The organism is Aeromonas bestiarum, from assembly GCF_000819745.1.
GTDB lineage: Bacteria > Pseudomonadota > Gammaproteobacteria > Enterobacterales > Aeromonadaceae > Aeromonas > Aeromonas bestiarum.
The window spans coordinates 31,588-140,435 of record NZ_CDDA01000006.1; the positions used below are offsets into that span (position 1 = coordinate 31,588).

Annotated in this window: 101 protein-coding genes, 4 tRNA genes, 1 other RNA gene and 1 riboswitch; of the genes, 66 read left to right on the plus strand and 40 right to left on the minus strand. The window is 60.8% G+C overall.

Features of this window, described 5'->3' with window-relative positions:
* From petA to BN1118_RS01880, 5 genes are all read left to right on the plus strand, one after another.
* Positions 1–450 (plus strand): ubiquinol-cytochrome c reductase iron-sulfur subunit (gene petA / locus BN1118_RS01860; RefSeq protein WP_043554318.1); only part of this gene is annotated, 450 nt, incomplete at its 5' end.
* Positions 451–452: 2 nt separating this feature from the next.
* Entirely contained in the window at positions 453–1,670 is a 1,218-nt protein-coding gene (locus BN1118_RS01865; RefSeq protein WP_042867879.1) for a cytochrome b, read from the plus strand.
* Positions 1,667–2,401 carry a cytochrome c1 gene (locus BN1118_RS01870; protein ID WP_042867880.1) on the plus strand — a complete coding sequence of 245 codons (735 nt, stop codon included), beginning with the start codon at positions 1,667–1,669 and terminating at the stop codon, positions 2,399–2,401. The genes BN1118_RS01865 and BN1118_RS01870 overlap by 4 nt, the downstream gene beginning before the upstream one ends.
* Positions 2,402–2,488: 87 nt before the next feature.
* Positions 2,489–3,118: a stringent starvation protein SspA gene (gene sspA, locus BN1118_RS01875; RefSeq protein WP_011707594.1), complete on the plus strand. Its 630-nt coding sequence runs from the start codon at positions 2,489–2,491 to the stop codon at positions 3,116–3,118.
* Entirely contained in the window at positions 3,115–3,540 is a 426-nt protein-coding gene (locus tag BN1118_RS01880) for a ClpXP protease specificity-enhancing factor (protein ID WP_043554320.1), read from the plus strand. The genes sspA and BN1118_RS01880 overlap by 4 nt, the downstream gene beginning before the upstream one ends.
* A gap of 47 nt (positions 3,541–3,587) precedes the next feature.
* Here BN1118_RS01880 and dolP read toward each other — a convergent pair whose 3' ends face one another.
* Genes dolP through BN1118_RS01900 form a run of 4 tightly spaced genes read right to left on the minus strand, consistent with a single transcriptional unit; the run spans position 3,588 to position 6,871 of the window.
* Entirely contained in the window at positions 3,588–4,166 is a 579-nt protein-coding gene (gene dolP / locus BN1118_RS01885; protein WP_042867884.1) for a division/outer membrane stress-associated lipid-binding lipoprotein, read from the minus strand.
* Positions 4,167–4,170: 4 nt separating this feature from the next.
* Complete coding sequence (locus tag BN1118_RS01890) at positions 4,171–4,761, minus strand: D-sedoheptulose-7-phosphate isomerase (protein WP_005305871.1); 591 nt, start codon at positions 4,759–4,761, stop codon at positions 4,171–4,173.
* 9 nt (positions 4,762–4,770) lie between these two features.
* A complete protein-coding gene (locus BN1118_RS01895) occupies positions 4,771–5,163 on the minus strand; it encodes a YraN family protein (RefSeq protein ID WP_156994797.1) in 393 nt (130 codons plus the stop codon).
* The gene (locus BN1118_RS01900; protein WP_043554324.1) at positions 5,084–6,871 is read right to left on the minus strand and encodes a penicillin-binding protein activator; all 1,788 of its coding nucleotides are present in this window, start codon (positions 6,869–6,871) and stop codon (positions 5,084–5,086) included. The genes BN1118_RS01895 and BN1118_RS01900 overlap by 80 nt, the downstream gene beginning before the upstream one ends.
* Before the next feature lie 199 nt (positions 6,872–7,070).
* Between BN1118_RS01900 and rsmI the strand changes: the two genes are divergently transcribed.
* The 20 genes from rsmI to mutT all read left to right on the plus strand — a co-directional run bounded on the left by rsmI (position 7,071) and on the right by mutT (position 30,008).
* Positions 7,071–7,904 (plus strand): 16S rRNA (cytidine(1402)-2'-O)-methyltransferase, encoded by an 834-nt coding sequence (gene rsmI / locus BN1118_RS01905; RefSeq protein ID WP_043554326.1) that lies wholly within the window; start codon positions 7,071–7,073, stop codon positions 7,902–7,904.
* Between the two features lie 61 nt (positions 7,905–7,965).
* Positions 7,966–8,351, plus strand: an RNA gene (gene rnpB, locus BN1118_RS20825) — RNase P RNA component class A.
* 450 nt (positions 8,352–8,801) lie between these two features.
* Complete coding sequence (gene mraZ / locus BN1118_RS01910) at positions 8,802–9,260, plus strand: division/cell wall cluster transcriptional repressor MraZ (protein ID WP_043554328.1); 459 nt, start codon at positions 8,802–8,804, stop codon at positions 9,258–9,260.
* Positions 9,261–10,199, plus strand: a complete 939-nt coding sequence (gene rsmH / locus BN1118_RS01915) for a 16S rRNA (cytosine(1402)-N(4))-methyltransferase RsmH (protein ID WP_043554330.1) — start codon at positions 9,261–9,263, stop codon at positions 10,197–10,199.
* A 3-nt stretch (positions 10,200–10,202) separates the two neighbouring features.
* On the plus strand, positions 10,203–10,517 hold the full coding sequence (gene ftsL, locus BN1118_RS01920; protein ID WP_043139958.1) for a cell division protein FtsL: 315 nt from the start codon (positions 10,203–10,205) through the stop codon (positions 10,515–10,517).
* The gene (locus BN1118_RS01925; RefSeq protein ID WP_043139955.1) at positions 10,514–12,265 is read left to right on the plus strand and encodes a penicillin-binding transpeptidase domain-containing protein; all 1,752 of its coding nucleotides are present in this window, start codon (positions 10,514–10,516) and stop codon (positions 12,263–12,265) included. Before ftsL ends, BN1118_RS01925 begins: the two co-directional genes overlap by 4 nt.
* 198 nt (positions 12,266–12,463) lie before the next feature.
* Positions 12,464–13,948, plus strand: a complete 1,485-nt coding sequence (gene murE, locus BN1118_RS01930) for a UDP-N-acetylmuramoyl-L-alanyl-D-glutamate--2,6-diaminopimelate ligase (RefSeq protein WP_043554331.1) — start codon at positions 12,464–12,466, stop codon at positions 13,946–13,948.
* On the plus strand, positions 13,945–15,300 hold the full coding sequence (locus tag BN1118_RS01935; RefSeq protein ID WP_043554332.1) for a UDP-N-acetylmuramoyl-tripeptide--D-alanyl-D-alanine ligase: 1,356 nt from the start codon (positions 13,945–13,947) through the stop codon (positions 15,298–15,300). The genes murE and BN1118_RS01935 overlap by 4 nt, the downstream gene beginning before the upstream one ends.
* A complete protein-coding gene (mraY, locus tag BN1118_RS01940) occupies positions 15,294–16,376 on the plus strand; it encodes a phospho-N-acetylmuramoyl-pentapeptide-transferase (RefSeq protein ID WP_042867986.1) in 1,083 nt (360 codons plus the stop codon). The genes BN1118_RS01935 and mraY overlap by 7 nt, the downstream gene beginning before the upstream one ends.
* A 3-nt stretch (positions 16,377–16,379) precedes the next feature.
* Positions 16,380–17,663: a UDP-N-acetylmuramoyl-L-alanine--D-glutamate ligase gene (gene murD / locus BN1118_RS01945; protein WP_043554334.1), complete on the plus strand. Its 1,284-nt coding sequence runs from the start codon at positions 16,380–16,382 to the stop codon at positions 17,661–17,663.
* Positions 17,660–18,844: a cell division protein FtsW gene (ftsW, locus tag BN1118_RS01950; RefSeq protein ID WP_042867991.1), complete on the plus strand. Its 1,185-nt coding sequence runs from the start codon at positions 17,660–17,662 to the stop codon at positions 18,842–18,844. Before murD ends, ftsW begins: the two co-directional genes overlap by 4 nt.
* Positions 18,841–19,926 carry an undecaprenyldiphospho-muramoylpentapeptide beta-N-acetylglucosaminyltransferase gene (gene murG, locus BN1118_RS01955; protein WP_043554335.1) on the plus strand — a complete coding sequence of 362 codons (1,086 nt, stop codon included), beginning with the start codon at positions 18,841–18,843 and terminating at the stop codon, positions 19,924–19,926. The genes ftsW and murG overlap by 4 nt, the downstream gene beginning before the upstream one ends.
* The gene (murC, locus tag BN1118_RS01960) at positions 19,923–21,377 is read left to right on the plus strand and encodes a UDP-N-acetylmuramate--L-alanine ligase (protein ID WP_043554336.1); all 1,455 of its coding nucleotides are present in this window, start codon (positions 19,923–19,925) and stop codon (positions 21,375–21,377) included. The genes murG and murC overlap by 4 nt, the downstream gene beginning before the upstream one ends.
* A 97-nt stretch (positions 21,378–21,474) precedes the next feature.
* Positions 21,475–22,227 (plus strand): cell division protein FtsQ/DivIB, encoded by a 753-nt coding sequence (locus tag BN1118_RS01965; protein ID WP_043139940.1) that lies wholly within the window; start codon positions 21,475–21,477, stop codon positions 22,225–22,227.
* Positions 22,208–23,467 (plus strand): cell division protein FtsA, encoded by a 1,260-nt coding sequence (gene ftsA / locus BN1118_RS01970; protein ID WP_042867998.1) that lies wholly within the window; start codon positions 22,208–22,210, stop codon positions 23,465–23,467. The genes BN1118_RS01965 and ftsA overlap by 20 nt, the downstream gene beginning before the upstream one ends.
* Before the next feature lie 39 nt (positions 23,468–23,506).
* The gene (ftsZ, locus tag BN1118_RS01975; protein ID WP_005305686.1) at positions 23,507–24,658 is read left to right on the plus strand and encodes a cell division protein FtsZ; all 1,152 of its coding nucleotides are present in this window, start codon (positions 23,507–23,509) and stop codon (positions 24,656–24,658) included.
* A gap of 101 nt (positions 24,659–24,759) precedes the next feature.
* Positions 24,760–25,683 (plus strand): UDP-3-O-acyl-N-acetylglucosamine deacetylase, encoded by a 924-nt coding sequence (gene lpxC / locus BN1118_RS01980; protein WP_043139938.1) that lies wholly within the window; start codon positions 24,760–24,762, stop codon positions 25,681–25,683.
* A gap of 140 nt (positions 25,684–25,823) precedes the next feature.
* Complete coding sequence (locus BN1118_RS01985) at positions 25,824–26,729, plus strand: M23 family metallopeptidase (RefSeq protein ID WP_042868002.1); 906 nt, start codon at positions 25,824–25,826, stop codon at positions 26,727–26,729.
* Between the two features lie 59 nt (positions 26,730–26,788).
* The gene (secA, locus tag BN1118_RS01990; protein WP_043554338.1) at positions 26,789–29,509 is read left to right on the plus strand and encodes a preprotein translocase subunit SecA; all 2,721 of its coding nucleotides are present in this window, start codon (positions 26,789–26,791) and stop codon (positions 29,507–29,509) included.
* A gap of 91 nt (positions 29,510–29,600) precedes the next feature.
* Positions 29,601–30,008, plus strand: a complete 408-nt coding sequence (gene mutT, locus BN1118_RS01995; RefSeq protein ID WP_043139931.1) for an 8-oxo-dGTP diphosphatase MutT — start codon at positions 29,601–29,603, stop codon at positions 30,006–30,008.
* Between the two features lie 89 nt (positions 30,009–30,097).
* Here mutT and yacG read toward each other — a convergent pair whose 3' ends face one another.
* The 9 genes from yacG to BN1118_RS02040 form a co-directional block, all read right to left on the minus strand.
* Positions 30,098–30,292 carry a DNA gyrase inhibitor YacG gene (yacG, locus tag BN1118_RS02000; protein ID WP_043139929.1) on the minus strand — a complete coding sequence of 65 codons (195 nt, stop codon included), beginning with the start codon at positions 30,290–30,292 and terminating at the stop codon, positions 30,098–30,100.
* 9 nt (positions 30,293–30,301) lie between these two features.
* Positions 30,302–31,024 carry a cell division protein ZapD gene (zapD, locus tag BN1118_RS02005; protein WP_043139926.1) on the minus strand — a complete coding sequence of 241 codons (723 nt, stop codon included), beginning with the start codon at positions 31,022–31,024 and terminating at the stop codon, positions 30,302–30,304.
* 37 nt (positions 31,025–31,061) lie between these two features.
* Complete coding sequence (gene coaE, locus BN1118_RS02010; protein WP_043554339.1) at positions 31,062–31,676, minus strand: dephospho-CoA kinase; 615 nt, start codon at positions 31,674–31,676, stop codon at positions 31,062–31,064.
* Positions 31,677–31,694: 18 nt separating this feature from the next.
* Positions 31,695–32,567 carry a type IVa prepilin peptidase/methyltransferase TapD gene (tapD, locus tag BN1118_RS02015; protein WP_043554340.1) on the minus strand — a complete coding sequence of 291 codons (873 nt, stop codon included), beginning with the start codon at positions 32,565–32,567 and terminating at the stop codon, positions 31,695–31,697.
* A gap of 62 nt (positions 32,568–32,629) precedes the next feature.
* Positions 32,630–33,871 carry a type II secretion system F family protein gene (locus BN1118_RS02020; RefSeq protein WP_043554341.1) on the minus strand — a complete coding sequence of 414 codons (1,242 nt, stop codon included), beginning with the start codon at positions 33,869–33,871 and terminating at the stop codon, positions 32,630–32,632.
* 132 nt (positions 33,872–34,003) lie between these two features.
* Positions 34,004–35,710 carry a PilB family type IVa pilus assembly ATPase TapB gene (tapB, locus tag BN1118_RS02025; protein ID WP_043554342.1) on the minus strand — a complete coding sequence of 569 codons (1,707 nt, stop codon included), beginning with the start codon at positions 35,708–35,710 and terminating at the stop codon, positions 34,004–34,006.
* Positions 35,711–36,148 (minus strand): prepilin-type N-terminal cleavage/methylation domain-containing protein, encoded by a 438-nt coding sequence (locus tag BN1118_RS20930; RefSeq protein WP_043554343.1) that lies wholly within the window; start codon positions 36,146–36,148, stop codon positions 35,711–35,713. It abuts the gene before it with no gap.
* Between the two features lie 321 nt (positions 36,149–36,469).
* Complete coding sequence (gene nadC, locus BN1118_RS02035; RefSeq protein WP_043554345.1) at positions 36,470–37,327, minus strand: carboxylating nicotinate-nucleotide diphosphorylase; 858 nt, start codon at positions 37,325–37,327, stop codon at positions 36,470–36,472.
* Between the two features lie 5 nt (positions 37,328–37,332).
* A complete protein-coding gene (locus BN1118_RS02040) occupies positions 37,333–37,803 on the minus strand; it encodes a retropepsin-like aspartic protease family protein (RefSeq protein ID WP_043554346.1) in 471 nt (156 codons plus the stop codon).
* 148 nt (positions 37,804–37,951) lie between these two features.
* Between BN1118_RS02040 and ampD the strand changes: the two genes are divergently transcribed.
* The 6 genes from ampD to BN1118_RS02070 all read left to right on the plus strand — a co-directional run bounded on the left by ampD (position 37,952) and on the right by BN1118_RS02070 (position 46,947).
* Positions 37,952–38,524: a 1,6-anhydro-N-acetylmuramyl-L-alanine amidase AmpD gene (ampD, locus tag BN1118_RS02045; RefSeq protein ID WP_043554347.1), complete on the plus strand. Its 573-nt coding sequence runs from the start codon at positions 37,952–37,954 to the stop codon at positions 38,522–38,524.
* Between the two features lie 276 nt (positions 38,525–38,800).
* Positions 38,801–39,565 carry a pyruvate dehydrogenase complex transcriptional repressor PdhR gene (gene pdhR / locus BN1118_RS02050; protein ID WP_042039018.1) on the plus strand — a complete coding sequence of 255 codons (765 nt, stop codon included), beginning with the start codon at positions 38,801–38,803 and terminating at the stop codon, positions 39,563–39,565.
* A 68-nt stretch (positions 39,566–39,633) separates the two neighbouring features.
* Positions 39,634–42,294, plus strand: a complete 2,661-nt coding sequence (gene aceE / locus BN1118_RS02055) for a pyruvate dehydrogenase (acetyl-transferring), homodimeric type (protein WP_043554348.1) — start codon at positions 39,634–39,636, stop codon at positions 42,292–42,294.
* 85 nt (positions 42,295–42,379) lie between these two features.
* Positions 42,380–44,272, plus strand: coding sequence for a pyruvate dehydrogenase complex dihydrolipoyllysine-residue acetyltransferase (aceF, locus tag BN1118_RS02060; RefSeq protein ID WP_043554351.1), 1,893 nt, complete (start codon positions 42,380–42,382; stop codon positions 44,270–44,272).
* Between the two features lie 160 nt (positions 44,273–44,432).
* Positions 44,433–45,860, plus strand: coding sequence for a dihydrolipoyl dehydrogenase (gene lpdA / locus BN1118_RS02065; protein ID WP_043554353.1), 1,428 nt, complete (start codon positions 44,433–44,435; stop codon positions 45,858–45,860).
* 130 nt (positions 45,861–45,990) lie between these two features.
* The gene (locus tag BN1118_RS02070; RefSeq protein WP_043137317.1) at positions 45,991–46,947 is read left to right on the plus strand and encodes a GGDEF domain-containing protein; all 957 of its coding nucleotides are present in this window, start codon (positions 45,991–45,993) and stop codon (positions 46,945–46,947) included.
* Here BN1118_RS02070 and BN1118_RS02075 read toward each other — a convergent pair.
* From BN1118_RS02075 to BN1118_RS02085, 3 genes are all read right to left on the minus strand, one after another.
* Positions 46,944–47,126 carry a hypothetical protein gene (locus tag BN1118_RS02075; protein ID WP_043137314.1) on the minus strand — a complete coding sequence of 61 codons (183 nt, stop codon included), beginning with the start codon at positions 47,124–47,126 and terminating at the stop codon, positions 46,944–46,946. The genes BN1118_RS02070 and BN1118_RS02075 overlap by 4 nt on opposite strands.
* Positions 47,127–47,269: 143 nt before the next feature.
* Positions 47,270–48,916, minus strand: coding sequence for a methyl-accepting chemotaxis protein (locus BN1118_RS02080; protein ID WP_043554355.1), 1,647 nt, complete (start codon positions 48,914–48,916; stop codon positions 47,270–47,272).
* A 160-nt stretch (positions 48,917–49,076) separates the two neighbouring features.
* Positions 49,077–50,987, minus strand: a complete 1,911-nt coding sequence (locus BN1118_RS02085) for a methyl-accepting chemotaxis protein (RefSeq protein WP_043554356.1) — start codon at positions 50,985–50,987, stop codon at positions 49,077–49,079.
* A 250-nt stretch (positions 50,988–51,237) separates the two neighbouring features.
* Between BN1118_RS02085 and BN1118_RS02090 the strand changes: the two genes are divergently transcribed.
* Positions 51,238–53,496: a patatin-like phospholipase family protein gene (locus tag BN1118_RS02090; protein WP_043554357.1), complete on the plus strand. Its 2,259-nt coding sequence runs from the start codon at positions 51,238–51,240 to the stop codon at positions 53,494–53,496.
* Positions 53,497–53,724: 228 nt separating this feature from the next.
* Entirely contained in the window at positions 53,725–56,322 is a 2,598-nt protein-coding gene (gene acnB / locus BN1118_RS02095; RefSeq protein WP_043554543.1) for a bifunctional aconitate hydratase 2/2-methylisocitrate dehydratase, read from the plus strand.
* 84 nt (positions 56,323–56,406) lie between these two features.
* On the opposite strand, the gene BN1118_RS02100 is transcribed toward acnB, so the two are convergent.
* Entirely contained in the window at positions 56,407–57,156 is a 750-nt protein-coding gene (locus tag BN1118_RS02100; protein WP_043554358.1) for a 3-oxoacyl-ACP reductase family protein, read from the minus strand.
* Between the two features lie 176 nt (positions 57,157–57,332).
* On the opposite strand from BN1118_RS02100, the gene BN1118_RS02105 reads away from it, so the two are divergent.
* Positions 57,333–58,256: a LysR family transcriptional regulator gene (locus BN1118_RS02105; protein ID WP_043554360.1), complete on the plus strand. Its 924-nt coding sequence runs from the start codon at positions 57,333–57,335 to the stop codon at positions 58,254–58,256.
* 71 nt (positions 58,257–58,327) lie between these two features.
* On the opposite strand, the gene BN1118_RS02110 is transcribed toward BN1118_RS02105, so the two are convergent.
* A complete protein-coding gene (locus tag BN1118_RS02110) occupies positions 58,328–59,239 on the minus strand; it encodes a LysR family transcriptional regulator (protein WP_043554362.1) in 912 nt (303 codons plus the stop codon).
* A gap of 76 nt (positions 59,240–59,315) precedes the next feature.
* Here BN1118_RS02110 and BN1118_RS02115 point away from each other — a divergent pair, with 76 nt between their 5' ends.
* The 4 genes from BN1118_RS02115 to mdtD all read left to right on the plus strand — a co-directional run bounded on the left by BN1118_RS02115 (position 59,316) and on the right by mdtD (position 64,095).
* Positions 59,316–59,933, plus strand: coding sequence for a LysE family transporter (locus BN1118_RS02115; protein WP_043554364.1), 618 nt, complete (start codon positions 59,316–59,318; stop codon positions 59,931–59,933).
* 118 nt (positions 59,934–60,051) lie between these two features.
* On the plus strand, positions 60,052–61,446 hold the full coding sequence (locus BN1118_RS02120; RefSeq protein ID WP_043554365.1) for a D-arabinono-1,4-lactone oxidase: 1,395 nt from the start codon (positions 60,052–60,054) through the stop codon (positions 61,444–61,446).
* Between the two features lie 71 nt (positions 61,447–61,517).
* Positions 61,518–62,645 carry a CobW family GTP-binding protein gene (locus BN1118_RS02125; protein ID WP_043554366.1) on the plus strand — a complete coding sequence of 376 codons (1,128 nt, stop codon included), beginning with the start codon at positions 61,518–61,520 and terminating at the stop codon, positions 62,643–62,645.
* Between the two features lie 61 nt (positions 62,646–62,706).
* On the plus strand, positions 62,707–64,095 hold the full coding sequence (gene mdtD / locus BN1118_RS02130) for a multidrug transporter subunit MdtD (RefSeq protein ID WP_043554367.1): 1,389 nt from the start codon (positions 62,707–62,709) through the stop codon (positions 64,093–64,095).
* Between the two features lie 20 nt (positions 64,096–64,115).
* Here mdtD and BN1118_RS02135 read toward each other — a convergent pair whose 3' ends face one another.
* From BN1118_RS02135 to folB, 3 genes are all read right to left on the minus strand, one after another.
* Positions 64,116–64,604, minus strand: coding sequence for a YbaK/EbsC family protein (locus tag BN1118_RS02135; protein WP_043554369.1), 489 nt, complete (start codon positions 64,602–64,604; stop codon positions 64,116–64,118).
* A 124-nt stretch (positions 64,605–64,728) separates the two neighbouring features.
* The gene (gene folK, locus BN1118_RS02140) at positions 64,729–65,238 is read right to left on the minus strand and encodes a 2-amino-4-hydroxy-6-hydroxymethyldihydropteridine diphosphokinase (protein ID WP_043554370.1); all 510 of its coding nucleotides are present in this window, start codon (positions 65,236–65,238) and stop codon (positions 64,729–64,731) included.
* A complete protein-coding gene (folB, locus tag BN1118_RS02145) occupies positions 65,238–65,609 on the minus strand; it encodes a dihydroneopterin aldolase (protein ID WP_043137290.1) in 372 nt (123 codons plus the stop codon). Before folB ends, folK begins: the two co-directional genes overlap by 1 nt.
* A gap of 169 nt (positions 65,610–65,778) precedes the next feature.
* Here folB and plsY point away from each other — a divergent pair, with 169 nt between their 5' ends.
* The 6 genes from plsY to BN1118_RS02175 all read left to right on the plus strand — a co-directional run bounded on the left by plsY (position 65,779) and on the right by BN1118_RS02175 (position 68,495).
* A complete protein-coding gene (gene plsY / locus BN1118_RS02150; RefSeq protein WP_043554371.1) occupies positions 65,779–66,441 on the plus strand; it encodes a glycerol-3-phosphate 1-O-acyltransferase PlsY in 663 nt (220 codons plus the stop codon).
* A 47-nt stretch (positions 66,442–66,488) separates the two neighbouring features.
* A tRNA-Phe gene (locus tag BN1118_RS02155) sits at positions 66,489–66,564 on the plus strand.
* Between the two features lie 51 nt (positions 66,565–66,615).
* Positions 66,616–66,691: transfer RNA gene (locus tag BN1118_RS02160), tRNA-Thr, on the plus strand.
* 10 nt (positions 66,692–66,701) lie between these two features.
* Positions 66,702–66,777, plus strand: a tRNA-Phe gene (locus tag BN1118_RS02165).
* Between the two features lie 8 nt (positions 66,778–66,785).
* Positions 66,786–66,861: transfer RNA gene (locus tag BN1118_RS02170), tRNA-Asn, on the plus strand.
* A gap of 290 nt (positions 66,862–67,151) precedes the next feature.
* Complete coding sequence (locus tag BN1118_RS02175) at positions 67,152–68,495, plus strand: potassium channel family protein (protein WP_043137286.1); 1,344 nt, start codon at positions 67,152–67,154, stop codon at positions 68,493–68,495.
* A 134-nt stretch (positions 68,496–68,629) separates the two neighbouring features.
* Here BN1118_RS02175 and BN1118_RS02180 read toward each other — a convergent pair whose 3' ends face one another.
* Positions 68,630–68,962: a hypothetical protein gene (locus BN1118_RS02180; protein WP_043554372.1), complete on the minus strand. Its 333-nt coding sequence runs from the start codon at positions 68,960–68,962 to the stop codon at positions 68,630–68,632.
* A 130-nt stretch (positions 68,963–69,092) separates the two neighbouring features.
* Between BN1118_RS02180 and BN1118_RS02185 the strand changes: the two genes are divergently transcribed.
* Positions 69,093–69,608 carry a ClbS/DfsB family four-helix bundle protein gene (locus BN1118_RS02185; protein ID WP_043554373.1) on the plus strand — a complete coding sequence of 172 codons (516 nt, stop codon included), beginning with the start codon at positions 69,093–69,095 and terminating at the stop codon, positions 69,606–69,608.
* A 332-nt stretch (positions 69,609–69,940) separates the two neighbouring features.
* Positions 69,941–71,113, plus strand: a complete 1,173-nt coding sequence (locus BN1118_RS02190) for a CD0519/CD1768 family membrane protein (protein ID WP_043554374.1) — start codon at positions 69,941–69,943, stop codon at positions 71,111–71,113.
* A 97-nt stretch (positions 71,114–71,210) separates the two neighbouring features.
* Here BN1118_RS02190 and BN1118_RS02195 read toward each other — a convergent pair whose 3' ends face one another.
* Together BN1118_RS02195 and BN1118_RS02200 are read right to left on the minus strand one after the other, a co-directional pair.
* On the minus strand, positions 71,211–71,903 hold the full coding sequence (locus BN1118_RS02195) for a B3/B4 domain-containing protein (RefSeq protein WP_043554377.1): 693 nt from the start codon (positions 71,901–71,903) through the stop codon (positions 71,211–71,213).
* 334 nt (positions 71,904–72,237) lie between these two features.
* Positions 72,238–73,251 (minus strand): chemotaxis protein, encoded by a 1,014-nt coding sequence (locus tag BN1118_RS02200; protein ID WP_043554378.1) that lies wholly within the window; start codon positions 73,249–73,251, stop codon positions 72,238–72,240.
* Positions 73,252–73,459: 208 nt separating this feature from the next.
* Here BN1118_RS02200 and BN1118_RS02205 point away from each other — a divergent pair, with 208 nt between their 5' ends.
* Positions 73,460–74,179 carry an SDR family NAD(P)-dependent oxidoreductase gene (locus BN1118_RS02205; RefSeq protein WP_043554379.1) on the plus strand — a complete coding sequence of 240 codons (720 nt, stop codon included), beginning with the start codon at positions 73,460–73,462 and terminating at the stop codon, positions 74,177–74,179.
* Here the strand turns inward: BN1118_RS02205 and BN1118_RS02210 are convergent.
* Together BN1118_RS02210 and BN1118_RS02215 are read right to left on the minus strand one after the other, a co-directional pair.
* Positions 74,166–76,229, minus strand: coding sequence for a tRNA(Met) cytidine acetyltransferase TmcA (locus tag BN1118_RS02210; RefSeq protein ID WP_043554380.1), 2,064 nt, complete (start codon positions 76,227–76,229; stop codon positions 74,166–74,168). The two genes, BN1118_RS02205 and BN1118_RS02210, sit on opposite strands and share 14 nt — an antisense overlap.
* A complete protein-coding gene (locus tag BN1118_RS02215; RefSeq protein WP_043554382.1) occupies positions 76,226–76,540 on the minus strand; it encodes an HlyU family transcriptional regulator in 315 nt (104 codons plus the stop codon). Before BN1118_RS02215 ends, BN1118_RS02210 begins: the two co-directional genes overlap by 4 nt.
* Positions 76,541–76,677: 137 nt before the next feature.
* Between BN1118_RS02215 and BN1118_RS02220 the strand changes: the two genes are divergently transcribed.
* The 4 genes from BN1118_RS02220 (at position 76,678) to BN1118_RS02235 (ending at position 80,365) form a co-directional block, all read left to right on the plus strand.
* Positions 76,678–76,884: a bacterioferritin-associated ferredoxin gene (locus tag BN1118_RS02220; protein ID WP_042868081.1), complete on the plus strand. Its 207-nt coding sequence runs from the start codon at positions 76,678–76,680 to the stop codon at positions 76,882–76,884.
* A 145-nt stretch (positions 76,885–77,029) separates the two neighbouring features.
* A complete protein-coding gene (gene bfr, locus BN1118_RS02225) occupies positions 77,030–77,509 on the plus strand; it encodes a bacterioferritin (protein ID WP_005314068.1) in 480 nt (159 codons plus the stop codon).
* A gap of 203 nt (positions 77,510–77,712) precedes the next feature.
* Positions 77,713–79,818 carry a DUF885 domain-containing protein gene (locus BN1118_RS02230; RefSeq protein WP_043554383.1) on the plus strand — a complete coding sequence of 702 codons (2,106 nt, stop codon included), beginning with the start codon at positions 77,713–77,715 and terminating at the stop codon, positions 79,816–79,818.
* Between the two features lie 88 nt (positions 79,819–79,906).
* Positions 79,907–80,365, plus strand: coding sequence for a methylglyoxal synthase (locus BN1118_RS02235; RefSeq protein WP_043554384.1), 459 nt, complete (start codon positions 79,907–79,909; stop codon positions 80,363–80,365).
* 213 nt (positions 80,366–80,578) lie between these two features.
* Here the strand turns inward: BN1118_RS02235 and BN1118_RS02240 are convergent, their stop codons facing one another.
* On the minus strand, positions 80,579–81,166 hold the full coding sequence (locus BN1118_RS02240; protein WP_042868087.1) for a superinfection exclusion B family protein: 588 nt from the start codon (positions 81,164–81,166) through the stop codon (positions 80,579–80,581).
* Between the two features lie 203 nt (positions 81,167–81,369).
* Positions 81,370–81,477: riboswitch (yybP-ykoY riboswitch) on the plus strand.
* An 88-nt stretch (positions 81,478–81,565) separates the two neighbouring features.
* On the opposite strand from BN1118_RS02240, the gene BN1118_RS02245 reads away from it, so the two are divergent.
* The gene (locus tag BN1118_RS02245) at positions 81,566–82,552 is read left to right on the plus strand and encodes a sodium:calcium antiporter (RefSeq protein WP_043554385.1); all 987 of its coding nucleotides are present in this window, start codon (positions 81,566–81,568) and stop codon (positions 82,550–82,552) included.
* A gap of 95 nt (positions 82,553–82,647) precedes the next feature.
* Here BN1118_RS02245 and ansB read toward each other — a convergent pair whose 3' ends face one another.
* From ansB to BN1118_RS02260, 3 genes are all read right to left on the minus strand, one after another.
* Positions 82,648–83,706: an L-asparaginase 2 gene (gene ansB, locus BN1118_RS02250; RefSeq protein ID WP_043137257.1), complete on the minus strand. Its 1,059-nt coding sequence runs from the start codon at positions 83,704–83,706 to the stop codon at positions 82,648–82,650.
* 131 nt (positions 83,707–83,837) lie between these two features.
* Positions 83,838–84,032, minus strand: coding sequence for a heavy-metal-associated domain-containing protein (locus BN1118_RS02255; protein WP_043137256.1), 195 nt, complete (start codon positions 84,030–84,032; stop codon positions 83,838–83,840).
* A 210-nt stretch (positions 84,033–84,242) separates the two neighbouring features.
* Positions 84,243–85,193 carry an AEC family transporter gene (locus tag BN1118_RS02260; protein WP_043554386.1) on the minus strand — a complete coding sequence of 317 codons (951 nt, stop codon included), beginning with the start codon at positions 85,191–85,193 and terminating at the stop codon, positions 84,243–84,245.
* 211 nt (positions 85,194–85,404) lie between these two features.
* Here BN1118_RS02260 and treR point away from each other — a divergent pair, with 211 nt between their 5' ends.
* The 5 genes from treR (at position 85,405) to BN1118_RS02285 (ending at position 91,004) form a co-directional block, all read left to right on the plus strand.
* Entirely contained in the window at positions 85,405–86,352 is a 948-nt protein-coding gene (treR, locus tag BN1118_RS02265) for a trehalose operon repressor TreR (protein ID WP_043554544.1), read from the plus strand.
* Between the two features lie 191 nt (positions 86,353–86,543).
* The gene (treB, locus tag BN1118_RS02270; protein ID WP_043554387.1) at positions 86,544–87,974 is read left to right on the plus strand and encodes a PTS trehalose transporter subunit IIBC; all 1,431 of its coding nucleotides are present in this window, start codon (positions 86,544–86,546) and stop codon (positions 87,972–87,974) included.
* A gap of 66 nt (positions 87,975–88,040) precedes the next feature.
* Positions 88,041–89,702, plus strand: coding sequence for an alpha,alpha-phosphotrehalase (gene treC, locus BN1118_RS02275; protein WP_043554389.1), 1,662 nt, complete (start codon positions 88,041–88,043; stop codon positions 89,700–89,702).
* Positions 89,703–89,705: 3 nt separating this feature from the next.
* Positions 89,706–90,329 carry a sugar O-acetyltransferase gene (locus BN1118_RS02280; protein ID WP_378040791.1) on the plus strand — a complete coding sequence of 208 codons (624 nt, stop codon included), beginning with the start codon at positions 89,706–89,708 and terminating at the stop codon, positions 90,327–90,329.
* A gap of 342 nt (positions 90,330–90,671) precedes the next feature.
* Entirely contained in the window at positions 90,672–91,004 is a 333-nt protein-coding gene (locus BN1118_RS02285) for a hypothetical protein (protein WP_043554391.1), read from the plus strand.
* 202 nt (positions 91,005–91,206) lie between these two features.
* Here the strand turns inward: BN1118_RS02285 and BN1118_RS02290 are convergent, their stop codons facing one another.
* The gene (locus tag BN1118_RS02290; RefSeq protein WP_043137242.1) at positions 91,207–91,806 is read right to left on the minus strand and encodes a Yip1 family protein; all 600 of its coding nucleotides are present in this window, start codon (positions 91,804–91,806) and stop codon (positions 91,207–91,209) included.
* Positions 91,807–92,181: 375 nt separating this feature from the next.
* Here BN1118_RS02290 and coxB point away from each other — a divergent pair, with 375 nt between their 5' ends.
* From coxB to BN1118_RS02310, 4 genes are read left to right on the plus strand one after another with little or no spacing between them, the layout of a single operon-like run.
* Entirely contained in the window at positions 92,182–93,327 is a 1,146-nt protein-coding gene (coxB, locus tag BN1118_RS02295; RefSeq protein ID WP_339373201.1) for a cytochrome c oxidase subunit II, read from the plus strand.
* A 9-nt stretch (positions 93,328–93,336) separates the two neighbouring features.
* Entirely contained in the window at positions 93,337–94,923 is a 1,587-nt protein-coding gene (gene ctaD, locus BN1118_RS02300) for a cytochrome c oxidase subunit I (protein WP_052449146.1), read from the plus strand.
* A gap of 9 nt (positions 94,924–94,932) precedes the next feature.
* The gene (locus tag BN1118_RS02305; RefSeq protein WP_043554393.1) at positions 94,933–95,487 is read left to right on the plus strand and encodes a cytochrome c oxidase assembly protein; all 555 of its coding nucleotides are present in this window, start codon (positions 94,933–94,935) and stop codon (positions 95,485–95,487) included.
* Positions 95,488–95,489: 2 nt separating this feature from the next.
* A complete protein-coding gene (locus BN1118_RS02310) occupies positions 95,490–96,371 on the plus strand; it encodes a cytochrome c oxidase subunit 3 (protein ID WP_043554395.1) in 882 nt (293 codons plus the stop codon).
* Positions 96,372–96,378: 7 nt separating this feature from the next.
* Here the strand turns inward: BN1118_RS02310 and BN1118_RS02315 are convergent, their stop codons facing one another.
* A complete protein-coding gene (locus BN1118_RS02315) occupies positions 96,379–96,588 on the minus strand; it encodes a DUF2909 family protein (RefSeq protein WP_043554396.1) in 210 nt (69 codons plus the stop codon).
* 27 nt (positions 96,589–96,615) lie between these two features.
* Between BN1118_RS02315 and BN1118_RS02320 the strand changes: the two genes are divergently transcribed.
* From BN1118_RS02320 to cyoE, 4 genes are read left to right on the plus strand one after another with little or no spacing between them, the layout of a single operon-like run.
* Positions 96,616–97,332 carry an SURF1 family protein gene (locus tag BN1118_RS02320; RefSeq protein WP_043554397.1) on the plus strand — a complete coding sequence of 239 codons (717 nt, stop codon included), beginning with the start codon at positions 96,616–96,618 and terminating at the stop codon, positions 97,330–97,332.
* A complete protein-coding gene (locus BN1118_RS02325) occupies positions 97,325–97,804 on the plus strand; it encodes a hypothetical protein (RefSeq protein ID WP_240485611.1) in 480 nt (159 codons plus the stop codon). The genes BN1118_RS02320 and BN1118_RS02325 overlap by 8 nt, the downstream gene beginning before the upstream one ends.
* Positions 97,801–98,820: a COX15/CtaA family protein gene (locus BN1118_RS02330; RefSeq protein ID WP_043137236.1), complete on the plus strand. Its 1,020-nt coding sequence runs from the start codon at positions 97,801–97,803 to the stop codon at positions 98,818–98,820. The genes BN1118_RS02325 and BN1118_RS02330 overlap by 4 nt, the downstream gene beginning before the upstream one ends.
* Positions 98,817–99,722 carry a heme o synthase gene (gene cyoE, locus BN1118_RS02335; RefSeq protein ID WP_043137234.1) on the plus strand — a complete coding sequence of 302 codons (906 nt, stop codon included), beginning with the start codon at positions 98,817–98,819 and terminating at the stop codon, positions 99,720–99,722. The genes BN1118_RS02330 and cyoE overlap by 4 nt, the downstream gene beginning before the upstream one ends.
* A 113-nt stretch (positions 99,723–99,835) precedes the next feature.
* Here cyoE and BN1118_RS02340 read toward each other — a convergent pair whose 3' ends face one another.
* The 7 genes from BN1118_RS02340 to nhaC all read right to left on the minus strand — a co-directional run bounded on the left by BN1118_RS02340 (position 99,836) and on the right by nhaC (position 107,941).
* Positions 99,836–101,266 (minus strand): gamma-aminobutyraldehyde dehydrogenase, encoded by a 1,431-nt coding sequence (locus BN1118_RS02340; protein WP_043554398.1) that lies wholly within the window; start codon positions 101,264–101,266, stop codon positions 99,836–99,838.
* Between the two features lie 29 nt (positions 101,267–101,295).
* Positions 101,296–102,114: an ABC transporter permease gene (locus BN1118_RS02345; protein WP_043554399.1), complete on the minus strand. Its 819-nt coding sequence runs from the start codon at positions 102,112–102,114 to the stop codon at positions 101,296–101,298.
* Positions 102,104–103,072 (minus strand): ABC transporter permease, encoded by a 969-nt coding sequence (locus BN1118_RS02350; RefSeq protein WP_043554400.1) that lies wholly within the window; start codon positions 103,070–103,072, stop codon positions 102,104–102,106. The genes BN1118_RS02345 and BN1118_RS02350 overlap by 11 nt, the downstream gene beginning before the upstream one ends.
* Positions 103,069–104,082, minus strand: coding sequence for an ABC transporter ATP-binding protein (locus tag BN1118_RS02355; protein ID WP_043554401.1), 1,014 nt, complete (start codon positions 104,080–104,082; stop codon positions 103,069–103,071). The genes BN1118_RS02350 and BN1118_RS02355 overlap by 4 nt, the downstream gene beginning before the upstream one ends.
* Positions 104,083–104,156: 74 nt before the next feature.
* Complete coding sequence (locus BN1118_RS02360) at positions 104,157–105,302, minus strand: ABC transporter substrate-binding protein (RefSeq protein ID WP_043137226.1); 1,146 nt, start codon at positions 105,300–105,302, stop codon at positions 104,157–104,159.
* A 200-nt stretch (positions 105,303–105,502) separates the two neighbouring features.
* Complete coding sequence (locus BN1118_RS02365) at positions 105,503–106,426, minus strand: LysR family transcriptional regulator (protein ID WP_043137224.1); 924 nt, start codon at positions 106,424–106,426, stop codon at positions 105,503–105,505.
* A 105-nt stretch (positions 106,427–106,531) separates the two neighbouring features.
* Positions 106,532–107,941: a Na+/H+ antiporter NhaC gene (nhaC, locus tag BN1118_RS02370; RefSeq protein ID WP_043137222.1), complete on the minus strand. Its 1,410-nt coding sequence runs from the start codon at positions 107,939–107,941 to the stop codon at positions 106,532–106,534.
* Between the two features lie 302 nt (positions 107,942–108,243).
* On the opposite strand from nhaC, the gene BN1118_RS02375 reads away from it, so the two are divergent.
* Complete coding sequence (locus tag BN1118_RS02375; RefSeq protein WP_021141290.1) at positions 108,244–108,450, plus strand: hypothetical protein; 207 nt, start codon at positions 108,244–108,246, stop codon at positions 108,448–108,450.
* 3 nt (positions 108,451–108,453) lie between these two features.
* Here the strand turns inward: BN1118_RS02375 and BN1118_RS02380 are convergent, their stop codons facing one another.
* A complete protein-coding gene (locus BN1118_RS02380; protein WP_043137219.1) occupies positions 108,454–108,720 on the minus strand; it encodes a late competence development ComFB family protein in 267 nt (88 codons plus the stop codon).
* Positions 108,721–108,848 lie beyond the last annotated feature (128 nt).

Below are 108,848 nucleotides of genomic sequence, written 5' to 3' on the forward strand. Positions count from 1 at the left end.
GCTCCGGTAGAAGTGGATATCAGTAAGTTGGAACCAGGTCAGCTCATCCGCGTGGAGTGGCGAGGCAAGCCGGTCTGGGTGGTAAAACGTACCAAGCAGACGCTGGATGCCCTGGCCGCCCATGATGACAAGCTGCGCGACCCAGCCTCCGACGAACCCCAGCAGCCCGACTATGCCCACAACGGGTACAGGTCCATCAAGCCGGAAATCTTCGTGGCCGTCGGCATCTGCACCCATCTGGGATGCTCTCCCTCCTATCTGCCGGACAACTTCGGTGAGCAGGTTCAGGGCGTGACCTCCGGATTCTTCTGCCCGTGCCATGGCTCCAAGTTCGACATGGCTGGTCGAGTGTTCCAGGGGGTGCCTGCACCCTTGAACCTGGTCATTCCGCCGTACCAATATCTTAGCGACACCACCATCCTGGTCGGTGCCGACGGCAAGGAGGCTTGACCATGTTTGCCAAACTGATGGGCTGGATCGACTATCGCTTCCCGCTCACTGCCATGTACAACGACCATATGGCCAAGTATCCGGCGCCAAAGAACCTGAACTTCTGGTACTTCTTCGGCTCGCTGGCCATGCTGGTGCTGGTCAACCAGATCATCACGGGTATCTGGCTGACCATGAACTACAACCCCTCCGCAGAAGGCGCCTTTGCCTCCGTGGAGTACATCATGCGGGATGTGGACTACGGCTGGCTGTTGCGTTACATGCACTCCACAGGTGCGTCTGCGTTCTTTGTGGTGGTGTATCTGCACATGTTCCGCGGCATGATCTACGGCTCCTACCAGAAGCCGCGCGAGCTGCTGTGGATCTTCGGCATGCTGATCTTCCTCTGCCTGATGGCCGAGGCCTTCATGGGCTACCTGCTGCCCTGGGGCCAGATGTCATTCTGGGGGGCTCAGGTCATCATCTCGCTGTTTGGCGCCATCCCGGTGATCGGCGACGATCTGACCCTGTGGATCCGTGGTGACTATGTCATCTCGGGGGCGACCCTGAACCGCTTCTTCGCGCTGCACGTCATCGCGCTGCCGCTGGTACTGGTGATGCTGGTGGCCATGCACATACTGGCGCTGCACGAGGTGGGCTCCAACAACCCGGACGGCATCGACATCAAGAAGCACAAGGACGAGAAAGGCTGGCCGCTGGATGCGGTGGCATTCCACCCTTACTTCACCGTGAAGGACATGATCGGGGTGGCAGGTTTCCTGTTCCTGTTCTGCGCCATCATCTTCTTCAAGCCGGACATGTGGGGTTACTTCCTCGAGAAGCCGAACTTTGAAGTGGCCAACGGCCTGAAGACCCCGGCGCACATAGCCCCCGTGTGGTACTTCACGCCCTTCTACGCCATTTTGCGTGCGGTGCCTGACAAGCTGCTGGGCGTCATCATGATGGGGCTCTCCATCGTAGTGCTGTTCCTGCTGCCTTGGCTGGATCGCTGCAAGGTGCGCTCGGTGCGTTACCGCAGCACCCTGCACAAGCTGAACATCGCCCAGTTCGTGGTCTGCTTCGTCATTCTCGGTGTCCTCGGCGTGCTGCCATCGACCCCGACTCTGACGCTGATTGCCCAGATCTGTACCCTGGGTTATTTCGGGTTCTTCGTCCTGCTGTTCTTCTACAGCAAGAATGAAAGCACCAAGCCGCTGCCGGAGAGGGTGACATTCAAATGAAAAGAATAATTTTTGCAGTGCTGACCCTGCTGCCGACGCTGGTATTTGCCAATACCGGTGCCGTGCATCTGGACAAGGCCAGCTATGACCTGAACGACAAGGCGTCCCTGCAGCGTGGTGCAACCACCTTCATGAACTACTGCTTTGGCTGCCACAGCACCCAGTACCAGCGTTACAACCGGGTTGCGGCAGACATAGGCATTCCGGAAGATCTGATGGCGGCCAACCTGATCGTCAACGGTGCCAAGATCGGTGATCTGATGGAGAACTCGGTTTCAGAGAAGGATGCGGCCAAGTGGTTCGGCGCGCCGCCCCCCGATCTGACCCTGGTGGCGCGGGTGCGTGGTGCAGACTGGATCTACACCTATCTGCGCTCCTTCTACGTGGACGAGACGCGTCCGTTTGGCGTGAACAACGTTGTGTTCCCGTCCGTGGGCATGCCCCACGTACTGGAGCCGCTGCAAGGCACGCCGCGTGCCGAGTTTGCCACTCATACGGTCGACGGGGTGGAAACCCAGCAGGTTGTCAGTGTCAAATCTGACGGCAACGGTGAAATGAATAACGAAGAGTATGATCAGACGGTACTGGATCTGGTAAACTTCTTGGTCTACTCGGCTGAACCGGTACAACAGGAGCGCGAACGCATGGGCTTCTGGGTACTCGGATTCATCGTGATCTTCTTCATCTTCACTGTGCTGTTGAAGAAGGAATTCTGGCGCGACGTTCACTAAGCGACCAGATCCGGGTAATATAATGCACGGCAATGAAGACCAAGATGCTTCATTGCCGTTTCTGCTTTTTAATGACGGGAGGGTTCAATGGCTGTAGCTGCCAATAAGCGTTCGGTAATGACGCTGTTTTCCGGTGCCAACGATATGTTCAGCCATCAGGTGCGCATTGTCCTGGCGGAGAAGGGTGTTAGCGTAGATATTTGCCAGGTTGACCCAAGCAACCTGCCGGATGAGCTGGCCGAGCTGAACCCGTACAACACTGTACCGACTCTGGTCGATCGTGAGCTGGCACTGTACACCTCACGCATCATAATGGAGTATCTGGACGAGCGCTTCCCGCACCCGCCCCTGATGCCGGTCTACCCGGTTGCCCGTGGTAACAGCCGTCTAATGATGCATCGCATCGAGCTGGACTGGTACTCCCTGGCCGACAAGATCATGGCGGGGACTGACGTGGATGCGGCGCGTGCCGAACTGCGTGACAACCTGCTGGCCATCGCGCCGATCTTCGGTGAAATGCCCTATTTCATGAGCGAAGAGTTCGGTCTGGTCGACTGCTACATGGCTCCGCTGCTGTGGCGTCTGCCGAGTCTCGGCATCGACTTCACCGGTCGTGGTGCCAAGGAGCTGAAGGCCTACATGGTTCGTCTGTTCGAGCGTGAATCCTTCCAGGCTTCCCTGACCGAAGCCGAGCGCGAGATCCGCGCTGGCGTATGAGCATGGAACCGACAATGACACCCAGTCGCCCGTATCTGTTGCGGGCGTTCTTTGACTGGTTGCTGGATAACGAGCTGACCCCGCATCTGGTGGTCAACGTCAACATCCCTCATGTGATGGTGCCGATGCAGTTTGTCCAGGATGGGCAAATCGTGTTGAACATAGCGCCGCGTGCGGTGGGACAGTTCCACATGGACAATGAAGCCATCAGCTTCAGTGCCCGTTTCGGTGGCGTCTCCCAGCAGGTCTATATCCCGATGGCGGCCGTACTGGCCATTCATGCCCGGGAAAACGGCGTGGGTACTCTGTTCCCGCCCGAGCCGGGTTACGACCTCTGGCTGGAGCAGGCCGAAGCACCTGTGGAGCCCGAGCCGGAACCACCGCGTCCGACCGGTCGTCCGACGCTGAAAGTCATCAAATAAAAACGCAGCCAGTTGGCTGCGTTTTTTTATGGCGGTTTGTTCATCGCTCAGTTCTGGGCGAACTCGAAAGCCTTGATGACGCGCTTCACGCCGCTGACGTGGCGGGCTATCTCGACGGCCTGATCCCCTTCCTGGCGAGTGACCAGGCCAATCAGGAACACCTCGCCATTCTCGGTGACCACCTTGACCTTGGCGCTGTCGAAGTTCTTGGCTCCCAGCATGTCCGCCCGGACCTTGGAGGTGATCCAGGAGTCATTGCTGCGAACCCCTATGCTGACCGGCTGGCCGAGGCGCAGCTCGTTGTAGACGTGGCGCACCCCTTCGATCCGGGCGACGACCTTGCCCGCCTCGAGTTTGTAGGCGTCAGAAGGTGTCTGACCGACCAGCAACACGCGGCCGTTGTTGCTGTAAACGCTGATCTTGCTGGCCGCGCTCAGTGGCTTGTTGTCGGCCAGCAAGTTTGCCGCTTTCAGCTCTATGGCCTGATCGTCCCACTGGGCACCCAGGGTGCGGCGATCGCCGGAAGCCTTGGCAGTACCGGCGGCACCGCCCACCACCACGGCCGCGCAGCCTTGCAGCAGCAGGGTGCCGGCCAGCAGGCCGAGCAGGAGAGTTTGTTTCTTCATGGTTTCAATCTTCCTGTTGCGGGAAAAGAGTCTGATCGATGAGATCACACAGGCAGTGCAGGGTCAACAGGTTCACCTCCAGAATGCGGGGGCGACGGGCGGATGGCACCCTGATCTCCACATCGTTGGGGCCGAGTAGGCCGGCGATCTCGCCGCCGTCACCGCCGCCGAGCACCACTATGGTCATGTCGCGGGAGAGGGCGGCTTCGGCTGCCTTGATCAGGCTGCGGCTGTTGCCCGTGGTGGTGATGACCACCAGGATGTCGCCGGGTTGACCCAGCGCCCGGATCTGCTTGGCATAGACCTCCTCGAAGCCATGGTCGGTGGCGATGGCGCTGATGGTGGCCATGTCGGGGGTCAGCGCCATGCCGGGCAGGGAGGGGCGCTCTGTCTCGTAGCAGTTGACCAGCTCTGAGATGAACAGCTGGGCCAGCGCCGCAGAAGGACCATTACCGCATGCCATCACCTTGTGGCCATTGAGCAGACAGATGGTCAGCATCTGGGCCGCAGTATGGATAGCGTCCGGCAGCGCCTCGGCGGCGGCAATCTTGGTCTGGATGCTTTCGGTGTAGTTCTCTTTGATGCGGTCAGTCATAGGGTCCTCTTAAAATGCGTTCTGGATCCAGTCTGGCTGGTCGCCCTCGAACGCAATCACATCGAATCGGCAGGCCTGGCTGGCCTCGTTGATGGCATGTTGCTTGAAATAGTGGAGCGCTGCCAGCACGATCTTGTGCTGCTTGCGCCGGGTGACCGAGCTGGCTGCTCCGCCATGGCTGGTGTTGGCGCGGTAGCGGACCTCAACAAACACCAGGGTTTCCCCCTGGCGCATGATGAGATCGATTTCGCCACCCCGACAGCGGTAGTTGCGGGTCACGGGTTGCAGGCCGCGGGCCTGCAACCAGCGTTCCGCTACCTGCTCAAAGTGCTGTCCCTTGCTCGTCGGTGACGGGAACAGGTTCTGCCACTGCTGGCTCATCCGTGCCAATAGACCCTTCATGGGAGGCTCCCTCGAGCTGGGGCATGGCACTGTCGCTGACCAGCTTGCCGTTCTGGTAGGTGGCCCAGTCCAGTACCCGCACTATGTTGCCGCTGGCGTCCACGCTCAGCTGGCCGCTCATGCCCGGTTGCTGCATGGCATTGACCTTGCGCATCTGCTGCAGGTTTTCCGCCAGGCTGACGGCATCGTAGCCGAGTGCGAACAGGCGCAGCAGGTCACCCTGGGTCTGTGGCCAGAGCAGGGCGATCTGTTCCCGTTGCTTCTCGTAGCCACCCAGCAGCAGCGGCATGTCGGAGATGTGCATGCCATTGAGCTCGGAGGCGACCTCGGTGGTGGCGCTGTCGTAGCTGCGCGAGCTGCTGTAGATGGGCAGGCTGCCCATGGGATTGACCGAGATGTCCACATAGGGCTTGATCATCCGGGTCTCCAGGCTGTTGGCGACCACATAGACCACATCTATGCTGCGCGGGGCGGCGGCTGAGAGTTGCACCACTTCCCCGGCCCGGGCGGTCGAGCGGCCGCTCAGGGCATTCTTGACCATCCCCTGCACCTCGTTGCGGGCACCGAAGGTGGCCACGACCGGTTTGTCCTGGCTCACTGTGGCCCATGCCTGCTCGAACGCCTTGATGCTGCTGTAGCCAATCCGCCCCTGGGCGGCGATCAGCAAGGGCTTGCGATAACCCTGACCGTAGAGATATTGCGCGGCCTGGGTCGCATCGGCGGCAGCCGAGAGGGAGAAGTAGAAGGTGTTGTCATTGACAATCGGCTTGTCCAGCTCGTTCAGTGCCAGCACGGGCACGCTCGGATTGGACTTGAGCAGCTCCTCGACCCTGTCCTTGAGCAGCGGACCTATTATCATGTTGGCCCCTTCCTGAATGGCCTGCTTGTAGAGCTCGCCCATCGCCTTGGCCTGGGTGTCGTAGAAGTTGAGGGTGAATTGGCCCTGGTTCTCCTTGTAAGACATCAACATGCCGTTGCGGATAGCGGCGCCCTGAGGTTCCAGGTTGCCGGAGAGCGGCAGGAACACGGCGATCTGCTGCAGGGTATTGAGGTTGCTGGTAGCGAGATCACCCAGGCCCGCCGGCATGTCTTTCTGGGCCGGGTGGGTCGGGAAGGCCTGCTTCCAGCCTGCCAGCTGGCGGGCCAGCTGATTGGGTTGGGCACCGAACTCGTTCACCAGCGCCGCCAGTCGCAGCCAGCCGGTGGTCACATCAGGGGCCGGGGCCTCTTCCAGCGCCTGCAGGGTGGACGGGGTCATGCTTTTGAGCAGCGACCAGATCTGCTGATGGTTGGTCGCCAGCTCATTCTGGGCCAGATAGGGCTCCAGCAGGATCAACGACTTGGCGGCACCAAACTTGTTGTTGATGTCCAGTTGCAGCACCACCCGCTGGCGATACCAGTCCTTCTGGGTATCGGCATCCAGCGCCACCTCCGGCTTGCCCTCCAGCAGGATCAGCGCCTGGTTGGCGTTGCCCTGGGCCAGCAACAGATGTGCCTGCAACAGTTGCAGCTGTGCCTTCTGCTCCGCGCTCTGGGCCTGCTTCTGCAGTTGCTGGTACAGGGCCGAGGCCGGTTTGGCCTGGCCGAGCGCCAGATAGCTGCGCGCCGCCATCACCTGCCAGGTGAAGGCTTCGGCCGGTTTGGCCGGGTCCACCTGCTCCAGATACCACTGGGCATTCTTGGTCAGATTGGAGAACGCAGACGGCATGCCTGGTTGCCCGGAAGGTTGGTTGGGCTCCGACGCACAGGCGGCGAGCAGTACTGCCGCGAGTAGGATGCCGAAGAGTCGTGATACACTTAGCTGCTTTGTAACCCGGTTCAAGTTCATTCCCCGACCAGTGTTGAAGTTCTCCATAGTGTAAACGGGCCAATATGGCGACACAATTGTCGGGACACTCGGAGATCCCATGAGTGACATCCCAACCCTGTATATAGTCCCCACTCCGATCGGTAATCTGGCGGACATCACCCAGCGTGCATTGGACATTTTACGCAGTGTCGATCTGGTGGCCGCCGAGGATACGCGTCATACCGGTATCCTGCTCAGCCACTACCAAATCTCGGTTCCCACCTTCGCGCTGCACGATCACAACGAGCAGCAGAAAGCCGATGTGCTGATCGGCAGGATCAAGGAGGGCAAGAACGTTGCCCTGGTCTCTGATGCCGGTACCCCGCTCATCAGCGACCCTGGTTACCACTTGGTCACCCGCTGTCGTGAGGCTGGGGTCAAGGTGGTGCCGCTGCCCGGTCCCTGTGCCGCCATCACGGCGTTGAGCGCCGCCGGCCTGCCGACCGATCGTTTTGCCTTCGAAGGATTCCTGCCCGCGAAAACCAAGGGCCGTGACGATCGGCTGCAGGCGGTGATCGAAGACACCCGTTCGTTGGTGTTCTACGAATCCCCGCGTCGGGTACAGGATACGGTGGAAGCGATCGCTCGCATCCTGGGGGAGCGTCAGGTGGTGGTGTGCCGCGAGCTGACCAAGACCTTCGAATCCATCCATGGTCTGCCCGCCTCCGAGATGCTGACCTGGCTCGGTCAGGACGATAACCGCTGCCGTGGCGAAATCGTGCTGGTGGTCGCCGGTGCCAGCAAGGTAGATGAAGAGCTGCCCGCTGAGGCGATCCGCACCCTGGGGCTGCTGGTGGCCGAATTGCCGCTGAAGAAAGCGGCAGGGCTCACCGCCGAGATCCATGGCGTCAAGAAGAATGCCCTCTACAAATACGGTCTCGAGCACTATTAATCTTGGGAAAGGCTAATTGCAGGTTTACCCAGGGCGCTGGACAAGGCTATAATCCGCGCCCGGAGTCGGCTGGGCAATCGCTGCTTCGTCGTTGTGTCCCTCGGGACAGACGGGCGGAGGGGAGGAAAGTCCGGGCTTCATAGGGCAGGGTGCCAGGTAACGCCTGGGAGGCGTGAGCCTACGACCAGTGCAACAGAGAGCAAACCGCCGATGGCCCGCAAGGGATCAGGTAAGGGTGAAAGGGTGCGGTAAGAGCGCACCGCGCGACTGGCAACAGTTCGTGGCACGGTAAACTCCACCCGAAGCAAGACCAAATAGGCCCCTATTGGCGCGGCCCGCGTTGGGGGCGGGTAGGTTGCTTGAGCCAGTGAGCGATTGCTGGCCTAGAGGAATGATTGCTACCGGGGCAACCCGGAACAGAACCCGGCTTACAGGCCGACTCCGACCTCTTCCTGAAGAGCCTTGCGATTTATCGCGAGGCTCTTTTTTATTATCTGAAAAAATATTGTCACCGTTTGAGCTGTGATATTTGCTGCCGGGTGGCTGAGTATCTACATGTTATGTTATAAATCAATCGGTTATGATTTATTCGTAGACGATGCCAGCGTTGATTGCGTGCGAGGAAACGAAAGATGACTCCAATGTGTCTTATTCGTTCAGTTTGTTTATTTTTTAATTGATTTCAATTAATCAGATTGCCGTTAACACAAATAACTTGTGGAAAATCAACTCATTTAATCAGTGCTACCCAAACACTGCGTCAATATGTTCCCCATGCCCGATATCCTCGCTTGAAAAGCCCTCAGCACGTCCTTAAACTTCAAGGTGGGGAAAAGTGGATCAAAGTGGTTTTTATCGGGCGATTTGCCCCCTTAACTCATTTTCAGGGACTGCAATTTGTTGCGTGGTGCTCACGCCATCAGCCTGGACAGCAAAGGGCGACTGGCGATTCCGACCAAGTACCGTGATTGGCTGCGCGACGAAAGCGAGGGCCAGCTGGTCTGCACCATAGATATTGCCCATCCCTGCCTGCTGCTTTACCCCCTGAACGAATGGGAAGAGATAGAGCGCAAGCTCAAGATACTCTCCAGCATGAACCCCGTAGAGCGCCGCTTGCAGCGGTTGTTGCTCGGCCATGCGACCGAATGCGAGCTGGATGGCAATGGCCGTCTGCTGCTGAGCCAGCCACTGCGTAGCCACGCCGGGCTGGACAAGAAGATCATGCTGGTGGGCCAGCTCAACAAGTTTGAGCTGTGGGATGAAGCCCGCTGGCAACAACAGGTCAATGACGACATTCAGGGCCTGCCCGAGGACGACTGGGCAAGCTCGCCACGACTACAGGATTTTTCTTTATAAATGACCCAAGCCGCTGAACACATCACAGTGCTGTTGCACGAAGCCGTTGAAGGGCTGGCCATCAAGCCGGACGGCATCTACGTCGACGGTACTTTTGGCCGGGGTGGTCACTCTCGTCTCATTCTCCAGCACCTTGGCCCGAACGGCCGGCTGATCGCCATCGACCGGGATCCCCAGGCCATCGCCGAGGCGGCCAAGATCCAGGATCCCCGTTTCGAAATCGTGCACGGCCCCTTCTCCGGCATTACCACCTATCTGGCCGAGCGCGGTCTGCTGGGCAAGGTCGACGGCTTCCTACTGGATCTGGGTGTGTCTTCCCCCCAGCTGGACGATGCCGAGCGCGGTTTCAGCTTCATGAAAGACGGCCCGCTCGACATGCGGATGGACCCCACCTCAGGCCAGAGCGCCGCACAGTGGCTGGCTCGTGCCGATGTGGATGACATCGCCTGGGTATTGAAGACCTTCGGCGAGGAGCGTTTCGCCAAGAAGATTGCCCGCGCCATCGTCCACGATCGGGTGACCGAGCCCTATGTGCGTACTCGTCAGCTGGCGGAGATGATTGCCCGGGTCAATCCGAGCAAGGAGAAGGGCAAGCACGCCGCCACCCGCAGCTTCCAGGCCATCCGCATCTATATCAACAGCGAGCTGGAGGAGATTGAGACAGCGCTGGACGGTGCCCTGCAGGCGTTGGCTCCCGAGGGGCGTCTTTCCGTCATCAGCTTCCACTCGCTGGAAGACCGGCTGGTGAAGCACTTCATCCGCAAGCACGAGAAAGGCCCCGAGGTGCCGCGCGGCATTCCGTTGACCGAGGCCCAGCTGGCCGGCGGTCGCAAATTGAAGTCGGTCGGCAAGGCGCTCAAGCCTTCCGAGCATGAAGTCACCGAAAACAGCCGATCCCGCAGCTCTGTGCTGCGGGTCGCCCAGCGACTGGCGGAGTAAGTCATGAGCGAGGTGCGTGTTCATCTGGCCAGGGAGATCCTCGGCGATCTCTGGCGGCACAAGCTGCAGGTCGTGCTGGCCGTTGCCGTGCTGATCACCGCCTTTGCCGTGATCCTGGTCACCAACATGACCCGTGGCATGACCGCCAAGCAGAATGACCTGATGGCGGAAGAGGATCGGCTCAACATCGAATGGCGTCACCTCTTGCTGGAACAGGGGACGCTGGCCGAGCACTCCCGCGTCGCGAGTCTGGCCATGGATAAATTGCAGATGGCTCGCCCGCTGGTGACCACCGAGAAGGTAATAACACAACCATGAAACGCAAGGCATCTGCCAAGGCCCCACCCAAGGCGAAAGCACCGTCACTCTATCCGTGGCGCTTTCGCACGCTGGTGTTCTTCATCGGCATTGCGTTTGCTGGCTTGATCCTTCGGCTGGCCTGGATCCAGGTGATAGATCCGGATCGGCTGCGCCAGGAGGGGGACATGCGTTCGCTGCGTACCACAGCTACCCAGGCGGTGCGCGGCATGATCACCGACCGCAACGGCGAACAGCTTGCCGTGTCTGTGCCGGTGGAAGCCGTCTGGGCCGATCCCAAGACGGTGCATGAATCCGGCGCCATTCATAACGAGCGCGCCTGGCTGGCGCTCTCCGCCGTGCTCAAGCTCGACATCAACACCCTCAAGCATCGCATCTCCAACCCGAGCAAGCGCTTCGTCTACCTGCAGCGTCAGGTGACGCCAGCGGTGGCGGAATACATCAAGGGCCTCAAGCTGGGCGGCATCTATCTGCGCCCAGAGGCGCGCCGCTTCTATCCAACTGGCGAGATCAGCGCCCACCTGGTGGGGGTAACCAACATAGATGGCAGCGGTATCGAAGGGATAGAGCGCAGCTACAACGAGTGGCTGACCGCGACCCCGGGTGAGATGCGGGTGCGTAAAGACCGTCAGGGTCGGGTCATCGAGCGGCTTGGCCTGGTCAAGGAGGGCAAGAACGCCAACGATCTGCAACTGAGCATCGACCAGCGGGTCCAGGCACTGGCCTATCGGGCGCTCAAGCGGGCCACCGACGAGAACAAGGCGACTTCCGGCTCCATGGTGATGCTGGATGTGAAGACCGGCGAAGTGCTCGCCATGGTCAACACCCCCTCCTACAACCCGAACAACCGCGGTCAGTACCAGAGTTTCCGGGTGCGCAACCGGGTCGTGACCGATACCTATGAGCCGGGTTCTACCATCAAGCCCTTGATCCTGTTGAGTGCCCTGCAGGCGGGCGTCACCAGCTGGAAGGACACCATTCCGGGCGGACCCCTGTATATCGGGGCCAAGCAGATCCGTGACGTGAGCATCCACAAGGCGACCAACTTGTACGACATTCTGCGCTACTCCTCCAACATCGGCATGTCGCGCATCGCGCTGCGGATGCCGGCGCAGGAGATGATCAACACCCTCAGCATGGTCGGTTTCGGCATGGACACCGGCAGCGGCCTGATGGGCGAGAGCAGCGGCATGCTGCCCCAGCGTCGTCGCTGGTCCGATATCGAACGGGCCACCCTCTCGTTTGGTTACGGTCTGCGGGTCACTCCGCTGCAGCTGGCCTCCGCCTACGCCACCCTGGCCAACAAGGGCAAGCGGGTGCCGCTCTCCATCGTCAAGGTGACCGAGCCGCCCAAGGGTGAGCAGGTCATCGACCACAATAACGCCAGCGCCATGCTGCAGGCGCTGGAGTACGTGGTGAGCAATGCCATTCCGAAAGCGCAGATCCCCGGTTACCGGGTCGGCGGCAAGAGTGGTACCGCCAAGGTCGCCGTCGCCGGCGGCTACGGCAAGGATTACATGGCCTGGTTCGCCGGTTTCGCCCCGGCCAGCAACCCCCGTTTCGTCATGGTGGTGGTGATCAACGAGCCCAAGGGCGATGCCTACTACGGTGGTGCCGTTGCGACGCCGCCCTTTGCCGAAGCCATGGGCGGTGTGCTGCAGCTCTTCAATATTCGTCCCGATGCGGTACCGCCTGCAGTACCCGCCAAACTCGCCCGTACGGAGGCCCCCCTTGCACCGCGCACCTGACCTGGCCCTCCATCCCATCTGTTCCGGGGCGTATTCCATGCTGTTTCGCGGTGTGAGCATCTGCATTCCTGCCCATACGGAGGCTTCCCATGTTGCACCGCGTACTTGACCTGGCCCTCCATCCCATCTGTTCTGGGGCGTATTCCATGCTGTTTCGCGGTGTGTGCGTCTGCATTCCTGCCCATACGGAGGCTTCCCATGTTGCACCGCGCACTTGATTCATTACTGCGCCCCTTCGGCATCCGTGCCCCGGCGCTCGCCCTCACCGATATCCAGCTGGACAGCCGGCGGGTCGGGCCCGGTTGTCTCTTCGTGGCCATTCGGGGTCACCAGGTGGATGGCAGACGTTTCATGGAACAGGCGGTGGCTCAGGGAGCGACCGCCATCGTGTTTGAGGAGGACGGGGAATTCGTCGCGCCTCAGCTAGCTGTGCCCTGCATAGGTATCCCTAATCTGCCCGCCAGACTCTCCGAGCTGGCCGGTTACTTCTACCAGCAGCCTGCCAACAGGCTGGAACTGGTCGGCATCACGGGCACCAACGGCAAGAGCACCACTGCGCTGCTGGTTGCCAACTGGCGTACCCTGCTGGGTGGCAGGGCCGGAGTGATGGGCACCATAGGCAATGGCTTGTTCGGTGAGCTGGTGGAAGCCGAAAACACCACCGGCAGTGCCGTGCAGGTGCAGGCCAATCTGGCCGCCCTGCAACAGCAGGGGGCAGATCTGGTGGCGATGGAGGTTTCCAGCCACGGTCTGGTGCAGCATCGTGTGGCGGCCCTGCCTTTCGCGGCGGCCGTGTTCACCAACCTGAGCCGGGATCATCTGGACTACCACGGCACCATGGAAGCCTATGGCGCCGCCAAGGAAGAGCTGCTGAAACTGGTCGACGAGCCCTGCGCCGTCATCAATGCCGATGATCGGCTGGGGCGTCAGTGGCTTGCCTCCTATCCTGCCGCTGTGGCCTTCAGCGTGCACGGCCCGATTGAAAACCACTCGGGGCGACAGTTAACGGCGCAGGATCCCCACTTCCACCAACAAGGTTTTCACACACGCATTAACTCCAGCTGGGGGAATGGTGTATTATCCGCCCCCTTGCTCGGCCGCTTCAACGTCAGCAATGTGCTGGCCGCGATGGGCGCCATGCTGGTGCTCGGTTATGACTTCAACGAGCTGCTGGCAACGGCACCTCAATTGCAGCCGGTGACTGGCCGCATGGAGTGCTTCGGTGGCGGCAATGCGCCGCTCGCCGTGGTCGATTATGCCCATACCCCGGATGCGCTGGAGAAGGCATTGCAGGCCCTGCGGGTGCACTGCGAGGGCCAGCTCTGGTGTCTGGTTGGCTGTGGTGGCGACCGGGATCGCGGCAAGCGTCCCATGATGGCCGCCATGGCAGAGCAACATGCGGATCGCGTGATCCTGACCGACGACAACCCCCGTACCGAGGAGCCGGCCCAGATCATGGCCGACATGGTGGCGGGCCTTCGCGATCCTGCTGCCGTGCAGATCGAGCACGACAGGGTCAAGGCGATCACCCTGGCTCTCGGCCAGGCAAGCAAACAGGACATCATCCTGGTGGCCGGTAAGGGTCACGAGGATTATCAGATCATTGGAACCGACAAGCGGCACTACAGCGACCGGGAAACCGTCGCGGCCGCCTTGCACACATTATTGGAGTCATTCACATGATGACCCTCAGGCTTGCCGACCTGGCGCAGGTACTCGATGCCCGTCTGATCGGTGACGACGGCGAGATCACGGCTGTCAGTACCGACACCCGTACCCTGGGCGCGGGTGCCCTGTTTGTCGCGCTGCGCGGCGAGCGTTTCGACGCCCACGATTTCTGCGCGCAGGCGGTTGCCGCCGGGGCCTCTGCCCTGCTGGTCGAACGGGAATTGCCACTGGCCATTCCCCAGCTGGTTGTCACCGACAGTCTCAAGGGGCTGGGTCGCCTCGGCAAGCTGGTGCGCGAGCGCATCAACCCGAAAGTGCTGGCCATCACCGGCAGCTGTGGCAAGACCACGGTGAAAGAGATGGCGACTGCCATCCTGCGTCATGAAGGCGAGGTGCTGGCCACCGCCGGCAACTTCAACAACGAAGTGGGCGTGCCGCTGACCCTGCTGCGGCTCGAGCCGCAACACAAGTTTGCGGTGATGGAGCTGGGTGCCAACCATCCGGGCGAGATCGCCTGGACCACCTCACTGGCCCAGCCCGATGCCGCCCTCATCAACAACGTGGCGGCGGCTCATCTGGAGGGCTTCGGTTCTCTGGAAGGGGTCTTCCACGCCAAGAGCGAGATTTTTGAGGGGTTGGGCGAGGGCGGCACCGCCATCGTCAATGCCGACAACGAATTCTGGCCGAAGTGGCGTGAACTGGGCATCCAGTGTGCATTCTCCCTCGCAGATCAGAGTCAGTCCTTCCATGCCCGCAACATCGTGCTCAACGGGCAGGGCTGCGCCGAATTCGTGATGGTGACGCCGCAGGGTGAAATAAGCCTGACCCTGGCCATTCCAGGTCGCCACAACGTGGCCAATGCCCTGGCGGCCGCCGCCGGTTGTCTGGCGCTCGGTGCCTCGCTCGCCTCCGTCAAGGCGGGGCTGGAGCAGATGGCGCCGGTCAAGGGCCGCTTCTGCGTCCAGCGCTGGGGTGGTCTCACCCTGGTGGACGACACCTACAACGCCAGCGTGGAATCCGTGCTGGCGGGCATCGATGCCCTGACCGCCATGGGCGGCTACAAGGTGCTGGTATTCGGTGACATGAAGGAGTTGGGTGAGGAGTCTGCCGAGCAACACGCCCGGGTCGGACGCCACGCCCGTGAGCACGGTCTTGACGCCGTGCTGACAGTAGGGGAACAGAGTCGCCACACCGCAGATGCCGCGGCTGGTCGACATTTCGATAACAAGGCGTCGTTGTTTGAAGTGCTTGCGCAAATGATAAATACACATCAAGAAATTTCGATTCTGGTCAAGGGCGCCCGCGGCTCCCGCATGGAAGATATCGTCAAGATGGTCGTTGACCGTCAGGAGTCGGCCACATGCTAGTCTGGCTGGCGGAATTGCTCACCCCGCACTTCACCTTCTTCAACGTCTTCTCCTACCTGACGTTTCGCGCCATCCTGTCTATCATCACGGGTCTGGTGGTGGCACTCTGGATGGGGCCGCGCCTCATCCGCCGTCTGCAGATCATGAAGTTCGGCCAGGTGATCCGCAACGATGGTCCCGAATCCCACCTCAGCAAGAAAGGCACCCCGACCATGGGCGGCCTGATGATCATCGCCGCCATCTTCACCTCTGTGCTGCTCTGGTGCCGCCTCGACAACCCCTATGTGTGGCTGGTGCTGTTCGTGCTCGGTGCATACGGTGCCATCGGCTTCGCCGATGACTACCTCAAGGTGGTGCGCAAGAATACCGACGGTCTGATTGCCCGCTGGAAGTACTTCTGGCAGTCGGCGGTCGCGCTGGGCGTGGCCGTGTTCCTCTACACTACGGCCACCCACGATGGCCAGACCCAGCTGGTGGTGCCCTTCCTCAAGGATGTGATGCCGCAGCTCGGCCTGATGTTCATCGTGCTGACCTACTTCGTGATCGTCGGCACCTCCAACGCGGTCAACCTGACCGACGGTCTGGATGGGCTGGCCATCATGCCGACCGTGATGGTGGCGGGGGGCTTCGCACTGATCGCCTGGGCGACCGGCAACGTCAACTTCGCCAACTACCTGCACATTCCCTATGTGCCCTATACCTCGGAGCTGGTGATCGTCTGTACCGCCATCGTGGGTGCGGGTCTGGGCTTCCTCTGGTTCAACACCTATCCGGCCCAGGTCTTCATGGGGGACGTAGGCTCCCTGGCCCTCGGCGGCGCGCTCGGCACCATAGCCGTGCTGGTGCGTCAGGAGTTCCTGCTGGTGATCATGGGGGGCGTCTTCGTGATGGAGACCGTCTCCGTGATCCTGCAGGTGGGCTCCTACAAGCTGCGCGGCGTGCGGATCTTCCGCATGGCCCCGATCCATCACCATTATGAGAAGAAGGGTTGGCCGGAGCCGCGCGTCATAGTGCGCTTCTGGATCATCACCCTCATGCTGGTGCTGCTCGGCCTCGCCACCCTGAAGGTGAGGTAAGCCATGGTCATCATCATAGGACTCGGCAAAACCGGACTCTCCTGCGTCGATTACTTCCTCGGCCGTGGCGTCACGCCTCTGGTGATGGATACCCGCGCCAACCCGCCGGGCAAGGAGCAACTGCCCGCCGAGGTCGAACTGATCCAGGGGCTGGACGGCGATCTGCTCAAGCAGGCCCACATGATAGTGGCGAGCCCGGGCATTGCCCTCGCGACCCCCGAGCTGAAAGCCGCGGCCGAGTTCGGGGTGAGCATAGTCGGCGATATCGAGCTGTTCGTGCGCGAGACCCAGGTACCTGTCATCGCCATCACAGGTTCCAACGGCAAGAGCACTGTCACCACCCTGGTCGGCGAGATGATTGCCGAGGCGGGTCTCAAGGTCGGCGTCGGTGGCAACATAGGTACCCCGGCGCTGGAACTGCTCAAGCAGCCGATGGATCTCTGCGTGCTGGAGCTCTCCAGCTTCCAGCTGGAGACCACACACAGCCTGCGTGCGGCCGCCTCCGTGGTGTTAAACCTCAGTGAAGATCACATGGATCGCTATCAGGGCATGGCCGACTACCGCGCCGCCAAGATGGAGATCCATCAGCATTCCCAGCACATCCTGATCAACCGCGACGATGCCCAGACCCTGCCCGATGTGGGTCAGGTGTGGCAGAGCTTCGGCCTCGACTGCAACGGCTATGGCCGCTGCCTGCTGGAGGGCCGCCACTGGCTGACCCTGCACGGGGAGCCGCTGCTCGCCGTGGACGAAATGAAGATTGTCGGTGCCCACAATCAGGCCAACGCCCTGGCGGCCATGGCCCTGTGCGATGCGGTGGGCATTCCCCGCGAGCCGCAACTCGCCGTGCTGCGCCGCTTCGAAGGCCTGCCCCACCGTGCCCGCTTCGTGCGGGAGGTGAACGGGGTGCGCTGGATCAACGACTCCAAGGCCACCAACGTGGGGGCGACCCTGGCCGCCGTGGCCGGTGTGCGTGAATCTGTGAAAGGCCGGTTGCTGTTGCTGGCCGGTGGCCAGGGCAAGGGCCAGGACTTTGGCCCTGTGCAGGCGCTGCTCGGCAGCCAGATCGATCACATGTACTGCTTCGGTCAGGATGCCGAGGTGCTGCTGGCACTGGGCGAGCAGACCGAGCGGGTCGCCTCCCTCGAAGCCGCAGTTGCCAAGGCCGCCGCCGATGCCAGACCCGGTGACTGGGTGCTGCTGGCGCCGGCCTGCGCCAGCCTGGATCAGTTCAAGTCTTTCGAAGCGCGCGGTGATCGTTTCACCGAGCTGGTGCAGACCTTATGAACGCCCTTGGCGCCATCGCAGGTGTGCTGCAACGCTGGTTGTTACCGGCGCGCCCGGCGGGTCTCTACGATCGGCAACTGGTGGTGCTGGCACTGGCCTTGATGGCTGTGGGTCTGGTGATAGTGGCTTCGGCCTCGATCCCGGAGGGGATCGCCATCAACAACGATCCCTTCATGTTCGTGAAGCGCCACGGCCTCTTCCTGGTGATGGCGCTCGGCATCTCCTGGTTCGTGCTGCAGGTGCCCATGGCCCGCTGGCAGCACTACAACGGCCCCATGCTGGTGCTGGCCATCATAATGCTGGTGCTGGTGCTGCTGGTGGGCCGCAGTGTCAACGGTTCCATCCGCTGGCTGCCGCTCGGCCCCTTCAACCTGCAGCCGGCCGAGTTCGGCAAGCTGGCGCTGTTCGTCTATCTGGCGGGCTACCTGGTGCGCCGTCAGAGCGAGGTACGCGAGCGCTTCATCGGCTTCATGAAGCCGATGGCCGTGCTGTTCGTGGTGGCCATACTGCTGCTGGCCCAGCCCGACCTGGGATCCGTGGTGGTGATGTTTGTGACCTCGCTGGGCATGCTGTTCCTGGCGGGGGCGCGGCTGGTGCAGTTCATCGGCCTCATCCTGGTAGGGGTGAGCGCAGTGGTGACCCTGATCATCGCCGAGCCTTACCGGATGCGGCGGGTGACCTCCTTCCTCGACCCCTGGGCCGATCCGTTCGGCAGCGGCTACCAGCTGACCCAGTCGCTGATGGCGTTCGGTCGTGGCAGCTGGTTTGGCGAGGGGCTTGGCAACTCGATCCAGAAGATGGAGTACCTGCCGGAGGCGCACACCGACTTCGTGTTTGCGATCCTGGGCGAAGAGCTGGGCTACGTGGGCGTGCTGGGCGCGCTCTTCCTCATCTTCGCGCTGGCATTCAAGGCACTCAAGCTGGGGCACCAGGCACTGGTGGCCGAGCGCTTGTATGAAGGCTATCTGGCCATCGGCATCGGCATCTGGTTCAGCTTCCAGACCTTCGTCAACGTCGGTGCCGCCAGCGGCATGATGCCGACCAAGGGTCTGACCCTGCCGCTGGTCAGCTACGGTGGTTCCAGTCTCATCATCATGATGGTGGCGGTGAGCATGTTGATTCGTATCGATTTCGAGTTGCGCCAGGCCAGTGCCCAGGCGCGCGTGCGGGAGGTTTCGTGAGCAAGACTCTGTTGGTGATGGCGGGCGGTACCGGGGGCCATGTGTTCCCCGGCCTGGCCGTGGCCGATCGCCTCAAGGCCCAGGGCTGGACCATTCACTGGCTCGGCACCGCCGACCGGATGGAGGCAGAGCTGGTGCCTGCCCACGGTTATCCCATCTCCTTCATCGACATTCAGGGGGTGCGCGGCAATGGCATCAAACGTCTGCTGGCTGCCCCCTATCGCATCGTCAAATCCGTGCTGCAGGCGCGCCGTGTGCTCAAGACCATACGGCCCGACGTGGTGCTCGGTATGGGGGGCTTTGCCTCCGGCCCGGGCGGTGTGGCGGCCTGGCTGTCCGGCATTCCCTTGCTGTTGCACGAGCAGAATGCGGCGGCCGGCCTGACCAACAAGCTGCTGGCGCGCCTCGCCAAGCGGGTGCTGATGGCGTTCCCGGGGGCGTTTGCACCGAGTCGTCGCACCGCAGTGGTGGGCAATCCGGTGCGTCCCGAAGTGGTAGCCCTGCCGGATCCGCAATTGCGCAGCAGCGCAGAGCCGCTGCACCTGCTGATCGTCGGTGGCAGCCTGGGTGCCCGGGTGCTCAACGAGCAGGTTCCGCCAGCCGTTGCTGCTGCCGGTGTCCCCATTGCGGTGCGTCATCAGTGCGGCAAGGGCAACCGTGAGGCCGTCGCGCAGGCGTATGCCGGGCAGGGCGTCGAAGCCGAGGTGAGCGAATTTATCAAGGACATGGCCGATGCCTACGCCTGGGCCGATCTGGTGGTGTGTCGCGCGGGGGCCCTGACGGTCTCCGAAGTCGCTGCCGCCGGGGTCGCCGCCATTTTTGTGCCACTGCCCCATGCGGTGGATGATCACCAGACCCGCAATGCCCTGACCCTGGTCGACGGCGGCGGTGCTGAATTCCTGCCCCAATCCGAGCTGACCACGGCCTCGCTGGCCGCACGCCTCAGCTGGCTTGCCGGCCGCAGGGAAACCCTATTGAACATGGCCCAAGCTGCCCGTCGCGTCGCTATTACCGATGCCGCCGAGCGGGTTGCCGATGAGTGTAAACGACTCGCCGCTGGGCAGACTGAGAGAGAACTATGACCAAGGTTGAACTGGCAAAACTGCGTACCCTGATCCCCGAAATGCGTCGCGTGCGTCGCATCCACTTTATCGGAATAGGTGGCGCCGGTATGGGCGGGATCGCCGAGGTGCTTGCCAACGAAGGGTATCAGGTAACCGGATCGGATCTGGCCCGCAATGCGGTGACCGAGCGGCTGGCGTCGCTGGGGGCTCATATCTTCGTGGGCCACAGCGCCGAGCATGTGAGCGAGGCGAGCGTGGTGGTGGTCTCTACCGCCATCAAGCAGGACAACCCCGAGCTGCTGGCCGCCCGCGAGCTGCGTATCCCCGTGGTGCGCCGCGCCGAGATGCTGGCCGAGCTGATGCGTTTCCGTCACGGCATCGCCATCGCCGGCACCCACGGCAAGACCACCACCACCAGTCTGGTGGCGAGCATCTATGCCGAAGCCGATCGTGATCCGACCTTCGTCATCGGTGGCCTGCTCAACAGCGCCGGCACCAATGCCCGCCTGGGCAGCAGCCGTTATCTGATCGCCGAAGCGGACGAGAGCGACGCCTCCTTCCTGCATCTGCAGCCCATGGTTTCCATAGTGACCAACATCGAAGCGGATCACATGGACACCTATGGCGGTGACTTCTCCCGCTTGAAGGCCACCTTCATCGACTTTTTGCACAACCTGCCCTTCTACGGTCTGGCCGTGGTGTGTGTGGATGATCCCGTGATCCGTGGCATGCTGCCGGAGATCGCCCGTCCGACCATCACCTATGGTCTCTGCGATGATGCCGACGTGCAGGTGCTGGACTTCGTGCAGACCAGCAACCGCAGCCGTTTCCGGGTCCGTCGCGCGGGCGCCGGTGAGCTGGAAGTGACCCTGAACCTGCCGGGCATCCACAATGCGCTCAATGCCGCTGCAGCGATTGCGGTCGCTACCGAAGACGGGATCGGCGATGATGCCATCATCCGGGCGCTGGCCAAGTTTGAAGGCGTGGGTCGCCGCTTCCAGCAATATGGCGAATTCGAGACCGGCCGTGGCAAGGCCATGCTGGTGGACGACTACGGTCACCACCCGAGCGAAGTCAAGGTGACCATCAATGCCGCTCGTGCCGGCTGGCCCGAGAAGCGCCTGGTCATGGTATTCCAGCCGCACCGCTACACCCGTACCCGCGATCTCTATGAAGATTTTGCGGACGTGCTCTCCAAGGTGGATGTGCTGGTGATGCTGGAGGTCTATGCCGCCGGTGAAGAGCCCATCCCGGGGGCCGATGGCCGCGCCCTGTGCCGCTCCATCCGCTCCCGTGGCAACCTGGAACCCATCTTTGTCGCTACCCCGGACGACGTACCCGCCGTGCTGGCAGGACTGGTCGGCGAGGGGGATCTGGTGCTGACCCAAGGCGCGGGGAACGTAGGTGCACTGGCACGCCGTCTCGGCGAGATGAAATTGAGCATAGAGAGCATGAAATCCGGCGCCTGAGGGCCCAATGAGTATTTTGACCGCCAAGCCGGGGCCTATATAATGGCGGACCGGTCTGCAAAGGGCCGGCATGGCGCGTTAAACGGGGAAAGATCGGGTGGAGGCAAGGGCACAAGGGCGCACCAAGGGTGGTTTCATTGCAGGGGTGGGATTTTTCATCCTGGTCATGTGGGGCTTCTACCAGACAGCGCTGGATGTTAAAGGTTGGCTGACGGATGCCAATCGGTTGCCTATGAGCGAGCTGTTGCTGCAGGGGCAACACCAGTATTTGCAGACCGACGAGTTGCGTAACGCCGTGCTGGATGGTGCCGAGCTGCGTAACTTCTTCGAGCTGGATGTAAACGAATTGCAGGCGCGATTGAACGCCTTGCCTTGGGTGGCCCAGGTCTCTGTACGCAAGAAGTGGCCCAACAAGATCAAGGTCTATCTCACCGAGCAGGCGGTAGCGGCACGTTGGAATGGCAACCGCTTCGTCAACACCAAGGGTGAGGTGTTCAGTGCGCCGGACAGGGTGAAGACCCCCCTGATGCAGCTATCCGGGCCGGAAGATCAGGCCGTCAAGGTACTGGAAGCCAGCCGTCAGTACGAGGCGCAGCTGGCGGCCAAGGGATACAAGCTGCTGGGAGTGAATCTGACTCCCCGCCATGCCTGGGAACTGACCCTGGATGGCAACATTCAGCTGTTTTTGGGGCGCTCGGATATAGCGCTTCGACTGCAGCGGTTTATCGATGCTTTTCCGATCATCGAACCCCGTGAGCAGGTTGCTTATGTGGATCTTCGATACGACACCGGAATGGCAGTTGGCTGGAAGAAGAACGAAGAGAAAGTGAATGACCAAAACCGCAGATAGAAATCTGATTGTCGGACTGGATATCGGCACAACCAAGGTGGCGGTTCTGGTTGGCGAAGTGCTGCCAGACGGTGAGCTCAATGTCATCGGCATGGGCAGTCACGCCTCTCGTGGCATGGATAAGGGCGGGGTCAACGATCTCGATTCCGTGGTCAAGTCCCTGCGTCGTGCGGTGGAAGAGGCCGAGATGATGGCCGACTGCCAGATCAGCTCCGTGTATCTGGGGCTGTCCGGCAAGCACATCGATTGCCGCAACGAAACCGGCATGGTGCCCATCTCCGATGAGGAGGTGACCCAGGAGGACGTGGACAACGTCATCCACACCGCCAAATCGGTGCGCTTGTCCGATGAGCTGAGGGTGCTGCACGTGCTGCCCCAGGAGTTCGCCATCGATTACCAGGAAGGCATCAAGAACCCGGTCGGCCTGTCCGGGGTCCGGATGGCCGCCAAGGTGCACCTGATCACCTGCCACAACGACATGGCCCGCAACATTGAGAAATGTGTGGAGAAAGTCGGTCTGCGGGTGGATCAGCTGATCTTCTCCGCGCTGGCTTCCAGCTATGCCGTGCTGACCGAAGACGAGAAAGAGCTGGGTGTCTGCGTGGTGGACATAGGTGGCGGTACCATGGACATGTCGCTGTTTACCGGCGGTGCCCTGCGCCACACCAAGGTGATCCCGTACGCCGGCAGCACTGTGACCAGCGACATCGCCTACGCCTTCGGCACACCGCCGCTGGACGCAGAAGCGATCAAGGTGCGCTACGGCTGCGCCCTCGGCCGTCTGGTCAGCAAGGAAGACAATATTGAAGTACCCAGTGTCGGCGGTCGTCCGGCGCGTAGCCTGCAACGGCAGACACTGGCCGAAGTGATTGAGCCCCGTTACACCGAGTTGCTCTCCATGGTGAATGATGAGCTGGTGCGGGTACAAAGCGAATTGAAAGCGCAGGGGGTCAAGCATCAGCTGGCTGCCGGTGTGGTCTTGACCGGCGGCGCTGCCCAGATCGAAGGCATTGTGGAGTGCGCAGAGCAGATATTCCAGAGCCAGGTCCGGGTAGGAGAGCCCATGAACATACGTGGTTTGAGTGATTACGTGCAGGCGCCTGTGTACTCGACTGCGGTCGGGTTGCTGCAGTATGGCCGCACCCATCAAGCCACTGGTAGCAACAAAGAATATGCCGCCAAGGCAAGCGTCGGTGGCCTGGTCAAACGGGTTAGCAACTGGCTGCGTGGCGAGTTCTAAGAATTTTGCTGAGTCAGGCAAATAAAGCGGAGAGACAACATGTTTGAATTTATGGATAGCCACACTGACGAAGCCGTCATTAAAGTGATTGGTGTGGGTGGCGGCGGCGGTAACGCGGTCGAGCACATGGTTCGTCAAAACATCGAAGGTGTCGAGTTCATTACCGTCAACACCGACGCCCAGGCTCTGCGTAACTCCAGCGCCAACACAACCCTGCAGATCGGCGGTGGCATCACCAAGGGTCTGGGTGCCGGAGCCAATCCGGAAGTGGGTCGTGATGCGGCCATGGAAGACAGGGAAGCGCTGCGTGAGCTGCTGACCGGTTCCGACATGGTGTTCATCGCCGCCGGCATGGGTGGTGGTACCGGTACAGGTGCTGCGCCTATCGTGGCCGAAGTGGCCCGCGAGATGGGCATACTGACAGTTGCTGTCGTAACCAAGCCGTTCTCCTTCGAAGGGAAGAAGCGGATGGGCTTCGCCGCCCACGGCATCGAAGAGCTGTCCAAGAACGTCGACTCCCTGATCACCATCCCCAACGACAAGTTGCTGAAGGTGCTGGGTCGTGGCATCTCCCTGCTGGACGCCTTCAAGGCAGCCAACGATGTGCTGCTGGGTGCGGTACAGGGCATTGCCGAGCTGATCACCCGTCCGGGCTTGATCAACGTCGACTTCGCGGACGTGCGTACCGTGATGCGTGAAATGGGTACCGCCATGATGGGTACAGGTTCCGCCTCCGGTGATGACCGTGCCGAAGAAGCGGCCGAGAAAGCCATCTCCAGCCCGCTGCTGGAAGACGTGGATCTGGCCGGTGCCCGTGGCATCCTGGTCAACATCACCGCCGGCATGGACATGACCATCGAAGAGTTCGAAACCGTGGGTAACGCGGTCAAGGCCTTCGCCTCCGAAAACGCCACCGTGGTGGTGGGTACCGTAATCGACCCGGAAATGCACGACGAACTGCGTGTGACCGTGGTTGCCACCGGTATCGGTGCCGAGCGCAAGCCCGACATCACGCTGGTGAAGAACAACATGGTACAAGAGCGTCCGGCCCGTCAGCCCCTGATCAGCGAAGCCCTGCAGTCTCGCGTGATGGAAGAGGCACCGGCCAAGGTGGTCAACGCCGAGCCGCAAGCTCGTCGCGAACCGGATTATCTCGATATTCCTGCGTTCCTGCGCAAGCAAGCTGACTAAGCCTCTAATGGCACTAGTTTGTTTGTTGCTTAAGGAATGTGCTAAGATGGCCTGCCAACGACCATCTGGTCCGGAATATGAGCTGTTAAGCGGATACGCCCATGATTAGACAAAGAACCTTGAAAACGAGTGTCCAGGCCACCGGTGTGGGCCTGCATTCGGGCCGGAAAGTCACAATGACGTTCCGTCCGGCGCCTGTTAACACAGGGATCGTTTACTTGCGTACCGATCTTGATCCTGTGGTAGCGCTGCCAGCCAATGCCGATCAGGTGCGTGATACCGTGCTTTGTACCGCTCTGGTCAACGAAGCCGGTGTCCGTGTCTCTACCATTGAGCACCTTTCTGCCGCGCTGGCCGGGATGGGGATCGACAACCTCTATGTCGAGGTTGACGCGCCCGAGATCCCGGTGATGGACGGCAGTGCGCACCCCTTTATCTACCTGCTGCAAGAAGTCGGTATCCGTGAACAAAATGCGGCCAAGCAGTTTGTGCGGATCAAGCAGAGCATCCGGGTTGAAGACGGCGACAAGTGGGCGGAATTCCACCCCTATCGCAACGGCTTCAAGATGGATCTCGAGATCGACTTCCAGCATCCGGTATTTGAAGGACGCAATCAGCGTTGCGTGCTGGATTTCTCCGGTGCCTCTTTCGTGAAAGAGATCAGTCGTGCCCGTACTTTCGGTTTCATGCGTGACATCGAGTACCTGCGTTCCCAGAACCTGGCGCTGGGCGGAAGCCTGGAAAACGCCGTGGTACTGGATGACTATCGGGTACTGAACGAAGATGGTCTGCGTTATGAAGACGAATTCGTCAAACACAAGATGTTGGATGCGATCGGTGACCTGTACATGTGTAACCGCAGCATCATTGGCGAATTCCGTGCCTACAAGACGGGTCATGCCCTGAACAACAAGCTGCTGCGTGCCTTGCTGGCCAAGCAGGAGGCCTGGGAACTGGTGACCTTCGAGGGTGAGGGCGACAAAGCGCCCATCGCTTACTACGATAACGGTCTGGTTCTGGCCTGATAGCTGTGCAACGGAACGTCGGTCCTCTCTCCGCACCGACGTTCCGTCATTTGTTTACTCCATCCTTTAATACCGATTATCTCCCGGTTTTATTACCCGTGCTGGCTCTTGGCCTCACCTGACCGAGCAGACTGATTTCTATGAGCATTACCCTGATCCTCAACGGCAAGCAGCGACGCAAGTTGCACTTACCCAAACAACGTCTGGCCTGGGTCGGCGGTATCCTCTTCACTGTATTGGCCCTGGGTGGTGGTTGGCTCTGGCAGAGCTGGCACCAGAAAATGGAGGCGCTGGAAGTCGCGCTGGCCATGGCCGAACAGCAAAAATCCACGCAAGGGGCCGATGAAGCCCGCGAACAGCTTGCCATGCTGGCTGCCCAGGTGGGCACCATGCAGGGGCAGCTGGGTCGCCTCAATGCGCTCGGCGAGCGGCTGACCGAGAAGGCAGACCTCGATCCCGAGGAGTTCAATTTCAAGGAGTTGCCCCCCATGGGCGGCCCTTCCTATGATGCGGATCTGGAAGTCAGCCTCAACGAGCTGCAGGATTCCATGAAGCATCTCAGCCAGCAGCTCAGCAGTCGTGAAGAGCAGCTGTCGGTACTTGAATCTTTCATCATGAATCACCATATAACCGATGCCGGTTTTATTTCCGGTTCGCCGGTCAAGCAGGAGCGAGTTTGGGTCTCCTCTGGCTTCGGTGGTCGGGTCGATCCGTTCAACGGTCGCGCCAAGATGCATAAAGGGGTGGATTTCCGTGGCAAGCCCGGCACTCCCATCCTGGCCACAGGCCCGGGCATCGTCAGCTGGGCGGGCCGTCATCCGGAATTTGGCAACATGGTGGAGATCAACCATGGCAATGGTTTGGTGACCCGCTATGCCCACAACTCCAAGTTGCTGGTCGAAGTGGGCACCCTGGTCGATGAGGGCCAGAAGATTGCCTTGATGGGACGCACCGGTCGCGCGACCGGGGTCCATTTGCATTACGAAGTATTGAAAGACGGTCGTCAGGTCAACCCCGCACGCTTTCTTAATGCCAGACGGGGTTAGGTTTTTTTCTCCAGGTTCCAGTGACGGAACACTTATATAACCAGAAATAGTTGGTACCCATGATTAGCACACTGCTCACCAAGATTATCGGCAGCCGGAACGACAGAACGCTCAAGGCTTTGCGCAAAATTGTAAAACAGATCAATGCGATGGAGCCTCAGTTCGAGGCCCTGTCCGATCAGGAGTTGCAGGCCAAGACAGCTGAATATCGTCAGCGTCTGGAGCAGGGTGAGACGCTGGAGCAGTTGCTGCCGGAAGCATTCGCCACCGTGCGTGAAGCCTCCCGCCGGGTGTTTGGCATGCGTCATTTCGACGTGCAGCTGATCGGTGGCATGGTGCTGAACTCCAACCGCATCGCCGAGATGAAGACTGGTGAAGGTAAGACCCTCACCGCGACCCTGCCGGCCTACCTGAACGCCCTGAGTGGTCGTGGCGTGCACGTGGTGACGGTCAACGACTATCTGGCCAAGCGTGATGCCGAGGCGAACCGCCCCCTGTTCACCTTCCTCGGCATGACGGTCGACTGCAACGTGCCAGGCATGGATGCGTCCCAGAAGCGTGACGCCTACGCCGCCGACATCACCTACGGTACCAACAACGAATTCGGTTTCGATTACCTGCGCGACAACATGGCGTTTTCGCCGGAACAGCGCGTGCAGCGTCCGCTCAACTACGCGCTGGTGGATGAGGTGGATTCCGTGCTCATCGATGAAGCCCGTACCCCGCTCATCATCTCCGGCCCGGCCGAAGACAGCTCAGCCCTCTATATCCAGGTCAACAAGCTGATCCCCGAGCTGATCAAGCAGGACAAGGAAGACACAGAGGAGTACACGGGTGAAGGTCACTACACGGTCGACGAGAAGAACCGTCAGGCCCTGTTGACCGAAAACGGCCAGATCTTCGTGGAAGAGCTGCTCAAGCGAGAGGGGCTGCTGGCAGAAGAGGACTCTCTGTTCTCCGCCACCAACATCAGCCTGCTGCACCACGTCAACGCCGGTCTGCGCGCCCACACTCTGTTTGAGCGCAACGTCGACTACATAGTGCAAAAAGACGAGATCGTCATCGTCGACGAACACACGGGTCGCACCATGCCGGGCCGTCGCTGGTCCGATGGTCTGCACCAGGCCGTCGAGGCGAAGGAAGGGGTCAAGATCCAGAACGAGAACCAGACTCTGGCCTCCATCACCTTCCAGAACTACTTCCGTCTCTATGACAAGCTGGCGGGCATGACGGGTACTGCGGATACCGAAGCCTTTGAATTCCAGCAGATTTATGGCCTGGATACAGTCGTTATCCCGACCAACAAGCCGATGGTGCGCAAAGACATGGGCGATCTGGTCTATCTGACCGCCAATGAGAAATACGCCGCCATCATCGAGGATATCCGTCAGTGCGTGGCCAAGGGCCAGCCGGTACTGGTCGGTACCGTCTCCATCGAAAACTCGGAGCTGCTCTCCGGCATCCTGACCAAGGAAGAGATCCCGCACAAGGTGCTGAACGCCAAGTTCCACGCCATGGAAGCTGAGATAGTCGCTCAGGCGGGTCAACTCGGCGCCGTTACCATAGCGACCAACATGGCCGGTCGTGGTACCGACATAGTGCTGGGTGGCAACTGGCAGGCGGAGATTGCCCAGCTGGAGAATCCGAGTGACGAGCAGATCAGCGAAATCAAGGCCGCCTGGCAGATCCGCCACGATGCCGTGCTGGCTGCCGGTGGCTTGCACATCATAGGTACCGAGCGACACGAATCCCGTCGCATCGACAACCAGCTGCGCGGCCGTTCCGGTCGTCAGGGTGACCCGGGTTCCTCCCGCTTCTATCTCTCCATGGAAGATACCCTGATGCGGATCTTCGCCTCCGATCGTGTCACCGGCATGATGAAGAAGCTGGGCATGGAAGAGGGCGAAGCCATCGAGCACCCCTGGGTAACCAAGGCCATCGAAAACGCCCAGCGCAAGGTGGAGGGTCGCAACTTCGACATCCGCAAGAGCCTGCTCGAGTTTGATGACGTGGCCAATGACCAGCGCAAGGTGGTCTATGAGCAGCGCAACGAGCTGCTGGACACCAACGATATCTCCGACACCATTAACGTCATCCGTGACGACGTCTACGGCGCCGTGATCGACGAGTACATTCCGCCCCAGTCTCTGGAAGAGATGTGGGATGTGCCGGGCCTGGAAGCGCGCCTGAAGGCCGACTTCGCACTGGATCTGCCACTGCAGCAGTGGCTGGCGGAAGATGACAAGTTGTATGAAGAGAAGCTGCGCGAGCGCATTCTGGAAGAAGCCACCAAGCTCTATGCCCACAAGCAGGAGATGGTCGGTATCGATGTGCTGCGCAACTTCGAGAAAGCCGTGATGCTGCAAACCCTGGATGGCCTGTGGAAGGAGCATCTGGCGGCCATGGATCACCTGCGTCAGGGCATCCATCTGCGCGGCTACGCCCAGAAGAACCCCAAGCAGGAGTACAAGCGCGAATCCTTCGATCTGTTCACCCAGATGCTGGAAACCCTCAAGCGCGACGTGGTCAGCATACTGAGCCGGGTACAGGTGCAGGGCCGTGACGTGGAGGCGCTGGAAGAACAGCAGCGTCAACAGGCGGAAGCCGCTCCCCACACTTATACCCATGCCGCCGCAGAGAGCCAGCTGGCCGATGAAGAGGCCGCTGCCGAAGAGGGTCACACTACCTTCGTGCGGGATGAGCAGAAGGTCGGTCGCAACGATCCCTGCCCCTGCGGCTCCGGCAAGAAATACAAGCACTGCCACGGTCAGTTGACCTGATCGATCCGATGCCATCACAAGGCGGGCCCAGTGCCCGCTTTGTTATTAGTGGCGATGAATACCGTGGCAGCAAGTGACAGAGGTAATAGAGATGGAACAGAAAAAACGGCTCTGGGTGGCGGTTGGCGTCATCGAGAATGAACGGGGCGACATCTTCATCGCCAAGCGCTCTTCAGACCGCCATCAGGGCGATCGCTGGGAGTTTCCGGGTGGCAAGGTGGAGGCGGGGGAAGACCTGCTCACCGCGCTGGACAGGGAGCTGTGGGAAGAGATTGGCATCCGGGTGCTGGATTGCGCCCCCTTCATGGAGCTGCACCACGATTACCCCGAGAAGCAGGTGTTGCTGGATATCTGGAAGGTGACCCGTTTCAGCGGCGAGCCGTTCGGCAAGGAGGGGCAGGAGTGTCTGTGGGTGCCGCTGGCATCGCTGCATGAATACCGGTTCCCGGATGCCAACGGTCCTATCGTGGCGCGGCTGCAAGCCTCTCTGACCACCTGATGCGGATTGGATATCCGTCGCTGAATCATTTGCGTGGATATGGCATAGAAATTAAAAAAGGGCCTTGTGGGCCCTTTTTTGTGCGCGGCTCATTGCCACTGCTCACCCTCTTCCGGGTAAGGTAGCAGCTCCGGATTGATGGGGCCCGGGATGCGTTTCTCCTCGTTGGCCCACTCGCCCAGATCGATCAGCTGGCAGCGTTTGCAACAGAAGGGCCGAAACGGGCTCTGGGGGCCCCACTCCAGCTCGGTTTTACAGGTCGGGCATTTTATCTTGGTGACCATTCTTGCTCCTTAGCAGCAGGCGAGCTGGAAGGGGACATCGCCAATCTGCTGCTCTGTGGTTGGCAGGAAGCGCAGGGCGAAACGGTTCTTATGGCCGCTCAGCGTCGGATAGCACTGCTGGGCGCCGGGCAGGCGGATCCGGATCAGCTCGGCACTCTCGGCGGTATCCTGGAAGAAACCGTTGGTGGCGATCTGATCGCTGAAGTTGCCGGACTCGCGCCACAGCCGCAGCAGCAGGGAGATGGCATTCATCAGCAGGTTGATGTCGCTGAGCCACAGCTGCATCTGCTGATGGCGAGCGACAGCCGGGGTGCCGAGCCAGTGGTGCAGTTGCGGCACATCGAAGGCGCACAGGCCGCCAGGGATGGAGAAGCGCTGGCGGATGGAGCCGAGCAGCCGATCTTCTTTCAGTCTGGCACCGGGACGCGGGGCGCTGAGCAGGTTGCGAGAGAGCTGGGTGCTCTCCTGCTGCATCTGCTTGATCTGCTCCAGGTCGACATCCGGCAGGCTGGCCCAGTGGCTCAGACGCTGGCCTAGACGTTCCAGATCCTTGATGAGATCGGCCCGCAGATCGCCACGCTCCAGCAGCTCCTGCAGATCGAACAGCCCCTTGAAGAAGGCGATGTGTGCCCAGGACTGGTCACTCTCCAGATTGTCGCGGATCTGGGAAAACAGGGACTCCAGACGAAGATAAGTCCGGCTTTTTTCATTGAGAGGGAAATCGTAAATCATGCCTAATCCTGGCCAGCCATAAACCGGCCTAGTGTACTCACACTTGGCTGGCTTGTTGAGAGGCAAATGCCATATATGTCTCGTGCAGCGCTAAAATACGCGGCTTTATGGTCTCGGGTGCGCCATTCTTGTTATCCAGCACGTCATCGGCTGCTGCGAGCCGTTCCGCACGACTCGCCTGGGCGGCCAGAATGGCCTGCGCCTGCTCTCGGCTCACGCCGTCCCGACGGCAGGTTCGCTCAATCTGGGTCGCCTCGTCCACGTCGATCACCAGCACCCGGTTGGCAAGGCCGGTGAGCTTGTTTTCCACCAACAGCGGCACCACCAGCAGACAATAGGGGGAACGGGCGGCGGCGCACCGGCGCAGCATCTCCTGGCGGATCAGGGGGTGGAGCAGGGCATTGAGCCAGACCTTGGCGTCCGGGTCGCTGAATACCCGTTCCCGCAGGCTGCGTCGATCGAGCTGGCCATCAGCGGTGATGACATCCGGGCCAAAATGGGCCGCGATGGCGGCAAGGGCCGGGGTGCCGGGTTCCACGACTTCGCGAGCGATGACGTCCGCATCCACTACGTCTATGCCAAGCTCGGCAAATTGATTGGCTATGGTGGTTTTACCGCTGCCGATACCACCTGTGATGGCAACTACATACATGGGTCAGAACACCCTTTTTCAGAGGAAAGTCGTGAGATACCAGCGGGTGATGCTATCGCCCCACAGCAGCGCAATCCAGCCCGCGATGGCGAGATAGGGGCCAAAGGGAATGGGTTTGCTCTGATGGTGATTGCGCAGCAGGATCAGGCCTATGCCCATGAAGGCGCCAACCAGGGAGGAGAGCAGCAGCACTATGGGCAGCGCCTGCCAGCCCAGCCAGGCACCCAGCGCGGCCAGCAGCTTGAAGTCGCCATAGCCCATACCCTCCTTGCCGGTGAGCAGCTTGAAGGCCCAATAGAGGCTCCATAGCACCAGATAACCGGCCATGGCGCCGATCACCGCATCGCCAAGCGACACAAAACCGCCCAGCAAATTGAACAGCAACCCGCCCCACAGTAGGGGCAGGGTGAGCTGGTCCGGCAGCAGCATCTTGTCGAGATCGATGAAGGTGAGTGCCATCAGTACCCAGGTCAGCAGCAGGGCCGCCAACGTGCCCCAGCCCGGTGTGAGTGTCATGGCAACGGCTACCGAGAGCAGCGCCGTCAGCAGCTCGACCAGCGGATAGCGGGCCGATATGGGAGCCTGGCAGCTTCGGCAGCGACCCCTGAGCCAGAGCCAGCTCAGCAGGGGGATGTTTTCCAGTGCCGTGATGGGGTGATTGCAGTGGGGGCAGCAGGATCGCGGCACCATCAGGTTGTAGGGCGGCTCGTCGACCCCCTCGTCATCAGGGTTGAAGTAGCTGCGATATTCGGCCTGCCACTCCCGTTCCAGCATGATAGGCAGGCGATGGATCACCACGTTGAGAAAACTGCCGATCATCAGGGAAAAGAGAAATACCAGCAAGAGATAGAGCCAAGGCAAGCCGTGTGCCAGCTCGAGGAGAAGTGTCATAACCAACCGTCTGTCATGAAATGGGGGGAAGGGCATGCGTTGTGAGCGCATACCCTCGTGAATCAGCCTACTACGTCTCCCAACTTGAAGATGGGCAAGTACATGGCCACGACCATGCCACCAACCAGTACCCCCAGCACTACCATGATGAGGGGCTCGAGCAAGCTGGTGAGGCCGTCGACCAAGTCATCAACCTCTTGTTCGAAGATAGTCGCGACCTTGGAGAGCATATCATCGATGGCGCCTGACTCCTCGCCGATCATCACCATCTGGATCACCATGTCGGGGAAGAGGTCCACAGTGCGCATGGCCACGTTGATCTGCATGCCGGCGACCACCTCGTTGCGAATGGCCATGACGGCGGTGCGATAGACATAGTTGCCTGAAGCACCAGCGGCCGAGATCAGCGCATCCACCAGGGGGATGCCCGCCGAGAAGGTGGTGGAGAGGGTGCGGGCGAAGCGGGCCATGGCCGCCTTGTGCAGTATCATGCCGACCACGGGTATGGTGAGGATGAACTTGTCGGTATTGTCTTTGACCTTCTGGGAGGCGCGCCATGCCCGTACATAGAGGAAAATGGCGAACGCTGTGCCGCCAAAGATGACATACCACCAATGCTGCATGAAGCGGGAGATGCCGATGACAAACTGGGTGAAGATGGGCAGCTCGGCGCCGAAGCTCTTGAAGATGTCCTCAAACTGCGGGATGACGAACAGCAGCAGTATGGAGGTGACGACGATGGCGACCAAGATGACCATGGCCGGATAGAACATCGCCTTCTTGATCTTGGACTTGAGCGCTTCCGACTTTTCCCGATAGGTGGCGATGCGGTCATAGATGGTCTCCAGCGCACCGGATTGCTCCCCCGCCTCAACCAAATCACAATAGAGCGCATCAAAGTGGCGGGGATGGCGGCGCAGCGCCTCGGACATGGGGGTGCCGGTTTCCACGTCGGCGGCGATCTGCCCCATGAGCTCACGCATCGCGGCTTTTTCGTGGCTGCGGGCTATGATCTGCAGGCTCTGCACCAGGGGGACGCCAGCGGAGAGCATGGTGGTGATTTGACGGGAGACGATGGCAATATCCATCGGCTTGATCTTGGCGCCGCCCTTGGAGAATAACCCCTGGCTCTTCTTGCTCACCTTGGTGACGTTGACACCCTGCTTGCGCAGTTCAGCCTTGACCGTGTTGATACTGTCGGCCTGCAATTCACCGGAGACCTTCTGACCCTTGCGGTTCACTCCGCTCCAGCGGAAGGCGAAGACTTTCTTGGGGGCATTCTGTTTCTGCGTTAGCGTTGCCATCACTGCGTCCTGCAATTGGGCTCTGGTATCCCGCTCAATACCTTGCTATGCGGGTTGCCTTGGCCTGATGGAAATCCTCAGGGGCGCCGGCTTGGCGACACCTGGATGAATCAGCTTGATAGATATGCACTGTCAGTTGGTGGTCACCCGATTGATTTCTGCCAGGCTGGTCACTCCAATACGAGCCTTCTCAAGACCGGATATACGCAGAGTGCGCATCCCCTCTTTTTGAGCAATGGCCGCAATTTGTAGGGAGTTGGCACCTTGCATGATCAATTTTGCAATGTTTTCAGACATTAGCATGATTTCGTAGATACCGACCCGCCCTTTGTAGCCGCCCGAGCAATCCTTGCACCCCACGGGTTTGAACAGGCGCAGTCCGGCGGCCAGCTGCTGCTGGGTGAATCCCAGCTCCAGCAGTTCGGCTTCGGGTACCACCTCGGGTGCCTTGCAGTGATCGCACAGCTTGCGGGCGAGCCGCTGGGCCATGATCAGGGTCACCGAGGAGGCGATGTTGAAGGCGGGCACCCCCATGTTCATCATGCGGGTCAGGGTTTCGGCGGCCGAGTTAGTGTGCAGGGTGGAGAGCACCAGATGGCCTGTCTGGGCAGCCTTGATGGCGATCTCGGCGGTTTCCAGATCCCGGATCTCCCCCACCATGACCACGTCGGGATCCTGGCGAAGAAAGGAGCGCAGGGCGCTGGCGAAGGTCAGCCCTGCCTTGGGATTGACCTGTACCTGATTGACGCCGGGCAGGTTGATCTCCACCGGATCTTCGGCGGTGGAGATGTTCACCTCCGTGGTGTTGAGAATATTGAGACCGGTATAGAGAGAGACCGTCTTGCCCGAGCCGGTGGGGCCTGTCACCAGTATCATGCCCTGCGGTTTGGAGAGGGCGCGCAGATATTGGGCCTTCTGCCGGTCGTCGAAGCCGAGTTGCTCTATGTTGAGCCGCGCCGCCGAAGAGTCCAGCAGGCGGATGACGATCTTCTCTCCCCACATGGTGGGCAGGGTGTTGACCCGCATATCCATGGACTTGTTGCGAGACAGCTTCAGCTTGATGCGGCCATCCTGCGGCAGCCGCCGTTCGGCGATGTCGAGCCGTGCCATGACCTTGAGGCGGGCGGAGAAGCGGTTGGCCAGATTGACTGGTGGCGTCGCAATTTCGTGCAATATGCCGTCGATCCGAAAGCGGATGCGGTATTTGGTCTCATAGGGCTCGAAGTGCAGATCGGATGCGCCACGTTTGATGGCATCCATCATGATTTTATTGATGTATTTTACGATGGGGGCATCGTCGTCGGTAGTGTTGACGCTCTCATCGAGTCGTGAGTTTTCGTCCGAGACTTCCAGCTCGGAGATCTCGGATTCGTCGATGTCCTCCATGCCGAGGGCATCCTGATCATTTTCCAGCAGCTTGGCGATGGCGGTCGTCAGCTTATTCTCTTCGACCAGCAGCGCCTCGGTATGCAGCCCGAAGCTGAAGCCGAAATCCTCCAGCGCCGACACATTGGTCGGATCCGACATGGCGATATAGAGGGTATGGCCCTGGGTATAGATGGGCAGTACATGGTGTTTCTCAATCAGCTTCTGATTGAGGTATTTCTGCGGGATCTCGGCCAGGTCGAAGGCGGCAAGATCCAGCAGAGGTACCCCATATTCCAGCTCGCAGAAATCCGCCAGCGCCTTGCTGTCGAGGATCTCGTTCTCTATCAGAAAGGTCACAAAGGGCTTGCGCTGGGCCTTGGCTTGGCTCAGGTAGCGCTGCGAGTCGGACTCACTGAGCAGGGAAGAAGCGGCCAGGCTTAACGCCAGGCCGCTATTGGGGCTAGAGGTCATTTATTTAGCCGGGCAATAGTCAGCTGCACCAGCAGCACAAGCCATAGTCCACGTTAATGGGTCCGTATCTGACGGTGTTGAACTGGTTAAAATCACAGTATCGCCAACAGCTAGAGGGGCCAAAACGCCTGCTGCCGCGCTGGCAGTTGGTGCAGATGTAACTGTCCAGACGTTAGCACCGCCGCCTGCAACTGTGGTTGTAATGTTCCCTTGTGCAACAGCGCCACTTTGAATATCGGCAAGGACACATGCAGGGCCTTTAGTTTGTACACACACCTCAATGGAGGTTTTGTACTTACCCGTCGCGGATGCAACCTCAGTCATTTTCGCTTTTTTGGTGTAGTTCTGATACGCCGGCAGTGCAATGGCCGCCAGGATGGCGACGATCGCGACCACGATCATCAATTCGATAAGGGTAAAGCCTGATTGTTTCTTCATGTCAAATATCCTTTTGTCCTTGGTTCCTGGGAAGTGCCGGTGGAAAACTATCCACACGTCAATATCTTATCCGAGCTGTCCGGCTTGGCAACAGAGGTTGTGGCCTTTGTTAACCACTTTTCTATCATTTACTGATAACTTGATATAAATCATAGACAAAGAGTTTCTATCGACTCTTTTTAACTGGCGGGACTGGGTCCATCATCACACTCCTTTGCTGAGGGATCCTGCATAAAGAAAAGGCGCCCGTGGCGCCTTTTGCAAGTCCTTCATCTTGTTATATGTCACCGGCGTCATCCTGCGATTGTGACACCTCCCCGGCTAGACAAAGCGCATCGAGAGATCCAGTGCCCGCACATGCTTGGTCAGCGCCCCGACCGAGATGAAATCGACGCCAGTGGCGGCATAATCTGCAAGCGTGTCCAGGGTAACATTGCCGGAGACCTCCAGCTTGGCACGGCCCTGATTGAGGGCCACGGCGTCGCGCATCATGGGCACATCGAAGTTGTCCAGCATCACTATGTCGGCGCCGGCCAGCAGCGCCTGTTCCAGCTCGGCCAGGGATTCCACTTCCACCTCGACCGGTTTGCCCGGATTGAGGCGGCGCGCTGCGCTGATGGCCTCGCTTATGCCGCCGCAGGCGAGGATATGGTTCTCCTTGATGAGGTAGGCGTCGAACAGGCCGATTCTGTGGTTCTTGCCACCGCCGCAGGTCACGGCATATTTCTGGGCGGTGCGCAGCCCAGGCAGGGTCTTGCGGGTATCGAGCAGGCGGCAGTCGGTGCCCGCCAGCTCGGCCACGTAGCGGGCGGTGAGGGTGGCGACGCCGGAGAGCGTCTGTATGAAGTTCAGTGCGTTGCGCTCGCCGGTCAGCAGCACGCGGGCCGGGCCATGCAGGCGGAACAGCTCCTGATTGGGGGAGAGCAGTTCGCCATCCTGTACCAACCACTCCACTTTTACCTCGCCACCGAGCTGGACGAACACCTCATCCACCCAGGGTTGGCCACAGAATACGCCAGCCTCGCGGGTGATGACCCGGGCGCTGGCCAGGCGATCCGCCGGGATCAGCTGGGCCGTGATATCGGCGCTGGCATCCGGCTGGTCCAGCGTAGTGAGGGCTTGACCTAAGTCTTCGAGTAGTGCGGCGCGCACGGCGCGGCGGATGTCCTGTTGTAACATGCCTGTTATTCCTGCAAGGGTCTGAGAAGCAACTGTCTGTCTTTCTGGCGCAATTCCAGCCGGCCCAGGGCATTCATGCCCACCAGGATCTCGTCCCCGTCGGCCGCCGGATTGATATAGATGGGCAAATCGTACAAGGTCAGCGGACCCATCACCAGCGTTTCAATCTGGCCGGTCTGCACCTGGATAGTGCCTGCTGCCGTGTTGACCAGGCTGTTGCCGTTGGGGCTCAGCCCGATGCGCTCGGCCACCTGATGTGGCACAGTGACCCGGGTTGCCCCAGTGTCCAGCAGCAGTTGCACCGGTTGGCCGTTGATGGCACCCTCCAGTCGATAGTGGCCGCTGGCATCGGCCTTGAGCAGCAGTTCGCCGCTGGCGGTGACTGTGGGTTGCGAGCGGGCATGAAAATAGAGGGTCAGCAGCCCCATCAGAGAGAGCCAGGCCAGCAACCAGAAGCGGCGCGCCATCGGGTGCATATCCTTTCCAGAGTTGAGCAGAAGATGGTCCAGCCTATCACAGTTGCCAGGGTGGATTGAGACGATTGCGATTAGCCTGAGAGGTGGATCGCTTGGTTGCCCATCCGGCTTTATCAGATGCGTCATTCCATTGCAGATCGAGTAGATGATGACCCAGCCTAAAACAGTTTTTTCCATTGATTCAGACGGTTGGTGTGAGCAGGCCCGCAAGGTGCCGTCACCGCACCACAACGAGCGAGCCAGTTTGGACGATATCTCCCTGCTGGTGGTACACGGCATCAGCCTGCCGCCGGGGGAGTTTGGCGGGCCCTGGATCGACGATCTCTTCATGGGACGGCTGGACCCCGAGGCGCACCCTTATTTCGCCGACATTCATCAGTTGCGGGTCTCGGCCCACTGCCTGATCCGGCGGGACGGCGAGCTGGTACAATACGTGCCGTTTGGCGCACGTGCCTGGCATGCCGGGATATCGAGCTGGGAGGGGAGGGAGGCCTGCAACGATTTTTCCATCGGCATCGAGCTGGAGGGAACCGATGAGCTGCCCTACAGCGATGCGCAATATGAGGTGCTGGTGGGGCTCAGCCGAACCATATCCAGCCATTATCCTGCCATTACGGCACAACGAATTGTCGGCCATTGTGATATAGCGCCAGGGCGCAAGACGGATCCGGGTGGCAGTTTCGAATGGCAGCGATATCGAAAAGCGCTCAACTTTAAGTAAATATTCTAAAGATAAGTTAGTGTTTTTAAAATCAATGGCTTGCCTTTATGGCAGGCCATTTTTTCCTGCTGTTGATCAAATGTTGCCTGTGAGCCAGCTCAAAAATATTGGTCAGACCAATTTCTATGAGCTAAATCATAAATCCCTCTCTTTACCCCTTTAGTGGCAAGGCTTAACCTTGATTCAGATCATCTTTTGGGTGGACTTTTCCCAACTCCTCTGCTAATTTTCGCCCCATTCATGAAATTGGTAATACCAATTTAACAAAGTAGCCTCATGCCCTATCTCAAGATAACTCAACCCAAGCTGGCCGACGCCATCGTCGCCGAGCTGGAAAGCATGATTCTGGAAGGCAGTTTGCAGCCGGGCCAGAAGTTGCCGCCCGAGCGGGAACTCGCCATCCAGTTTCAGGTATCGCGCCCCTCCCTGCGCGAAGCCATCCAGCGGCTGGAAGCCAGAGGACTCTTGTATCGCCGTCAGGGCGGTGGCACTTACGTACAAAATGCCTTGAGCAAGGGGATCGCAGATCCCCTGTTTGAGCTGCTCAGCACCCACCCCGAAGCCCAGTATGACCTGCTGGAGTTTCGTCACGCGCTGGAAGGCATCTGTGCCTACTATGCTGCGTTGCGGGGGACGGAAGCCGATGCCGAGCGTATTCGTCAGGCGCAGTCCGCCATCGAGGAAGCCGGCCAGCAAGGTTCGCTGGTCACCGAATCCGCCGCCGTGACCCAGTTCTATCTGGCGGTGGCCGAGGCGTCCCACAACGTGGTGCTGCTGCACCTGTTGCGGGCCATGGGCCCCATGCTCGAGCAGAACATTTTACGCAATAACGAAATTTTGAATCGCCGTCCGGGAGTGGTAGCCAAGATCCGTCGTCATCGTGCGCATCTGATCGAGGCTATCCTGTCGGGGGCTCCGGAGCGGGCCAGGGCTGCTTGTCATGAGCACCTGGCCTTTATCGAGGACACCTTGTTGGATATGCAGAGGGAAGACAGCCGGATCCAGCGATCCATGCGTCGGATCCGTCAGCAGGAAAACTAATCCCACAAGGCTTTATTGTCGAATTCTTGCGCATCTTAACCGCCGTGCAATAACAATAGGAACCAGCCATGTCTGATATCCTGAAGAACGATGTGGACCCGATAGAAACGCTGGAGTGGCTTGCCTCTCTGGAATCCCTGCTGCGTGAAGAGGGTCCACAACGCGCTCAGTTCATTCTTGAACAGCTTGCCGAAAAAGCCCGCGTAAGCGGCGTGGACGTGGCTGCCAAGGCGAATCGCGACTACATCAACACCATCCCGTCCAGTGACGAACCGGCTTACCCGGGCGATCTGGAGATGGAACGTCGCATCCGCGCCATCATCCGCTGGAACGCCATGATGATAGTGCTGCGCGCCTCCAAGAAAGACCTGGACCTCGGCGGTCACATGTCTTCCTTCGCTTCTTCCGCGACCATCTACGAAGTCTGCTACAACCACTTCTTCCGCGCTCGCAGCGAGAAGGACGGTGGTGATCTGGTCTACTTCCAGGGTCACATCTCTCCGGGCATCTATGCCCGTGCGTTCGCTGAAGGTCGTCTGACCGCAGATCAGCTGGACAACTTCCGTCAGGAAGTGGACGGCAAGGGTATCCCTTCCTATCCGCACCCGAAACTGATGCCGGACTTCTGGCAGTTCCCGACCGTCTCCATGGGTCTGGGCCCCATCGCCGCCATCTATCAGGCTCGCTTCCTGAAGTACCTGACCGACCGTGGCATCAAGGATTGTTCCGAGCAGACCGTTTACGCCTTCCTGGGTGACGGCGAGATGGACGAGCCGGAAGCCAAGGGCGCCCTGACCGTTGCCGTGCGTGAAAAGCTCGACAACCTGGTGTTCGTGGTCAACTGCAACCTGCAGCGTCTGGACGGTCCGGTCGTGGGTAACGGCAAGGTCATCAACGAGCTGGAAGGTCTGTTTGCAGGCGCCGGCTGGGATGTCACCAAGGTTATCTGGGGTCGCAAGTGGGATGAGCTGCTGAAGAAAGACACTTCCGGCAAGCTGATCCAGCTGATGAACGAAACCGTGGACGGCGACTATCAGACCATGAAGTCCCGCGATGGCGGCTACGTGCGTGAGCACTTCTTCAACCGTTACCCGGAAACCGCCGCGCTGGTCAAAGACATGACCGACGAGGAGATCTTCGCCCTGAACCGCGGTGGTCACGACCCCCGTAAACTGTTCGCCGCCTTCTCCAAAGCCGCAGCGACCAAGGGCAAGCCGACTGTCATCCTGGCCAAGACCATCAAGGGTTACGGCATGGGCGAAGCGGCCGAAGGCAAGAACATCGCTCACCAGGTCAAGAAGATGGATCTGGGCTCGGTGCGTCACCTGCGCGATCGTTTCAACCTGCCGGTCACCGACGAGCAGCTGGAAGCGCTGCCGTACCTGAAGATCGAAGAGGGTACCGAAGAGCACAAGTATCTGCACGCCCGTCGTGCCGCGCTCAAAGGCTATGTACCGACCCGTCTGCGTGAGACCACCACTCAGCTGGAAATCCCGGCGCTGGAGACCTTTGGTCCCCTGCTGGGCGAGCAGGCTCGCGAGATCTCCACCACAATGGCGTTCGTGCGTTCCCTGAATGTGCTGCTGAAAGACAAGTCCATCGGCAAGCGCATCGTTCCTATCCTGGCTGACGAAGCCCGTACCTTCGGTATGGAAGGTCTGTTCCGCCAGATCGGCATCTACAGCCCGCACGGTCAGCAGTACACCCCGCAAGACCGCGACATCGTCTCCTACTACAAGGAAGACAAGCAGGGTCAGGTTCTGCAAGACGGTATCAACGAGCTGGGTGCCATGTCCTCCTGGCTGGCTGCTGCGACCTCTTACAGCACCAACGACTGCCCGATGATCCCGTTCTACATCTACTACTCCATGTTCGGCTTCCAGCGCGTCGGCGACATGGCGTGGGCAGCCGGTGACCAGCAAGCCCGTGGCTTCCTGCTGGGCGCGACCTCGGGTCGTACCACCCTTAACGGTGAAGGTCTGCAGCACGAAGATGGTCACAGCCATATCCTGGCGAACACCATCCCGAACTGCATCTCCTATGACCCGTCCTACGCCTATGAAGTAGCGGTTATCGTCCAGGACGGCCTGCGTCGCATGTACGGTGAGAAGCCGGAGAACGTCTTCTACTACATCACTACCCTGAACGAAAACTATGCCATGCCGGCCATGCCGGAAGGTGCAGAAGAGGGTATTCGCAAGGGTATCTACAAGCTGGAAACCGTTGCCGGCACCAAGGGCAAAGTACAGCTGCTGGGTTGTGGTTCCATCCTGGGTCATGTGCGCACCGCCGCCCAGATCCTGGCCAGCGAATACGGCGTGGGTTCCGACGTGTTCAGCGTCACCTCCTTCAACGAACTGGCCCGTGACGGTCAGGACGTGGATCGCTGGAACATGCTGCACCCGACCGCCGAGGCTCGCGTGCCCTACATCGCGACCGTACTGGGTTCCGAAGCCACCATAGCCGCGACCGACTACATGAAGTCCTTCGCTGATCAGGTGCGTGCCTTCGTACCGACCGAGCACTACCGTGTGCTGGGTACCGACGGTTACGGCCGTTCCGACAGCCGTGCCAACCTGCGTCGTCACTTCGAAGTGAACGAATTCTACGTGGTAGTTGCTGCCCTGACCGAACTGGCCAAGCGCGGCGAGATCGACAAGCAGGTTGTGGCTGACGCCATCGCCAAGTACGGCATCGATGCCGACAAGGTCAACCCGCTGTACGCGTAAGAGGATCGAGTGCAGTGCCGGGACACATTGCCCGGCACTGCCTTGCAAAGGTTAACGCGACAGACGCGTAAGAGGATAAAGCACTATGTCCAAACAGATTATGGTTCCGGATATCGGCGCCGATGAAGTTGAAGTCACCGAGATCATGGTGGCCGTGGGTGACAAGGTCGAACTCGACCAGTCCCTGATTGCCGTGGAAGGTGACAAAGCCTCCATGGAAGTACCGGCACCGGCTGCCGGTATCGTCAAAGAGATCCTGATCAAGGTGGGTGACAAGGTTGCCACCGGTTCCCAGATCATGATCTTCGAAGCGGAAGGCGCTGCTGCGCCGGCGCCTGCCCAGGCTGCCGCCCTGGTTGCTGCTGCCGCTCCCGCCGCCCCTGTTGCCGCCGCGCGCAAAGATGTGCACGTACCGGACATAGGTGACGACGAAGTGGATGTGACCGAAATCATGGTTGCCGTGGGTGACATGGTTGAAGCCGACCAGTCCATCATTGCCGTGGAAGGTGACAAGGCCTCCATGGAAGTGCCGGCACCGTTCGCGGGTCGCGTGGTCGAGATCAAGGTTGCTGCTGGCGCCAAGGTGTCTACCGGTTCTCTGGTGATGGTATTTGAAGTGGCGGGCGCTGCTCCTGCTGCCGTTGCTGCGCCGGTTGAGACTGCTGCTCCCGTGGCTGCTGCCCCTGTTGCCGCCGCTGCCAAAGAGGTCAATGTACCTGACATCGGCGGTGACGAAGTCGAAGTGACCGAGATCATGGTCGCCGTGGGTGACAAGGTCGACGCCGACCAGTCCCTGATCGCTGTGGAAGGTGACAAGGCCTCCATGGAAGTGCCTGCTCCGTTCGCCGGCATCGTCAAAGAGATCAAGGTGAAGGCGGGTGACAAGGTCTCCACCGGTTCCCTGATCATGGTATTCGAAGTGGCAGGTGCTGCTCCGGCCGCTGCCGCTCCGGTTGCTCAGGCCGCCGCCCCGGTCGCTGCTGCCCCTGTTGCCGCGGCTCCGGCTCCGGTTGCCCAGGCTGCTGCTGCTTCCGACTTCGTTGCCAATGACGCCTACGTACATGCCGCCCCGGCCGTACGTCGCCTGGCCCGTGAGTTCGGTATCAACCTGGCCAAGGTGAAGGCCTCCGGTCGCAAGGGGCGCATCGTCAAAGAAGACGTGCAGGCCTATGTGAAGGATGCGGTCAAGCGTGCCGAGTCCGCCCCGGCAGCCGGTACCGGCACTGGCAACGGCATGAGTGTCCTGCCATGGCCCAAGGTTGACTTCAGCAAGTTCGGTCCGGTCGAAGAGCTGGAACTGACCCGGATCCAGAAGATCTCCGGTCCTGCCCTGCATCGCAACTGGGCCATGATCCCGCACGTCACCCAGTTCGACGAAGCCGATACCACCGAGCTGGAAGCGTTCCGCAAAGAGCAGAACGCGATGCTCGAGAAGCAGAAGTCGGACGTGAAGATCACCCCGCTGGTGTTCATCCTGAAAGCGGCTGCCAAGGCCCTGGAAGCACACCCACGCTTCTGCAGCGCCCTGTCCGAAGACGGCAGCAAGCTGATCATGAAGAAGTACATTCATATCGGTGTGGCGGTAGACACTCCGGGGGGCCTGGTGGTTCCTGTGGTGCGTGACGTCAACAAAAAGGGCATCTACGAGCTGTCTCGCGATCTGGCCGAGATCTCCAAGAAGGCCCGTGCCGGCAAGCTGACCGCTGCCGACATGCAGGGCGGTTGCTTCACCATCTCCAGCCTGGGTGGCATCGGCGGTACCAGCTTTACCCCGATCGTCAACGCGCCGGAAGTGGCCATCCTCGGTGTTTCCAAGTCCGAGATGAAGCCGAAGTGGAATGGCAAGGAGTTTGTGCCTCGCCTGATGCTGCCGCTGGCCCTGAGCTATGACCACAGGGTCATAGACGGTGCTGACGGAGCCCGCTTCGTCACCACCTTGAGTGGCGTGTTGTCCGACATTCGTCGATTGGTCCTGTAAGTGAGAGGGCGGGCCCAGAGCCTGCCCTTTTTACTTCTCATTTCATTAACAGGATTGTAAACTTGCCCCGTTTTTTCACGGTTGCAGCCGCCTTGTTTGGCATTGAGTTGGCATAAGACTGCGCCGTCCGGGGATATATAAGAACGACAAAGAGGTCATGATGAGTAAAGAAATCAAAACTCAGGTCGTAGTACTGGGTGCTGGCCCTGCCGGTTATTCCGCTGCTTTCCGTGCCGCCGATCTGGGTCTGGATACCATTATCGTCGAGCGTTACTCCACCCTGGGTGGCGTCTGCCTGAACGTGGGTTGTATCCCGTCCAAGGCACTGCTGCACGTCGCCAAAGTCATTGAAGAAGCCAAGGCGCTGTCCGAACACGGCATCATCTTCGGTGCCCCTCAGACCGACATCGACAAGGTGCGCCTGTGGAAAGAAAAGGTCATCAACCAGCTGACCGGCGGCCTGGCCGGCATGGCCAAGATGCGCAAGGTTCAGGTTGTTAACGGCTTTGGCAAGTTTACCGGCCCGAACACGCTCGAAGTGACCGGGGAAGACGGCAAGACGACCGTGACCTTCGACAACGCCATCATAGCGGCCGGCTCCCGCCCGGTGAAACTGCCCTTCATCCCCCATGATGACCCGCGTGTATGGGATTCAACCGATGCGCTGGAGCTGACTTCCGTACCGGGCAAGCTGCTGGTGATCGGTGGTGGCATCATAGGTCTGGAGATGGGTACAGTGTACTCCTCCCTGGGTTCCGAGATCGACGTGGTGGAATTTGCCGACCAGCTGGTACCGGCTGCCGACAAAGACATCGTCAAGATCTACACCAAGCGCGTTGCCAAGAAATTCAACATCATGCTGGAGACCAAGGTCACCGCAGTTGAAGCCCGTGCAGACGGCCTGTACGTCTCCTACGAAGGCAAGCACGCCCCGGCCGAGCCGGTACGTTACGACAACGTGCTGGTGGCGGTAGGCCGTGTGCCGAACGGCAAGCTGATGGATGCCGAGAAGGCCGGCGTTGCCGTGACCGAGCGCGGTTTCATCGAGGTGGACAAGCAGCTGCGTACCAACGTGGCTCACATCCATGCCATCGGTGACATAGTCGGTCAGCCTATGCTGGCCCACAAGGGTGTTCACGAAGGCCACGTCGCGGCCGAAGTCATCGCCGGCAAGAAGCACTACTTCGACCCGAAAGTGATCCCGTCCATCGCCTACACCGAGCCGGAGATGGCCTGGGTTGGTCTGACCGAGAAGGAAGCCAAGCAACAAGGGCTGAACTTCGAAGTCGCCACCTTCCCGTGGGCGGCTTCCGGCCGTGCCATCGCCTCCGATTGCTCCGACGGCATGACCAAGCTGATCTTCGACAAGGAGAGCGGCCGCGTCATCGGTGGTGCCATCGTGGGTACCAATGGCGGTGAACTGCTGGGTGAAATCGGTCTTGCCATCGAAATGGGTGCCGACGCCGAAGATATCGCGCTGACCATACACGCTCACCCGACTCTGCACGAGTCCGTGGGTCTGGCCGCCGAAGTGTTCGAAGGCTCCATCACCGACCTGCCGAACGCCAAGGCCAAGAAGAAGAAATAATCCTCTTCTCGCAGCCGACATTGAAAAAGCCGCTCTCGGGAGCGGCTTTTTTGTTTTCGGGTGAATAAGGAGATTTGTTCGGGGCTGATTGCTATGCTGAGGGCTGTTACTTCACGCGATGGATCCTGCGATGCAAACACCGGCCACTCCTGACAACGAACGCCTGCGCCTCGATGCGCTGCGCCGTATGACCATTCTGGATACCTCGGCCGAGGAAAGATTCGACCGGATCACCCGCATGGCCCGCAACATGTTCGATGTGCCCATCTCGTTGGTGTCGCTGGTGGATGAGGATCGGCAGTGGTTCAAATCCTGCTGTGGTTTGCCCGTGCTGGAGACGCCGCGGGACATCTCCTTCTGCGGTCATGCCATTCTTGGTGATGGCCTCTTCGTGGTGGAAGATGCGACCCGGGATCTGCGCTTCGCCGACAATCCGCTGGTATCCGGGGATCCCCATATACGTTTCTATGCGGGCAGCCCGCTGCAGATTGCGGAGGGGTACAAGCTGGGGACCCTGTGCATCATAGATCGCAAGCCGCGCTTGCTGGATGAGCGTCAGCGGGACTTGCTGACGGATCTGGCCGGCATGGTGGAACGCGAACTGGCGGCGATCCAGCTGGCCACCATGGATGAGCTGACCGGCATCACCAACCGGCGCGGTTTCATGCTGCTGGCACACAAGTGTCTGCAACTCGCCCATCGTCAGGGGCGAGCTGCAACTTTGTTGTTTCTCGATCTCAACCGGTTCAAGGAGATCAACGACCGGCTGGGGCACGACGTCGGTGACGATGCCCTGCGACAAATGGCGTGCCTGATGTGTGGCGTCTTTCGGGATGCCGACATCTTTGCCCGACTGGGCGGGGATGAGTTTGCGGTATTGTTGCCGGGCACTGGGCCGGCAGAGGTGCCACGGGTGCTGACACGGCTCGATGAGGCCCTGGCCGGGTTCAATCGGGAGAGCGGCAAACCCTATCGGCTGAGCTGCTCGGTCGGTGTGGGGCACTATGATGCGCTCTCGCCACCTGCGCTGGATCTGCTGCTGCAACAGGCGGACAAGCAGATGTACGATTGCAAAAAAGGGCGCTAGCAGCGCCCTTTTTTGGCTTGTCCCGGCGGACAGAAGGTGCCATACCCTCCGCGATCGCCATCACTGACCCGGATCCGGGTGTCGTCCACACTGACATCGGCCCCGTGCACTCGCACAGGCCCGCTGCTGCAGGCGCAGAGCAGACTCCCCAGCAACATAGTCACAACCAGCTTGCCCATAATGCCTCCTGTTATTTCCCTGATTATGGGGTATTTCCAGGCCGGGGCGGAGGCGAGTTTGCGAGTATGCGTCATAGCTTGCCGCTGATATTACAGGGAGCGCAATTGCGCTCCCTGTGTTGGGGATAAGGGGCTGGAAAGGGTTACAGACGGAAATGGCCGACCAGCTTGTCGAGCTCGCCGGAGAGCTGTTGCAGGCCGCGACTGGCGTCGGTCAGCTGGTGGGCTATGTCGGCGGTTTCCATGGTGAGCTGGTTGATGTCCTCCACGTTGCGATTGAGCTCGCCCACCACGCTGGACTGCTCCTCGGTGGCGGTGGCGACCTGGATGTTCATGTCGTTGATTTGGGTGATGTAGGCGGTGATCTGGCCGAGCGCCCCGTTGGCCTCATCGGCCTGGGTCACCACCGCCAGACTCTGGCTGCGGCCCTGGGTCATGGCGCTGACCGCGCGGGCGCTCTGCTCCTGCAACCGATGGATCATGCCCTGGATCTCGGCGGTGGAGGCAGCGGAGCGGTTGGCGAGGTTGCGTACCTCGTCGGCCACCACGGCGAAGCCGCGGCCCTGTTCACCGGCGCGGGCCGCCTCGATGGCGGCGTTGAGCGCCAGCAGGTTGGTCTGCTCCGAGATACTGCGGATGGTCTCCAGAATGCTGCCAATGGAGTCGGTCTGGGTGGCCAGCGACTCTATCACCCCGGCTACCTGCGCGATCTCGTCGGAGAGACCGACTATGCCGTGGCGGGCCTGAGCCACCACGCCGGCGCCCGTTTCGGCCTGATCGTTGGCCTGCCTGGCTACTTCGGCCGCCTGCGAGGCATTGCCGGCAATCTCGCTCACCGTTGCCCCCATCTCGTGGATGGCGGTGGCCACCTGCACGGTACGATCGCGCTGGGCGGTGCAGTTTTGCTGGGTTAGCTGGGCCTTGTTGGCGACCTCGTCGGCGGTGGCCGCCAGCTGGTGGGAGTTGCGGGCCACCTGCTCGATGGCGCTGTGGATCTTGCCGACGAAGTGATTGAAGCTCACGGTGATCTCCGCCAACTCGTCGTTGCCGCTCAGCTGGGCGCGGGAGTCCAGTGCCAGATGCTCGGCGGCATAGCCTATGTATTGCTGCAGGAAGCCGACCCGGCGCTTGAGGTTCATCAGAATGAGTATCGAGACCAGCAGCGAGATGAGGATGGCGCCACTGATGATGGTGATCATCTGCATCCGCCCGCTGGCATAGCTCTGCTCACCCAGCTGGTGGCGCTGCTGGGCCTGCTGGATCAGGCCGTCGAGCAGGGTGTTGGCATCCTTGCGCATGGTGCCATAGGTGACTGTGTAGCGATCCCGATAGATGCCCCTTGCCGCTTCCATGTCCCCCTGCTCCAGCGCCTGCAGCATGGGAGCCAGCTCGTTGCTCGCCATACCCTCGAACTGGCTCAGCAGTTGCTGTGCATTGGCCCTGGCCGCCGGATCCGTCTGGGCGGTGACCGCCTGCTGCATGGCCTGGCGCATCTCGGGTATGTCCTCCTCCCGGCTCTCCTTGACCCGGGTGATCACCCCTTTCGCATCCTTGAGGGAGGTATCCTGCAACAGCATCATGTCGATGCCGACCCGCATGCGGGGAATGCGCGACACCACCTCCGCCATGGCGCGCATGGGAGTGGCCGTGTTCTGGTAAAGCTCGGTGGATTGTTGCTGGATGGTGCCCATGCTCTTGAGGCTGGCACCGCCCACCAGCAGCAGGGCGAGGCAGGGGACTGTGACAGCCAGGATCAGCTGCAATTTGAGCGTCAGTTTACCTTCTAGCAAGGGAGTGCTCCTTCATGGCTGGCCATGATGTGGTCCAGATGGTTTGTTGCCAGTATAGATATGAATTGGCCGACTCCCTGGCAAAGGGCAGAACGGCAGAGCGGATAGCGAAAGGGAGCGCCATGGCGCTCCCTTGTTGATCACTGGCTGCCGATGCCGGTCAGAGCCGGAAGTTGCCGACCAGCTTGTCGAGCTCGCCGGAGAGCTGTTGCAGGCTGCGGCTGGACTCGGTCAGCTGGTGGGCTATGTCGGCCGTCTCCATGGTGAGCTGGTTGATGTCCTCCACGTTGCGGTTGATCTCGCCAACCACGCTGGATTGCTCCTCGGTGGCGGTGGCGACCTGGATGTTCATGTCGCTGATCTGGGTGATGTGGGCCGTGATATGGCCGAGGGCGGCATTGGCCTCGTCAGCCTGAGCCACCACTTCCAGACTCTGGCTGCGGCCCTGGGCCATGGCGCTGACGGCGCGGGCGCTCTGCTCTTGCAAGCGGTTGATCATGCCCTGGATCTCGGCGGTGGAGGCGGCGGATCGGCTGGCCAGGTTGCGCACCTCGTCGGCCACCACGGCGAAGCCACGGCCCTGTTCACCGGCGCGGGCGGCCTCGATGGCGGCGTTCAGTGCCAGCAGGTTGGTTTGTTCCGAGATGCTGCGAATGGTGTCGAGTATGCTGCCGATGGAGTCGGTCTGGCTGGCCAGCGACTCGATGACGCCCGCCACCTGCTCTATTTCGCCGGAGAGCCCAACTATGCCGTGGCGGGCCTGGGCTACCACCAGGGCGCCGGCATCGGCCTGATCGTTGGCCTGCCTGGCCACGTCGGCCGCCAGCGAGGCGTTGCCGGCTATCTCGCCGACTGTGGCCCCCATCTCGTGGATGGCGGTCGCCACCTGCACTGTGCGGTCGCGCTGGGCGGTACAGTTGTGCTGGGTCAGCTGCGCCTTGCTGGCCACCTCGTTGGCGGTGGCGGCCAGCTGGCGAGAGTTGCTGGCCACCTGCTCGATGGAGGCGTGGATCTTGGCGACGAAGTTGTTGAAACCGGTGGCGACCTGGGTCAGTTCATCGCGACCTTCCACCTTGAGACGTTGGGTCAGATCCCCGTCGCCACTGCCCAGTTCACGGAACAGGCGGGCCAGTTCGTTGAGCGGGCGGCTGACCGAGCCGGCCAGCAGCATGCCGAGCAGCCCCATGCCGGCGGCGATGGCCAGACTGACCAGCAGTATGTGCAGCCGCGCCTTGTCCAGCTCGGCATAGATCTCGGCTTCCGGCACCTGGGCCACCAGATACCAGTCGAGCAGGGGTATGTAGCTGGTGGCCAGCACCACGGCCTGGCCGTCGACCTCGGCATGGGTGGCGGCGAACGCCTGCTTGCTCAGCAGATTGGTACTGCCGCCGCTGGCCAGCTGGGCCAGGTTGTCCCGGTCGATGCGGGCGGCATCCGGGTGCAGCTTCACCTTGCCGCTGCCATCCGTCATGAACACGAAGCCGCTGTCACCGATGCGGAAGTTGGCGAGCATGCTGACCATGCTGTCGAGGGACTTGGCGAGCCCCGCCAGCCCACGGCCGTTGAGCTGCTGGAAGTTGACGAACAGCTTCACCTCGCCGTTGGTCTCGCGGAAGATGCTGAGCATCAAGTCTTGCGGGCTCTTGGTATAGCCGTAGAACCAGGCGTCCTGCTCCGGGGTCAGGTTGCGCAGGAAGCCGTCCTGGTTGTAGTAGGCGGCACTCTGCCGGTCGGCGAAGGAGGCGGTGACCAGCCCGTACTGGGTCGTCATGTCCTTGAGCTGATCGATGAGGATGGACTCCTGCTCCTTGGGCATGCCGCGGGCGACCCAGTCCAGCACGAAGCGATCATTGGCCAGCTGCCTGGCGGCGCTCGCGACCGAGGTGAGATCCTTCTCGATCTCCTTGCCGATGCGCTGGGTCAGGTTGGGCAGCTCCTGCTCGAACATGCGGGTTTCGATCAGCTGCTGCGCCGAGCGCTGGCTGAAATAGCCCACCAGCAGGCAGGAGAGCACCACGGCCAGGGTGACTGTGGCCAGAATTTTCTGTTTGAGTGTCAGGCTTGCAAGCATAGGAGTGACTCAGGAGTGTGGACACGGGATTGAGCCCATATTAGCGGCAGCGCCGGGGTGCCCTTGAGAGGCTTGCCGGTTTTATTGGCAGATTGCGTTTGCGCTCACAGGGCGGTGCCGGATTGTTCAGCCTCATTGGTGGCTCGGCGAGTGCGTTATATCGCTGTCGTGGCGGTTGCGGTTCCTTTTTCGCACCTTATAGTAGGCTTCATTGCTCACTTGGCTCGCACTGGATTCAATGGAAAATCATATGCGCATCTTTCGTCGGGGATGGACCCACCTGTTTCTGGTTTTGCTGGCTTGCCTGCCGTTCATGGCGGCGGCCCAGTCCGATCGGCCCAGGATTGCTCTGGTACTGAGTGGCGGCGGCGCCAAGGGGGCGGCCCATATCGGCATCCTCAAGGTGCTGGAGGAGAAGCGCATCCCGGTCGACATCATAGTGGGCACCAGCATGGGCTCCTACGTGGCGGGCATGTACGCCATGGGGCTCAGCGCCGAGGAGGTGGAGCGCACCACGCTCGCCATCGACTGGAACAAGGGCTATCAGGACAAGGTCGGTCGTGACGAGCTCTCCCTGCGCAAGAAGCAGCAGAGCGAGAAGTACCAGCTGCGCACCGATATTGGCATCAACGGTGACTCGGTCCAGTTCCCGGATGGTTTCTTCCAGGGGCAGTCCATGGCCAGCCTGTTGCGCCACGCCACTTCCAACCTGCCTGCGCAGAAGAGCTTCGACGACCTGCCGATTCCCTATCGCGCCGTGGCGACCGACATGGAGACGGTGACCCCCTTCGTGCTGGATAGCGGCAGCCTCGCCAAGGCGATGCAGGCCTCCATGTCCATTCCCGGCGCCCTCAAGCCGGTGGAGTGGGAGGGGCATATCCTGGCCGACGGCGGCACAGTCAACAACATGCCGGTGGACGTGGCCAAGGCGATGGGGGCCGACGTGGTGATCGCGGTGGATATCAGCGCCAAGCTGCGTACCAGGGAATCCCTCAAGTCCGGCCTCGCCATGATAGATCAGCTCACCACCTACATGACCCAGGTCGGTACCGACAAGCAGAAGGCGCTGCTGGGGCCGAAAGACATACTGCTCACCCCTGAATTCGGCGGCATGGGCATAGCCGATTTTGCCCTGATGCCGGAAGGGATCAAGCGGGGGGAAACGGTGGCCAATCGCGCCTCTGCTCAGCTCGACGGGCTATCCCTCTCGCCCGCCGCCTACACCGCCTATCGCAATCAGAAGCTGAGCCGGCGCGCCGAGCGCAGCGGTCAGCCCGCCTACTACATCGACAAGGTGGAGATCCTCAACAAGTCACGCCTCTCCGACGAGACGGTGCGCGCCATGCTGAAGGTGCGACCGGACAAGGTGCAGACCAACGAGAGCCTGGAGGCGGGCATTCGCCGTCTCTACGCGCTGGAGTCGTTCGATCGCATCACCTATGAGGTGGAGGAGCGTGAAGGCGAGAACGTGCTGGTAGTGGATGCCAGCGAGAAGAACTGGGGACCGGGCTACCTCAACTTCCAGTTCGGCTTCTCCGACGATTTCGAGAGCAGCTCCAACTACAACGTCGGCATGTCCTACACCCTCACCAACGTCAATGACTGGGGGGCCGAGTGGCTGACCGAGGCGTCGCTCGGCACTGCCAAGCACCTCAAGACCGACTTCTACACGCCGCTGGAGCCTTCCCAGACCTTCTACGGCGAGGCGAGTCTGGCCTATGACAAGACCCAGCGCCGCATCTTCACTCCCGAGGCGACGAGGACGGAGGATGGGGTGAGCTATATCGATTCCGAATACAGCTTCACCAGCGCCGACTTGGCAGTGGGCTGGAATCGCCAGCCCTGGAGCCGCCTCTCGCTGGGGCTGGAGGGAAAAGTGGGCGCCATCGACATTCGCAACGTGGCGGATGCCAAGGTGGATGCCTCCTCCTGGGGCCCTTATGTCCGCTTCGAGCACGACACCCTGGACAGTCGCTACTTCCCCTATCAGGGGGTCTACTGGGACGTCAAGAGCGGCTACTCCCACGTCAAGATAGAGCCGACCGGCGAGCCGACGGAGAACACCGAGGGGGTCAACTACCATCTGACGATGATCAAGCCCTGGTCCTGGGACAGGCACAGCCTGAACCTGATGCTGGAAGGGGGCGGCTCCACCTCGCAGGAAGAGTACCCGCTGTTCGTGCAGGATCTGGGTGGCTTGTTCCGGCTGTCCGGCTTCCAGCACTACCAGCTCAGCGGTCGCTACAGCCTGTTTGGCGGCCTGCGCTACATCTACCGGGTGGCGGACAACGACTTTGGCGCACTGCGGGCCCCGCTCTACCTGGGGGGCTCCCTGGAGCAGGGCGGGGTATGGGACAAGGGGGAGGACATCAACATGGAGAGCTCCTTCACCGCCGGCTCCGTCTATGTGGGGGTGGAGAGCTTCCTCGGCCCCATCTTCCTCGGTTACGGCATGGCGGAGGGGGGCAACAACATGTTCTATCTGCAATTGGGCACCACATTCGAATAACGGCCAAATGATGCCTTTTTGTTAACTTATTTCTGGTGCGTCTTTTATCTGCTGGCAAAACCTGAGCAAGTTTAAATGGTTATGTTGTTTTGATGAATATGTGTACAGGGTTTGGATTTTAATTAGTCGTTAAAACTTATATAGTGGGGGGCACCCTACGGGTGTCCCGCAAGGACGATCGCCGCGAGCGTGGGCGAACCCCAAAAAAAGACCAAAGAGGAATTAGTCGTGCTTGAAACATACCGTAAACACGTCGCAGAACGTGCCGCCGAGGGCGTGGTCGCCAAACCTCTGGATGCAGAGCAGGTCGCCGCCCTGGTTGAGCTTCTCAAGAACCCGCCCGCTGGCGAACAAGACTTTCTGAAAGAGCTGTTGTCCTCCCGTATTCCCCCTGGTGTTGATGAAGCTGCCTATGTCAAAGCCGGTTTCCTCACCGCCATCGCCAAGGGCGAAGCCCATTCTCCCATCCTGACCGCCGCCGAAGCTGTTGAGCTGCTGGGCACCATGCAGGGTGGTTACAATATTCAGCCGCTGATCGATCTGCTGGACCACGCGACCTTGGCCCCTCTTGCCGCCAAGGGCCTCTCCCACACCCTGCTGATGTTTGACTCCTTCCACGACGTGGAAGAGAAGGCCAAGGCGGGCAATGCTCACGCCAAGCGGGTGATGCAATCCTGGGCCGATGCCGAGTGGTTCCTCTCCCGTCCCGAGCTGGCAGAGAAGATCACGGTTACCGTGTTCAAGGTGACCGGCGAAACCAACACGGATGACCTGTCACCGGCGCCGGATGCCTGGTCCCGTCCCGACATTCCGCTCCATGCCCTGGCCATGCTGAAAAACGCCCGTCCCGGCATCACTCCGGACAATGACGGCACCATAGGTCCCATCAAGACCATAGACGCCCTGAAAGAGAAAGGCTTCCCGCTGGCCTATGTGGGCGACGTGGTCGGTACCGGCTCTTCCCGCAAATCCGCCACCAACTCTGTGCTCTGGTTCATGGGCGACGACATTCCGTTCGTGCCGAACAAGCGCGCCGGCGGTGTCTGCCTCGGCGGCAAGATTGCCCCCATCTTCTTCAACACCATGGAAGATGCCGGCGCCCTGCCCATCGAGGTGGACGTCTCTGCGCTTGCGATGGGCGATGTGATCGACATCTACCCCTATGCCGGCAAGATCTGCAAGCACGGCACCGAGCAGGTGCTGGCCCAGTTTGAACTCAAGACAGAGGTGCTGATCGACGAGGTGCGTGCCGGTGGCCGTATTCCGCTGATCATAGGCCGTGGCCTGACCGACAAGGCGCGGGAAGTCATGGGTCTGCCGTTCTCCACCGTGTTCCGCCGTCCTGTGCCCGTGGCCGATACCGGCAAGGGTTACACCCTGGCCCAGAAGATGGTCGGCAAGGCGTGCGGCGTGAAGGGCATTCGTCCCGGCACCTACTGCGAGCCCAAGATGACCACGGTCGGCTCCCAGGACACCACGGGCCCCATGACCCGCGATGAGCTCAAAGACCTGGCCTGCCTCGGCTTTTCCGCCGATCTGACCATGCAGTCCTTCTGCCACACAGCGGCCTATCCCAAGCCCATAGACGTGCAGACCCACCACACCCTGCCGGACTTCATCATGAACCGCGGTGGCGTCTCCCTGCGCCCGGGTGACGGCGTCATCCACTCCTGGCTGAACCGCATGTTGCTGCCGGATACCGTGGGTACCGGTGGTGACTCCCACACCCGTTTCCCCATCGGCATCTCCTTCCCGGCGGGTTCCGGTCTGGTGGCCTTCGCCGCCGCCACCGGCGTCATGCCGCTGGACATGCCGGAGTCCGTGCTGGTGCGCTTCAAGGGCGAACTGCAACCTGGCATCACATTGCGTGATCTGGTTCATGCCATCCCCTACGCCGCCATCCAGAAAGGGCTGCTGACTGTCGAGAAAGCGGGCAAGAAGAACATCTTCTCCGGCCGCATCCTCGAAATCGAAGGCTTGCCGACCCTGAAGGTGGAGCAGGCGTTCGAGCTGGCCGATGCCAGCGCCGAGCGCTCCGCCGCCGGTTGCACCATCAAGCTGGATCAGGCGCCGATCATCGAGTACCTCAAGTCCAACATCGTCATGCTGAAATGGATGCTGTCCGAAGGCTACGGCGACCCGCGCACCATCACCCGTCGCATCAAGGGGATGGAAGAGTGGCTGGCCAACCCTGTGCTGATGGAAGCGGACAAGGATGCCGAGTACGCCGAAATCATCGAGATCGATCTGGCCACCATCAAGGAGCCCATCCTGTGTGCGCCGAACGATCCGGACGATGCCCGTCTGCTCAGCACTGTGGCGGGTGACAAGATCGACGAGGTGTTCCTCGGTTCCTGCATGACCAACATCGGCCACTTCCGCGCCGCCGGCAAGCTGCTGGAGAAGTTCCAGGGCGAGCTGCCGACCCGCATGTGGATAGCCCCGCCCACCAAGATGGACAAGGATCAGCTGACCGAAGAGGGCTACTACGGCATCTTCGGCCGGGTCGGTGCCCGCATCGAGATCCCGGGCTGTTCCCTGTGCATGGGCAACCAGGCGCGCGTGGCGGAAGGGGCCTCGGTGGTCTCCACCTCCACCCGCAACTTCCCGAACCGTCTGGGCAAGGGTGCCAACGTCTATCTGGCCTCTGCCGAGCTGGCTGCCGTGGCTGCCATCATCGGCAAGATCCCGACCGTGGCCGAGTACCTGCAGTACGCCAAGACACTGGATGCCACTGCGGCCGACACCTATCGCTACCTCAACTTCAACGAGATCGCCTCCTACACCAAGAAGGCCGATGCGGTGATCCTGCAGCAAGCGGTATAAGGATTGGCGCCGGTATGGCGCAGACAGTCCACTAAAAAGCCCCGGCCTGTGCCGGGGCTTTTGTTTGTGACGTCGTGCCGAGAGTCAGGCGGAGAAACCACCGTCTATGGTCAGGCTGGCGCCTGTGATATAGCCCGCTTCGGGCCCGGCCAGGTAGGCGACGAAGCTGGCGATCTCCTCATCCTTGCCGTAACGGGCCAGCGCCATCATCCCCTTGAGCTGCGCCGCCGATTCCCCGTCCGCCGGGTTCATGTCGGTATCGACCGGGCCAGGCTGCACGTTGTTCACCGTGATGCCCCTCGGGCCCAAATCCCGTGCCATGCCTTTGGTCAAACCGACCAGGGCCGATTTGCTCATGGCGTAGACGGACCCACCCGCCATGGGGATACGGTCTGCGTTGGTGCTGCCGATGTTGATGATGCGCCCCCCCTTGCCCATATGATGGGCCGCCTCCTGACAGGCCACGAACACGCTGCGGATGTTGACGGCCAGGGTGCGATCGAGATCGTCTAGGGTCAGCTCTTCAATGTTGCCCCATACCAGCACCCCGGCGTTGTTGACCAGGATGTCCAGTCGACCGAAGGTGGTGACTGTCTGGCGGATGGCGTGCTGCAAAGAGACGGCATCCGCACTGTCGGCACGGATGGCCAGCGCCTTGCCGCCTGCCGCCGTGATGGTCGCGACTATCTCTTCTGCCTTGCTGGCCGAGGAGACATAGGTGAAGGCAACAGCGGCACCGTCGCGGGCGAGGCGTTTTACAATGGCGGCACCAATGCCGCGCGAACCACCTTGTACGAAGGCAACTTGTCCACTGAGGGATTTAACGGTCAACATCCGGTCTCTCCTGTCTGGTCATGAAGTCGTGTCTGAGCGAGTTGGGAACTCGAGGTCATCCGATCCATCACCTGCAAGATGCGGCGTTGAATGAGCCTGTAAACAGTGTGATTGATTCCTTGAAATTGATTAAGTGGCTATTATTCCAATCTCTATTTCCTTCAGGGACTGAATCCGTGGCACTACAAGACCCCTTTCTGAGTGTCAGGCACTTTGTCGCCGTGGCGCAGTCGGGCAGCTTTACCGTGGCGGCATTGGCGCTGGGGCTGACCGGCTCGGCGTTGAGCAAGAGCATAGTGCGGCTGGAGGGGCGACTGGGGGTCAAGCTGTTGCACAGAACAACCCGCCGGGTGAGTTTGACCCGGGAGGGGGAGGCGTATCTGGTCAGTTGTCTCCAGGCGATTCGGGTGCTGGAGGCGACGGAGCAGAGCTTTGCATCGGGACAACAGAGTCCGTCGGGTCGCGTTCGAATCGATCTTCCCGCTGCGTTTGGCCGCCGGCATGTGCTGCCGATCCTGCTGGAGCTGGCAGGCAGCCATCCGCAGCTGGATCTGTCGGTGACCTTCAATGAGCGCAAGGTCGATCTCATTGAGGCCAACATTGATCTGGTGGTGCGCATCGGGGCGCTGGAGGATCAGGCCGATCTCGTTGCTCGTCGCCTGGGGGAGCAGAAGCTCGTCATCTGTGGGGCACCTTCCTATCTGGCCCGACGCGGGGTTCCCCTGACCCCGGATGAGTTGTCACGGCACGACTGCATCATCGACTGGCGATCTGGGCATCGCCATAGCTGGCTGCTCAGGAATGGGGCGGGTCGGACTGAGGCTTACGACATCCCGGTACGTTACGAGATGGGAGATGGTGAGGCCGTACTGGCTGCGGCGCTGGCTGGCCTTGGCCTGGTTCAGGTGCCGACCTGGCTGGTCAACGAACAGCTGGACTCGGGAGCGCTGGTCTGTGTGCTTTATGACCAGTCCGGTGGCGAGATGCCGATCAATGTCATCTGGGCCAGGAGCCAGCACATGCAGCCCAAGCTGCGCGTAGTGGTCGATGCTTTGTTGCTGGCGGCGCAAAAGAGTGGCAGTGGTTTCCGGGCCCGCTGAATCTGTGTCGTCACTGTCCGGCGGCCACACGCGAGCCAGGGAAGCAGGTTGGGCCCGCGAGGTGTCGTAACCTATTTGCTCAGGGATTGCAGCCAGTTCGCCAGCTTCTCATGGGGGCTGCCGGGAATCGGTGGCGCGGGGGCGAGCAGGTGATAGCCGGTGCCATCCGGGATGAATCCGAGCGGGGCGGCCAGCAGGCCGGCGGCGACATCGTCGCACACCAGCCGGTAGGGGCCTATGGCGACGCCAAGGCCCGCCACGGCGGCCTGCAGGCTGAAGTAGAAGTGCTCGAAGGTCTGGGTCGGTGCCTCGTCGCTCGCACCCTGTCCGGTCTGTTCCTGCCAGCTTTGCCAGGCGGCGGGACGGGTCCTGGTGTGCAGGCGGGGGGCCGAGGGGCGCAGAGCCGGCAGCTCTCCTTGTTGCTCGAAAAACTGCGCCACCTTGCCCGGCTGACAGACGGGCCCGGTCAGTTCCTCGAACAGCAGCTGGCTGTAAAGGTCATCAGGCCAGTGAAAGTCGTTGCGCCGGATGGCGAGATCTATGCCGTTGCCAAAGCTGAGGGCGCCGCCCCCCGCCATCAGATGCACGTCCAGCTCGGGGTGCAGGGCCTGGAAGGCGGGCCAGCGCGGGATCAGCCAGCGCATCAGCAGGGTGGGCTCGCAGGAGATGACCAGCGACTGGGGCTTGCTCTGCTGGCGCAGCGCCTGCGCCGTCTGCCGGATCCTGCTCAGCCCTTCCCTGACGGCCTCATGGAGCCTGCTGCCCGCCTCGGTCAGAAAGACCCGGCGCTGGCGACGCTCGAACAGCGGGATCCCCAGATCCTCCTCCAGCAGGCGCACCGCCCGGCTGATGGCGCCATGGGTGAGGTGCAGCTCATCGGCGGCGCGGCTGAAGTTTTCGGTGCGGGCAGCCACCTCGAAACAGCGCAGGGCCGTCAGGGAGGGGAGGGAGAGGTCTTTCTGTGAGTTATTATCACCATTCATGTCAGAAGTTATCGTTCGTTATTGGTGTTGATGCCAAATAAAATAGCCGATATCTCTCTGCATCAGGACTCTTTTCATGACCGAACTGTTAGCCGTAGTGGCCATTACCTTCTTTGCCGTCATCAGCCCGGGGCCCGATTTTGCCATGGTGTCGCGCAACAGCCTGCTGCTCTCCCGTCGCACCGGCGTGCTGACGGCGCTCGGCATAGCGGCCGGGGTCTGCGTCCATGTGACCTACACCCTGCTGGGGGTCGGCCTGTTGATCCAGCAGTCGCTCTGGCTGTTCAACCTCATCAAGCTGGCAGGGGCCGCCTACCTCATCTTCCTCGGCATCAAGATGCTGCGCGCCAGGCCTGTGACCCATGAGGAGATAGTCAGCCAGCCAACCCTCTCCAGCCTGGGGGCACTGCGCACCGGGTTTCTGACCAATGTGCTCAACCCCAAGACCACCATCTTCATCGTCAGCCTGTTCATGCAGGTGGTACAGCCGCAGACGCCGCTGGCGGTCCAGCTCGGCTATGGCGCCTTCATAGTGCTGGCCCACGCCCTCTGGTTCAGCGCTGTGGCGATCTTTTTCTCCACCGACTCGGTACGAGCCCGCTTGCTGGCGGTGCGCCACTGGATCGACCGGGTGTTTGGCGGCCTGCTGGTGGGATTCGGCATGCTGCTGGCATTGACCCAGCAATCGCGCTGAGGGAGCGGGGGAGTCATCCCCCTTATCCACCCCCCGACTGTAGGGGCTTGTTTTTCATGCCTTGGCGCTCGCTTTTCGGTAGAATTGCCGCTCATTTTGAAGTCAGATGAGGCGCGGTATGACGGTCAAGTTCCAGGCATTTCACAGCATCAAGGCGATCAACAATCGGGAGGTGCTGTTCAACTGGTCCAGGACCAACCCCCTCGGCGCCCTGGATCAGGTGTGGCGCCCGACCCATAGCGACGAGCTGCAGGCGCTGCTGCGTGAACACCCCGAGCGCAAGCTGCGGCTGATCGGCTCAGGCCTCTCCTTCGAACCCATCCACAGCGTCTATGCCGAGGGCAGTCAGGCGCTGCTGGTGGACCTGTACCACCTGCGCGGCCAGCTGGCGAAAACCGCCGATACCGTCACCTATCAGGCGGGCACGCCGCTCGATACCGTCTACGCCGATCTCATCGCCATGGAGCGGATGTTGCCGGCATCCCCCGGCGTCATCGGCATCCAGACCCTGGGCGGTGCGCTCAGCACAGGCACCCACGGCCAGGGGTTGCACCAGTCCGCCCTGTGCGATGCGGTGGAAGCCATGACGGTGATGCTGGCCAATGGCGAGATCGTCCGGGTGGATCGCACCGATCCGCGCTTCGGCGCCTTCGTGATGGGCATGGGCATGCTCGGCATACTGCTCGACGTCACCCTGCGCACAGTGCCCAACCGCATCATGCGCTGCACCAAGTTCACCACCGACTATCCCTTCCTGCTGGCACACAACGAGCGGCTCAACCGCGAGCACGGCTTCGTGAAGAGCTGGTGGTTCGCCTGGACCGGCGAGAGCCACATCTGGCTGGTGGATCCCGCCTCCGAGGAGGAGGTAGCCCGCTACCGAGCCGCCGGCAGCGAGCCGCTGCTGCTGGAGGGGGACATAGATGCCCGCATGAACGCCACCATAGATGCCACCCTGCAGAAGATGGCCAAGGATACCAAGGATGAGGCGCTGGCCGGGGAGCACTTCGAGACGGTGCGCCGCTTCAAGGACGCTTCCGATCTGGTGGGCAACGTCTACCAAATTCTCTGCAAGGGGATACCTGCGCCCCAGATCAACTGTGAGGTGGCGGTGCCGCTTCATCGCATGAACGAGGCGCTGGAGACCCTGCAAGCGTGGCAGCAGGCCAACCCGGGCGTATTGCACTACCCCTTTATCCTGCGTTGTACCGGTCCCTCCGAGGCCTGGCTCAGCGCCGCCTATGATAAATCGGTCTGCTGGGTCGGTTTCCTGGTCTATCTGGCGGCGGATGGCACCTTCGTCAACGGCTCCATGGAGCAGATGCGCGAGCTGCAGCAACTGCTGGTGCCCCTCGGTGGCATCCCCCATTTTGGCAAGCATCTGGCGATGGATCTCTACGACTTCCCGGCCCTGCTGCCGCGCTGGAACGACTTCCTGGCCCTCAAGGGCGAGCTCGATCCCCATGGCCGCTTCGAGAACCGCTGGCTCAGCGATCTGTTTGCCAACCGGTAAGGATTGAAAATGACCCATATGCAAGATACCCGCGTACCCATCACCCTGCCGACCAGAGGGGAGTCATCGATATGACAGATATGCAAGACACCCGAATTCCCGTGACCCTGCTGACCGGCTTTCTCGGCAGCGGCAAGACCACCTTGCTCAACTACTGGGTCAAGCAGCCGGAACTCGGCGAGTGCGCCGTGCTGATCAACGAATTCGGCTCTGTGGGGCTGGATCACCATCTGGTGCAGCAGGTGGACGAGCAGGTGGTGTTGCTCGATTCCGGCTGCATCTGCTGCTCGGTGCAGGGCTCCCTGGTGGAGGCGCTGCAGGGACTGTTCATGCGCGCCATCCAGCGCAAGATCAAGCCGTTCAAGCGGCTCATCATAGAAACCACAGGTCTGGCTGACCCGGCGCCCGTGCTGTTTACCCTGCGCGAAGAGGGCTTTATTGCCCAGCGTTACCGCTTCGATGGCACAGTGACAGTGGTGGATGCCGGCCATATCGAGCAGCAGCTGGCCGCTCAGTATGAAGCGGTGAAACAAGTGGCGCTGGCGGATCTGCTGGTAGTGAGCAAGGGGGATCTGGTGGAGGACGAGCAGCTGGCGCGGGTCGAAGCCCAGCTGGCGGCCCTCAATCCGGCGGCCCCCATCGAGCGGGTCACCAACGGTGAGCTGTCGCCTGCGGTGCTGGAGAAGCTGGGCGCCTACAACGAGGCGGCGGGGCGCGACGTGCGCCAGTTGCTGGCCTGGCTGCGCACCGAATCCCCCAAGCAGGGGCTGGCCTCGCCGATGCAGCCCAAGATGAAGCCGTTCGCCGCCAAGGTGGGCACGGCCGCACCGACTCACTTCGAGCATGGCAACATAGAGAGCTTCTCCCTGCGCATCGGTGAGCCGCTCAAGCCATCCCGCCTGCTGGCCGCCATTGATGCGGTGCAGGTCCAATATGGCGATGCCCTGCTGCGGCTCAAGGGGATATTGCAGTTGGAGGGAGAGAGCCAGCCTGTGGTGATCCACGGCGTTCATGGTCAACTCTATCCGCTGCAGGCTTTGGGAGATTGGCCGGAGGGCAAGGCCCAGTCCCGGCTGGTCTTTATCGTGAAAAGTCAGGACAAGGCGGGGATCGAGCGGTTGTTCCTTGATACGCTCAAGGCCCCCGAGCCCAGTCTGGAAGAGCAGCTCAGAGCCATGCTCGGCCAGCCGGATGCCTGATAGGCTAATATGACCCGCTTTCGTGCGGGTCTTTTTTTATCTGAAGAGGAGGTGGCTGCTCATGCCCGATAGCACACACATGGTGACCCCTGCCCAGCGCAAGTGGCTGCCGCCGCTGACGGCGGTCGGCTTCTTCATGCAGACCCTGGATGGCACCATACTCAACACCGCCCTGCCCAGCATGGCCGAGACCCTGGGCGAGAGCCCGCTGCAAATGCAGTCGGTGATCATCGCCTACATGCTGACGGTGGCGCTGCTCATTCCCGCCTCCGGCTGGCTGGCGGACCGATTCGGCACCCGCCGCATCTATCTGGCCGCCATACTGCTGTTCACCCTGGGGTCGCTGGCCTGCGCCGCCTCCAACTCCCTCTCCATGCTGGTGGCGGCCCGGGTGTTGCAAGGCATAGGCGGCGCCCTGCTGATGCCGGTGGGACGCCTCGCCGTGCTGCGGGTCTACAGCAAGCACGAGCTGTTGCGGGTGATGTCGTTCGTCACCATCCCCGGCCTGGTGGGGCCCTTGATCGGCCCGGCACTGGGCGGCTGGCTGGTGGAGGTGGCGAGCTGGCACTGGGTGTTTCTCATCAATCTGCCGGTGGGAATACTCGGCTTTATCGCCAGCTGGCACTTCATGCCCGACCTGCGGCAGGGCACGGCCAAGTTCGACTGGCAGGGTTTCGTGATGTTCAGCGCCGGCATGGTGCTGGTGTCGGTGGGCTTGCAGGGGCTGGGCGAGCACAGCATCTCCACCGGCTGGGCACTGTTTGCCCTGCTGTTCGGGCTGGCCGCCATGGCGAGTTACTGGCTCTATGCCGCCAATGTCGAGGAGCCACTGTTCAGTCTGGCGCTGTTCAAGACCAGCACCTTCGCCATCGGCGTCTGGGGCAACCTGTTTGCCCGCCTCGGCAGCGGTGCCATGCCCTTCCTCACCCCGCTCTTCCTGCAGCTGGGGCTCGGCTTCTCGCCGAGCAAGGCGGGTATGACCATGATCCCCACCGTGCTGGGGGCCATGCTGACCAAGACGCTGGTGAACAAGCTCATTCCACGCATCGGTTATCGGCGGATCCTGATCGGCAATACCCTGGCACTGGGGGCCATGATCGCCAGCTTCTACTTCATCGACAACCAGCTGCCCTATGGGGTGCTGCTGGGCTGGCTGATGGTGTTTGGCGCCATCAACTCGCTGCAGTTCTCCGCCATGAACACGCTCACGCTGCAAGACTTGAGCGCCGAGCATGCCAGCAGCGGCAACGGTCTGCTGTCGGTGGTGATGCAGCTCTCCATGAGCCTGGGGGTGGCGATTGCCGCCAGCCTGCTGGGACTCTTCTCAGCCGGTTCGTCGGCGGCGGATGGGCAGTGGCTGGGAGGCTTCCACCTCACCTATCTCTGCATTGGTCTCATGTCCATGCTGGCTGCGCTGATCTTCGCCCAGCTGGCGCGGGACAAGGGGTGAGCGGGTTGTGCCGTCGGCAGTCAGGCTGATGGTGCAGGCAGGTAGCTGACCAGACAGGGCAGTTGCTCAAGCACTTGGGCCAGATGGGCTGTCTCCAGCAGAAAGGTCTGCTCCGGGTGGCCCGGCGTCCAGGTGAAGGCGTGATGCTCCATCAGTTGAGGGTCTACCAGCAGCGGGATATCGGCGCGTGGCAGAAAGGGGCAGACGGCGCCCGGCAGGCAGCCGATCTCGGCCTGCATCTCCTCGGCGGTGCAGATTGAGGGCTTGGCACCGAACGCGGCCTTGACCGCCTTGTTGTCGAGCCGTCCTCCTTGATGGGTCAGCAGGAGGGCAAAGCGGCCATCCTTGAACTTGAGAAACAGCGTCTTGCTGAATACCGCCTGCCAGCCCAAGCGGGCCCTGACTCTTTCGTCGGTGGCGTAATCGAGGATGGGCTCGTGCTCATAGCGCTGGTGGGGCAGTTCGGCGAGCAGCCGGCAGTTGAAGTCGTGAATGGTGTCGAGCGGCATGGGGGTCTCCTGTGGCGAGCCCCATCCTGCCAGTCGTGGCGGGCCGGGCCCAATCACACTTTCTTATGGCGGATAAGCCGCTTTGCAAGATGCAACAAGGGCACCCTCGGGTGCCCTTGTTGATTCAGTGATGTTGCAGCTCGCACGCTTCCCAGTGAAAGGGGATGGGGCAGAGTCGCTGGGAGGTCTTGTCATAACCCTGCCACAGCTCGCCCAGCGTGCGACCATCGACCGGGTGGCGCAGGCTCGGTGCCAGTTCGGCCAGCGGCCAGAGCACGAAGGCATTGGTGAGGATCTCGCCGCGGGGCAGGGCGACTGGCGCCTCGCAGACCAGATCGCCATAGAGCAGCAGATCCAGGTCCAGGGTGCGCGGAGCGAACTTCTTGGCATCCGGCTCGCGGCCGTGGGCGAACTCCATGGCACGCAGCCGTTGGCACAGGGTTGTCAGCGGCAGGTCTGTGTCGGCACCGACCACTAGGTTGTAGAAGGGGCGGCCGTTGAAGCCTACCGCCTCGCTCTCGAATACCCGGGAGACAGCCAGCTCGCCAAACTCCGCCTGCAGGGCATCGAGGCCGGCGCGGATATGGTGCTCCCGCTCTATGTTCGAGCCCATGCTGATATAGATGCGGGTCATCAGTTGGCGCTCGTGGCCGGGGTACGGTGGCGCAGGATCTCGACCCCGACGCCGGCGGCATTGGGTACGGCGCCCGGTTTTGTCAGAGTGACCTTGACCCATTGTACTCGCTCATCGGCCAGCACCAGCATGGCGACCTGCTCGGCCATGGTTTCGACCAGCTCCACCACCTTGCTGGAGGCGTGATCACAAATCTTGCGAGAGAGGGTGGCGTAATCCAGTGCCAGATTGATATCGTCGGTTGCTGCGGCGGGACGGTTGTCAAAGCCCATTTCGAGGTCGAAACAGAGCTTCTGGCGAATGCCTTTCTCCCACTCATAGACACCAATAGTGGTCAAAACCTCGAGTCCGCGAATAAACACCTTGTCCATGACAGTACTTCTTCTTTACTCTTGATGGGCTGTGATAACAGCGCAGGGATGCAGGCCTGGCAACCAGTTTGCCGCGCGGTCGGTTTGGGCGACACGCTTTTGGGCAACGCCAAGCCAGAGAATGTGGCCCGCATCATACCCCATTCATATCGTGGTAAAAACGACCAAGATGACGGCCCTGACGATTTTGATGATTATTCTGGCCTACCTGGGCGGCTCGCTGTCCAGTGCCGTGCTGGTTTCCCGCATCACGGGTCTGCCGGATCCTCGCGATCATGGCTCCCACAACCCGGGTGCGACCAATGTGTTGCGCCTCGGTGGCCGTGTGGCTGCCGTTGTGGTGTTGCTGCTCGACGTGCTCAAGGGCACGGCCCCCGTCTATCTCGCCTGGTATCTGCAAATCAAACCCGTCTACCTCGGCTTCATCGGGGTGGCAGCCTGCCTCGGCCACATGTACCCCATCTTCTTTCATTTTCGCGGTGGCAAAGGGGTCGCCACGGCACTGGGGACCATGATGCCCATCGGCTTTACCATGGGCGGGGCCGTGATCGGCACCTGGCTGCTCGTGCTGCTGGTGAGCGGCTACTCCTCGCTGGCCTCCATCATTACCGTGCTGCTGACACCGCTCTTTACCTACCTGCTCAAACCCGAATACACGCTGCCGGTCTCGCTGCTCTCCTGCCTCATTCTGATCCGCCATCACGAGAACATTGCCCGCCTGCTGAAAGGGGAAGAGCCCAGAGTCTGGGGCCGCCCGGCGCAGCACGGCCAGGAAGAAGTAGGGGAAATGGATGATGTTGCGCAAAAAAGAGACGAACGAGACAAAAAGTGAAATTTCCCGTTGACCACCTGCCTTAAAATCCGTTTAATAGCGCCCACGCCCAGATAGCTCAGTCGGTAGAGCAGGGGATTGAAAATCCCCGTGTCGGCGGTTCGATTCCGTCTCTGGGCACCAAATTTGGTGCCATGAAATAAAAATCTGTTCATGCACAAAGGTTTAAAGTGTGCCGGCTTAGCTCAGTAGGTAGAGCAACTGACTTGTAATCAGTAGGTCACCAGTTCGATTCCGGTAGCCGGCACCATTTATATATTGCCCAGATAGCTCAGTCGGTAGAGCAGGGGATTGAAAATCCCCGTGTCGGCGGTTCGATTCCGTCTCTGGGCACCAAGTACAATTCCTCCTTAGTTCAGTCGGTAGAACGGCGGACTGTTAATCCGTATGTCGCTGGTTCAAGTCCAGCAGGAGGAGCCAACACAAAAGCCCAGCAGCAATGCTGGGCTTTTTCTTTGCCTGTTTGCCACGGCCATTGTTACCTGAGTGTTGCGCAATAAGTGTGCGCCTGAGGAACAAGCTGTCGCATCCATCCCCCTTCTTCCTTCCCTGTCAGTGACTTGCCTTTTGTTTCTCGCCTAGTATGGTGACGTGCCGGGCGTTTTGCCGCGCCGCTTTCCCTGCGTCTGACCCGCCGTATCCGCCATGGCCTTGTGCACCATGACTCTCTATCTGGCGAGGGCGGGACATCTTTGTGATCGAGGTAATGTATGAATGCAACCGAGCTTTGGCAGCTGTCTCCCGAGCAGTTCAACGAGTGGCGCCGGGAGAATGACTATCCCCTGATTTGGGATCTGCTGGTGGCCTCGCTGCCCTATTTCGGCGACTGGATGACGGAGCAGAAAATAGAGAAAAGCGTCATCTTCCAGATCGGCATAGCTCGTTTCATCAGCTCGCGATCCGTGCTCAGCCTCTGCGTCTACATGAGCGACGACAAGATCAGGCTGTATGAAACCGCCTCGAGCGCGCTGGAGTCCCTGCGCAAGAGCGGCCTCATCCGCTCGGAGACCCGTTTTGAACCCTACTGCATGTGGCTGGCCGGCAAGCACGGCAAGGACGAGGTGAAGCGGGTGCAGAGCCTGCTCTCGGTCTCCGAGAACAACAAGGGGGAGGCGCAGGTGCTGGGCAAGCATCGCCTGCTCAACATCGGCGGCGTCGAGCTGAAGAGCCCCATCATCTCCGGCCGATTGCTCGATTTCACCTGCCTCGACGAACTTTCGCTGGATGGCGCCGTCAACAACTCCAAGGTCTATCTGTGGCACTGCTCGGCCAAGGGTGTGCGGGTCAATGGCGGCGTGATCGGGCTCGATCTGTTCGATTCCCTGCTGTGGGATCACAGGGCCTGGGCCAAGAAGCGGGAGCTGGCGCTGGAGGACGGGGTGTTTCAGGACTTCACCATCGAGTGCGAGGAGATCCGTTTTCACTCCTCCCGGGCCGTGCTGAAAAACTTCAACGTGCGCGCCAAGAACTTCGACGCCACCATGGAGCACACCAATCTGGACAAGGTGCAGGTGGCCTACAACGAGAACGGCCGGATCGATCACAGCGAGGCCAGCAAGCTGTACCGCAACGCCAAGCGCCTCTTCTCCAGCGTGGGAGATACCGTCGATGCCGGTGAGTGCTATTACCAGGAGAAGCTGCATGAGATGAAGTCCCTGGCCAGCCCGAGGGAGCTGTTCAAGGAGCGCTGGCTGCGCAGCGGCCCGCTGAGAAAGGGGTGGCTCTCCCTGCTGTGCTATCTCAAGTGTGGCTCCAAGTTCATCAGCTTCATCACCTGGGGCTTTGGCGAGCGGCCGATCAGAAGCCTGCTGATGTCGATGGGGGTCATACTGCTGGCGACCCTGACCTATTTTCTGGCGCCCGCTTCGGTCACCTATCACCATCTGGGGCGCTCGCTCTACTTCAGCATCGTGACCTTCGTGACGCTCGGTTATGGGGATATTTCCCAGACCTCTTCCCCGCTGCAGCTGCTGTCGGCCATCGAGGCCTTCAGCGGCATGTTTCTGACCGGCCTGTTCCTCGCGGGGTTTGCGTCGAAAACCAAGCAGTATTGATGACGCTGCCGACCTGTCGGTGCTGCCAAGCTCCGACAGGTGGTGCTCCCTCAGCAGCACCTCAGAGGGCTGGATCTTGCCGAGCAAGCCGCCGCAATAGCCCGTATCGGCCTCGCCACCAGGTCAGCATCTTGTCATCTTGCCGGCGTGATGCCCTGCATCTTCAGCCAGAACGCCTCCTGACAGGGGTTGTGAAACAGCTTGCGTGGCGGTGTGATGGGGATGGGGCTGGTGTCGACCCGATAGCTTATCCAGCATTCGGCACATAGCTGCGGCGAGGGGACATGGTCCTGCTCTCTCTGATGGCAGATGACGACCCCATTGGCGAACCAATAGCGGGTTTGCTGGTGCTGGATCAGGGTGCCACTCTCGTCATGCTCGCTATAGTGTTCGCTCTGCTGGCGAATGATGGTCGCCGGCCCAGGTTGCCGATGGATGGCCTTGATATAGGTAATGAGCTGATTCATCGCCGTTCTTGCTTGTGATGGGAGCGGCGGCGTTGGGACACTGGCCGCAGATGTCGCGAGCTTAGCGCTCGGCGCCGCTGGCGGCAATCCCGAGCGGGCGGCAGGGTGACAGGCATGAAGGAGGACAGTGATGGGGATCCCCAGCAACAAGGCCGAGCTGCTGCTCGCCATCGAGACGAACTTCGGCAAGCTGCTCAAGGCCTTGCAGGCCGTCCCCGAGAGCCTGGTGCAGGAGCTGGTCATGGAGGGGCACAGCAAGGGCACCCGCATGAGCGTGGCCAATCTGGTGGCCTATCTCATCGGCTGGAATGAGCTGGTGATCAAGTGGATCGAGCGGGACGCGGCGGGCCTGCCGGTGGATTTTCCCGAGACTGGCTTTAAGTGGAACGAGCTGGGCAGGCTGGCCCAAACGTTCTATCGGGATCATGAGGGGCTGACCTACCCGCAGCTACTGGCCCGGCTGGTGGCGGCCAGGGCCCGTATCGTCGAGCTGATCGCGGAGCGCGGTGATGACCAGCTGTATGGTCGCCCCTGGTATGAGCAGTGGACTCTGGGGCGGATGATCCAGTTCAATACCGCCTCTCCCTACCACAATGCCAACGGGCGGCTGCGCAAGTGGTTGAAGGGCGCGGGTGTGAAGCCGTAGCTCCCGCCGCGCCGATGGTGCGTCTGGCCTTGGGGTCAGGCCGACCCGCATTGTTTCACTGACAAGCCCCAGTTGTTATACTGCCGCCCCGTCCTCTCGCCGGGCAGGCAGTGCGCTGGCGCGAGACAGGCAGACTGGACAGGATCGTCCGGCAACCCATTTTTTCCTCCCAGCTTCAGCCGGCAGAACGGCGGCCCGTCAATCCGTATGCCACGGGTTCGAGCCCAGCAGGAGGAGCCATTCAAGGAGCCCTTGTCGCGAGACAAGGGCTCCTGCTTTATGGGTGCCATAACAACAATACTCACCACACAGCGACAGACTTCAGGATTGGTATGGAAAATCAAGTAGTTAAAGATTCTCACCCGGGTGTCACCTCCCTTCGCAGCTGGCTGGAGCCGGTACTGGTGCTGGCCATTCTGGGCAGCCTGTTCGGCTACCTCGGCAGCCAGATGGGGCTCTCCGCCCTGGTCAACACCCTGTTCAACACCGCCCATCAGCTGCTGCTCAATACAGTGCTCTTCATCATGGGGATTACCGTGCTGTCGGGGGCGCTGAGCCAGCTGCTCAGCGAGTTTGGGGTGATCCGCTTGCTGGAGGTGCTGCTGGCACCCTTGATGAAGCCCATTTTCCGCCTGCCCGGGCGCACCGCCCTGGCGGCCCTGATGACCTTCTTCTCCGACAATCCGGCGGTGATCAGCCTCGCCAAGGACAGCCGTTTTCGCAAGGGCTTCACCCCCTGGCAGCTGGTCTCGCTCACCAACTTCGGCACCGCCTTCGGCATGGGGCTGATAGTGGTGACCTTCATGGCCACCCTACAACTGCCGAGCGGCGAATCCACCGCCAGTGCGGCACTGATCGGCCTGCTCGGCGCCCTCATCGGCTCAGTGGTCTCGACCCGGCTGATGCAGCGCATGATCCGCCCGCTGGTGGGGGAAACCCTGATTGATGACGAGGTCGTGAGCGTGGGCGCCAAGCCGGGTCTGAGTCAGGAGGCGGCCCCCACCTGGCTGCGGGTGCTCAATGCCCTGCTCGATGGCGGCAAGTCCGGGGTGGAGCTGGGGATGGCGGTGATCCCGGGGGTGCTCATCATCAGTACCTTCGTGATGCTGCTGACCTTCGGCCCGGGCGAGCAGGGTTACAGTGGCGAGGCCTTTCAGGGGGTGGCGCTGCTGCCCGTGCTGGCGGCCAAGGTGGGCTGGTTGTTCGAGCTGCTGTTCGGCTTCACCCATGCCGAGCTGGTGGCCTTCCCCGTGACCTCGCTGGGGGCGGTCGGGGCGGCCATGTCGCTGGTGCCGCCCTTCATCGGCAAGGGCTGGATCACCGGCAACGAGGTCGCGGTATTCACCGCCATGGGCATGTGCTGGAGTGGTTTTCTCAGCACCCATACCGCCATGCTGGATGCGCTCGGCTATCGCCATCTCACCTCCCGCGCCATAGTGGCCCACACCATAGGTGGCCTGTGCGCCGGGGTGGCGGCCCATCAGCTCTACCTGCTGCTGGGCTGAGTCGGGTTCTGATAACAAAAGAGGCTCTTCGGAGCCTCTTTGCATTGCTCGTTGCGATCACGCGGACAGCATAGAGACGGTCAGTCCGGCGTTGTGGTCACTCGACATGGCCAATGACGGTTTGCTCTATCACGGCTCCGGGCATCATCTGCTGTATGCCTTCAATCAGCTTGTTCCCGGCTGCTTGCAAAGCTTCCAGGGGCATTTCGGGCAAGCTCTCCAGAATGAACCACATCATGCTCGATTCCACATTGAGCCTGGTCCGGACTCCCTGTCTCCAGTTCCAGCGTCGACATGTCACCCCCTTGTCATCCCGCCAGACCACTTCACCGGGTTCTGGAGATTCATGAGCCACTTCGCCACCCTTCATTGTGTCGAATAGCTCGCTGCCATCGGCAACCACCAACCTCGGCGTCCCTTCATAGGTGGTCAGGTTTTCGCCCCCTACCGGTATGGCGTACTCAATGCTGATGGCGTTATAGAGGTCAACGACAGGATCGATACTCGGCAGGTTGCCATCACGGGCAACCCGTTTTCGCAGGGCTTCGGCGGAGCAGGGAGTGCGCTGTGGTTTGGCGCCAAACTTTCTAAAGAGGTCCGCCCAGGCGGAGAGGTGTGCATCGGCCCAGGGTGCATCTTCTCTGGCCATGGCAAGGGCTGCTTGTTCCAGGGCCCGCGTCCCCACTGTGGGGTCTGCAATGGCAGCCGCCTGGACAGTGATGCTCAAGGCCCGGAATCCGGGAGCCATATCGGTTACTTCAGGGGTGATTAATGGCTTGAACAACGGCATAGCGACTCCAGGAGATTCATTGATAGAGACGACATTTGATGTCTCGATAGCGCATGGCATCAGCCACATCACACTCAATTTGAGAGCCATCTTGCTTGGGCGATGGCAATAAGAAAATTCACAAAATCTTAAGGCCAATAAGGATTTGGAATGACAAGCAGCCTGTCAGTGAAGGATTAGCATGGGAGTTCGATCCAGAAAGAAGTTCTGCCTTTTCGTTGATCTCTCGCGAAATGGGATGAGCGGCTCAGGAGCACTATCTCTGATGCTGCTGAAAAACATCAACAACAAGGGCGCCGAGGCGCCCGTTTGCTTGAGTGTCAGGCTGACGACATTACAGATTGCCCGGTTTGGGGATGGGGATGCCGAGCAGGAAGTTGTCCATCATGCCGACCATGCGTCCCAGCTCGGGTTTGGTGATGGTGTCGTTGGCCCCCAGCTGCAGCGCCTTCTGGCGGTTGTCGTCACTCATCAGCGACGAGAACATGACGATGGGGGTGGTCTTGAAGGCAGGGGTATCCCGCAGCCGTTTGAGCAGGTGCATGCCGTCCATGCGGGGCATCTCGACGTCTGTGATGATGCCGCTGACGAACTCGGCCACCGGGATCTTCTCCTCCTGCGACAGGCGGTCGAACTCCATCAACATCTCCAGCCCGTCGCCCCCATCCTTGGCGGTCACCACGTTGTAGCCCGCGGTGCGCAGCGTGGTCTCTATCATCTTGCGGATGAAGGCGGAGTCGTCGACCACCAGCACAGTCTTGGCCTGGCGCAGTGCCATCATGCGATCGTCTATGAGGACCTTGCGATCTTGGGTCACATCGTACTTCTCCATGCTCAGCTCTGGGTTGATGTCGGCGATGATCTTCTCGAAGTCGAGGATCATGATGAGGTTGCCATCTCGCCTGACCACGGCCACCACGCAGTCATTCTCGCCCGCCTCCAGAAACTGGCTGGGGGACTCCACATCCTCCCAGGAGACCCGGTGGATCCTGCTGACACTGTCGATGAGGAAGCCGTTCGCCATCTTGTTGAAGTCGGTGACTATGACCACCTTGTTGTTGGGGTCCGGGTTGGTCTTGATGCCAAGCCAACCCGCGAGATCCACCAGCGGGATCAGCCGCTCGCGCAGGGAGAAGACACCCACCATGTGGCGCTGGGCGTTGGGGTAGTCTGTGGTGTCAGGTACCCGGATCACCTCGCGCACCTTGGCGACGTTGATGCCGTAATAGGCGATCTTTTCCCTGCCATCGGGTAGCTGCTTCTTGAGGTGAAATTCGATGATCTCGAGCTCGTTGGTACCGCTCTCGGTCAGGATGGATTTACGCTCTTCCCCGTCTTTGGACATCATGGCGACTCTCGTGCTTCTGGTTGCGCTGGCAGCACCGGCTGCGGTTTTCCCTCAGTATAGGAATGGATCCGCCCACACCGGGGAGATCCACACAAGATGGCCCTCATAACTGCTTGATCCGGCAGACAGGAAGGCGCGTAACAGCTTAACAGGGAAAGAAAGAGGTGATGGAGAAGGGCATCACACTCACCGCAAACAGGAGCCGAGCATGAACGAGGGCATAGTGGTGATAGGAGCCGGGGGCGCTATAGGTCAGGCGCTGGTGGCCCACTGGCTGGCGACAGGGGCCGGTTCCGTCATGGCGGTCAGCAGGCAGCCGGCCCCAGTCGGGTGTGAGGATCCCCACCTGCATTGGCTGGCTTGTGATTACAGCGATCAGCAGATGGTTGACGTGGTGGCTCGTATCGCCACTCTGGCCCCGAGACTGTATCGGCTGGTGATCTGCAACGGCATCCTGCATCAGGGGGCGATCAAGCCGGAAAAGCGGCTGGAAGCGCTTGATGTCGAAGCCATGACCCGTCTCTACCAGACCAATGCCTTGCTGCCGCTGCGCTGGATCAACCAGCTGCTCCCGCTGCTTGGCGCCTCGCCCTGCACCCTGGCGGTGCTCAGTGCACGGGTCGGCAGCATAGGCGACAATCGGGCGGGGGGTTGGTATGGCTATCGCGCCTCCAAGGCGGCGCTCAACATGTTGCTCAAGTGCGCCGCCATCGAGCTCGCCCGGCGTGCCCCGGGCGTCAAGCTGGTGGCGTTTCATCCGGGCACTGTGGATACCCAGCTCTCGCGCCCGTTTCACGCCAATGTGCCGGCCGGCAGCTTGCAGACGCCAGGTCAGGTAGCTCGCCATCTGGTGGGTCTGATGGATCGGCTGACGCCGGATGGCGAACTCAGCTATCTCGACTGGCGAGGCGAGTCTATCGAGTGGTAGGGGTATCCAGCAGGCGAGCCAGCAGGGCGCGCAGCGCCTTGATGATGGCCGGCTTGCCCGCCAGTTGCAGCCGATTGGCCAGATGCCCCCAGTCCGCATATTGCCAGATGGTGGCGATCAGCAGCTGACGCTCGGCGGGGGTCAGGGCGCCCAGTCGTGGCAGATTGCCGGCCAGCCAGCGCTGCAGGCTGGCTTGGCACAGCTCGAACGGCTTGTGGTGGTGAGCGAAGCACACTAGCTCATCGCGCTCAAACTCATCCTGCGTCGGCAGGGCAGGGCTCCCCTCCAGAGATTGCCACACCAGTTCGGGTTCCAGCCCTTTCAACTCGCCTGCCAGCAGGGTTGGCAGCTGGCACGCGAAGCGCTGGTGCCACCGGGCCAGCTCTGCTTCCCACTCGGGATTCAGCGCCTTGAGCAGCAGGGCGGCATGGCTGCCGCTGGCGGCATCCCGTTGCAGGCCGATGCGCAGCACCCGCAGCCCGGCCCTGCGCCAGAAGGGCAGCAGATCGGCGCTGGCCGAGAAGGCCGAGCCCAGATAGTCGAGCCCTTCCTCCCGGTAGTAGTCCTCCAGCTGGCCGAGCAGTCGCGAGCCGAGCCCATGGCGATGCAGCGCCGGGTGGATGGCGATGCGCATCACCCGGGCGTAGCTGCGCGCCCCTGCTGTCTTGAAACCGGCGTGGGCCAGCAGGGACTGGGGCAGCAGATGGCCGCGCGGGCGTCGTCGGCCCGCCCAGATCTGCTCGGCCAGCTCGGGAGCTATGTTGCCCTCCCGTGCCACCAGCGCCACCCCGAGCAGGCTCTGCTCCTGCTCCAGCAGGTGGATGTCGAGATCCGGGCTCTCCAGCAAAGACCTGAGATCGCTCGGCGTGGTCTGGTAGTGCGCCAGCACCAGCAGGCCGAACAGCTGATTGAGCAGTCCCTCATCGTTCACCAGCGCATCCTGCCCGATCAGCCGCCAGCCAGGGCTGGTCGGTGGCAGGGGCGGATCCACCTCGGCATTGAGGCCAAGCAGCCGGAATACCAGCGGCTCCAGCGGATCGCCAAGGCTCCAGCGGATCGGCTCGGCCAGGTGGATCTCCTGCCAATCCGGCGTCTGACGGTCCAGCACTCGCTTGAAACGCAGGTGAAAACCGCGCCCTGTGCCCTCGTAGCCGTGCTCCGTGGTGGCGAAGACGATACGGCTGTGGCGGGCCAGCATGGCCTCCAGCAGTGGCGTGGGGATGGCGGCGGCTTCGTCCACCAGCAACAGATCGGGTTGCAGGGCTTCCTGTACCAGTCGGGCCGGTGAGCAGAACTCGAGGCCAGCCAGCCGTTCCACCTCTGTACCCAGCGACTGTGCCGCGTGGGCAAACAGGGTGGCAACTGTGGCCTGGGAGGGGGCCGTCACCACTATCTTGAGGTCGGGTTGCTGGCGCAGCAGCTCGGCGGCGGCGAGGCCCAGCAGGCTGCTCTTGCCGCGTCCCCGATCGGCACTCAGCACCAGGGGGCGGCGACGATGGCCGTGCAACACCCTGTGAATGGCGGGCAGGGCGCGGGCCTGATCATGGCTCAGCCGCCGCTGCTCACCGATCGGCTGCCAGGGCTCTGTGCTGGTGGGCGGGAGCAGGGAGAGCGCAGGATCCCCCGCCAGCAGGTGCACCAGTCGGGCGATGAAACCGTGGCCGGCCCGGTTCGCCTCTTCTGGCTGGGCTACCAGCCGCACCCTGTCCGGATCCGGATATTCGGGCCATTGCGCTCCGGGGGGCGTCAGCAGCAGCAGCAGGCCGCCCGCCCGCAGTGTGCCCGCCAGCGCGCCGAAGGCGTCGGGATGAAAGCCGCTGAAAGCGTTGAAGACAAGGGTGTCGCACTCCTGACCGAGCCGTTGCAGCGCCTTGGCGGCGGGAACGGGCCCATGGCAGGCCGGACCTTCTCCTAGCCAATAGATGACGCCGCCCAGCAGTGCTTCGGCACGGGCGATGCAATCGGCCTCGTCCCCTTCCAGCCAGACCAGACGCCGTTCACCTGTCTGGGTCAGGGCCTGGCGCAGGGCTTTCACCTCGGCAGGGCTCATGAGGCTGAACTGTCGCCCGCTTTGACGCGGGGTTCAAACATGCGATCCCCCATCTGGTCGATGAAGGTGTGCGCCTTCTGCACCATGAAACGCTCCGCATCGGCCGGATTGGCGAACAGATCGGAGCGGATGAAGATGTGGGTCTGCAGCGCGCCATCCATCTCTTTGGTGATGCGACCCGCCAACCGGTACTGGCCCCCTTCCGCCATGGGCTCGGGGTAGATGAGATAACCGGCGTACTCGGTGGGAGTCACCTCAACGACAGGGGCTGGCTTGCTTGCGAACAGGGCTGTGAACAGTTTCTTGAGCATGATGTTTTCCTCTGTGACGGGACATTGTCACCAAGGGGTTGATGGCTGGCAAGCAGGGGATCTTATTACTAATTGTTATTTGCACTACGAACCATTCTCATTTAGATTTCATGGCATTCCAGCACGAGGTAAACACTATGTACGTCTGTTTGTGCCGCGGCATCACAGATACCCAGATCCGCAAGGCGGTACAGGCAGGCAAGACCGAGTTCCGTCAGCTCAAGCAGTCGCTGGAGGTGGGGGCCCAGTGTGGAAAGTGTGTGCGCATGACCATGGAGATCATCGCCGCCGAACTCGACAAGGCCGAGCTGGAACAGGCCCCGCTCTACTACGAGGTGGCCTGACCCGGACCGATCTTTTTCTGACTCGACCCGCCAACAGGGTCACCCTTCCTCTCAGGCGAGCTGGCTCGCCAGACCTCTTGTTGTCACTTTTCTGGACTAAGCTCTAACGATCGAGGCCTCAGGCACGAACCAAGGAGCACTGTCGATGAAAGGAGATCCCAAGATCATTGCCCACCTCAACAAGGTGCTGGCCAATGAGCTGATTGCCATCAACCAATACTTCCTGCACGCCCGCATCTACGATGACTGGGGCCTCAAGGCGCTCGGGCACAAGGAATATCACGAGTCCATCGATGAGATGAAACACGCCGACGAACTGGTCAAGCGGGTGCTGTTTCTGGAGGGTCTGCCCAACTTGCAGGATCTGGGCAAGCTGCGCATCGGTGAAACGGTGGAGGAGATGCTGCGCTGCGATCTGTCGCTGGAGATGGATGCCATCCCGGACCTGAAAGTAGCCATCGCCTACGCAGAGTCGGTGCAGGACTACATCAGCCGCGACCTGTTCCAGGACATTCTGGAAGATGAAGAGGAGCACGTGGACTGGCTGGAGACCCAGCTTGATCTCATCGATCGCATCGGGTTGGAGAACTACCAGCAGTCCCAGTTGCATCACGGCTCATCCTGAATAGTTATGGCATGAAAAGCCGATTCAAAAACCCGCTCAGGCGGGTTTTTTCATGTCCGGTTGCATAGCTTTTCATCGCCGTCATCTGTATGAAAAACAAGCTTATTTTTGTTAATCAGGTCGCAAAAATGCGGGCGGGAGAGATGCACTATTGGAGCCCCTTATCGGGGGCACACAATAACAACAGGTTAAAGGACTACACCATGCACTTCTTGCCCAACAAGCTGGCGCTTGCCTGCGCCATCGCGCTCTCCCTCGCTGCCTGCAACGACAACAGCTCCAACGCGCCGGCGGATCCCGCCGCGACCAAAGCCTCCCTGATGCAAACCATGGACGAGGCCCTGCGCGAGAGTCAGGCGCTGGACCCTTACGGTTTTGCCATCGATGCGTCCAGCATTGCCAAACGCAAGTCGCTCGACAGTGCGCTGCTCAGCCGGCTGGATGCGCTGGACCCGAGCGTGCTGAGCGAGCGGGACCGGTTGTTCTACGACATGATCCGCTGGGATCTGCAGATCAATCTGGCGGGCTACGAGCTGCCCCAGTCCCAGATCCCGATCCACCACTTCCGCAACCGGGTGGTGGATCTGGCCGATGACGTGGGGATGGCTCCCGCCAGTGGCAAGGCCGCCTGCACCGTCAGCAGCGGCTTCGATTACTTCGAGCAGAGCTCGGCCGAGCGGGTCGCGCCTGGGGATGCCGCTTGGCGGCGGGATCTCGACCGCCCGGTCAAGGCCCCGGCGCTGGCCACTCAGGCCAGGGCAACGACGGCCCCGCTGGCCTGGTATCAGGAACACCTTGTCTGGCTCAAGGCCTATGACGGCTACCTGGCCGAGGTGAAGCACCAGTTCGAGCTGGGCAGCGCCCAGGGCAACACCTTGCCGGACGAGCTGGTGGACCGGCTGCTGGCCCAGCTCAACAGCAAGCTGGATGGCGAGGCGATCGCCGGTGCCTACCTCGGCTGGCAGCAGTTGCCGGGAGAGGCCGACGAGGCGCTGCGCAGCGAGTACAAGGGGGTGCTGGACAGCATCAACGGCCGCTATTTGGCACTGCGGGACTATCTGGATTACCAGCATGGCGGCGCCTATGCGGTGCGCCTTGGCAGTGGCGAGTGTGACGACGGCTTCTGCGGCATGACCAATGGTCGCGACTGGTATCGCTGGCTGCTTAAGAAGCACACCACCACCAATATGACGCCGGAGCAGGTGCATGAGCTGGGGCTGAGCGAGGTGGAGCGGATATTCGGTGCCATGGTCAAGGTGTGCCATACCGTCGGCAAGTGCGACAGCGATGAGGTGGCACAGAGCAAGCAGAGCGGCCAGATCTATGACTTCTTCCGCTATCTGAACGAGCCGGCCTTCTTCTACCAGAATCCGCTGGCTGTCTGGTCCGCCAATCTCAACCCGGGCAATGCGGCCGGCGCGGCCCTGAGCGAGCCGCAGCAGCAGGCGCTGGCCGAGCATGAGCGGGCGTTGCGGGAGTACAACGGCTTCAAGAGCAAGGCGGCGCTGGTGTTGCCGGACTTCTTCGATGCCGAGCGCACCATTCCCAAGCTGGATTACGAGGTGGTGCCCGTCTCCTATGACGAGGCGCCTTATGGCGGGGTCGCCTGGTATCAGGACGGCAACCCGCAGACCGGCCGTAAAGGGCAGTTCGTCCTCAACACCTACTATCCCTATGGCCTGCAGAGCTGGAACATCAGCACCCTGCTGGCCCATGAGGCGGCGCCGGGCCACCACTTCCAGATCACCATAGCCCAGGAGCTGGCGGCCAAGGATCCCGACTTCCCGCAGTACGTGGCGAATGCTTCCTATACCGCCTATGCGGAGGGCTGGGCGCTCTACACCGAATACCTGGCGGATCACGACATGGGGCTCTATCAGGGGCGCGGCCTCTATGATCCCGCCGTGGGGGATGTGAAGGTCGAGGGCTCGTCCGCCTTCAACAACCAGCTGCAGTACTTTGGCCGCCTCAACGAGGAGATGCTCAGGGCCATGCGGCTGGTGGTGGATACCGGCATTCACTGGTACGGCTGGAGCCACGACAGGGCCGTCGGCTACATGAAGGAGAACTCGGCACTGGGGGCGGGGGACATCAGCTCCGAGGTGCCGCGCTACATGGCCTATACCGGTCAGGCAACCTCCTACAAGGCGGGCCAGCTGGTGCTGATCCGGATGCGCGAATCCGCCGAGCAGGCCCTTGGCGGCCGCTTTGACCTCAAGGCGTTCCACCACCATGTGCTGGAATACGGCATGTTGCCCATCTCGGTGCTGGAGCAGAAGAACCAGCAGTGGATTGAACAGTCGAAGTGATCACAGTTACGGCGCCCGGCAAGGCAGCGGGCGCCGCTTTCGATTAGGATACGGCTCTCTTCCCATCACAATGCTACGGATGAATTCCATGGAACTGATTGCACGTGAGATGGCGCCCCACAAGCGGGTGGCGCTGGTGGCTCACGACAACATGAAGACCCCTCTGCTGAACTGGGTGATGCGCCGCAAGGAGGAGCTCAAGCTCCACCATCTCTACGCGACCGGCACCACAGGCACCATGCTCGGCAAGAAGGCGCAACTGCCCATCACCTGCCTCTTCTCCGGCCCCATGGGGGGCGACCAGCAGCTCGGTGCCCTGATTGCCGAAGGCAAGATAGACGTGCTGATCTTCTTCTGGGATCCCCTCAATGCGGTGCCCCACGATCCGGACGTGAAGGCGCTGCTGCGCCTGGCGGCCGTGTGGAACATACCGGTTGCCACCAACGAGGCCACCGCGGACTTCATCATGGACAGCCCTCACATGCAGCAGGCGTTCAGCGTGCAGATCCCGGATTATGCTGGTTATTTGAAGGCCAGAACCGAATAAGGGCAGATCCGCCAATCTGCGCCGGTTATTTGAAAGCCAGAACCGAATAACGGCAGATCCGCCAATCTGCGCCGGCTATTTGAAGGCCAGAACCGAATAACGGCAGATCCGCCAGTCTGTACCGGTTGTCTCAAGGACAGAACCGAATAAAAACAGCCAGATAGCAAAGAGCCGGACACAGTCCGGCTTTTTTATTTGAAGGATGGTAGCAAGTTAGCGCTGGAAGCCCTTCTGGGCGAACTTGGGTCTGGCGCTCATGATCTGCTCCACCTGCTCGTCGCTCATCTTGCCACGGGAGAGGCCCAGCACCTTGTAGGTGAGCAGCGGCCGCGCGGGCAGCGCTATCATCAGCGCCCGGATCTGGTTCTCGTCCTCTTTCTCCCGCACCGGCTTGCCGTAGGCGTAGGTAAGTACGCCGGCGTCCATCAGGTTTTTGACGGCAGGCTCGGTGATCGGCAAGTTTATGACGCTTTTGCGTTGCAGCACGAACTCGCGCAGCACCGCCTTCTCGTTGAAATCGAGGAAGGCGATCATCTGGGCCAGCTGATCCTGCTGGCGGCGGGATTGCCATTCGTCACAGGCCCACTCCCAGGCGATCAGGAAGCCCTGGCTGCAGAAGTAGGAGATGGCGATCAGCATGCCGACCCCGAGCCAGGCGGCGTGGGTCGTGGCCCACTGGCTGACGGCTCCCTTCATCAGGCCGGCCGGAAACAGCAATATGATGCTGCAGCAGAGTAGCAACCAGACCATGAGCCAGTTGAGGCGGTTCAGTTGATAGAAATGTTGGATCCACCGTTTCATCGTTCATCCTTCCCAAACTATTGTGGACAGTAGACAACTCATAGCAATCGTTGTGCCAAGCCGTGGATGCCGGGGGAAAGAGTGGGGATCCGGACGGAGAAACCGGGGGCGTTGACCGAGGGGGCGTTACATTCTCTTACAACTTATTGAGTGGATGATCATTAATTTGCCTTGTGAGGCGGCGGTCAACTTGGTAAAAAGCCCGCACTGTCATTGGGGAGTAGCAACCCGCCCGTGATCCGGGCAGGGCTCATGTCAACATTCTTGGATCTGTCGATCCATGGCATGAGCGGCGATAGCATCTATCGCTCTGCAAGACCTTTGGCCTCGATATGCAAGCCAGCCGGGCGAGCCGTATCGGGTCCATCGGTTGTTCTGCTCGCCTGGCGGTTGCCTATTATGTTGATCACCCTGCTGTTATTTCTGCTCTCTGCCGTCACCATCTATCTGGCCTGCGAATATTTCGTCAACGGTATCGAATGGACCGGCCATCACTTCAAGTTCTCCCAGAGTGCCACCGGCTCCCTGCTGGCGGCCCTCGGCACTGCCCTGCCCGAATGCATAGTTACCCTGACCGCGCTGCTGATGGGGGATGCCCCCGCCCAGCAACAGATTGGGATAGGCGCCGCCCTCGGTGGCCCGCTGGTGCTCTCCACCATAGGCTATGCCGCCGTCGGCGTGACCCTGCTGCTGTGCATGAGCCGTGAGCACAGGGTCATAGATGGCGAGGTGCAGCGCGAGATAGGCCGGGATCAGGCCTGGTTTGTCGGTATCTTCCTGGTGGCGGTGGCCCTCGGCATGGTGGCCTTTACCGGCAAAACCTGGCTGGCCCCGCTGTTCGTGCTGGTTTATCTGGTCTATGTGCGGCGCGAGCTGAAACAGACTGACAGCCACGAGGTCGAGTTGCCAGAGCCCCTCAAGCTGGATCCCAAGGCCGAGATCCCGGCGCTCGGCAAGGTGCTGCTGCAGACTCTGGTGGCATTGGTGGTGGTCGCGCTGGCGGCGCAGCTGTTCGTTCATCAGCTGGAGAGCATGGGCGAGCTGTTCGGCCTCTCTCCCGTGCTGGCGGCCCTGCTGCTGAGCCCGGTGGCGACAGAGATGCCGGAGCTGATGAACGTGCTGATCTGGGTGCGTCAGGGCAAGAACCGGCTGGCGCTGGCCAACATCTCCGGTGCCATGATGATCCAGGGCACCATACCCAAGGCATTCTGCCTGCTGTTCACCCCCTGGTTGCTCGACAGCACCATGATGGTCTCCTCGCTGGTGACCCTGCTGGCGGTGGTACTGCTGTGGTGGGGCTTCAGCCGTGGGCGGATGACGGCGGGCAGGCTGGCCTGCGTGGGGCTGGTGTACCTGGGTTTCTGCGGCTGGCTGATGGTGAGCTGACGGCGCGCGCTATGTGAAGATGACGCCATGAGCAAGGGCAGGATCCGATCCTGCCCTTTTTTCATGGATTTAGGTTAGCGGGTTGAACCCCGGGATCAGAACTGCTGGAACCAGCGCTGGATCTGGGCCGGATCCTTGCTCTGGGTCAGGGAGAGCATCAGCAGGATGCGCGCCTTCTGCGGGTTCAGGGTGCCGGCGGCCACGAAGCCGTACTTGGCGTCGTCGATCTCGGCATCCAGGGTGGTGGCGCCGGTCGGCACGCGGGCGGAGCGCACCACCCGGATGCCGTCCTTGCTTGCCTTGGCCAGGGTGTCGAACAGTGTGTGGTAGAGGTTGCCGTTACCCACCCCGGCGCTGACGATGCCGTCAAACTTGGCATCCACCATGGCCTTGGCCGGCAGATCGGTGGCGTTGGCATAGTTGTAGACGATGCCCACTTGCGGCAGCTTGTCGAGCTTGCTCACGTCGAACGGCGTCTTGCTGGTGTGCAGGCGGGCCGGGCTGCGCTGGTAGTCGATCTTGCCGTTGTGGATGTAACCCAGCGGGCCGAAGTTCGGGGCGGCAAAGGTCTGCACCCCTGTGGTGTTGGTCTTGGTGACGTCGCGGGCATCCAGCACGGTATCGTTCATGGCGACCATGACGCCACGGCCCTTGGAGCTGGGGTCGGAGGCGGTAACCACGGCGTTGTAGAGGTTGAGCGGGCCATCGGCACTCATGGCGGTGGAGGGGCGCATGGCGCCGACCAGCACCACGGGCTTGTCGCTCTTGACGGTCAGGTTGAGGAAGTAGGCGGTCTCTTCCATGGTGTCGGTGCCGTGGGTGATGACGATGCCGTCCACGTCATCCTTGGCCAGCAGCTCGTTGACCCGCTTGGCCAGCTTGAGCCACACCTCGTCGTTCATGTCCTGGGAGCCGATCTTGACCACCTGCTCCCCCTGCACGTCGGCCACGTTCTTCATCTCGGGTACGGCGGCGATCAGGGTCTCGATAGCCACCTTGCCTGCTTCATAGTTGGATTGGGTGGCGGACTGTCCCGCACCGGCTATGGTGCCACCTGTCGCCAGGATATGAACCTGCGGCAGGGCCATGGCCAGGGGGGAGAGGGTCAGGCCAACGACGGCGGCGAGCAGTGTCTTGCGGATAGGGAGAGTCATGCTGCAAATCCTTCTGAGTGATAAAAATTGCAGCAAGTTTGCGCTTTCTGTTGAGGGGGTCTGTGATGACTCTCACCAAAAAACAGCTGGATACAGAACCTTAACCTGTTTTATACCTCTATAGAGATAATTTAACTTGCCGAGAAGCCCTTGGCTTCAATCAGGGCGATCAGCTCCGCCTTGCTCAGTTCGCTCTCGATGACGGCCTTGCTGCTGGCAAAATCCACCTGGGCCTGGGTTACTGCACTCTGGGCCAGCAGGGCTTTTTGCAGGCTGGCGGCGCAGCCACCACAGGACATGCCGGACACAGTGAGTTCGATGGTCATGGGATATCTCCTCTGTTGATGTGTTGTCAGCCTAAAGCTGCCGCCCGCGGCAAGGTCAAGGGGGTGATGAGGGGATGAGAGGCGGCAGGTTTTCTGCTGGCTATCCCATCAACCCGAGGTAGTTCATCAGGGCGGCGCCCAGACTGGTGCTGACCAGAGAACCCAGCGTGGTGGTGGCTATGAGAGTGTGGACGGCCAGCACGCTCCCCACTAGCCCATCAACCCCAGGTAGTTCATCAGGGCGGCACCCAGGCTGGTACTGATCAATGAGCCCAGCGTGGTGGTGGCTATGATGTTGGCGGCCAGCACGCTGTCGCCGCCCATGGCGCGGGTCATCACATAGCTGGCGGCGGCCGTGGGGGTGGAGCTGATGAGAAACAGTATGCCGAGGGCCTGCGGGCTGAAGCCGAGCGCCCAGGCCCCCGTTACCAGCAGCACAGGGATAAAGAACAGCCGGTTGGCGGTGGCCCAGCCGGTCAGCATGGCTCCGCCGCGCAGGGCCTTGAGGTTGAGGCTGGCGCCGGTGCAGAGCAGGGCCAGCGGCAGCGTCATGTTGGCGAAATAGTTGCCCGTTGTGATCACCAGCTGGGGCAGCTCGATACCGAGCAGGCCGAACGGCAGGGCGGACAGGATGGCGATGATCAGCGGGTTTTTGGCGATCCCCTTGAGGATCGGCTTGATCCCCTTGCTGCCTCCCAGACTGCGGGTCAGGGTGATCACGGCGAGTATGTTGTAGAGCACGGTCACCGAGCCCACCAGCAGGGCGGCAGCACCTATCCCCTCGGCGCCATAGGCGTTTTGCACGTAGGCCAGCCCCATGATCCCCATGTTGCCGCGAAAGCTGCCCTGCACGAAGATGCCGCGCTGATGCCGCTCCGGGATGAAGCGGGCCGCCAGCAGCTCGAGTACCAGGAAGCCGGCCAAGGTGCCCAGCAGGCCGTAGACGATGAGCCAGGGGCTCGGCATGGTGGAAAAATCGGTGCGCACCATGCTGAGGAACAAGAGGGCCGGCAGTGTGACCTGAAACACCAGGCGGGAGGCGGCTTCGACGAAGCTGTCGGGCAGCAGGCCCAGTTGCTTGAGCCAGATGCCGAGCAGCAGCACCACGCAGATGGGGCCCGTGATGGAGAGGGAGAAGTGCAGACTGGCCAGCAGACTCATAATGGATGTCCTGTGCGATAGACGGGGCCCGTGACGGAGAGGGATAGAAGCAGACTGACCAACAGACCCATGATGCGCGTCCTGTGCGATGGCGAGCGGCACGACGTTCGCCGGGGCAAAAAAGGCATTCTAACGCCATGGGCTTGTATTCACAGGGCTTAATCACAACAATGTGGGCAATTCCACCGCCGAGCCTCCTGTGAGCCAATTCATGGACAAGAAACTGACCATCCTCGATATCGCCCGCCTCTCGGGCGTCGGCAAGTCGACCGTCTCCCGGGTGCTCAATCAGGATCCCAAGGTGAAACAGGCGACCCGCGAGCGGGTGGAGCAGGTCATCGCCGAGCACGGCTTCGTGCCGAGCAAGTCGGCGCGGGCCATGCGCAGCCAGAGCCAGCAGGTGGTGGGGATCATAGTCTCCCGGCTCGACTCCAGTTCCGAGAATCAGGCGGTGCGGGGCATGCTGGAGACCCTCTATCAGCGTGGCTATGACGCTGTGCTGATGGAGAGCAAGTTCTCCCCCGCCAAGGTGCAGGAGCATCTGGCGGTGCTGGAGCGGCGCGGGGTGGATGGCATCATCCTGTTTGCCTTCAACGATCTGGACTACGACGCCATGGTGCCGCTGAAAGAGAAGCTGGTGCTGGTGGCCCGGGACCATCCCGGCTTCTCCTCTGTCTGCTTCGACGATGCCGGGGCTGTGCGCACCATGCTGGCCGAGCTGGCGACCCGCGGAGTAGGCGACATTGCCTATCTGGGGGTGGATACCTCGGATCTCACCACGGGTCAGCGCCGGCTTGATGCCTATCTCGGCTACTGCGCCGAACAGGGATTGACGGCGCGCAGTGCCCTCGGCGATCTCAGCCTGCAGAGCGGCTACCGGCTGGCGGCCGAGTTGCTCACCCCCGCCACCCAGGCGCTGGTCTGCGCCAGTGACACCCTCGCCATAGGTGCTGCAAAATACCTTCAGGAACAAGGGCGTAGCGAGGTGCTGGTAACAGGCCTTGGCAACAACCCCATGCTCAGTTTCCTCTTTCCCAACGCCCTCAGCCTGGATCTTGGCTACAAGGGGGCGGGGGAGCAGGCGGCCCGCCAGCTGCTCGGCCAGATCGAGCAGGATCACCGCCCGCTGGCGACCATAGCCCCCAGCCACACACTGTGAGCCCCATCACTTAGCCCTGCACAAAAAACGCGCTTTTTGTGATGTTGACCACGAAATGGGAACGTTCCCATTTCGATCCGTTCAAATTGGCTGCATGCTAAATGGGAACGATACCAAAAACGCTCAGACCAGCAGACTGGTTCAAAAGGGCGATGCAGACCAATATCAATGGAGTCACAGAGGGAAGACTCATGTCCAAGATCAACGCACAACACCTGGCCACGCTCATCGACAAGATCGGTGGCAAGGAGAACATCGCCACCGTCAGCCACTGCCTGACCCGGCTGCGCTTCGTCCTCAACGATCCGGCCAAGGCCGACAGCAAGGCCATCGAAACCATACCTGCGGTGAAGGGGAGCTTCACCCAGGGTGGTCAGTTCCAGGTGGTCATCGGCAACGAGGTGGAGCAGTGGTACAAGGCGCTGACCGAAGAGATCGGCGTCAGCGGCGGCAGCAAGGAGGCCGCCAAGCAGGCGGCGCGCCAGAACATGAACCCGCTGGAGCGGGGCATCTCCCATCTGGCGGAGATCTTCGTGCCGCTGCTGCCCGCCATCATCACCGGCGGTCTGATCCTGGGCTTTCGCAATGTCATCGGCGACATCAAGATGTTCGACGATGGCACTCATTCTCTCACCGAGATCAGCCAGTTCTGGGCGCAGGTGCATGCCTTCCTCTGGCTGCTGGGCGAGGCGATCTTCCACTTCCTGCCGGTGGGCGTTTGCTGGTCTGCGGTCAAGAAGATGGGCGGCTCCGAGATCCTGGGCATCGTGCTCGGTATCACCCTGGTCTCCCCGCAACTGATGAACGCCTACGGCATCGGTCAGCAGACCCCCGAGGTGTGGGATTTCGGCCTGTTCGTGATCCAGAAGGTGGGTTATCAGGCGCAGGTCATTCCGGCCCTGCTGGCGGGGGTATTCCTGGCCTGGGTGGAGACCAACCTCAAGCGCATCATTCCGGCCTATCTCTATCTGGTGATTGTGCCCTTCGTCTCGCTGCTGTTGGCGGTGATAGTGGCCCACGCCTTTATCGGCCCGTTCGGTCGCTGGATTGGTGAAGGCGTCGGCTTCGCCGCCAAGGCGGCCATGACCGGTTCCTTCGCTCCCATAGGCGCTGCCCTGTTCGGCTTCTTCTATGCGCCCCTGGTCATCACGGGTATCCACCACACCACCAACGCTGTGGATCTGCAGTTGATGCAGAGCATGGGCGGCACCCCGATCTGGCCGCTGATCGCACTCTCCAACATCGCCCAGGCTTCTGCGGTCGTCGGCATCATTCTGATTAGCCGCAAGGAGAACGAGCGGGAGATTTCCGTGCCTGCCGCCATCTCCGCCTACCTGGGCGTGACCGAACCGGCCATGTACGGCATCAACCTCAAATACAAGTTCCCCATGCTGTGCGCCATGGTGGGTTCCAGCCTGGCGGCGCTCATCTGTGGCTTCGCCGGTGTGATGGCCAACGGCATAGGGGTGGGTGGCTTGCCGGGCATCCTCTCCATCCAGCCCCAGTATTGGGCCGTCTACTCAGTCGCCATGCTGGTGGCCATAGTGGTGCCGGTGGTGCTGACTCTGCTGGTCTACAAGCGCCAGCAAGCGGCGGGCAAGCTGGCCCAGGCCAGCACCTGACTCAACGCATCAGGGCGACTCGCGGGTCGCCCTCTCCATTTCATATTCGAAACAAGAGAAAGACCCATGAGCCAAACACCCTGGTGGCAGAGCGCCGTGATTTACCAGATCTATCCCAAGAGCTTTCAGGATTCCGCTGCCCGTGGCACCGGCGATCTCAAGGGGATCATGGCCCGCCTCGACTATCTCAAGACCCTGGGGGTCGATGCCCTCTGGCTGACTCCGGTTTACGTCTCCCCGCAGGTAGACAACGGCTACGACATCGCCGACTACCTGGCCATCGATCCCGCCTACGGCACCATGGCCGATTTCGAAGCGTTGCTGGCTGCCGCCCACGCGCGCGACATCCGCATCGTGATGGATATAGTGGTGAATCACACCTCCACCGAGCACGCCTGGTTCAAGTCGGCGCTGGGGGATAAAAACAGCCCCTACCGCGACTACTACATCTGGCGCGATCCGGTTGATGGCAGCGTGCCCAACAACTGGCAGTCCAAATTCGGTGGCAGCGCCTGGGAGCTGGATCCCGCCACCGGCCAGTACTATCTGCACCTGTTTGCCCGCGAGCAGGCGGATCTCAACTGGGAAAACCCGGCGGTGCGTGCCGAGGTCAAAAACATCATTCACTTCTGGGCGCAGAAGGGGGTGGACGGTTTCCGCCTCGACGTCATCAACCTCATCTCCAAGGATCAGGCCTTCCCGAACGACGAGATTGGCGATGGCCGCCGCTTCTACACCGACGGGCCGCGTATCCATGAATTCCTGCAAGACGTTAGTCGCGATGTCTTTGCCCCCGTGGGTGCCATGACTGTGGGGGAGATGTCATCGACCAGTCTGGAACATTGCCAGCGCTACGGCGCGCTGGATGGTTCCGAGCTCTCCATGGTGTTCAACTTCCACCATCTGAAGGTGGATTACCCCAACGGCGACAAGTGGACCAAGGCGCCGTTCGATTTCCTAGAGCTCAAGCGCATCTTCAACCACTGGCAGAGCGGCATGCACGGCAAGGGCTGGTCGGCGCTGTTCTGGTGCAACCACGATCAGCCGCGCATCGTCTCCCGCTTCGGCGACGAGGGCGAACATCGCGTGGTCGCCGCCAAGATGCTGGCCAGTACGCTGCACGGGTTGCAGGGCACTCCCTACATCTATCAGGGGGAGGAGATCGGCATGACCAACCCCGGCTATCAGTGCATCGACGACTATCAGGATGTGGAGAGCCGCAACATCTTCGCCATCAAGCAGGCTGAAGGCATGGCGGAGGCCGAGATCCTCGCCATTCTCGGCGCCAAGTCCCGCGACAACTCCCGCACGCCCATGCAGTGGAGCGCCGCCCCCAACGCTGGTTTCACCAGCGGGACGCCCTGGCTCAAGCCTGCCACCAACTACCCCGAGATCAATGCCGAGTCCGCGCTGGCCGACCAGAACTCGGTGTTCTGGCACTACCGTGATTTGATTGCCCTTCGCAAGAGCTACCCCATCTTCACGCAGGGAGATTATCGGGAGCTGCTGGCGGGTCATCAGCGGATCTGGGCCTATACCCGCAGTGCCAACGGCCAAACCCTGCTGGTGGTGAGCAACTTCTACGGCGAGCCGGCCACCTTCGCCCTGCCGGAGGAGCTGGCCACCGGCAAGGGGCGCCTGCTGCTGGGCAACTACCCCGATAGCCCGGCCCGGCCGCAGTCCTGTATGCTGCGCCCTTATGAATCCCTGATCTGGCTGGTGGAATAGACGATGACACAGGCAACGCCCATGGCGGCAACAGAGGTTCGGCAAGCCGTACCTGGCCCCGAGTGGCAGAAGATGGTGGCGGGTCAGCCCTATGATGCAGGTGACCCTGAGCTGAAAGCGGCGCGCGAGCGCTGCCGCCGGCTCTATCACACCTTCAATACCAGCTGGCAGGAGAAACCGGCGCGGGATGCCCTGCTCCATGAACTGCTGGGCGGCCGTGGCAAAGCGTGCGCCATCAACTCGCCGTTCTTTTGCGACTATGGTGCCAACATCTTCGTGGGGGAGAACTTCTACGCCAACGTGGGCTGCACCATCCTCGATGTGTGCGAGGTGCACATCGGCGACAATGTGCTGCTGGCGCCCGGGGTGCAGATCTACACCGCTGCCCACCCGGTGGCGGTAGTGCCGCGGGTGGCCGGAGTCGAGTTCGGCAAGCCGGTGCGCATCGGTAACAACGTCTGGATCGGTGGCAGCTCCGTCATCTGCCCGGGCGTCACCATAGGGGACAACAGCGTCATCGGTGCGGGCGCTGTGGTCACCAGGGATATTCCGGCCAACGTGGTTGCCGTCGGCAACCCCTGCAAGGTGCTGCGGCCCATGACTGCAGAGGAGCTGACGGGCTGCTAGTGCTTCTGCCAGCGCGTACTTTCCGACACCAAGGGCAGGCTCTCCTGCCCTTTTTCTTGGCCGTCGTTCGCTGAACTCGGGATGTACATCCACTTCAGATTTTTTGAACATCTAGGCCAGTTTATCTCGCTAACAAAGGTCGGCAGAGGTGTTTAATATTCACTCAACGCTTAGGCAGGAACGCCAAGCGGCCAAATAACAGGTCGTTCCAGGCTGTGACACCATCAAACAGGGTGTCGGATGTCGGTGAAAGAACAACATACTATTTGAATAACCTCTTGCACGGATGCATTGATTCAGGCCGACACGGCCTTGGCAATGACATAAAAACCAAGAGAGTGAATGAACATGAAAAACGTAATCAAGATGCTGGCCGTTGCAGGCCTGATGACCGCCGGTTTTGCTCAGGCTTCCGTCCCCGCTGACTTCAATGCCGCGCCGGGCGTGCTGTTTGTAAACTGGCATACGACCGCCGCCGTGGATGGCAAGGCCAACCCCATGCTGGAAGTGCGTGACGAGTCTGGCGATGTCGTGGCCTCAGTCCACGCCAATCTGGCGGGTACCCAGCAGGTTCGCATTCCAAGCCGTGCTCAGGGCAACCTGACCGTCAGCCTGGGTGAGCAGAGCAGCGACTACCGCATCCCGTTTGGTATCGGCAGCGGTAAACAGCGCTAATTGTCGTTATCCACCCGGTGGCTGATCAGCAAGGTCATTGGAGTGAGGCAATGTCTGGGTTGTTTGAGGTTGCTCGTACTTTTGTCGCAGTCAATGCCGAGCGAGTGATGCAATTCAGCCCAATAACAAAGGCGCCATAAAGGCGCCCTTGTCATTTCTGGTGATGGCTGACCATAGAGCGGATGCTGCTGTGGCCAGGGTGCTATTGCGTAAAGACGGGGCCAAAACCTGAACCCCACAGAATGGCCGTGGTTGCCAGCACGCAGACCAGCAGCACCAATCCGACCGTTACCACAGAGCTGGCATAGATGAACCCTTGTTCCTTGGGGATGTGCATCAGTATTGGCACGCCGACGTAGAGCAGGTAGATGGAATAACTCAGCCCTATCAGGCCAATGATCATGACAAACCAGAGGTGCGGGAAAAAGGCCGAGAAGCCAACCATAAACAGGGGGGTAGAGGTATAGGCCGCCAGTTCGAGCGCCGTCGTATAGCTGGGATCAGAGCCAAAGGTGTGCCCCATCCAGTGTGCTAGATAGGCCAGTGCAAACACGCCAGCGATGAGCGCGATATACATGGCTACCGATAGCATGAATGCACTCTCTGCGGTCAGGGTAATGGGATCACCCACACCGATACTCCAGCCGATGTGAACGGCGGAGTAGTAGGCACAGACCGAGGGGATAAGGGCCACGACAAGAATATGGGTCAGACTGTTTCTGAAGCTGTCGTGACCTTCGTCTATGGTATGCCATTCGGTGTGAGGATGGGCATACAATCCCCATAAGTGATTTAATATCATAGCGTTATTCCTTCTCTACTTGAGTTTGTGGAGCGTCGTATCCCGTTTTTCTCCTCTGTATCAGGTTGGCATCACCGGGTGAGCCATTCATATGCAGCCGCCACTGACAGTTTTAAATAAAGCTGTCCCAGCCCCCCTACGTCAAGGTTCCCACCTCCAATCCCTGCTGTTGATGTTTATTGCCATCCTGTGAGCCATGAATTGATACAAACTGCTCTGATGAGTCCAGGATCATCGACATCATGGTGGCTTTTTCAAAATATGGACTAATACTTGTTTGTGAGAGTGATTTTAATAAATTCATTATTTTCATATGGTTAGATGATTTACTTGGCGAGGCTTGCGGTCCTTTCCAGCGTGCACAGGGAGTGCAAAGTGGGAAAAAATGCGATCAGGCATGGCGTGTGGATGGTGTGCCTTGCTGGCAAGAGCGTTTTTGCCAGCGAGATAACATTCAACATGACGCGGGGGGCGACGGCTATCAGCCAGCAGGTCTATGACCTGCATATGACCATCTTCTATATCTGCTGCCTGATCGGTCTGCTCGTCTTTGGCGCCATGCTCTGGTCCATTATCCATCATCGAAAATCACGTGGCGCCCAAGCCGCCCAGTTTCATGAGAGCACCCGGATTGAATTGTTGTGGACTGCCATTCCTGTGCTGATCCTGGTGGCGATGGCCACGCCGGCCACATCGACGCTATTGAAGATGGAAGATACTTCCAAAGCCGATCTGACAGTGCTCATCACGGGATCTCAATGGAAATGGCACTACAAATACCTGGAGCATCCGGTGGCGTTTTACTCCTTGCTGGCGACCAGCAAGAAGCAGATTTCCGGCGATCAGCCCAAGAGTGACACCTATTTACTGGAGGTCGATCAGCCGTTGGTGCTGCCTGTGGGCAAGAAAATTCGCTTCTTGATGACATCGGATGATGTCATTCACTCCTGGTGGGTGCCCGCCTTCGCGGTAAAGAAAGATGCCAATCCCGGCTACATCAATGAATCCTGGACCAGGATAGACAGACCCGGCACCTATCGGGGGCAGTGTGCCGAGCTATGCGGCAAGGATCATGGCTTCATGCCCATAGTGGTGGTCGCCAAAACCGCCGAGGAGTTTGAGGGCTGGATTGCCAGAACGGCGGAAGCCCAGGCCGCTGCCAAGGCTCAGCAGCAGGAGCAGGCCAGTACGATCATGACCCTGCCGCAGGCCATGGCGTTGGGAGAGAAAATCTTTTTGGGTCATTGCTCGGCCTGCCATCAGCCAGGAGGAACCGGATTACCCGGGATCTTCCCCGCGTTGAAGGGCAGCAAGATCACTACCTTGGCGGAAAATCGTGCCCAGCACCTGAACCTGGTCCTGCATGGCAAGAGCGGGACCGCCATGCAGGCATTCGGCAAGCAGCTCACGGTTCAGGAACTTGCCGCCGTGGTGACTTATGAGCGCAATGCCTGGGGCAACAACACGGGCGATGTCATTCAGGCTGCGGATGTGCAGTCCATTCTGAAAAATGACAAATAAGGAGTCGGCATGAGCGATGGCATCATCGAGACCCTGCACGCAGGCCACTCCCATGGACCGGCAGCAGGACTGAGGCGCTGGTTATATACCACTAACCATAAAGATATTGGCACCCTCTATCTGCTCTTCGCCCTGACCATGTTTTTTACCGGTGGCACCATGGCCATGGTGATCCGGGCCGAACTGTTTCAGCCCGGGTTACAGCTGGTCGAGCCCCTGTTCTTCAACCAGATGACCACAGTGCATGGTCTGGTCATGGTCTTTGGCGCCGTGATGCCGGCGTTCACCGGCCTGGCCAACTGGTTGATCCCCATGATGATTGGGGCCCCTGACATGGCCCTGCCCAGGATGAACAACTGGAGTTTCTGGATCCTGCCATTTGCCTTTCTGATCCTGTTGTCGAGCCTGTTCATGGATGGTGGTGGCCCGAGCTCGGGTTGGACCTTCTATGCCCCCTTGTCGACCAAATACAGCGGCAACAGTACGGCGTTGTTTGTCTTTGCAATCCATATCATGGGCATCTCATCCATCATGGGGGCCATCAATGTCATCGTCACCATCTTCAATTTACGGGCACCAGGAATGACCTGGATGAAGATGCCGTTATTTGTATGGACCTGGTTGATCACGGCCTTTCTGTTGATTGCTGTGATGCCGGTATTGGCAGCGGCCGTCACCATGGTATTGACGGACAAGTATTTTGGTACCAGCTTCTTCGATGCCGCAGGAGGGGGCGATCCTGTGATGTTCCAGCATATATTCTGGTTCTTTGGTCACCCTGAGGTGTACATCATGATACTGCCCGCCTTTGGCATAGTATCCAGCATCATTCCCACTTTCTCTCGCAAGAAACTCTTTGGCTATCGCTCCATGGTTTATGCCACCAGCAGCATAGCGATATTGTCTTTTCTGGTCTGGGCTCATCACATGTTTACGACGGGGCTGCCCGTGGCCGCCGAGCTCTTCTTCATGTACGCCACCATGTTGATCGCGGTGCCGACCGGTGTGAAGGTATTTAACTGGGTGGCGACCATGTGGCGAGGTTCTTTGACGTTCGAGACCCCCATGCTGTTTGCCATCGCCTTTATTACCCTGTTTACCATAGGCGGTTTCTCGGGGTTGATGCTGGCCATTATTCCGGCCGATTTCCAATATCACGATACCTATTTTGTCGTGGCCCATTTTCATTACGTATTGGTTACTGGGGCGGTATTTTCCATTATCGCTGCGGCCTATTACTGGCTGCCAAAATGGACCGGCCATATGTATGACGAGCGACTTGGACAACGGCATTTCTGGTGCTCACTTATTTCGGTCAATGTGCTGTTCTTTCCGATGCATTTCGTCGGCCTGGCGGGCATGCCTCGCCGGATACCCGACTATGCACTGCAATTCGCAGACTTTAATGCGCTGATCAGCGTTGGTGGTTTTGCTTTCGGGTTGTCACAGCTGTTGTTCGTCTGGGGTGTCATCAAATGCATCCGTGGCGGCGATAAGGCAACGGCACAGGTGTGGGAAGGTGCGGAGGGGTTGGAATGGACCTTGCCCTCTCCGCCCCCTTATCACAGTTTCCAGTCACCACCAGATATCAAGTAGGAGGCGCATATGACACAAATCAATCATGGGCCTTTGCTGAAAAAGCTGATCCTGGTCATCGCCGTCATGTTTGGTTTTGCATTTGCGTTGGTGCCGCTGTATGACGTTCTTTGCCGGATCACCGGCCTCAACGGCAAGACCGCCGAGCAGCCGGCCAGCGCGGATCGCGCCGTGATCGACAGCAAACGTACCATACAGATGGAGTTTCTTGCTCATGCGGACACCCAGATGCCATGGCAGTTTACTCAGGAGACAGATCGGCTATCGATACGGCCTGGCGAAATGAAACTGGTCAATTACCGGGTATTCAATCCGACGGATCGCACCATGATTGGCCAGGCTGTCCCATCAGTCTCCCCCGGACCCGCCGCCGCCTATTTAAAGAAGGTGGAATGTTTTTGCTTCCATCGTCAGGAATTGCGGGCAGGGGAAAGCAAGCTGATGCCACTCAAGTTCTATGTCGATCCCGCCCTGCCCTCCGACATCAACACCATCACGCTCTCTTATTCGCTCTATGACATTACGCAGTCCAAGCCAGCCGATGCGTTGGCGCAGAGGAAATAATCATGGCCAAGGTGAACTCGCACTATTACGTCCCTGAGCAGAGTCATTGGCCCATTATCGGCGCCCTGGCACTGTTTCTCCTGGCCTTCGGTGCGGGCCATCTGGTGAATGAAATAGCACACAAACAATCAGGCATTGGCCGCTATCTGATGATGGCGGGCGTCATATTGCTGGTGTTCATGTTGTTTGGCTGGTTCCGCCATATTATCCATGAGTCCATGACGGGGTTGTACAGCCCCCAGATGGATCGCTCCTTCAGGCAAGGGATGGTCTGGTTCATTTTTTCCGAAGTGATGTTCTTCCTGGCATTTTTTGGTGTGCTGTTTTATGCCAGACAACTCGCCATGCCATGGCTGGATGGTGCAGGAAACAAGGCAATGACGGCGCAGCTGTTGTGGCCGGACTTTTCCGCGCACTGGCCCATGCTCAAGACCCCGGGGGGCACCCAAACCCAGGCTATGCCCTGGCATGGGATCCCGCTCGTCAATACCCTGGTGTTGCTGAGCTCCTCCGTGACGCTGCTGTTTGCTCATACAGGGTTGGAGCAGGGTAAAAGAGAACGGCTCAAATGGATGCTGCTGAGCACAGTGTTGCTTGGCCTGACCTTCTTGTGGCTGCAAGGCTACGAATACATGCATGCATACCGAGAGCTGGGTTTGCGGCTGGACTCCGGAATATATGGCAATACCTTCTTTATATTGACCGGCTTCCATGGCTTGCATGTCACCCTGGGGACTGTATTCCTCCTGATCATCTGGCTGCGCATCGTGCTGAAGGATCATTTTACCGCCGAGCGGCACTTCGCCTTTCAGGCCGCCGCCTGGTACTGGCATTTCGTTGACGTCGTCTGGCTATGCCTCTTTGTCTTTGTATATCTGCTCTGATATTCGTCTAGTAGGGGCGTGGATTGGGCTCAATCCAGCCCATTGCCAGAGAGAGCAGCAAGATGGCGACCACCAGCAGAGAGAACAGGACGCGGCGACCCAGTGGAACCGACATCTTCCGAGCTGCCTGACCCGTGCTCAACATCAGCCAGAGAGCATGGAACAGCTGCCCTATGATGAGCAGCAACATGAGCACCAGCACTATCTTGATCAACATGTTAGGGCCCTCCAAAAGATGCGCGACATGGCGACGTGGCATAAACAGCGACCATTCCATCACAGGCGCTGGATCCTGCTGATATTCACTCTGGGTGTGTCTGCCGGTTTGTGCAAGCTGGCACTCTGGCAATGGCAGCGCGCGGCCGAAAAGGAGGCGTGGCTGGCCCATGTGGTCACCCTGCAGCAGGCGGTGCCATTGACGCTGACCGAGATCGACTGGCGGCAGGCTGAGCGTCTGGACGGTGCACCATTGCGGGGAAAGGTGGAGTGGGTGGCCCCCTATATCTGGCTGCTGGACAATCAGCTGGTCGAGCACGAGGCCGGATATGATGTGCTCATCCCGGTACGCGCCGACAGCCACTCCCCTCCATTGCTGGTGAATCTGGGCTGGCTTCCTGCCCCTGCGCAGCGCCAGCAGTTGCCACTCCCCGTCATTCCGGCAAGGTTCGAGCTTAACGGCCTGCTGCGGATCAAGCCCGGCGGCGTCTTGCTGGGACAGAACATAGAAGCGGGTCCCTATCCGAACCGGCTGCAAGCCATCAGGGTGGATAGCCTGAACCGCATCAGTGGCTTGTCCCTCGTCGATGCCGTTTTTTACCAGCAGACGTCTCCTTTTATCTACCACTATCAACAGCATGTGATGCCGCCAGAGAAGCACAGGGCCTATGCGGTGCAGTGGTTGGGACTGGCGCTGGTAGCGCTGTGTGGCGGTTGGGTGTTGAGCAGGAGGTCCGATGGATAAGTGGAAGGTGCCTGTCGCATTTGCGTTGGTGATCCTGTTGCCTGTGGTGCTGGCCGCACTGACGTTGCGACAGGGCTGGTATGAACCCGGCACTCGCAACAAGGGACAATGGCTGAGCAAAGATGTCTACCTGCTGCAACCACTCCCGTCGAGCCAGACCAAATGGCGGCTGGTTTATCTGGAGGCCAGGCAGTGTGAGGCTGTATGTCAGCAGGTGCCGGTGCTGATGCAGCGGATCCGGAGCGCATTGGGCCGCAACCTGGACAAGCTGGCGCTGGTGCAACTGGTTGATGAGCCAGCGCCCGAGGCAGGCGCAGAGATCAAAACGGGGGACATCATGCTGGTGGACTCACAGGGGTTGGCCATACTGCGTTACGAGGTGCCTGCCAACACGGCGCAGTGGCCGCTGTTTGGCAAGGCAGTGCTGTCGGATGTGCAGCAGTTGCTCAAATATCAGCGAGGCCCTGAATGAAGAGTCAGAAGATGCTGGCGTCGATCGCCATCGCCCTGGCGACGCTGGTCATACTGCTCGGCGCCTATACCCGGCTGACCGATGCCGGACTCGCGTGTCCCGACTGGCCGGGTTGTTACGGCTCTCTGGCCGTCCCTCAATCTGCGCATATCGATCGAGCCGCCCTGCTTTACCCGGAGAGCCCGCTGGAGCCCCACAAGGCGCGCAGTGAGATGGTGCATCGCTATTTCGCCGGAGCATTGGGTTGCATCATCGGGAGCCTGTTCATGCTGAGCTGGCGTTGCAAACAACGCCTACGCCGCATCGCCAGCGCGCTGCTCATCTTGGTGCTGGGTCAGGCCATGCTGGGCATGTGGACTGTGACGCTGGCCCTGCATCCTCTGGTCGTGATGGCCCATCTGCTGGGTGGATTCGCCATCCTGACCCTGCTGTGGTTGTATCGGGTCAACGTGACGACCGACCCCGCCAGGGCAAGCCCTGTCATCAGTGGTCAGGGCTTGCCCTGGCTGGGCAATCTGGCGTGCGCCGTGCTGCTGGTGCAGATTGCCTTGGGTGGCTGGACCTCGGCCAATTATGCCGCCATGGCTTGCGTCGAACTGCCGGTCTGCCAGGATGGCTGGCAAAACCAGCTGGTGTGGGGAGAGGCTTTTCATCTGCCCCTGGGTCATGGCAGCTATGAGTTTGGCGTGCTGGGCAAGGAGGCGCGTCAGACGATCCACATAGCTCACCGCCTCGGAGCCCTGGGCACTGTCTTGCTGGTTGGAGCCTTCGCGCTCGGGCTGATCCGCCAGGGGCACCTATTGCGCCCCCTGGGGGTATTGTTGCTGGCCTTGTTGCTCATGCAGATTGCCTTGGGGTTGGCGAACGTCCATCTGGCCCTGCCACTGGCCAATGCTCTCGCGCACAACCTGGTGGCGGCACACCTGCTGGTGTGTTGTGTGCTGGCCCGTGGGCGGCTCTCTCGCCCCCATCTTTCCCCCTTGCTGTCGCCCGGGGCGATCAGGAGTCAGACATGAACAGCAAGTCATTGGCCCGCATCATAGACATCCGGTTGCTGCGGGACTATTACCAGCTGACCAAGCCCAAGGTGGTGGCACTGCTCCTGCTGACTGCCTGGGTCGGCATGTTGCTGGCCGAGCCGACGGTGGCCTCGCTGGACAACATGGTCTCCGGGCTGGTGGGGATAGGGTTGTTAGCCGCAGCGGCGGCGGCCATGAACCATATCCTGGACCGTGGCATTGATGCACAGATGCGCAGAACGCGCTGGCGACCGGTCGCCACTGGGCGGATCGGCACCAAACCGGCGATGGCGTTTGCGCTCTGGCTGGCCCTGCTGGGCTTTGCCTTGCTCTATTGGGGCGTGAATCCTCTGACAGCCTGGCTGACCCTGGCCAGCCTGTTTGGCTATGCGGTCGTCTACACCCTGCTGCTGAAGCGGGCCACACCACAGAACATCGTCATCGGCGGGCTGGCGGGAGCCATGCCGCCGCTGCTTGGCTGGACCAGCATCACGGGGCAGCTCTCGGCCGAGCCCTGGCTGCTGGTGATGATCATCTTCGCCTGGACGCCGCCGCATTTCTGGGCGCTGGCAATCCATAGACGAGATGAGTATGCCGGCGCCAATATACCCATGCTGCCGGTCACCCATGGCATAGCGTTTACCAAGACGGCGATCCTGCTCTATCTGCTGATGCTGACCCTGATCTGCCTGCTACCCTATCTGATCGGCATGTCGGGCCTGCTCTACCTGATAGGCAGCCTGATGTTGAACCTCTTGTTCTGCTGGCATGGCTGGTTGCTGAAGTACTCGGAGCGGCCCGGTCAGGCGATGCGGACTTTCCGTTTCTCCATCTACCACCTGATGCTGCTGTTTGGTCTGCTGATCCTGGATCACCATTGGCTGTGGCGGCTGTCCTAGGGAAAGCCATCTGCCTTTGAGTTTCAGGGGCTTGGGATGGGGACAATTCAGGGGCGCAGTGCGGGGGAAACGGCTCAAGTGACAAGGCTGGCCCAGGGCCAGCCTTGTCGTTTTCAGAGCTTGACCATGATGTGGCGCGGCACAGTGTAATCCTCCAGTGCGTAGAGGGAGAGATCCTTGCCGTAGCCGGACATCTTCATGCCGCCGTGGGGCATCTCCGAGGTGAGCATGAAGTGGGTGTTGATCCAGGTGCAACCATATTGCAGGTGGCTGGCTACCTTGCTGGCGAGGCTCAGATCCCGGGTCCAGACCGAGGAGGCGAGACCGTAGTCCGAGTCGTTGGCCCACTGCACCACCTGCTCGGCGTCGTTGAAGCGAGTTACCGACACCACTGGGCCGAACACCTCGCGCCGCACTATCTCATCCTCTTGGCGGGCGCCAACGATCAGGGTCGGCTCGAAGAAGAAGCCGTTGCCGGGGCGGATCTTGCCCCCCGCTGTCACCTCCACGTGGCCGCTGCTCTGGGCCCGTTCCACGAAGCTGGCTACTCTGTTGCGTTGCCGGTCCGAGATGAGCGGCCCCATCTCCACCCCTTCCTCACGCTGGCTGCCCACCTTGATGGAAGCCACCGCATCCGTCATGGCGGCGACGAACTTGTCGTAGATCTTGCCCTGGGCGTAGATGCGGCAGGCTGCGGTGCAATCTTGCCCCGCGTTGTAGAAGCCGAAGGTGCGAATGCCGGCCACCACGGCCTCCAGATCCGCATCGTCGAAGATGATGACGGGCGCCTTGCCCCCCAGCTCCAGGTGGGTGCGCTTCATGGTACGGGCGGCGCTCTGCAGTATCTTCTGGCCGGTGGCGATGTCACCGGTCAGCGACACCATGCGCACCAGCGGGTGCTCCACCAGCGGCGCCCCCACGCTCTCGCCCCGGCCGCAGACGATGTTGATGACGCCGCGCGGGAAGAGCTCGCTGGCGAGCTCCGCCAGGCGCAGGGCGGTGAGCGGGGTCTGCTCGGAGGGCTTGAGCACCACAGTATTGCCGGCGGCCAGCACGGGGGCCATCTTCCAGGCGGCCATCATCAACGGATAGTTCCAGGGGGCGATACTGCCCACCACACCTATGGGATCCCGGCGGATCATGCTGGTGTGCCCCTCGATATACTCCCCCGCCAGCGGCCCCTGCAGGCAGCGGGCCGCGCCGGCGAAGAAGCGGAAGCAGTCCACCACAGCCGGCAGCTCGTCGTTCAGCACAGCCAGATAGGGCTTGCCGCAGTTGAGGGATTCGAGCGCAGCGAACTCCTCGGCATGGCGCTCTATGGCATCGGCCAGGCGCAACAACAGGTTGCTGCGCTGGGCCGGGGTGGTGCGGCTCCACTGGGCGAAGGCGCGCTGGGCGCCGTTCACCGCGCGGTTCACTTGCTCGAACGAGGCTTCGGGCACGGAGGCGAGCAACTCGCCGGTGGCCGGGTTGAGGATGGGCTCGGCCGGGCCGTCTCCGGTGATGAACTGGCCGTCGATCAAGAGTTGGGTAGAGAGTTTCATGGTTGCATCCTTGCACGGGCGTTGAGTTGTTACTTGCCACTGCCGGCGACATCCTGGCCGTCGCGGGTGAGGTAGTAGGCAAGCAGAATGGGGATAGTGGTGAAGGCCACTATGATGAGGGCCACCACGTTGGTGACGGGGCGATCGCGGGGGCGGATCAGCTCCTGATACATCCAGATGGGCAGCGTGGTCTGCTGGCCCGCGGTGAAGGTGGTGACGATTACCTCGTCAAAGCTCAGCGCAAACGCCAGCATGCCCCCCGCCAGCAGCGCCGTGGCGAGATTGGGCAGGATCACGTAGCGCAGGGTCTGGAAGCCGTCGGCGCCGAGATCCATGGACGCCTCGATCAGCGACGGGTTGGTGCGGCGAAAACGCGCCAGCGCATTGTTGTAGACCACTACCACACAAAACGTGGCGTGGCCTATGACTATGGTCCAGAAGCTGAACGGGATCTCCAGCAGGCCGTAGGCGGATCGCAGCGCTATGCCGGTGACTATGCCGGGCAGGGCGATGGGCAGCACCAGCAGCAGCGACACCACCTCCTGGCCGAAGAAGCGGCTGCGGGCAATGGCGCCTGCCGCCAGGGTGCCGAGCACCATGGCCGCCAGGGTAGCCAGCCCGGCCACCTCCAGCGACAGCTGGATGGCGCGCCACACATCGGGTCTGTTCAGGGTCACCTCGAACCACTTCAGGGTCAGGCCGGGGGGCGGAAACTGGTAGCTCTTGCTCTCGCTGGTGAAGGCGTAGAGGAAGATGAACAGGATCGGGATGTGCAGGAACAGCAGCCCGCCGATGGCGGCATACTTGAGCAGACCGGAGGCCTGATTCACGGGTGGATTAGAGCGCATCAAAGGCTCCTAAGCGTTTCGCTATGGTGAGGTAGATGGCGATGATGAGGATCGGCACCAGCGAGAAGGCGGCGGCGAAGGGCAGGTTGCCCGCCGTGCCCTGCTGCATGTAGACCACCTGGCCTATATACATGGTCGAGTTGCCAATGATGCCGGGGATGATGTAGTCCCCCAGGGTCAGGGAGAAGGTGAAGATGGAGCCCGCCACCACGCCCGGCAATGCCAGCGGCAGTATCAGGGTGCGAAAGGTCTGGGCCGGGGTGGCGCCGAGGTCGCTGCTCGCCTCCAGCAGGGAGCGCGGGATCCGCTCCACCGCCGCCTGGATGGGCAGTATCATGAAGGGCAGCCAGACGTAGACGAAGACGATGAAGGTGCCGAGCCGCGAGAACGACAGCGAGGGGCCGCCTATCACCGGCAGGGAGAGGATGCCATCCAGCAGCCAGTCCAGTCCCAGACTGTCTGCCAGCCAGCTGATGACCCCCTCCTTGGCCAGGATCAGCTTCCAGGCATAGACCCGTACCAGATAGCTGGACCAGAGCGGCAGCATGATGCCGACGTAGAACAGGGCCCGGGTCTTGCCGCTGGTGTAACGCGCCATGTAGTAGGCGATGGGGAAGCCGAGCAGAGCGCAGGCCAGGGTCACCAGCAGCGACATGCCGACGGTGCGGCCTATGACGTCGAGGTTCTCCGCCCGCAGCAGGGCGACGAAATTTTGCAGTCCCAGCTCGTGGCGTACCTGGCCGCTGAACTCATCCAGTCCGAAGAAGGCGTTGGAGAGCAGCATCAGCAGGGAGCCGACGTAGATGACGCCGAGCCAGATCAGCGGGGGGCCAAGCAGTATCCCCAGCAGCAGGCCGGGTCGACCGTAGAGCAGGGTGGAGAGGCGCCGCAGCGGACTGGATTGAGGGCTAACGGGGGCGTGGCTCATGGCAAGGCTCGCACTGTGGGGGAGGCTCATGGCTGAGCCCCTGACTCGGAGCCATTCAGGCGATGAATGGCCTGTTCCGGCCAGCTGAGGCTGACCCGGCTGCCATGGGCCAGACGGGCCTGCCCCTCGTTGGGGTGGTTGACGATAAGCTCGAGCCGCTCACCCAGATCGACCCGGTAGCGTACGAAGTGACCCAGGTATTCCACCTCGCGGATCTCGCCCGACCAGCCGGGGCTGCCGGCCTCACTGAGCCGGATCCGCTCCGGGCGCACCATCATCTGGCGCTCGTCACCGCACAGCCGTCTGGCCTGCTCCCCCTCGAACAGATTGACGGTGCCAACGAAACGGGCCACAAACGGTGTCGCCGGCGCGTCGTAGATGGTATCCGGTGCGGCTATCTGCTCTATCTTGCCCTGATTGAAGATGCAGATGCGGTCGCTCATGGAGAGCGCCTCCTGCTGATCGTGGGTGACGAAGATGAAGGTGATGCCGAGCTGGCGCTGCAATGCTTTCAGCTCGAGCTGCATCTGCTCGCGCAGCTTGAGATCGAGCGCCCCCAGCGGCTCGTCCAGCAGCAGGATGCGCGGCTGGTTGATCAGCGCCCGGGCGATGGCGATACGTTGGCGCTGGCCGCCGGAGAGCTGGCCCGGTTTGCGACTGCCGACGCCGGGCAGGCGTACCAGCTCCAGCATCTCGTCCACCTTGCGGTAACGCTCCGCCTTGGCCACGCCCTTGAGCATCAGGCCGTAGCCGATGTTGTCGCGCACATCCATGTTGGGGAAGAGGGCATAGTCCTGGAATACGGTGTTGAGGTTGCGATCGTAGGGCGGCACCCGGGAGCAGGGCTCACCGAACAGGCGGATCTCCCCCTCGCTCGGGTATTCGAAGCCGGCGATCATCCGCAGGCAGGTGGTCTTGCCGGAACCGCTCGGGCCAAGCAGGGTAAAAAACTCGCCGGAAGGGATCTGGAAGGAGATGTCGTCGACCGCCTTCACCTCGCCATAGTGGCGGCTGATGCGGTCAAATTGTACGGCGTTCATGGAGCGTCCTTGTCTGTGCAGGGATGGGCCGGACTCCTGTCCGGCCCGCTGGGTTGCGCGTAGTCAGCTCAAGCTCAGCGACCACCCAGGATGGCGATATAGTCGGAGACCCAGCGATAGTAGGGCACGCAAGTCCCCTGGCTCTTGCACTGGGAGACGGGGGTACGCCAGAAGTGCACCCGGTCGAAGTTGTCTATGCCGTTGGTCTTGCAGCCCTCTTTCCCCAGCAGGGCGTTGCCCTCACAGGCAGCGGGCACCACGGGCACTGAGCCGAACCAGGAGGCGAGATCCCCCTGCAGCTTGTTGTTGAGGGAGTGCTCCAGCCACTGGTAGGCGCAGGTCAGGTTCTTGGCCTCGCTGTGTACCATGCTGGTGTCGGCCCAGCCGGTGACTCCTTCCTTGGGCACAGTGGTGGCGATGGGCTGCTTGTCGGCGATCAGGGTGTTGGCCTGGAAGGGCCAGGAGTCGGAGGCCACCACCCCCTCGTTCTTGAAGTCATCGATCTGGACGAAGGCATCGTGCCAGTAGCGGCCCACCAGCTGGCGCTGTTTGCGCAGCAGCTCGAGGGAGGCCTTGTACTGATCCTCGTTCAGCTCGTAAGGGTCTTTGATGCCGAGCGCCGGCTGGTGGGTCATCAGATAGAGGGCGGCATCGGCGATGTGAATGGGGCCGTCGAAGGCCTGTACCCGTCCCTTGTTGGACTTGCCGTCCGGCAGTGTCTGCTCCTCGAACACCAGGCTCCAGGAGTCGGGGGCCTTGGGGAACACCTTGGTGTTGTACATCAGTATGTTGCCGCCCCACTGGTAGGGCACGCCGTAGTGTTTTCCTTCCACAGTGTGCCAGGGTGCACTCTGCAGGCGGGGATCTATCTTGCTGTAGCTCGGAATAAGCGCCAGGTTGAGCGCCTGTACCTTGCCCCCTGCGATGAGGCGCAGGCTGGCGTCGCCGGAGGCGGTCACCAGATCGAAGCCCCCCTCGTTCATCAGCGCCACCATTTCGTCCGAGGTCGCCGCCGTCTTGACGCTGACCTTGCAGCCTGTCTCCTTCTCGAAGCCGGTTACCCAGTCGTAGTTCTTGTCGGTCTCGCCACGCTCTATGTAGCCGGCCCAGGCCACGATATTGAGTTGGCCTTCACCCTTGCCGAGTTCGGTGGGGGCAGCCTGGGTCTGGCCTGCCAGCAGGGCGGGGATCAGGGCCAGGGTCAGGGGGGTCAGTTTCATCTTGCTCTCCTTGCATGATCGGAAACCATGGCGATACCGCAATGGCAATTAACATCCTGTTAACCAGTCATGAGCGTAGGAGAAGACGGTGGTAATGAGAATTTCAATTTTTAACGCCAGAGGTATCTGCTAAATCGATATCGAGTGCAGATGAATCTGAATTTCTGTGGCAAATACGGTCGTCAGGTCTCCGGGAACGGTTAGCGAGAGACCTGCTGGCGGGCCCGCAAGCGACTCTGATCCCGCACAATGTCGATGAATTCGCGGGCAGTCCAATCCAGCCGCGAGCCGCGCCGCCACACCAGCCCTATGTCGATGGCGGGAATGGGCTCCTTGATGGTGCGGGCCTCGACCCGCTCCTGCTCCAGTGACCAGGGGCGATAGGCAAAGTCCGGCAACAGGGCAACCCCGAGCTGGCTGGCTACCAGGCTGCGTACCGCCTCCACCGAGGCGGTGCGCAGCACGATGCGCGGCGCTATGCCGTAGCGGCGCAGGCCGCCGCCGATGATCTGGTCCAGCTGATCGGCGGTCAGCGAGATCATGGGCTCTTCGCCGAGTGCCTTGAGGGAGAGGGTAGATTCGGCGCAGAGGGGGTGGTTGGCGGCGAGCCAGACCCGCAGCGGCGAGCGGGTCAGCAGCTCGGTATCGAACGCCTCCTGGCGGATGGTGCGGTTGGTCATCAGTATCCCCACGTCCACCTCGCCGTTGACTATCTGGTGCTCGAGATAGGGTTGTTCATCCTCCTTCACCTCGATCCGCACCGCCGGAAAGGCGCGGCGAAAGCGGCCGAGCGCCTCCGACAGGTAGTAACCGGCCACCAGGGTAGTGACCCCTATGGTGAGCTGGCCCTGATCCTGCTGGGCCACCGCCTTGAGGGACTGGCCTGCCTCCGTCATGGCACCGAGGATGCGGCGGGCGTGCAGCAGAAACTGGTGGCCCTGGGTGGTGAGGCTGACCCCGCGCGGATTGCGCTCGAACAGGGCGGCGCCCAGCTCGGTTTCCAGCTCGCGAATGGCGCTGGTGACTGCCGACTGGGAGATGTGCAGCTCGGCGGCGGCGCGGCTGACCGAGAAGCTGTCGGCCACGGCGACGAAATAGCGGATCTGGCGAAAGGTAAAGTTCATCTGGGCATCCTGCCACTCGCGACTGGGGTGGCTGCCAGCTTAACCTCGAATCCCGCTCAAACAAAAGGCGCCGTGATGGCGCCTTTGTCATTGATCTCGCAATGATTAGCGGGAGCTGGCAGCGGCCACCAGCGGAACCCGGTTCACCGCCTTGCCCAGGTAGGCGAGGGTGATGGTCACTATGATGCAGGTGAAGCTGAGCCACATGTAGGGCAGGTAGTCGAGGGTGGCGACCCCGAGCACTCCGGCCATGAAGATGCCGTTGTCGCTCCAGGGCACCATGCCGCAGGTGAGGGTGCCGCCGAACTCGGCGTTGCGGGAGAGGTTCTTGCGTGCCAGCCCCAGCCGGTCGTAGTTCTTGGCCATGATCTTGGGGGTCAGGATCAGCGACACATACATAGCCGAGCCGAACACGTTGGCCAGGAAGGCGGTGCCTATGGTGTGGCTGGTCAGGCTGCCGACGCTGTTGATGCGCTTCTCGAAGGCGCCGGCAATCACTTCCAGAATACCGACCTTCTCCAGCAGGCCGCCAAAGCCCAGACCGAAGATGATCACGGCCACCGAGCCCAGCATGGACTCCATGCCGCCGCGACCCAGGATGTTGTCGATGAAGTCGATGCCGGAGATGATGGGGAAGGGGCTGTAGGCGGAGTGCATCGCCTTGACCGGATCCATGTCCTGAAATGCGATGGCCCAGATCAGGCCCAGCAGGGCGCCGAAGCTGATCACCGGGAAGGCGGGTTTGCGGTTGGCCAAGAGGCCCAGCACCAGCACCACGGGGACTATGGCCAGCGGCGTGATGTTGAACTGCTTGTCGAGCGCTTCCATCACCAGATTGACCTGCTCCAGGCTGACATTGCCGGAATACTGCATGCCGACCAGGGTGAACAGCACGGCCGTGATGACATAGGAGACTAGGCTGATGGGCAGCATCCCCTTGATGTGTTCCACCACATCGACGTTGGACATGGTCGATGCCAGCACCACTGAGTCGGAGAGCGGGGAGAGCTTGTCACCGAAATAGACACCGGAAAGCACTGCGCCGGCCACCAGGGGGGCGGGGACGCCCAGGCTGTGGCCAATGCCCATCATGGCGATGCCGGCGGTGGCGGCCGAGCCCCAGGAGGTACCGGTGGCCAGGGAGGTGAGGGAGCAGATGATCAGGGTCGCCAGCAGGAAGATGGAGGGGTGTATCACCTTGAGACCGAAGTAGATGATGCTGGGCACTATGCCGCCGGCGATCCAGGTGCCGACCAGGGCACCGACGGAGACCAGGATCAGGATGGCCCCCATCCCCTTGGAGACGCCGTCGACGGCGGCCTGCTCCAGGGACTTGTAATCATGGCCTAGCTTGATGCCGAGCCCCATGATGACGAACCAGGCGATGAACAGCGCCAACTGGATTGGCAGGTCGAGCACGCTGGTAAACGAGAAGGCCAGGGCCAGGAAAATGGCCAGGCAGGCAAATACCTGCGACATGCCCGGTAGTCGGATGTGGTTTTGTTGGTTTTGCATAGATACTTCCTAAACTCTTGCTCGCCAAGGTCAGTCCCTCTCGTCCTGTGGATACACGTATCCCGAGGGGCCAACCCAAAAAGAGGCCGCAATCTACCACAAACCTGGGGGGGCAAATCCCAACAGATTTAGCAAAAATGCAGTTTTGATTGAAAAACTTACAAATTAGTTGATCTCATAACCCGTTTTTGAGTGCTCTATTTGCCCCTATGGGACATTCGACTCTGATAGAAAAGTCCGATTGCATACTCCTAAAATACAAATGATAATCGTTATCAAATAATAAAGGAGGAGGCATCACCATGATCTGGATTGTGAGAGTCATGCTGTTGGTCGGGCTGCTGGCCGTGCTGGGCTGGGGTCAGGAGAAGGAGTACGGCATCTGGAGTCTTGGCTTTGTGCTGGCCGCCTGGGTCATGCTGGAACCCAGGCTGAGGCCTGCCCTTATCCTGCTGCCGGTGGCCGGCATGACCGGCATAGCGGCTCTGATCTGGCAGCAGCCATGGTGAGGATCAGGGGATGGGGGCGCTCTGGACCTTCTCCTGTGCCAGCTTGAGCGACTCAATGACGTTTTTCTCCATCTCGGTACGCTTGGCATCGGTCAGGAAGTAGATCATGTCGACGTCGTGACGTATGTAGTGGGAGGGCAGCTGGTTGAGGGTCAGGCAGCAGAGATCGGCCATCTGGTTGGCGTTCAGCGTCAGGTTCAGACCCTGTCTCTCAATCTCCTTGAGCACCAGATGCTCGTAGAAGTTGTGAATGTCGGTATCCAGTATCATATGCGTTCCTTGGCATGACGATGGGCGGTAAGTCGTCAAAAGCATAGTCATAACAAGGAGTAAAAACAAAAAGCCCATCACTTGCGTGATGGGCCTTTTATGTAATGAATGGTGCGAAGAGAGGGACT

What these genes read in the sequence shown, in the direction of transcription:
- BN1118_RS02320 (WP_043554397.1), top strand. Translation starts at nt 96,616, where the DNA reads ATGGCGACGTGGCATAAACAGCGACCATTCCATCACAGGCGCTGGATC.
- BN1118_RS02070 (WP_043137317.1), top strand. Translation starts at nt 45,991, where the DNA reads ATGCAAACACCGGCCACTCCTGACAACGAACGCCTGCGCCTCGATGCG.
- BN1118_RS02315 (WP_043554396.1), bottom strand. Translation starts at nt 96,588, where the DNA reads ATGTTGATCAAGATAGTGCTGGTGCTCATGTTGCTGCTCATCATAGGG.
- ampD (WP_043554347.1), top strand. Translation starts at nt 37,952, where the DNA reads ATGACCCAGCCTAAAACAGTTTTTTCCATTGATTCAGACGGTTGGTGT.
- BN1118_RS02280 (WP_378040791.1), top strand. Translation starts at nt 89,706, where the DNA reads ATGACACAGGCAACGCCCATGGCGGCAACAGAGGTTCGGCAAGCCGTA.
- BN1118_RS01890 (WP_005305871.1), bottom strand. Translation starts at nt 4,761, where the DNA reads ATGACTGACCGCATCAAAGAGAACTACACCGAAAGCATCCAGACCAAG.
- BN1118_RS02215 (WP_043554382.1), bottom strand. Translation starts at nt 76,540, where the DNA reads ATGCTCAAGAAACTGTTCACAGCCCTGTTCGCAAGCAAGCCAGCCCCT.
- BN1118_RS02380 (WP_043137219.1), bottom strand. Translation starts at nt 108,720, where the DNA reads ATGATACTGGATACCGACATTCACAACTTCTACGAGCATCTGGTGCTC.
- BN1118_RS01900 (WP_043554324.1), bottom strand. Translation starts at nt 6,871, where the DNA reads ATGCCGTCTGCGTTCTCCAATCTGACCAAGAATGCCCAGTGGTATCTG.
- treR (WP_043554544.1), top strand. Translation starts at nt 85,405, where the DNA reads ATGGACAAGAAACTGACCATCCTCGATATCGCCCGCCTCTCGGGCGTC.
- BN1118_RS01895 (WP_156994797.1), bottom strand. Translation starts at nt 5,163, where the DNA reads ATGAAGGGTCTATTGGCACGGATGAGCCAGCAGTGGCAGAACCTGTTC.
- dolP (WP_042867884.1), bottom strand. Translation starts at nt 4,166, where the DNA reads ATGAAGAAACAAACTCTCCTGCTCGGCCTGCTGGCCGGCACCCTGCTG.
- BN1118_RS02365 (WP_043137224.1), bottom strand. Translation starts at nt 106,426, where the DNA reads ATGAACTTTACCTTTCGCCAGATCCGCTATTTCGTCGCCGTGGCCGAC.
- BN1118_RS02085 (WP_043554356.1), bottom strand. Translation starts at nt 50,987, where the DNA reads ATGCTTGCAAGCCTGACACTCAAACAGAAAATTCTGGCCACAGTCACC.
- nadC (WP_043554345.1), bottom strand. Translation starts at nt 37,327, where the DNA reads ATGTTACAACAGGACATCCGCCGCGCCGTGCGCGCCGCACTACTCGAA.
- BN1118_RS02195 (WP_043554377.1), bottom strand. Translation starts at nt 71,903, where the DNA reads ATGCCGTTGTTCAAGCCATTAATCACCCCTGAAGTAACCGATATGGCT.
- BN1118_RS02175 (WP_043137286.1), top strand. Translation starts at nt 67,152, where the DNA reads ATGAATGCAACCGAGCTTTGGCAGCTGTCTCCCGAGCAGTTCAACGAG.
- BN1118_RS02135 (WP_043554369.1), bottom strand. Translation starts at nt 64,604, where the DNA reads ATGCCGCTCGACACCATTCACGACTTCAACTGCCGGCTGCTCGCCGAA.
- BN1118_RS02340 (WP_043554398.1), bottom strand. Translation starts at nt 101,266, where the DNA reads ATGAAACTCTCTACCCAACTCTTGATCGACGGCCAGTTCATCACCGGA.
- ctaD (WP_052449146.1), top strand. Translation starts at nt 93,337, where the DNA reads ATGAGCGATGGCATCATCGAGACCCTGCACGCAGGCCACTCCCATGGA.
- cyoE (WP_043137234.1), top strand. Translation starts at nt 98,817, where the DNA reads ATGAACAGCAAGTCATTGGCCCGCATCATAGACATCCGGTTGCTGCGG.
- BN1118_RS02205 (WP_043554379.1), top strand. Translation starts at nt 73,460, where the DNA reads ATGAACGAGGGCATAGTGGTGATAGGAGCCGGGGGCGCTATAGGTCAG.
- BN1118_RS02220 (WP_042868081.1), top strand. Translation starts at nt 76,678, where the DNA reads ATGTACGTCTGTTTGTGCCGCGGCATCACAGATACCCAGATCCGCAAG.
- BN1118_RS02235 (WP_043554384.1), top strand. Translation starts at nt 79,907, where the DNA reads ATGGAACTGATTGCACGTGAGATGGCGCCCCACAAGCGGGTGGCGCTG.
- BN1118_RS02190 (WP_043554374.1), top strand. Translation starts at nt 69,941, where the DNA reads ATGGAAAATCAAGTAGTTAAAGATTCTCACCCGGGTGTCACCTCCCTT.
- pdhR (WP_042039018.1), top strand. Translation starts at nt 38,801, where the DNA reads ATGCCCTATCTCAAGATAACTCAACCCAAGCTGGCCGACGCCATCGTC.
- BN1118_RS02100 (WP_043554358.1), bottom strand. Translation starts at nt 57,156, where the DNA reads ATGTTGACCGTTAAATCCCTCAGTGGACAAGTTGCCTTCGTACAAGGT.
- mraY (WP_042867986.1), top strand. Translation starts at nt 15,294, where the DNA reads ATGCTAGTCTGGCTGGCGGAATTGCTCACCCCGCACTTCACCTTCTTC.
- BN1118_RS02290 (WP_043137242.1), bottom strand. Translation starts at nt 91,806, where the DNA reads ATGATATTAAATCACTTATGGGGATTGTATGCCCATCCTCACACCGAA.
- BN1118_RS02185 (WP_043554373.1), top strand. Translation starts at nt 69,093, where the DNA reads ATGGGGATCCCCAGCAACAAGGCCGAGCTGCTGCTCGCCATCGAGACG.
- BN1118_RS02110 (WP_043554362.1), bottom strand. Translation starts at nt 59,239, where the DNA reads ATGAATGGTGATAATAACTCACAGAAAGACCTCTCCCTCCCCTCCCTG.
- BN1118_RS01870 (WP_042867880.1), top strand. Translation starts at nt 1,667, where the DNA reads ATGAAAAGAATAATTTTTGCAGTGCTGACCCTGCTGCCGACGCTGGTA.
- zapD (WP_043139926.1), bottom strand. Translation starts at nt 31,024, where the DNA reads ATGATTTACGATTTCCCTCTCAATGAAAAAAGCCGGACTTATCTTCGT.
- BN1118_RS02350 (WP_043554400.1), bottom strand. Translation starts at nt 103,072, where the DNA reads ATGAGCCTCCCCCACAGTGCGAGCCTTGCCATGAGCCACGCCCCCGTT.
- BN1118_RS02325 (WP_240485611.1), top strand. Translation starts at nt 97,325, where the DNA reads ATGGATAAGTGGAAGGTGCCTGTCGCATTTGCGTTGGTGATCCTGTTG.
- BN1118_RS02020 (WP_043554341.1), bottom strand. Translation starts at nt 33,871, where the DNA reads ATGGCAACGCTAACGCAGAAACAGAATGCCCCCAAGAAAGTCTTCGCC.
- BN1118_RS02355 (WP_043554401.1), bottom strand. Translation starts at nt 104,082, where the DNA reads ATGAACGCCGTACAATTTGACCGCATCAGCCGCCACTATGGCGAGGTG.
- BN1118_RS02075 (WP_043137314.1), bottom strand. Translation starts at nt 47,126, where the DNA reads ATGGGCAAGCTGGTTGTGACTATGTTGCTGGGGAGTCTGCTCTGCGCC.
- BN1118_RS02125 (WP_043554366.1), top strand. Translation starts at nt 61,518, where the DNA reads ATGACAGATATGCAAGACACCCGAATTCCCGTGACCCTGCTGACCGGC.
- BN1118_RS20930 (WP_043554343.1), bottom strand. Translation starts at nt 36,148, where the DNA reads ATGAAGAAACAATCAGGCTTTACCCTTATCGAATTGATGATCGTGGTC.
- BN1118_RS02255 (WP_043137256.1), bottom strand. Translation starts at nt 84,032, where the DNA reads ATGACCATCGAACTCACTGTGTCCGGCATGTCCTGTGGTGGCTGCGCC.
- ansB (WP_043137257.1), bottom strand. Translation starts at nt 83,706, where the DNA reads ATGACTCTCCCTATCCGCAAGACACTGCTCGCCGCCGTCGTTGGCCTG.
- BN1118_RS02210 (WP_043554380.1), bottom strand. Translation starts at nt 76,229, where the DNA reads ATGAGCCCTGCCGAGGTGAAAGCCCTGCGCCAGGCCCTGACCCAGACA.
- sspA (WP_011707594.1), top strand. Translation starts at nt 2,489, where the DNA reads ATGGCTGTAGCTGCCAATAAGCGTTCGGTAATGACGCTGTTTTCCGGT.
- coaE (WP_043554339.1), bottom strand. Translation starts at nt 31,676, where the DNA reads ATGTATGTAGTTGCCATCACAGGTGGTATCGGCAGCGGTAAAACCACC.
- tapB (WP_043554342.1), bottom strand. Translation starts at nt 35,710, where the DNA reads ATGACCTCTAGCCCCAATAGCGGCCTGGCGTTAAGCCTGGCCGCTTCT.
- murE (WP_043554331.1), top strand. Translation starts at nt 12,464, where the DNA reads ATGTTGCACCGCGCACTTGATTCATTACTGCGCCCCTTCGGCATCCGT.
- BN1118_RS02330 (WP_043137236.1), top strand. Translation starts at nt 97,801, where the DNA reads ATGAAGAGTCAGAAGATGCTGGCGTCGATCGCCATCGCCCTGGCGACG.
- BN1118_RS02090 (WP_043554357.1), top strand. Translation starts at nt 51,238, where the DNA reads ATGCGCATCTTTCGTCGGGGATGGACCCACCTGTTTCTGGTTTTGCTG.
- BN1118_RS02285 (WP_043554391.1), top strand. Translation starts at nt 90,672, where the DNA reads ATGAACATGAAAAACGTAATCAAGATGCTGGCCGTTGCAGGCCTGATG.
- murC (WP_043554336.1), top strand. Translation starts at nt 19,923, where the DNA reads ATGACCAAGGTTGAACTGGCAAAACTGCGTACCCTGATCCCCGAAATG.
- treC (WP_043554389.1), top strand. Translation starts at nt 88,041, where the DNA reads ATGAGCCAAACACCCTGGTGGCAGAGCGCCGTGATTTACCAGATCTAT.
- ftsA (WP_042867998.1), top strand. Translation starts at nt 22,208, where the DNA reads ATGACCAAAACCGCAGATAGAAATCTGATTGTCGGACTGGATATCGGC.
- treB (WP_043554387.1), top strand. Translation starts at nt 86,544, where the DNA reads ATGTCCAAGATCAACGCACAACACCTGGCCACGCTCATCGACAAGATC.
- BN1118_RS01880 (WP_043554320.1), top strand. Translation starts at nt 3,115, where the DNA reads ATGAGCATGGAACCGACAATGACACCCAGTCGCCCGTATCTGTTGCGG.
- BN1118_RS01985 (WP_042868002.1), top strand. Translation starts at nt 25,824, where the DNA reads ATGAGCATTACCCTGATCCTCAACGGCAAGCAGCGACGCAAGTTGCAC.
- mutT (WP_043139931.1), top strand. Translation starts at nt 29,601, where the DNA reads ATGGAACAGAAAAAACGGCTCTGGGTGGCGGTTGGCGTCATCGAGAAT.
- BN1118_RS02200 (WP_043554378.1), bottom strand. Translation starts at nt 73,251, where the DNA reads ATGATGTCCAAAGACGGGGAAGAGCGTAAATCCATCCTGACCGAGAGC.
- ftsZ (WP_005305686.1), top strand. Translation starts at nt 23,507, where the DNA reads ATGTTTGAATTTATGGATAGCCACACTGACGAAGCCGTCATTAAAGTG.
- secA (WP_043554338.1), top strand. Translation starts at nt 26,789, where the DNA reads ATGATTAGCACACTGCTCACCAAGATTATCGGCAGCCGGAACGACAGA.
- murD (WP_043554334.1), top strand. Translation starts at nt 16,380, where the DNA reads ATGGTCATCATCATAGGACTCGGCAAAACCGGACTCTCCTGCGTCGAT.
- BN1118_RS02305 (WP_043554393.1), top strand. Translation starts at nt 94,933, where the DNA reads ATGACACAAATCAATCATGGGCCTTTGCTGAAAAAGCTGATCCTGGTC.
- BN1118_RS02040 (WP_043554346.1), bottom strand. Translation starts at nt 37,803, where the DNA reads ATGCACCCGATGGCGCGCCGCTTCTGGTTGCTGGCCTGGCTCTCTCTG.
- tapD (WP_043554340.1), bottom strand. Translation starts at nt 32,567, where the DNA reads ATGACACTTCTCCTCGAGCTGGCACACGGCTTGCCTTGGCTCTATCTC.
- lpxC (WP_043139938.1), top strand. Translation starts at nt 24,760, where the DNA reads ATGATTAGACAAAGAACCTTGAAAACGAGTGTCCAGGCCACCGGTGTG.
- BN1118_RS02310 (WP_043554395.1), top strand. Translation starts at nt 95,490, where the DNA reads ATGGCCAAGGTGAACTCGCACTATTACGTCCCTGAGCAGAGTCATTGG.
- folK (WP_043554370.1), bottom strand. Translation starts at nt 65,238, where the DNA reads ATGACCCGCATCTATATCAGCATGGGCTCGAACATAGAGCGGGAGCAC.
- BN1118_RS02115 (WP_043554364.1), top strand. Translation starts at nt 59,316, where the DNA reads ATGACCGAACTGTTAGCCGTAGTGGCCATTACCTTCTTTGCCGTCATC.
- folB (WP_043137290.1), bottom strand. Translation starts at nt 65,609, where the DNA reads ATGGACAAGGTGTTTATTCGCGGACTCGAGGTTTTGACCACTATTGGT.
- mdtD (WP_043554367.1), top strand. Translation starts at nt 62,707, where the DNA reads ATGCCCGATAGCACACACATGGTGACCCCTGCCCAGCGCAAGTGGCTG.
- bfr (WP_005314068.1), top strand. Translation starts at nt 77,030, where the DNA reads ATGAAAGGAGATCCCAAGATCATTGCCCACCTCAACAAGGTGCTGGCC.
- BN1118_RS01925 (WP_043139955.1), top strand. Translation starts at nt 10,514, where the DNA reads ATGAAACGCAAGGCATCTGCCAAGGCCCCACCCAAGGCGAAAGCACCG.
- aceE (WP_043554348.1), top strand. Translation starts at nt 39,634, where the DNA reads ATGTCTGATATCCTGAAGAACGATGTGGACCCGATAGAAACGCTGGAG.
- BN1118_RS02360 (WP_043137226.1), bottom strand. Translation starts at nt 105,302, where the DNA reads ATGAAACTGACCCCCCTGACCCTGGCCCTGATCCCCGCCCTGCTGGCA.
- lpdA (WP_043554353.1), top strand. Translation starts at nt 44,433, where the DNA reads ATGAGTAAAGAAATCAAAACTCAGGTCGTAGTACTGGGTGCTGGCCCT.
- BN1118_RS02230 (WP_043554383.1), top strand. Translation starts at nt 77,713, where the DNA reads ATGCACTTCTTGCCCAACAAGCTGGCGCTTGCCTGCGCCATCGCGCTC.
- BN1118_RS02120 (WP_043554365.1), top strand. Translation starts at nt 60,052, where the DNA reads ATGACGGTCAAGTTCCAGGCATTTCACAGCATCAAGGCGATCAACAAT.
- BN1118_RS01935 (WP_043554332.1), top strand. Translation starts at nt 13,945, where the DNA reads ATGATGACCCTCAGGCTTGCCGACCTGGCGCAGGTACTCGATGCCCGT.
- BN1118_RS02180 (WP_043554372.1), bottom strand. Translation starts at nt 68,962, where the DNA reads ATGAATCAGCTCATTACCTATATCAAGGCCATCCATCGGCAACCTGGG.
- aceF (WP_043554351.1), top strand. Translation starts at nt 42,380, where the DNA reads ATGTCCAAACAGATTATGGTTCCGGATATCGGCGCCGATGAAGTTGAA.
- nhaC (WP_043137222.1), bottom strand. Translation starts at nt 107,941, where the DNA reads ATGCAAAACCAACAAAACCACATCCGACTACCGGGCATGTCGCAGGTA.
- BN1118_RS02245 (WP_043554385.1), top strand. Translation starts at nt 81,566, where the DNA reads ATGTTGATCACCCTGCTGTTATTTCTGCTCTCTGCCGTCACCATCTAT.
- plsY (WP_043554371.1), top strand. Translation starts at nt 65,779, where the DNA reads ATGACGGCCCTGACGATTTTGATGATTATTCTGGCCTACCTGGGCGGC.
- ftsL (WP_043139958.1), top strand. Translation starts at nt 10,203, where the DNA reads ATGAGCGAGGTGCGTGTTCATCTGGCCAGGGAGATCCTCGGCGATCTC.
- rsmH (WP_043554330.1), top strand. Translation starts at nt 9,261, where the DNA reads ATGACCCAAGCCGCTGAACACATCACAGTGCTGTTGCACGAAGCCGTT.
- BN1118_RS02375 (WP_021141290.1), top strand. Translation starts at nt 108,244, where the DNA reads ATGATCTGGATTGTGAGAGTCATGCTGTTGGTCGGGCTGCTGGCCGTG.
- ftsW (WP_042867991.1), top strand. Translation starts at nt 17,660, where the DNA reads ATGAACGCCCTTGGCGCCATCGCAGGTGTGCTGCAACGCTGGTTGTTA.
- rsmI (WP_043554326.1), top strand. Translation starts at nt 7,071, where the DNA reads ATGAGTGACATCCCAACCCTGTATATAGTCCCCACTCCGATCGGTAAT.
- BN1118_RS01865 (WP_042867879.1), top strand. Translation starts at nt 453, where the DNA reads ATGTTTGCCAAACTGATGGGCTGGATCGACTATCGCTTCCCGCTCACT.
- yacG (WP_043139929.1), bottom strand. Translation starts at nt 30,292, where the DNA reads ATGGTCACCAAGATAAAATGCCCGACCTGTAAAACCGAGCTGGAGTGG.
- BN1118_RS02260 (WP_043554386.1), bottom strand. Translation starts at nt 85,193, where the DNA reads ATGAGTCTGCTGGCCAGTCTGCACTTCTCCCTCTCCATCACGGGCCCC.
- BN1118_RS02240 (WP_042868087.1), bottom strand. Translation starts at nt 81,166, where the DNA reads ATGAAACGGTGGATCCAACATTTCTATCAACTGAACCGCCTCAACTGG.
- BN1118_RS02345 (WP_043554399.1), bottom strand. Translation starts at nt 102,114, where the DNA reads ATGCGCTCTAATCCACCCGTGAATCAGGCCTCCGGTCTGCTCAAGTAT.